Source organism: Streptomyces monashensis, from assembly GCF_001866665.1.
Lineage (GTDB): Bacteria > Actinomycetota > Actinomycetes > Streptomycetales > Streptomycetaceae > Streptomyces > Streptomyces monashensis.
On the sequence record NZ_MLYO01000081.1, the window covers coordinates 1 to 108,884 of the forward strand.

Here is a 108,884-nt window from a genome sequence, read left to right on the forward strand (position 1 = left end):
AGCGGCGAGCCGGTCCCTGGCCTCCTCAGGGATACGAACGTTCGCGTCAGGCATCTCCAGACTCCTCTCCTCTCCCCCAGGGTACGGGTACGTACCCGTAGTCGTGTCGTCCCCGTACAGTCAAAGCGTCGCCGACGACCGGCTCCCCTCCCCTGAAGGCTCACACGGCGCTGGAGCCCCGCGAGGCGAGAGGATCACTCAAGGCACGCCGTCCTCAGCCGCCTGACGCAGCGCCTCCCCGCACGTGGGTGCCGTCCCGGCGAGCGTTCGGCGAGGATGACCAGCGCGTGGCGCACTTCCTTCCGGCGAAGGCGAAGGCCACCACCAGCGTCAAGGTCATCGGCAGTATGACCGTCACGACGGGCCGTGAGTACACGCCCGACATCAGCAAGAACAAGTTCAGCAAGGACAAGTACGGTCACCTGCAGGACGGTTCGTGGGGCTACAAGATCACCTGGGCGCGGTACTGCTCGAATGCCGCGGAACTCGCCCGGAACCGCTGGTACCACCGGCTTGCCGCCCTCGATCGGGCCGCACTCGGAGAACCCCGGCCACCGCCGCGCCTCCGCGAACCGCGCCTCCAAGTGCCTCTTCGAGGTTCCATCTCCGGGATATCCGTCCGGCACTCGCCCACCTACCGGGCTTCCGCGCCGCCGACGCCCTCGCCGTGTTGTGGACGGCGGGGGGGCTACGGCCGTCGGCGGTGGGGCGGGCCGATGAGCCGGGGGTCGCGGCGATCAGGCAGGTGCTGAGGGCAACGGGAGCGGTCCACGGGCAGGCGGTACACGCGCGTGTGCGGCGCAGCGTGCGGCGACCGCGACCCGCCCGACGCAGCCGCCAGTGGCCGGGGGACGCGGTTCAAACGTTCGGGCGACCGACCGGTAATCGGGTTGAACCCGTGCTGGTGGGCGGAGAGACTTGCGCGGTGATCTCGAAGCTGTCCCCCCGCAATCTGACCTGGGAAGAGGTGGATCCCGCCCGTCATCCGTTCGACGGAGAATCGGCGGCGCAGGTGGTGAGATCGCTCAGGCCGGCCGGGCGGGTGCCCCGACGCCCCGACGTACCGCCGGGTGACCGGGCCCTGCACGAGTGGAGCTGGGACGAGGCCAGACCCTGGTCCGACGCCATGACGTACGCCCTGGCCGAGCACTACGGCCCCTGGGTCGCAGGCTGGCGGTGGGCGCACGACGAAGGGGACTTCGACGGGGGGCCGGTCGGCAGCTGGTGCTGCCCCCAGCACTCGGTCACCACCCCGGCCGAGACCCTCGATCGCGTGACCGCGGCGCTGCGCGAGTGGCGCGCGTGGCTGGAGAGCCTGGCCACACGATTCGAGGCCTACCCGCTGGACCTGGCCGACATCGACGACCAGCGGATCTTGTGGGACCGCACCGCCCACAACCTGATCCTGCACGTCACCGACCGCACCGGCTGCGGCAGCGCCTGGTACGGGCACTGCCATCAGGTACTCAGCTGGTTCCTCACCCGCTGGGGCGTCGCGGCCGACGACGCCGAGTTCCTGGTGGACCGGGCGATCGGCGGCCGGTTCAAGAGCTGGACCGGCCCCGACCCGGTACTGGTCGAGGACATCGCCGAGCGGCTCGCGGCCTCCGTGCGGCCGCACGCGGACGCCCGGGCCGCCGAGTCGCCGCTGCCCGACCACCTGGAGCGCTGGCTCGCGGTGCGGGAAGCCGTGCCGTGGCAGGAGGCCCAGAACAGCACCGGTGACGGACCGGTGACGCCGTCCCGCGACGGAGCGGCGGAGGAGATCCGCACCTTCGACGCAATCCTGGACCCCGCCCGCGGACAGGGTCTGCTCGCCGCCCTGGAGCTGATGCGGGCCGACGCCGCGCGCGGCGCCCGGCTCGACTTCGACCTGATCCAGGGCTGGCAGCGACACGTCCTGGGTACGCCCGGGCCACCACCGTTGCGCACCCTGGCCGCCTTCGCCAAGGGGGGCCGGGAACGGTACGGCATCGGCCCGGACACCCAGGCCCGCCTCGACGCCTGCCTGGCCGAGAGCGCAAAGGACACCGCCCGGCCCCTCCCGCTGACCGCCCGGGCCGCACGCGCGTTCCTCGACGTCTGTTTCTTCCACCCCTTCGACGACGGCAACGGCCGCTCCGCCCTCCTCACCCTCCTCTTCGTCCTGGCCCGCGAGGGTGTCGCGCTCGATTGCGTGCGACTGCTGCGCCGTGTCTCCTTCCAGGCCGACGAGCCGCAGGACGCGCTGACCCTCGCCCGCTACGTCGACCTCCACCTGCGCGAGACCCGGCGAAGGACCACCGACCCGGCCGCCTGAACGGCCCGCGGCCGCGTCCCGCTCCGACCGGTGACCCCAGCCGCTACGTCCCACCCGGCCCGGCGACCCGCGCTCGGCGGGCGTCGATCCGAGGTCGTCGATCCGATACGGCGCGCAAGGCTCCTTGCGGTGACACGATCGATGTTATGAACACCAATACGGACTGGGCCTACCGGGTGTTCGAGCCGCACGGCTCCGAGGGCTGGCTCCCGTACGGCAGCGACCCCGAACAATGGCACGGCGTGATAACCGCCGCCGACACGGACGAGGGCGCCAAGCACGCCATCAGCCGCATCGTCGCCGACCTCATGACCGAGTGGGAGAGGACCGGCCTCCACCACGCGATGCACGTGCGTGTCTTCCTCTGGCACGACGAGGCGGGCGAGACGGACGATGCGGACTTCGTCGTGGAGGTCCGGCCCCGCTCGGACTTCGACGCACCATGACGGATCAGGACGCTCGGCAGCCGAAATCCACGCCGCTGTCGCCGCAACACGCGCCTCCTCGGGGAGGAGCGCGGACTACCCTCGATGAGGGCCGCAAGCAGTTACGGCACTCAGATCGCCGACGTGAAGGACGGGTCACCGGTTCCGTTGCCCTGTGCAGAACCCGGTCTCGGCGCCGATGTGGCCCTTGCGCGGCGCAAACTCGTCCACCCCGAGCACCCGGGGTGTGACCCTCTCGGGGCCTTTCAGGCGGCGGATCAGCCGTAACAGGGTCGAGCGGCTCACCTTGGCGGCCAGCACCTGGCCCAGATGGGAACCGGCCCGGCCGGCCGCCATCACCGCCACCCGGTCCAGCACCGCCTGCATCCCGGCGCCACGCCTGCCATGCCGGAACGTCAGTCCGTCGACCTGCTCCGCGAACGTCGCCTGCGCGCAGTCCTGTTGAGCGCAGCGGAACCGCCGGACCCGTAAGTCGATCAGCGCCGGACACCCGCGGAACGCGCTGTCGGCAAGCCGGCGGACGTACCGGCTGTGCACCCGGACCGACGCCGTTCCGCACACTGGACACGCAACCCGTTCCGCGGCCGTCCGGGCCCGCACGACCACCAACTCGTCGTCGAACACGACGCATCAGCCACGGCCGTTCATGATCGCGGCAGGGACCGGGCGCTGATGTCCGGCCTGGCAGCGGCGCCGGCCGGGGCTGGGGGAGGTTGTCCGTTATCAGTCCGAGGGTGAACTCGAACCGGTCGTGTCCGGTGCCAGAGGTGAGCTCAGCGGCGTAACGCCGGGTCTGCGGAAACATGTCGGCCGGCAGCGCGGTGAACCGGCGGATCAGCTCCTCGCGGCCAAGGACCGATTCCAGTAACGCTCCCTGACATCCATGACTACGTGCGCTGGGCCATGCTCCTCCCGCCGAACGGCTCTCTCGGCACCTTGACGGCGCAGGAGGCCGCACTGTCCAGGATGAAAGGCTGGCACCCGGAGCTGCAGGCGCTCATCGAACAGGCCTACCCGGACACCAGCACCCTGCTGTCCATCGGGGTGGTCGAGCCAGGTGAGCGCTGGGCACCCGGTCCGGTCACGCTGCTCGGTGACGCCATCCACGCCACCTCTCCGACCGGCGGCAACGGCGCGAACACCGCCCTGCGCGATGCCGACCTGCTGGGCCGCTGCCTGATCGAGGCCACCGAGGGCCGTCAAGATCTTTTCACCGCAGTCGACAGCTACGAGCGGCAGATGTTCGAGTACGGGGGCGAGGCCGTGCGCCACAGCCTCGCTGCGCCGAGCACGTGCGCCGACTGGGCCGGTCGGGTGAATCACGGGCCCGCCATGCGTCCGTTCGCAGCAGTCGGGCAGGCATACGAGCACGGGTTCCCGCGAGGAAGGGATTGCGCTGTGCGTCGTGCTCTGATCGTCGTCGATGTGCAGAAGGACTTCTGCGAGGGCGGCAGCGTCCCGGTGAAGGGCGGCGCCGACCGGGCCCGCGCCATCGCCGAGATGGTCCAACGCTCCGCCGGCAGCAAGTACGCGCACATCGTCGCCACCCGCGACCACCACATCGATCCCGGCGCCCACTTCTCCGACCACCCGGACTACCAGAACTCCTTCCCCGTGCACTGCGTGGCCGGGAGCGAGGGCAGCACCTTCCACCCGCACTTCGCGCAGACCGCCGCCTCCGGTGCCGTCGACGAGGTCTTCTACAAGGGTGCGCACTCCGCTTCGAAGAGCGGCTTCGAGGGCTCGGCCGAGGACGGCACGTCCCTGGCCGTATGGCTTCGCGCGCGCAGCGTCGGCGCCGTCGACGTCGTCGGCATCGCCACCGACCACTGCGTGAAGGCCACCGCGCTGGACGGTGCGAAAGCCGGCTTCGCCGTACGGGTTCTGCTCAACTACACCGCTGGTGTCGCCACCGACACCACGGACCACGCCATCGAGGAGCTACGCCAGGCCGGCGTCACACTCACCGGCAAACCCGTCGTCCTCGACGGCTGACCTCTGCGGGTCTCCCGGGGGGAGGGTCGCTCAGGGTTCTGCGACACCGTGTGGCATCGGAACGGCGGCGCAGCCTGGCCACGGACGCCGGGCCTTTTAGCGCCTGGCGCCGCCGGAATTCGCCAGTTCTACCTCGTTACCGCGCCGTCGACGGGGGTGTGACCGGGACCTATTGGAGTCGGCTCGACGGGCTGGCCGGCATTCGATCGCGCTTGGCACGGGTCTGGGCCGGCAGCGGCAGCGCCCAGGAGTAGAGCTCTGGGTCGAAGGCGTGCAGGCGCTTGACGAGCCTGCCCGTCGACCAGGGCCAGCAGAAGGTGTTGATGCCCGGGAGGCCGAAGTAGTAGCCGGTGCCGCCGGCAGCGTTGTAGACGGTGTTGCGCAGTGCCTTGTGCAGGGCCTGCTGGTGGGCTGCTTCCGCCTCGGGCTTGACATCCAGTGCGGTCGCTCCGCTGGTGCGCAGGTGGTTGAGGGCGGTGGTGATGTAGCGGAGTTGGGCTTCGAGGACGGTGGGGACGGCGGTGGTGCCGGTGAGGAGATTCGGGCCGATGAGCAGGAAGAGGTTGGGGTATCCGCTGACGCTGGTGCCGAGGTAGGCACGGCGGTTGTCGGCCCAGGCCTGGGCCAATGAGCCGTCGGTGCCGTGCAGATGGGGGGCCAGGGGGATGTCGCCGATGTGGTATCCGGTCGCGAGGACGATGATGTCGGCGTGGGTGCGGGTGCCGTCGGCGCCGATGACGTCGGAGCCCTCCACGGTGGTCACGCGGGTGGGGTGCAGCCGCACGTTGGGCCGGGTGAGGGCGGGGTAGTAGGTGGCCGAGGTGATCAGACGGCGGCCGCCGAGGCGGTAGTCAGGAGTAAGGGCCCGGCGCAGGGCTCGATCCCGTACCGACGTACGCAGGTGGAGGCGGGCCAGGGACTCCAAGGGCCGCAGCAGGTGGGGGTGACGCAGGGGTACGCCGATGGCTTCCTGGGTCCAGTGGTGCAGTCCGCGTAGTGCACGGCGTGTTGCCGGGTGGTGTTCGAAGAAGCGGTGGAGACCCGGAGGGAGAGGGTAGTCGGGTTTCGGGAGTACCCACTGTGGTGTGCTCTGGAAGACGTCGACATGAGCCGCCTTCGGCTGGATCTCGGGCAGGAACTGGACGGTGGACGCTCCGGTGCCCACCACTGCGACGCGCCGTCCGGTCAGGTCGACTTCGTGGTTCCACCGGGCGGAGTGGAAGGCGGTGCCGGGGAAGGTGCTGAGGCCGGGGATGTCGGGATGGCGGGGGCGATGCCAGGGGCCGGTGGCGACGATCACGGCGCGGGCGGTGTATGTGCCCGTTGTGGTCTGTAGGTTCCAGCGGTGCGCTCCCGGCTGCCAGCGGATGCTCAGCACCTCGGTGCCGTAGCGGATCGACTTGTCCACGCCGTGCGTTGCCGCGGTGGTGTCGAGGTAGTCGAGGATCTCGGACCGGTCGGCGAAGCCCCGGCTCCACGAGTGAGGTGCGAAGGAGTATTCGTAGAGGACCGACGGTACGTCGCAGCCGCATCCGGGATAGGTGTTGTCGCGCCAAGTCCCGCCGAGGCGATGGGACTTCTCCAGCACAACGACGTTGTCGAAGCCGGCCCGGCGCAGCGCGATCACGGCGGCCACGCCGGAGAGGCCGGCCCCGATGACGACGACTTCCGCTTCATGGCGATGGTTGTCCATACTGGCGTCGGCCATCGGTCCCCCGTCTGGCTCGTGAGCGTCCCGGCGCTGATGCCGAACCGCTCCAACTGTTTACCCAGAGCGACCGATCGTAGTGTTATCCGTGATCGTTCATGGTGATACGACCGCTGGATACCTCATATGAGTGATCTTGCCGGGTGGGCTGAATTCGGTGCGATTGCCTGTGTTTGGCTGCCGGCCATGACGATGAGGGACGAACTGCCCACGTCTCGTGGTCGACACGCCGCCGTTGACGAGCCGGGACGGCATCTGCCCTACCCCAGTGGCTGGTTCTGCCTGGCGCGGTCACGAGAACTGGCCCCCGGCAGTGTCCTGACCCGCCGCTTCATGGACGAGGACGTCGTTCTTTACCGCACCCGCGACGGCCGGCCCCGCGCAGTGCATCCCTACTGCCCACACCTGGGTGCTCATCTCGGGGCGGGCGGCACCGTGCATGGCCAGAACCTGGTGTGCCCCTTCCACCGCTTCGCCTTCGCCCCCGACGGCACCTGCGTCGGCACGCCCGACGGCCCGCCACCGCGCGCCCGCCTGCAGCACCACACCATCAGCGAGCACAACGGCTTCCTCTTCGCCTGGTACGAACCGGACGGCGCTCCACCCGGCTGGGAAGTCCCCGGCACCGCCCAGGCCGGGGTCGTTCCGACGGCAGCCTGGAGCACGGAAGTGCACACCTACGCCCAGGAGATCATCGAGAACGCCCTCGACTACCGGCATCTGCCCGTCCTGCACCACGTGGCCATGCAGGAACTCGACCCGCCGGCGACCCAAGGCCCGCTCCTGCGCATGCGTCTGCGACTCGGGCCGGACCGGCCTCCCGCCCTCAAACAGAAGATCCAGGCCGACCACACGTTCCTCATGGCGGGGCTGGGATATCTCCGGGTCGAACTCCCGCTGCCCTCGCTCGGACTCGTCAGCTACCTGTGGGCCATGCACACACCGACCGGCCCCCGGCGCACCCGCATGCTGGTCGCGGCGGCTTGTGCGGACATCCACAAGCAGGACGCCGCTGAAGCGTCGCTCCCACGACGTGGCCTGCACCGGGCCTTCGCCCGCGCGATGCTGCGCACCGCGGTCGGCAAGGTCCATCAGGACCTGAGGATCTGGAACACCAAACGCTACGAGCCGCAGCCCCGCCTCGCGGCGAGCGACGAAGCCATCGGCCTGTTCCGCCACTGGGCCCGCCAGTTCTACCCGGCACCCTCCAGGCCCTGAACCTGCGCGCCCCCGCCTGTCTGTGCGCCCCGGCCTCGGCGATTGGGAAGGGCTGGCGTGACTCTGACGGGGATCTTGGAGTTTCCCGGTGCAGCGACATGACCGACGGGCGTGATCGGGTCTGTTCCGCAGGCCGATGCAGCTGTTGGGGTGTGCGTTGTCCCTCCGGTCCCGTTCCGGTGAGCAAGTCCCGTCTCTGACCGCGCAGATCGCGCGAGCGAGCAACCCGGACGGTACGACGGCGATGTGGGTGCGGGACCGGCTGGACGGGCTGTGGGACGACGAGGACTTCGCCGGCTGCTACCCGCGCGACGGCCGTCCGGGTCTGTCGCCCGCCCAGCTGGCCACCGTCCGCGTGCTGCAGTTCGTGCTGGGGCTGTCGGACCGCCAGGCGGCGGAAGCGGTTCGCTGCCGCATCGATTTCAAGTACGCCCTGGCGATGGAGCTGGACGATCCCGGTTTCCACCACAGTGTGCTCGCCGACTTCCGTGAGCGCCTCACTCGGGACCGCCGCGCCGACCGTCTTCTCGATCTGGCGCTCCCCCGCCTGAAGGAGGCCGGACTCGTACGCGAGCGCACCACGCAGCGCACCGACTCCACCCACGTCCTGGCCGCGGTACGCGACCTGACCCGGCTGGAACCGGTCACCGAGGCGGTTCGTGCCGCGCTGGAAGAAGTCGCCCGCACGGCCGGGCACCTGCTGGTCGGCCCGGTCGACGAGGACTGGGGGCGTCGCTGCGGCCGTCCGGTCCGTCTGGGCAAGAACCCCACCCGGCCCAAGACCAGGATCCTTGCCGCCGACGACGACGCCTGCCGACTGCTGGAACTCCTCCACCAGCACGGAAGCGGCTACCGGCCCGGCCCGCAAGCCGAGGCCCTGCGGCAGATCATCGCGCAGAACTACTACCGCGACGCGGCAGGCCGCCTGCGCCGGCGCACCGCCGACGACGGTGGGCCGCCGTCCTCCTCCTCGGCAATTGCAGCCCCTGCGGCGTGGTTGCTGCCTGCGAGAGACAGCAACCAGCTGTCCAACACCGCCCGCATTGGCTTCTATGCCGAGCGGCTCAGGATCACTTGGTGCGGTAGACGGCGCTCTCCCAGTCGACGCCGTACGAGCACTCGGCCTTGGCATAGCCATAGCGCCAGGCACTGGTGTTCCGCTGTCCGTCTACGCAGGTGATCGTGATTTGCACGTAGACGCCGGGGCACTTCGCGTGGGCTCGGCCAGCGCCGCCGGGTCCGGCGTTGTCGAACCATGTGCTGCAATTGGCGGCGGCCACCGTGGGGGTCACAGCGACAACAGCGGTTCCGGTTCCGGAGGTGGGTGCGGCAGTCGCGGAAGGCGCGGCAACGAAGAGGCTGGTGGCGAGGCCAGCCGCGGCGGCCCCGAAAGCAAGCAGCGTGCGTGCTTTCACGTGCGGTCCTTTCTCCTGGGCTCACATACTCATTGCTCTCCCAGCGTGGTCTGAGCACCGGAGGGAATTTAGCGACTTCACCCCAGACATCCGAAAAGCGGGGCTATATCATCTTAAACGGGCCACCACCCCGCCGAGGGTCACGTGTGGGCAGTGCGGCGCTGCACCTGGCTTTGCGCTTCCCGATGACCCCGGGGCGACTTCACCACCGGGCCGCCCCCTGCGACTTTTCGAGTTAGGTGACACTTGGTCGACCTAACGGCCACTCAGGGTGAGAGCGCCTGTGGTGGCGGCATGTGCGGACATGCCAGTCCCGCCCGCCACCAACTGCCGCCCCAAGGCTTCCGATTGGACACGGTCGGCGGAGCCGTTTCGTCCGCCCCAGCCATTGCGCACACTGGAGCCCTCGCCACCACAGAACGGGATATTCATGAAGCGTTCGACGCTGTTCCGAAGCATGGTGGCCGCAGTCGCGCTGGCCGGGTTCGCGGTCGCCGGGCTCGGGTTCACGCACGACCACGGACCGGGCGACGTCACCGGCGGCCTGGCCCAGCCAGCCGCAGTGCACGGACCGGGCGACTTCAGCGGCGGCTGACCGCTGCAACGCAGAAGGCCTCGCCGCCCGACCTGGGCAGCCGAGCTCGCGACGCAGAGGATCCGGCGAAGCCGCACCGCTGCCATCCGCCAGACGATCAAGACTGCCAACTCCCGCCCACGACCAGCGCAAGCACCCCGACCGCGCGTCACACCAGCCCCTGACCAGCACGTTCGAGGATGGCGAAGGCTCAGAGACAGGTTCTCAGCGCCGCGGGGGTGCAGCTGGCAGAAGGGCCGCAACCGCGCGGAGGGTTGCCTGAAGAGATTCATGGACCGTCACGTCCGGGCGCACGTGCCGCAGTTGTTCCACCACGTCCAGGCTGCGCGGGTAGTGGGGGTGTACGCCGACCGCGAGGCGGGTGCCACGGGCGGCATGGGCTCCCAGCTCGTACAGGGCGATGGGCTGGACGGCGCCCGAGCAGAACCAGAACAGGATGACGTCGGCGATGCGCAGGTGCTCGTACTCCCAGCCCAGGCGCGGGCGGTGCGGCTGACGCCCCAACCGCGCTCGCGAGTCGGGCCGGAGAAGGCGTACCCGGGCAGGGAGGGCGCGACGACGTGAAAGGCGTAGATCGAGCGCGTGGAGAACTCCAGCGCAGGGCATGAGGGCGATCTCCCTCCTCACGCTTACCTCTGCGACGAAATAAGGGAGTTCGGCAGGAATGGCCGGGTAGCCGGAGCGCATTGCTGCTGGGCCGTTCCTGCGCACGCATTGCCACCTTTAGCACCGGATCCCCGGTTAGCGAAGCAGGAGATCCTCCGGATCATTGTCCTTCTATCGCCGCTCGTTCAGCCCGCGGAAGGGCGCCCTCGTGTCCAAGTTGGGCCCGGTCCGTGTCGGCTGCTGTCCGCTTGGTCCGGGCCTGTCGGTGGGGGATGGCACACTCACCGGCATGAAGACGATTGAAGCGATCGAAGCGGTTTTGAAGGCGAACGATCCGGAGGGGGAGCCCGGGTACCTGGGCGAGTTCACGCTGGCCGGGCGGCTGTTGAGCCGCGGGGAGATTGCGGTGTGCGGGCTCGACGGCGGGGACTTCTTCACGTTCGACGACGTCGCCGACGGGCTGCACGAGGTGTATCTGGCGTTCGACTGGGACGACGAGCGAGGCGCGGCCGTCTCCGCGGTCGCGCTGGTCGCCGGCGGTGCCACCCCGGAGGCGTTGATAGGTGCGAGCTGGGAGGAGGTGTCGGACGACGTCAACCAGCTGAGCGAGGATGCGTCCGCGATCTACTCCAGCACCCCGGACAACCTGGTCATCGGCGGGGCTCTTCAACGGACCGCCGGGTTTGCCGGGGGCGAGGACCCCGTGGCCCAGGCCGTGGCCGAGTTCGAGGCGCAGCAGGACGCCGGCTCCCGGACCCCGGTGCTCGATGTCGTTGTCGACCCGGCGAGCGGCGCGAATGCCCTGGTCTTCCCCACCTGCGACTTCACGTCGAACAGCATCCTGGTCGGTCGGGACGAGAGTGGTACGGGCATCGGGATCTTCTGGTCCAACTTCGACGGGTGATGTTCGGCGGGGTGTTGGGGCAGGCATTCGAACCGTGGTGTTCAAGAAGAGCGACCTCTCCACGGCGTAGGGTCTGCTGCACGATCGGGTGACATCTCGTCACCCAAACCTGCAGCAGATCCCTTGTCTTGTCTTGTCGCTTGTCGGCTCGCAGGTCAGACGTGGTTTTCGTTCCCACGGTAGGCACGGACGTGTCCTTGTCCTGCGGGCGACAAGCGACAAGACAAGCGGGCGCCGGCGGAGCGGGTTGGGACGATCAAGAGATGGCCGAAACGAGCAGTGCGGGCGGCGGCTCCTTCCGGCGCGAGACCGAGCGGGTCGTCGACGAAATCGCCCAGGAGCTCCGCTCCTCGGACGACGGGGCAGCCCGGTTCTCCAGCCTCTCCCCGGCACGCCGGCAGGAGGTGTGCTGCGGGACGTCGCCGGCTACGCGATGCAAGCGCAGATCACGGCAGCGGACGGCCGCGCGGGGGTGACGCGGTCCGGGGTGAAGCCCACGGCCAACCTCTCAGTGACGATCTGCATGGACCCGCCCGGCTACGGATTCGCCCACGTGCCCGCCGACGAGCACGTGAACGCGTTCCTCGTACTCGTCTCGCGTTCGCCGTCGCCGACACCCGGTGCAGGCAGACCTACTGCAAGGCCACCTGCGCACACGCATGGCACCACCTGCCCGCGCTCTCCAAGGAGCCGTAACAGCGGCTGCTCCCCGCTGGAGCCGACGCAGCCAACAGAGACCGCCAGGAACCACCGTGCACAAGAAGCACAGCTACCCCGCCACGTACCCGGCCACAGCCACCCGCTGACAACCAACCGCCGCCACCGCACCACCCATTCACACCGCCGAACAAGCGAAGCTCCGGCCTCCCGTCACACGTCCCGATTCGGCTCCTGCTGAGGGCGTGGCAGGATCGTCCCATGGCGCACTCCTGGCCCAGCCACCTCGACGTCGGAGCGGTCCGCTTCGCCCGGCCGACCGCGAAGTACGACGAGGTCCTCGTCTTCTACCGTGACGTCCTCGGCCTGCCGGTGCTCGCCCAATGGCGCGGCCACCAGGGCTACGACGGCGTCGTCCTCGGCCTGCCAGGCACCCCGGTGCACATGGAACTGCTGCAGCACGGCGACCCACCCCGCATCCCCGAGCCGCACCCGGAGAACCAGTTGGTGCTCTACCTTCGCGGCCCCGAAGCCGTCGCGGTCGCCACCAGGAGGCTCACCGACTTCGGGTACAGCCCGGTCCCCGCCGCGAACCCCTACTGGCCGGAACACAGCGCCGTTCTCTTCGAGGACCCGGACGGCTGGCAGGTCGTGCTGGCGCCCTGGGTTTTCGGCGAAGAACCCCCACCGGCCGGTTGAGTCGAGCGAAGGATCCAGCGCTCGCCCCAGGCCGCCCAGGTCTCGGCTGTGCCCTCGATCGCGGGCATGCTGCCGTGCTTGGACAGCGACGGCGGGTCGCAGTGGCCGAGCGAGGCGACGGCTCGTTGTATGTCGTGCAGGGAGCCGGTGGGCCAACGAGCCCACGCCGAGTCCTTCCGCAGCCGGGCGAAGGCGTCCGTGGTCAGGCTGTGGGTGGGCGCCATGGGGTGCCGGTGAAGGCGTCGCGGATGGCGTGCATGGCTGTGAGCCCGTCGACCCCAGGAAGTGCGGTTTGTCGTTGCAGGGCTGTGACGGGACGGGGAGATTGTTGTCGAGAACGGTCGAAAGGATGGCATGCACGGGATAGGCGTGACCTGCCTGTTTCCACGTCATCTGCTCTTTCTGGGGGGATCGGTTCTGATGCGTTCTACTAAGCCTCGCGCGATGGCTTCGGCCGCTGTCGCGTTGTCCGCCGTGTTTCTGCTCGGCGCGTGCAGTAGTACCGGTACTGGTTCTGGGACTGGTTCGGTTCATGCGGGCGGTTCGGCTGCAGCGGCTCCAGGCGGGGCTCAGCCGGCGGCAGCCGCGGCTGCAGGCGATGGTCAGACAGTGACGGCTGCGTCTGCGAAGATCGCCGGCTGCCGGAACCTGGTCGCGACAGCAGCGGTCAAGACGGCGGTCACCCGCGCGTACACCAGCCACAACTCCCTTTTCCGCCACATCAAACCGCGCCCGGGGCAGTTCCTGTACGGGCAGTGCGGGGACACGCGGTACGCCGCGACCGCCTTCGAACTCACCCCGGGCGCGACGCACCAGGAGCAGGTCGGCATCCAGGACGACGGCAGCGCGCGCAAGTACTTCATCCTCCGGGACGGCCGGCCCTGGGGTTACAGCCACAGCGCTGCCCCGTTCAGCGGCGGCTGCGTCGGAATCCCCCGGGAGCTCTCCCAGCTGTGGGACAACTGCCCCTCGGAATGACGACTGACCGGTGCCGTGGGGTGCTCAGCTCGAGCGGCTCCCGGCCGTCGTGCCGCACCACTGGTGCGTCGCTTTGGCTTCTCCTTGCGGGCGCCGCCGTTCTTCTTCGCAGCCTGACGGGCCGCGACCAGGGCCTGGCGCGCGAGGTCGACCCCGCTCAGTTCGCCGCTCACGCGATCACCGTCCCGGCCGGCTCGCCGTCCAGCGGGCGCGCGGCCAGCTCGGTCAGCCGGGCCGCCCACGTCGCGGCCGCGGCCTGCTCGGTGCGGACCGCCGTCTGCTCGCGCAACTGCTCCAGCCGCGTCGCCAGCAGGTATTCGGCCGTGCGCTCCCGGGCAGCGTCGGCGGCCTTCGTCGCAGCGGCGACGGCGTCCGCACCGTTCGGGTTGTGCTTGTACCAGCGGCGGCCCTGTTCGGTCTTGTACGCCCGGCGGGCTTCCGCCTCGGCTTCCTCGGTACGGCCCGGCCGCCCCAGGGCGCTGCTGCGGTATTTCGGTAGGGCCTGCTGCACCGACTGGAGGGCGTTGAAGGCAAGCACGGAGGCCGCCGCGACCGGGTCTGCCTCCAGCTCGCCCGGCTCCATCAGCTCAAGAAACTACCCGAGGGCGGCCTCGATGTCGGCCTCCAGCGTCGCGCGGACGTCAGCGGTGACGGCGGCGACGTCGCCGGGTCAGTCAGGTCGGCCGCCCAGGTGGCCGCGACCATCCCGGCCTCCAGGACCAGGGCCTCGATCCGGCGCCGGTAGCCGCACGCCTCGCACAGCCCGGCCGAACGCTGCTGCCCGCAGTCCTCGCACGGCAGCGCCTGCGCTCAGCGGTCGCCGCGACCGTAGGTGTATCGCGGATGCGCCGCCACTGCAGTCGTGACAGCCGTGTTCGCGCCTCCTGCCTCCATCCGGCGGACCTTTGAGGTATCCCGAGCGTCGCACCGCAGTGGGGTGGGTCAGTGGGGCCCGGTGTCCGGGAGGTCGATGGGGCTTTGTTCCTTTCGTACTTCGCGATGCTCAGGCACTGAGCTGCCGACTGACAGCTTGGTGGGCCAGCGTCCATAGCGCTCGGGTTTTCGGCGAATCCTCGACCAGGTCCTCCACGCGTTGCCACGCGCCTCGCAGTCTCGTGAACGCCTCGCTCCGGCTTGCGTCCAAGGCGCCGCAGGCGCGCAGGGTCTCCGCTGCTTTGGCGACCCGCCGTCTGCCCGCCCGGCCGTCGCGCAGCCCTTTCCACAAGTGCGTCATGCGGGCCTTCCCAAGCAGGTCGACGGCGTGGGCCAGCGGCATGGTGACCTTCCCGTTGAACAGGTCTTCTCCCGCCCGCTTGGTCGCCGTTCCTCCGCGTACCACGCCGTCGAGGTCCAGGACGTCGTCGATGACCTGGTAGGAAACTCCCACCGCCTCCCCGAACGCCCCGAGAGCGGCCTGCACGTCCTCACCGGCGCCGGCGAGCAGTGCTCCCGTCTCCATGCACGCGCGCACCGGCGCGCCCGACTTCAACCGGTGCGTCAGCCGGACCAAATGCTGTACCTCACGGCCGCAGCCTGCCGCCACCGCGGCGTCCATCTCCGCGCGGTGCCCTTCCAGGTCCAGGCCCTGGCCGGCGTGGGCCGAGCGCAGCACGCCCAGGCAGGTCTCCGTGACGGCGGCACGCAATACGACATCACCGGGAACCGTGTACCGAAGGGCCTGGTCGAAGGTGAAGTACGCCGCGGTTCCGGCGTTCACGGCGGTGGCGATCCCGAAGACGGCATGCGCGGGTGCCCGGCCACGCCGCAGGATCGCCCGGTCCTGCACGTCGTCCACGATGAGTGAACCGGTGTGCATCAGTTCCATCGCCGCCGCGAGGGGGGTGTACCGCCATCAGCGGGTCCACACGCTCAGCGCCGGCACCCGCCAGAAACTGAATCTCACCCTCGCGCTCATGCACAGCCCCCGGCTGCTGCTCCTGGACGAGCCTTATCAAGGCTTCGACTGGGAGACATACCTGCGGTTCTGGGACGTCGCCCGAACTCTGCGGGAGAGCGGCTGCTCGGTCCTGGTGGTCTCCCACCTCGCCTACGACACCGAACGCCTCGATGCCGTATACCAGCTCACAGGCGGGTCCCTGCACGACGCTAGGCAGCTCGCCGGCACTACCCGTGGGGGCGAGTATGGCTGTGCTTTGTCACCGCGGTCCGCTTCGCCGTCCTCGCGCAGTTGCGCAACCGCCTCGCGCTGGCCCTGGTCGTCTTCTTCATCCCCCTCTGGCTCTCCCTCGCCTACACCGTGAGCGCCAAGACGCCCGTTCCCTTCTTCCTGCGTGCGGCCGACCGGACCATCACCGTCGACGGCAACATCCTCATCCAGCTCACAGGGGCCCTGCACTCCCTGGCGCTGATCATCGGATTCATGATGTTCCTCGCCACCTCCCAGTCCGCGGAGTTCGACAGCCGACACGGGAGAGTCACGCCGTCGAAGTCGGCCGTAATCCGCGCGCTAGCGATACTGGCCTCGGTGTTGTCGTTGCACTGGCCATCCTGGCCCTGGTAGGAGACGTGCTGCTGACGCGGCCACAGCTGCACGCCAGGACTGAAGTGGGTCTCGCCGGACGCCGAGCACGACACGCTCACGTTCGGCGCGGCACTCGCGCCCGCCGGAGAGCGGCGAGGGCCGCGTCGGCGGACAGAGCGGCACAGGCGACAGCGACGGCGAGACGACGGGTACGGAAGCGGGCAGCACGAAACATGGGTGTTCCTTCCCAAAGAACGAGGGCCGGCCACGGCCGACCGCGAACACACCCAGACTCTCGACTACACACAGCAACATCAATACTACAACTGGTAGCGCTCAAAGACGTCGGTGCACATGCCAACGCCACCCACTCCCCCGGCCCGGCCCAACCGCCAACTCGGCGCTTCCGCACGCCTCTTGCTCCGCGGACACCACCGCCGGCAGTCGTAGGAACAACCGCACCGTGCACAGAACCGAACACCGGACAGCCGACGTTCGGACTCATCCGGTTCCGGTGTCCCGCATCCCCGCGAACGGACAACGTGGTGCTCTGCCCAGATGCGGTCACTGCCGTGGAGGTTGCCGATGAACGAGCCCGTGCGACGGCAACTGACCACCAGCTTCCCGCTCGCGATCAGCGAGTCTCATCGTCGCGGAAGTACATCTCGCCGCGGCCCTCGGCCGCGATGTCGCGCAACTGCTGCTGCGCAGAGGACGGCGCACCGGCGGCCGAGCAGTGAGCGGGCTCCGGTCGGGCACGGGCGAGGACCTTGACCACGGCCTCGACCAGGGCGGCGAGTCATCCGGTACGGGCACGCACCCAGGAACCACCACCTCACCGGTGGGCCGGCGGCTACCAGGGCATGGTGTGGTCCTGGTAGTCGAGGTACTTCAGGCCCGGCTCGCCGCGGTGTCGGTCGATGGTGTCAGCGATCCCGGGGACGACCTGATCAGCCGTCAGGGGTGCATCAGGACCGCCCAGTTCGGTGCGGACGTGGCCGGGGCACATCAGCAGCAGGCTGTGCGCGGCGTCGGCGTACCGTGCGGCGTAGCTGCGCATCAGCTGGTTGAGGGCGGACTTGCTGGCCCGGTAGGCGTCCTGGCCGCCGCGGGTGTTGTGGGCGAGGCTGCCCTGCCGGGAGGACATCACGCCGATGGTGCCGTCCGCGACGACCAGCGGGCGCAGCGCCTCGACGACGCGCATCGGGCTCAGCGCGTTGGTGACCATGACGTCGGTGAACATCTCCGTGGGGACGTCGGCGATCGGCAGGTCGCCGTGGGTGATGCCGGCGTTGACGAAGAGCATCGAGCGGGAGTTGGGGTGCACGCTGCTGAACCGGACGACGCGCCGGGTGGAGCTGACGGCGGCCGGGCATCAGCTGCACGAGGAGGCGAAGGGCATCCTGGCGGCGGTGGAGGCCGGGCTGCGGCGCGTCCGGGACGCCGACCGAGGCGTGCGGCGGCTGCTGGTCGCCTTCTCCCCCGGGCTGCATGTCTCGGAGGCGATCCGTGCCTTCGGGGAGCACCACCCGGAGGTGGAGATCGACGTCATCCCGGCGCGCTGGTGGGAGAAGGACCTCCCGCTGCGCGACGGCCGCGCCCAGGTCGGCTTCCTGCGCCGCCCCTTCGACGACACGGGGCTGTCCGTCGTCCCGATCGGCAGAGAACCCCGGGTGGCCTGCCTCCCGACCAGCCATCACCTGGCGTGCCGTCAGGAACTGGCCCTGGCCGACCTGGAGGGCGAGCCGGTCCTGGACACCCCGACCCGCCGCCGCACCACCTCCGCGGAGGAGAAGTTCGAGCTGATCGCCTCCGGCCACGGCATCGCCCTGGTCCCACTGAGCGTCGCCCGCACCTACTCCCGCCCCGACCTGACCCACGTCCCGGTCACCGACCTGCCCTCCGAGGAAGCCTGCCTGGTGGCTCCCACCACCACCCGCGAACCGCTGGTCCTGGCCTTCCTGGACATCGCCACCACGGCGCTCCGCGGCGCCTGGTGTCTCCTGCGCCAGTAGTGGTTCGTCAGATGGTGTGTGACTTCTGCTGCTGGTGCGTCAGTCCCTCGTCGGGGTCCGAGGCTGGAGCCGTTGCTTTTGGCCGAGGACGAGCGTGTGGTGTTGGTTCGGTGGACACGCCGGGCGAAGACAGGCCAGGCACTCGCTCTGCGGGCGCGGATCGTCTTGGCGTGCGCCGGCCCGCATGTGCCGCCGATCGTGGAGGTGGCCCGGAACTTAGGAGTGGCCGCGGCGAAACCCCGTGCTCCGCCCGGCGCGGCGTGACCGTCACACCGGGCAGCTTTTCCCCCTGGCCTCCTGGTCAGGGCCATCGTGTGCTTGAGCAGGACCTTCTCGAACGGTTTCTGCCCGTCGGACGGCTCCGCAGCCAGCCCCGAGTCGTGACACGCAAGACGTCCAACTACCAGCTCACGCGGGCTGAACACCATGTCTGGCCACAACCGACCCGCACCGGCGCACAAGCCGTCCTCATCACAAGACCTCAACTCGCAGGCCCGTCATGCAACGGCATGGGGCCTAGTACAGGGCCTCGCCCATCGGTGAGGCGTCGCCGACGACGTAGCCGCGGATCGACGCCAGGTATTCGTCACGACCCACCCAACCGTCGCCGTCGGCATCCAGTGCGTCGAAGGCAGCGGCGGCGTTCCCGGGCGCGTTGTTCAGCGCAGTGCGCAGGACCGTGAATTCAGCCTTGTCCAGGGCGCCGTCCCCGTCGGCGTCAGCGAGGTCGAACAGTGAGCCCAGAGCGAACCGGCAGATGCTGTCGAACTTGTCGGCGCCGACCCATGCGTCGTATTCCTCGAAGGTCAGCTTCCCGTCGCCGTTCGCGTCCATCGCGCCCCACGCCTTGTGGGCTTCCGCGCGGGCGGCGACGACGAGCGGGTCGTCCTCCGAGCGTCCCGTGGCCTGGACGGCCCGGTCCACCCTGGAGAGGTAGTCGTGCGCCGAGATGACCCCGTCCCCGTCCGCGTCCATCATGGCGAAGATACGCCCTCGCGCGACGGTGGCGGCTGCGGCGCTGGTACGGCTCACTGAAGATCTCCTCCTGCTCGTTTCCTGCTCGACTGAGACTCGTCCGGCGCTTGCTACCCGCCGTGTTCCAGCGTTCATGCGACCGCAGCCGGCCGTACGGAGCCCGACGGGAGTGCAGGCGCCTGTGACCGCGCACGGCTCGGGCGCGCGCGGGTCATGCGCTTCGAGACGCCGGGTCATGGGATGCGCCCCTGGGTAAGCCAAAGGCCGTTGACGAGAGCAGGACGTACGGGAGGGAACATGTTCGGTAGGCGTGGCGTCGCAGTGGCCCTGGGGTCTGTGATGCTGGCGGGATCGTCGTTGGTGTGGGCGCCGGCCGGTCAGGCCACGACGGGAGAGGAGGGGAGCGTCGGATGCATCGGGCATAGTGAGAGCCGGTATGACCCGCCGCTCACACTCCTGGCCCGGCCGACCCATGTTCACGCGGACATCACGTACACCTGCGGTGCCCACGGGCATACCGTCCCCGCCACCGGCTCCTTCAACTCGGACGTACCGGCTGCTTCCTGTGTCGCCGTGTCCGGCGGAAGCGGGACGGAGTCCGTCCGGTACGCCGACGGCGGCACGTCTCTGATCGTCTACGACAGCGCCACGACCCTACGCGTCGCAGGAGTCCTGGTCGTGATCCAGCGGGGCCGGGTCAGCGAGGGACGTGGTCATGGGCATCCCGTACAGCGGACCATCACCGGGCTGCCCCGCGAACTGCCCACGGAATGCCTCACATCCGGCCTGCACGGAGGCGGTAACGAGGTCCAACTGGAGATTGAGCCGTAACTCTCGGGCCATAGGCAGGCGTATGCGAGCGCGCGGCGGTAGCCGTCTGAGGCGGTCTCCCGGGTGCGCACCGACCCGGCGCGGGCAAGGCCGCGGGCACTGGACCGGCAGTGATGCGACGGCGCGCGCCACCACCCGGCCGTAGGGCGGCGGAGCCGCCGGCAGTTCCGGTGGCGCCGTCGGCTCCGGAGGCCGAGGTCGCTGCCTTGCGGCGGGAGAACGCCGAGCTGAAGAAGGCCGGGAGATCCTGCGCAAGGCGGGCCGCTGTTTCGCCTCGGAGACGGGCTGGTGGACCGCTGCCAGTTCGTTGCGGACCACCAACGCCGTTACGACGTGGAGCAGTTGTGCCGCACCCTGGGCATCGCCCGCTCGACTTCTGTCACCGGCGTCGGAGTGCACCGCTGCGGGCGGCCCGCCAGGCTGCCGGCGCCTCAGCCCGCCGCCCGGATACGCGTGATCCACGGCGCCTCGGACGGCGCCTACGGGCGTCCCCGGGATCACCGCTGGACTCCGCGAGAACGGCAAGGCGGTGAACCACAAGCGGGGCGCCCGGGTCATGCAGGCAATCGGGCCGGCCGGTCTCCGCCTGCGCAGGACGCATCGCACCACCATCCCGGACCCCGCCACGGCGAGGGACCGGACACCTGACGGGCCGTAACTTCACCACGGACGAGGTAATTCGGAAGTACGTCGGCCGCATCACTGATCTGCCGCTGGCCGGCGGGACGTTCCGCTGTCTCACGACAGTGATCGATCTCTGCTCACGGCGCCCGGCCGGGTGGACGATCGCCGCCACATGCGCGCCGACCTCGTCGTCGACGCCCTGAAAGCGGCCGAGCGGACCCGCGGCAGCCTCGCCGGCGCCGTGATGCACACCGATCACGGGGCCCAGTACTGCAGCCGGTCCTTCGCCGACGCCTGCCGCGAAGCCGGCGTCACCCGGTCCATGAGCGCGGTCGGCTCCAGCGCGGACAACCCACTCGCCGAGTCGTTCAACGCAACCTGCGAACGGGAGACCCTCCAAGGTCGCCGGGCCTGGGACACCGAGCGCGAGGCCCGCCTCGACCTATTCCGCCGGCTGCACCGCTACAACACCGTCCGACGCCACTCCCGCCTCGGACATCGCAGCCCCATCGCCTACGAGCACTCCGAACAACATCACCTACGCCGGCCGAAGCTGCACAACCCGTGTTCAAGATCAGGGGTCAAGGCCCGGGCTCGGCAGCAGCGACCCGGTTGCCAAACTACGCAGGCCGCCACAGCTCCCACTTCCCGATGCTCACCGGCCAGTTGAGCCGGTCGCCGGAGAGCGGGCGGCAGGAAAGTCGCGTTCGTGGAGCGCATCGGCTCGGCCATCGGTGCCGCCTGGGGCTCGGAGAGTCCCGGGGAAGAATTCATCGACACCTTGGACCCGGCCGTTCCGGGAATCGTCGCCCGCACGGCGAAGATCCCAGGCGACTACATCGGACTGGCCTGGCAGCCGTAGGGAGCGGCCGCAAGACCCGGCAGCCGAACGGCCGCACGAGGCGACCGGAGACGCCCGCGGCCCCGCCTCGGGCGGCTGTCTCAGCGGCTGGAGCCCGCCGGAAGAGCTCGGCAGAGCCGAGGACTTGGTGGAACGACTCGCGGCCATCGAGGTCGCGCAGGCGGCGATCGCGCCGCGCACGCCGCCAGGGTCAGCATCCGGCCCGGTGCCCGGCGCCAAGTCTCCAGCAGAGCGTGGGAGAGCATCGGCAGCGCACCTGACCGGATGGAAAGCGATGCCCCGGGTAGCCGAAGTGGACCAAGAAATTATCACGGCATTGGATCTAAATCATGCCCCAATCGGCACGTAACGTCGCTGTCGTGACAGCTGAATCATCCATGCCGCAGACCCGGGTTGACTTCTACTTCGACCCCGCCTGCCCCTTCGCCTGGATCACCTCGCGGTGGATCCTTGAGGTGGAGGCCCTGCGCGACCTCGACGTCCGGTTCCACGTCATGAGCCTGTATCTCCACAACGAGGGCAACGAACTGCCCGACTGGTACCGCGACCTCGTGGACCGCTCCCTCGGCTTGGTACGCGTCGCCGCGGCCGCGGCCGAGCACGACTCCGAGAAGGTGCTCCGCGACCTCTACACCGCCTTCGGCACCCGCATTCACCACAAGAAGATGGAGGACTTCGACGCGGTCGCCGTCGAGTCCCTGCGCGACCTCGGGCTCCCCGGAGGCCTCGCGGAGGCAGCGCGTTCGACCGAGTACGACGCTGCCCTCCAGCGCAGCCACGACGCGGGCAAGGATCCTGCGGCGGGCGGTTACGTGGGCACGCCCACGATGCACATCGACGGAACGGCCTTCTTCGGCCCGGTGATGAACAGCATCCCGCGGGGCGAGGAGGCGGCGCGGCTCTTCGACGCGGTGCGGACCCTTTCGGCGCACCCGGACTTCTTCGAGCTGAAGCGGGAACGGACGGGCAGCCTGCGCTTCGAGTGAGTGGCCGGGGAGAGCGGGCCGGAGGCCGATGGAAGTCCGCCCCCGGCCGGCCAGTTGGTGTCTGTTCACGCCGGGACCGGATGGCTCGGCCGAGGTGGGGATCGAACAATGGGTGACTATTCCTGGGTGCACCGCACCGATGACGTGGACTTCGACGAGCTGGCGCATCTGTACCGGATGGCGCCGTTGGGCGACAAGCCTCCCGAGGCGCTGGCAACGGTGTTCGGCAACAGCATGTTCGCCTGCTTCGTCTACGCCGACGGTGCGCTCGTGGGTGCGGGCCGGGCCCTCGCGGACGGCGTGGACTGCGCCTACATCGGCGATGTGGCGGTGCATCCCGACCACCAGGGACGGGGCTTGGGCTCCCGCATCATGCGCAAGCTGGTAGAACTCGCCCAGGGCCACAAGAAGATCATTCTCTACGCCAGCCCGGGTACCGAGGCCTTCTACAGCGGGCTCGGTTTCCTGCCCATGAAAACCGCGATGGGGATCTGGCACGATCCGGCCCGTGCGATCGAGATCGGCCTGCTCGATGGGGAGCACAGCCAGTCGTGATCCGCGTGAAGCGCGCCGCAGAAACCACACACCAGCTGGTTCCGCTGCAGGTCAGAACCAGATGCGGCCCTTCGCGGATCTCGTGCCGACGCCACAGAGCGGCGAACTCGCCGCTGTTCGCTGCCAGTTCGGCGACCAGCGCGGCAGTCCGCCAGGGGGCGATCAGTTCGGCGGTGTGCAGGTGCGCGACGCTGTTGCGTGCCACCCGGTCCCAGTCGGCGAAAAGGGCGCGCGCGGCCGCATGCAGGAAGGTGTACCGGATCGTGTTGCGCTGTGCGGGCGGCCAGTCGCTGAGCCCGGGCATGAGCGCAAGGCCTTCCGGGTTCGCGGCCAGCACGTCGTTGACGTCGTCGAGCACATACGCCGGGCTGGGCCGGACCGACTCCAGCAGCAGCCGCAGGCCAGGGCTGGCCGGCCGTGGGTCGGCCGCCCCAGCGCCGTGGTGTCCGCCCAGCGACCTGGTCGGCGAGGCCGAGCAGGTGGGCGTGCTCGTCGGCGGTGAGCCGCAGGGCCCGGGCCAACGCGCCCAGTACCGCGTCGCTGGGCGCGGTCTCCCGCCCCTGCTCGATCCGGATGTAGTAGTCCACGCTCACGCCGGCCAGAGCGGCCAACTCTCTGACACGGCCCAGGCCGGCATGTGCTCACCCGCACGTCGATGGGTCGCTGCCGTGCCCGCGCGGTTGCGTCGCGGGCACGGCAGCGGCGGCGAGCGCTGTGGCCGTCAGTGGCCGGGCCAGCCGTCGAGGTGACGGTGCAGGGTCACGGTCGGCGTGGCTTCCTGCTTCGGGGCGTGTGCGACGGCGCTGTGGAGGATGCCGGTGACCTGCGCGGCCAGATCGTCGACCTGCTTCTTCAGGTCGGCGGCCGGGAGCGAGGAGTGGGTGAGGGCGTCCAGCCGGCGGTGGACGCCGGCGAGTTGCCGCTGCGTGCTCGCGTTCAGGGTGAGCGGCGTCGGCGTCGAGACGACGAACTGGTAGGCGCCGGCCAGCGTCTGGCAGCCCGTGCAGTCCTTGTTCACCGCGTTGCTCAGGTTCACCGCGTTCAGGTGCGTGTGCACCCCGGCGACCGTGACGATCTGGAACGACAGCGCGACCGACCGGCAGTGGTCGTCGGCCGAGCAGCCCGAGGACACGGCGTCGGCCTGGTTCCGTACGGCCGTGGCGTTCACGGTGCCGAACTGTCGGACGGTGAACTCGTCCCGCTCCTGCGTGTGATGCGCCCGGTCGGCGTGGCTGAACACGTGGTCGGTCACGACGGCCGCGTGCGCGACCTCGCCGGACACGGCCATGGCGGCCTGCGCCGGGACGGCGGTGGCCACTCCGGCGATCCCGGCCGCGAACAGGCCGATACGTACGGCGCGTTGGGTGAGGGTGGACTGCTTGGTGAGGCGTGACTTTCGGTGGCTGGTCATGGTTTCTCCGTACGTTGCTGGATGGGTGGGGCGCCGCCGGACGGAACGTCTGGCGGCGCCGGAGCACCGAACCGCCGGCTGAGGACGTCCGGGGCTGGGCACTGGGCGCGGAATGCCGCGCGCTCGACCCGAGAGGCGGGCTTTCGTGTCAGGAGCGGACGTTCTGATCGGGACGTGACAGGCTCCGCTCAGGACTGCCTGCGCCGGGCTCGGGACGACGGACGTGCTGCCCGGGAAGGCCCCGCGTTCGGCTCAGGACGGACTGGCGGCCGCTCCGGGAAGTGCGGCTACGGCCGAGGAGCGCACCTTCGGCTCAGGGTGTCGGGTGTGCTGCCCCGGACGCTGCCGGGCTCGCCGTCACCGATGGCGCAGGCGCGCTCGGTGTCGGTGAGGACGGCGCGCTCATGCTCGGCGTGGGTGTCGGCGACGGCTCGGGCACGGACGCCGAGGGCGAAGGCTGGACCACCGGCCCCTTGCTGGTCGGCACCGGCTGCGGCGAGCCCCCACTGCCGGTCGGCGCGGGCCCGCCGTTCGGTGCCCCGGACGCCACCGGAGCCGATGCCCCCGGCGATGCGGACGGCGCCTTCCCCGGCGAGCCCGGCGACGCGCTGCCCCTGGCCCCCGGCATCGGGGCTCCCGTGGAGGCGGATGGCAGGTGCGACGCTCCGGACGACGCCCCACTCCCCTTGCCGTCCGGCGTGGACGCATCCCGGGCCGGCGGGGCCTGCGTGGACACCCCCGGCTGGAGGATCGGCGCGATGGGCGGCTTCTTCGGCAGCGGCGCGGGCGTCAGCCCGGAGACCCAGGCGTAGCTGAGCCCGGTGAGCCCGGCCAGCGCCACCGCGCACAGGACGAGCCGGAGCCTGGGTCGGTCGGCGGTCGAGCGCTTGGCGGCCCGGAAGATGCGCCCCGTGAGCTTGACCGACAGGTAGACGACGCCGGCCATCGGGCACAGCAGCATCACGCAGCCGATCATCCCGACCAGCCCCTCGACGACCTGTCCGTCGACGAACGCCTGGCCGGTGCCGAGGAGTTGCTCGGCCAGCGACCGCGTCATGGTGGCGAGGATCCGCGGCAGGTTCCACAGCGTGTATCCGAGCTCGCCGGCGATCAGCGGCACCATCGTCAGCACCCAGGTGGCGACGACGGTGCGCGCGGACTTCTTCAGCCCGACGACCTCCTGGCGGGCCGCCCGTCCCCTCGCGCCGGGCACGAGGCTCAGCAGGATCGGCTTGATCTTGCCGTAGAGATCCGGCACTCCGGCCAGGTCGCCCAGGATGTAGTAGCCGTCCAGCCGTACGGCCGGCATCAGCTGCTCCAGGATCTCGAAGTGCCCGAGATAGACCGTGGCCAGGAAGAACTGCGCTCCGGTCGCGAAGTACGCGCCGGCCATGGCCAGCATGAAGACGACGTTGAAGTAGACCCCGCCCAGATCGGTGCGCAGCCGCCCGGCCCGGCCGATCCGGTAGACGTCGGTGACGTCGGTGTACATCGACGGCCAGATGAGGAAGAGCCCGCAGCCGATGCATCCGGGACGGGCGCCGCCGTATCTGCAGGCGGAGGCGTGGCCGAACTCGTGAAAGACGAGCGAGGCCACGGTGAGGGCGAAGACGATGAGGATGAGCACCGGCTGGTCGAGGACTTCCAGCACCGGGTCGATCGCCCCGAAGATGCCGAACAGCCAGACGTCCATCGCCAGCGCCGAGGCCAGCACGAGCGTCACCACGGCCGGCCGGTGCAGCCAGGCCAGCGCCCGTGCGATCTTCGCCGTGCGGCGTTCGTCGAAGATCACCCGGTGGCCCTTGAGAGCGAGCAGCAGGTCGGAACGCGGGGCGTCGACCTCCTCGTCCTCCTGGCCCTCGGGAACCGTCACGCCGAGCGGCTGGAGCTTCTCCTCCACGAGGTAGCGGACGTTGTCGCCGCTGACCTCACGGCCGTAGCGGCCGCTGACCCGCCGCGCGACGGCGTCGACGTCACCCACGCCGTCGATGGACGACGCGACGAGATACAGCAGCTGCGAGAGCTGCACGACCTGGCCGTCGCCGCGGCGGGCGATGTACTTCGGGTCGGTGAAGCCCGAGCCCTGGTACTCGCCGTGCAGTTGCAGTCCCGCGCTCAGCCGTGGCACGAGCGGCTGCTCGACGACCGGCAGTTGGCCGGTCGTGACCTGCTCGTAGGTCACCGGCCAGCCGCCGGGTCCCGGAACGGGGCCCGTGTCGTACAGCGCCGCGGTCCCGTCTCCGACCACCGTCATCCGTGTTCTCCCCCCAAGGGTCCTGCCCGGGTCCCGTCCGGGTGCTGCCCGAGGGCGGACCGCGCGGTTTCCCCCCTGCGCGGTCCGCCCCGAGTGCCGTCGTCGCGGCGACGGTCCGATTACTGGGTCACGCTGATGCTCTGCGTGGCCTGGGACTCGGCGTCGGAGTACGACGAGTGGTCGTTGAGCGCCGTCGACTCGTTGTGCGCGTTGATGTGCGCGACGTGCTTGGTGACGTTGACCGTCTTGTGGAAGCTGAACTTCAGCCGCCCCAGCGCCTCGCGACCGGGCAGCAGCTCGGCGGACTCGTTCTCCAGCTCGTTCATGTCCATGCTCATGATGAATGTGCCCTTCAGGTGTCTTGCGTGTCTCGGATGTCTTGTGTGTTCAGCGGTTCAGGCGCTCAGGGACGTCACTGGCGGACGCTGATGCTCTGGCCGGCCTGGGACCCGGCCTCGGAGCACGACGAGTGGTCGTTGACCGCGGCCGACTCGTTGTGCGCGTTGATGTGCGCGACGTGCTTGGTGACGTTGACCGTCTTGTGGAAGCTGAACTTCAGCCGCCCCAGCGCCTCGCGGCCGGGCAGCAGCTCGGCGGACTCGGCGTCGAGCTCACGGGCGTTCAACATGATCGGTTCCCCCTCAGGGATGGGCGTTTCCGGTCGAACGGCGTCAGGTTCCCCCCCGACTCCGTCCAATCTGGTCGGACGGTCTGTCCAACGAGATTGGACACTAGAGGTTGGACACTCCCCCGTGCAACCCCCTTCGGCAAACCCACCCCTCGGCCACCGACAGGCCCACGCATAGAATCAACCGCTACGGGGAGGAATCCGCAGGTCCGGCGAGTTCCCGCAGGCGGCGAGCAGGAAGTGACCATCAGTGGCCAACGCACTGCAGCAGTTGATCCGTGAGCGTCTCGACCGCAAGGGCTGGTCCTACGGGGAGGTGGCGCGCCGCGGCGGTATCCCGCGCTCCACCGTCCACCACCTGGCCACCACGGAACGCGTCGTCCGCATGCCCCAGCCGGCCACGCTGGAAGGACTGTCCAAAGGGCTGGAACTGTCGTTGGACACCGTGCGCCGAGCCGCCGCCGAAGCCTGCGGCATCCATGTCTACGGCCCCGGCTCCGCCCCCGCATCCGACAGTGAGGCCTCCCACTCCGCCGACCCCGAGGTCGACCTGCTCATCGCCAGTGTCCAGCGACTGTCGGCCGACGACCGCCGGCATGTGGCGGCCCTGGTGGAATCGCTCCTGGGCCGCTCCTCGCGCCCGGCTCCGGAGAAGTGACCGTCCAGGACGCTCCCGGCGGCCCTCCCGTTGCACCTGGTACCCGATCTCCCTCCATCTCGGAAAAAGAATTCAGAGCAGCCGAAAACAGTCGAGACCCACAGCTAGTCTCTCGTTCTGCCCGAGGCGCGTGAGCCGCACGACCACGGGCTCGTGGGGGGAAGTGTGTTGTTCGTGCATGGCGGCCCGACGACCGCCGTGATCAGGGGACCGGCGGGGGAATCCGTCGTCCTGCTCTCCGGTGACCTGCCGGACGTCCTCACCGACGAAGCGGTCGACGAACTGCTGAACCTGGCCGCCGCGATCCTGGACGTGGACGAGCTGGCCCTGTTCCGCACGTGCCTGCAGGTCCTGAGCCGGGGCGGCCTGCGCGCCGGGCGCAGCATCGAAGTCGGCGGCGCGGTACTGACCGTCTACGAGCAGTGAGAGGGCATTCCTCCTGCTGCCGGGCAGCTGAGCCGCCCGCTTCTCCACACTCGCCGGTGTCCGGTCCACGGCCCACACACGGGGGGCGATCCGAGGTCAGGCCGTGGCCTCGGCGAACCAGGCCCCTCGTCGGGGCAGGGGTCCGGCGCGGTGGCGTCCAGGGGTCCGGGTGGGGCGGACCATTGGTCCCAGCAGAAGGAGAAGGCGCAGGTGACCAGGGTCTGGTGACGGCGGATGGGGCGGTCGGAGCGGACTTGGAAGTCGGCCCAGCCGATCGACCGTGGGCCGCACGAAGGCCCCGGCGTGCTGCGGGCGTCACTGGCCGTGCCCCGCAGCACCGGCGGAAGGGGCGGGTCAACGGGTGGTGTAGCCGCCGTTGAGGAAGATCGTCTGCCCGTTGGCCCACCATCCGTCGGTCAGCAGGTGGCGGACCCACGGCACGATGTCCTCGATCTTCGTCAGGTCGCCGTTCATGGCCGACGACTTGTGGTACGCGACGGATTCGTCGTCCTCGGCCGGGTAGAAGAACGAGGTGTCCATCGGACCCGGCGCGATGTTGTTGACCGAGATGTTCCGGCCGAACAACTCCTTCGACAGGGCCCGGGTGAAGTGCTCCACGGGAGCTTTGCTGCCGGCGTAGCAGGAGTACAGGCCGGTGTAGGCGGCCAGCAGCGAGGTCACAATGGTGATGATCTTCCCTCCGTCCTCGATGCGGCGGGCGGCCTCGCGCATCACGAAGAACGCGGCCTTGGAGTTGACCGCGAACATCCGGTCGTACTCCTCCTCCGTGATCTCGGTCAGCGGCTTCTTCAGCACCATCCCGGCGGTGTTGATGCTGAAATCCAGCTTCCCGAACCGGTTGACGACTTCGTCGAAGACCCGTTCGACCTCGGCGACCCGGGTGAGGTCGGCCTGGATCGCGAACGCGTCACCGGGCCCGGCGTTGATCTGCGCGACGACTTCCTCGGCCTTGGCGCGGGAGGAGTCGCTGTTGTAGTGCACCGCGACCAGCGCGCCATCGGCGCCCAGGGTCGTACTGATCAGCCTGCCGAGGTTGCGGGACGCGCCTCCGACGAAGGCGACCTTGCCACTGAGCGTCTTGTCCGGGGTGTTGACCATGACAGCCTCCTTGCACGAACGTCGGACGGAGCACGGACACCAGCACACCGGATACCGCGCCAGAGACCACTGTCATCGGCGCCGCCCCGCACGTTCTTGAACGATCTGATCACCCTTGGAACAAACCGTTCATCAGTTGCCCCGGCCCGGCGCGCATCACCAGCCACAACAGGCCTGAGCGGTAACTTCAGGGCTCCGGGATCCCGCGTCGTGCGCGGAAGCTCTACGGGACGACAGAACCGCACGGAGAGAGGCTGCACGCGTAGCCAGGCAGGGGCGCCGTGCCGGACTACGTGTGGACCTGCCACCGCCGGTCTGCCTCAGCGCGAGCCACTTCGGCGTCGTACTGGCCGGCGTCAAAGTAGCACTCCGCCGGCGGGAAGGCGGGGGCGTGCGGAACCTCCCAGTCCGACCACTGCACGATGTCCCCGAACCGCTGCACGACGACGGACAGGAAACCGCAGCAGCCGCCGGTGCACTCCGGCTCCCCCAGCGCCAGACGGCGCGCCTCGCCGGCCGCCCGCAGGAGACTGGGCCGGCCGGCAGGCAGCACATCAGCCACGAACGGCCCACGACCGCCCTCGTGGACCAGCCCTTCGATCACGTCCTCGCCGTTGACCCAGAACCGCAACTGGGCAGCGAACCGGGGTCCCGGCGGCAACACCCGGATCTCCAAACGATCGAACATCAGACCACCCTATGGGGCGCGCCGAAGCCGAGTGTGGCGCGGCCGACACCTGCCTCTCCCCGGCCAGAGGAGCGACGACAAGGTGCGTCCCGCTCTCGTGAGCATCGACCACGGCCCGGGCGGGGCGCCTCCCGAAGTCGTGCACATCTGCCGCCGGAACTCGGTTCTGTCCGGATCTTGGGGGCCGGTTGCGGAGGGTGATCCCGCCATCCGATTGCGGGAGTCCGGCTTCGCGTGAGACCGCGCACACCCAGTCCAGGAGGCGCAGAGGCTGTCGTGGCTGCCGCCCTCATCGCGGCACGGTGCCCGAGCGGTGAGCCGGTCAGTACGAGCTACGGGCCCGAGGAAGCCCTTCCCGCCACCCACCTCGAACCCAAGGGCGTCGGCGTGGTCATCGAGGCCGAACACACCTGCATGACCCTGCGAGGCGTCCAGGCCACCGGCTCCAGCACCCTGACCTCCACCCTGCTCGGCCTGCTGCGCACCGACGGCCGCTCCCGCAGCGAATTCCTCGCCCTGACCGGCGCGAACTCCTGACCGGACCCGACGTCACACACGCCGGCGGGCACCCGACCCGGAGCAGAACCGAACCTCGACGACCGGTGCACGCGGATCGGCAACTACAGGCGCGAGCTGGACACCATCGAACCCGGCGCCTCGCAGAAGGCCGTCATCGAAGTCCCGGAGCACCCGGCAGGGGGAAGCGGCAGGGACTTGTCGGCGGCGAACCCGCCGAGCATCCACCCGGCAGGCAAAAGCGGCGACAGCGGCTCGTCGCCGACACGGTGACCGACAGGCCCGGGATACCGGGCGACGTGGCGGCGCCCCTGCACTGGCCGGCCTCGCCCGGCGCCGGGCATGTCACCTCACCGGTGATCCAGGTCAACGGCGGTGCCGAGCACGGCCATTGAGGGCTTTGCGGTCAGCTCCGGCCGGTGCGCGGGAATTCGTGGTCCTCGTGGAGGCGGGCTCCGTCGGCAGACGGGAGGTGTCGCGGCGGGAGCGCCGCCTCCGAGGTGTTGACGCGGGGCAGTGCGTAGGGGTGCTGCGCCACCAGCCAGGTGAGCATCCGCTCGCGGACCGCGACCCGTACCGCCCAGATGTCGTCGGAGTCCTTCGCGGTCATCAGGGCCCGCACCTGGATGGTGTTCGGCGTGGTGTCCGTCACCACCAGGCTGTAGGCGCGGCCGTCCCAGGCCGGGCTCTCGCGCAGGATGTCGCGCAGCTTCTCGCGCATCGCCTCGACGGGTGCGCCGTGGTCGAGGTGCCAGGAGACGGTCCCGGTCATCTGCGGCGTGCCCCGCGACCAGTTCTCGAAGGGTTTGGAGGTGAAGTACGACACCGGCATGGTGATCCGGCGCTCGTCCCAGGTCCGCACCGTCAGAAAGGTCAGGGTGATCTCCTCGACCGTGCCCCATTCGCCGTCCACGACGACCGTGTCGCCGATGCGCACCATGTCACCGAAGGCGATCTGCAGCCCGGCGAACAGGTTCGACAGGGTCGACTGGGCGGCGACGCCGGCCACGATCCCGAGGATGCCCGCCGATGCCAGCAGCGAGGCGCCGGCCGCACGCATCGCCGGGAAGGTGAGCAGCATCGCGGCGATCGCCACGACCATGACGATCGCGGAGACCACCCGCTTGATCAGTTCGACCTGGGTGCGCACTCTGCGCACCCGGGCCGCGTCCCGGTGCGCCCGGGCGTAGCGGGAGTAGCCGGTCTCGACGACCGCGCCGGCGATCCGGATCACCAGCCAGGCGGCGGCGCCGATCAGCACCAGCGTCAGGGTCCGGCCGACGCCGGCCTGGTGCCGTTCCAACAGCTTCGCCTGGTCGTACGACCCTCGCAGCAGGGCGGCGCACAGCACGAGCTGGTAGGGGACGCGGGCGCGGCGCAGCAGTCCCCACAGCGGTGTGTCGTGGTGGCGTTCGTCGGCCTTGCGCAGCAGCCGGTCGCCGGCCCAGCCCATGGCCAGGGTGAGCAGCACCGAGCCGCCGATCACGATCAGGGGCCGGAGTACGTTCTCCATGCCTGAGCTTTTAACCGGCGCTCCGCGGGCATGAACATGTGAGTTCCGCGTGTTCCTGGGTAGCCGTCTCGAACGGCCCCGCACCGGCTGGAATCTCACCGCCGGAGGACTGGTCGTGCCCTCCGGCTCACTGCCCGACCAGGTCCGCACGGCGACGGCCCGCTCGCGCCCGCGTTCGACGCCGCCGAGCAACACACCCGACACCGAACCAACCCGGGCACCGGCCTTGGGCGGGGCGGTCGGGTTGGTTCGACGGGTGTCAGACGTCGTCGGCGATGAAGTCTGTTATCGCGGCAACGACAGCTTCGGGCTGCTCGTCGGGGATGAAGTGTCCAGCGTCGGGCACGACGATCCGGGTGGTGTTGTCGGCCCATGGGCTGATGGAGGCGGCCATGTCCGGAACGGAGCCGTGGCTGCTGGAGATTCCGAGGATGGGCACGGTCAGGTGCCGCCGCTCGAGCGCCTCGCGGTTCTTGCGGGCTGACTCCGCGGCGCCCCGGTAGTACGCGAGGGAAGCGCGCAGGCCGCCGTCGACGGCGACGGCCGCCGCATAGTGGTCGAGCTCGGCGTCGTCGAACGTGTCGGGAGACAGGGCCTTCACCTTCAAGAACCAGCCGACGTACTCGCGTTCGCGGCCGACGAGCAGCGTCTCGGGCAGGTCGGGCACGATGTGGAACGCGAAATGCCAGGTCTTCCACGCTCGATCCGGGTCGGTGGGAATCGCCTCCGGGAGAGTGATACCGGGGATTCCGGCGTCGAGCAGAGCGACCCCGCGCAGGTGGCTCTCGAAGTTGAGGGCGAGGGAGAAAGCGACCCAGGCGCCGATGTCGTGGGCGACCAGGGAGTAGGTCGACACTCCGAGAGCCTTCACGGCGGCGTGGACGTGCGCGGCGACCGCGTGCGTGTCGTAGCTGCGCTCCGGACGCTCGGAGTGGCCCTGGCCCGGCAGGTCGATCGCGATGACGTGGAACCGGCGGGTGAGGCCGGGCATCACCTTTCGCCAGGCCCACCAGGTTTGCGGGAATCCGGCGAGCAGGACGACAACCGGGCCGCTCGGCCGTCCGCCTTCGACGGCATGCAGGCGGACGCCGTCCGCATCGACCCATCGGTGAGTGAATCCGGCCAGATGCTGCAGGGGCAGTTCGCGGATGGGGTTGCTTTCGGAGACATGCGGAGTGCTGGTTGCCGGGCCGGTCACGGGATCCTCCGTCGGTGTCATGTGTGCGGTCGGGACGGTGCAGCTGACGGCGGTGGCCGGGACCACGCGGTGTGTCTCTCGCGCGGTCGCGAAGTGCGCGGCATGCCCGGCCATGACCACGCTTGAAGGCTAACACATCTTGAACTGATCAGTTCAGAATAGAATGGTGCGCAACACAGTCCGAACCATTGACCCATCGGCAAGGAAGTACCGCGTGGCAGGCAAGAAGCAGTTCGACATGGACACGGCGCTCGACGCCGCGATGATCCAGTTCTGGCGCGACGGCTACGCCGACACCTCACTGGACGACTTGTCTCGGGCAACCGGCCTGAACCGCAGTTCCATCTACTCCTCCCTCGGCGACAAGGACACGCTCTTCCTGCGCTGCCTGGATCTCTACGCCGCGCGCTACGGCGAGAAGTACGACGCCGCCCTGTCGTGTGCAGCCTCGGAACCCGTTGCCGCTGTTCGTGCGTTCTTCGACGTCACCCTCGAGCGCATCGCCGATCCCGAGCTGCCTGATGGATGCCTGATTGCCCAGACGGCCATGGCAATTCCAGTGCTGAGTCCGAGCGTCGCGGCGCACGCCAAGCAGGCGCTCGGCTTCCAGCGTCTGCGCCTGCGCGCCGCGCTGAAGGCCGGCGGACTGACCGACCAGGAGGCCGAGGCCCTCGCCGTACACGCGGCGGCTGTGAACCAGTCGCTCGCCGTCATGAGCAGGGCCGGGGCGAGCCCGGCGCAGCTCCTGGCTATCGTGGGCGTGACCGTCGACGCGCTGTCGCAGGCGTTGCGTGCGTAAAGAATCTGACACCGCCGTCGGACTCGCAGCCTGATACGCACGGCCAGTTCATGAGTTCGAGGTGTGCGCGGTAGTGGTGCCAACGGGCTCGGGCCTGGTGGCTTCGCCGCCAATCGGACCAGGCACGCCGGCTCATCACCCCGGGCCGGGCCCTCGACCCGAGCCGCGGCCCCGGACGCGACGCCCTCTTTCTGGACTCCCGCGGTTCCAGGTGGACGCCGTCGACCTCTCTCCCGCAGCCGTCGCCTGGGCCGAGGAGCGCACCCGTACGACCGGAGCCCGCATCCGGTTCCACAGGAGAGACGCCTTCGCCCTCGCCGGCACCGGGCTGAGCGGACGCTACGACCTGATCTACGACTCGGGCTGCTTCCACCACCTGCCGCCCCACCCCCCACCACCTGCCTCGCCCTGCTCGGCCAACTCCTCGCATCCGGCGGCCACTTCGCACTCACCTGCTGGCGGAGAGACGGGAGGGACCTCCCCGACGCGGCCTTCCACCGCGACGCCCGCCTCCACGGCGGACTCGTCTACACCCCCCAGTCCCTGCGCCGGATCTTCTCCAGCCTCACAGCGGTCGAACTTCGACTCATGCGCGATGAACCGACCGAGTCCGCACACCTCGCGAACCCTTCCTCCGGACAGCCCTGTTCCGACGCGATGCCCAGCCGAGCACGGGCTCTGCGAGCGTGCCGACCTCGACGCGTTGGGGATCCGCCGGCGACAGGATGGTGCGCCGCAGGCTGCTCACTGAGCGGCAGTTCTCCGAACGTGGTACTTCCAGTGTGAAAGGGAGCGCACGACGGTCTCGGCGCCGACGGGATTGGCGCTGTGCACGTAGACAGTACCGATGTGGAACGGTCTGCCGTGGAAGGCGGCCTCCTCCAGGAGGGTCACCACCGGCATGATGCTGTCGTCTCCGCCCAGGTCGTGGTCGAGCCAGAGCTCATCGATGAAGACGTCCCGGTGTTCTTGAAGGAGTTGGACCCCATCGCGACTCGTGCGGGCGAGCCGCGTCGCTCGGGGCAGGGCCCTGAGGTCGTCGATGGCGAGGATGACCGGAGCAGGTCCAGGAATGAGCTGCTGCACCCGGACATCATGCCCGGTGAACGGCGCCCAGCAGGCCATGAGCAGGTGCCCCTCTGCTCTCATCGTTCACCGCTGGCGGGGATTCACAAGCACAGGTGAATTGGATGCCTTTTGAAAGCCCGACGGGTCCCCGGTGAGCACCCTGGCCCTGGGGCGCCTCGCCCCGGGGCCCAGCCGCGTGCAGGCCCTGCACTCAGGGGCGACGGGGCCGAGGTGCACGTCGGCCGGGTGCGCGGTGGCGACGTACTTGTCCGGTGGTTCTTGCTGCCCGGCCGCGATGGTGCGTACGCCGCATCACCCGATGGCGGGACGCCGCGGTTGCCATGTGCAGGTGCAGGGAAGAGGCATCCCGTACCTGAGCCTCTGGAGGCACTGTGAGCATTGCTGCGAGCAATCCAACCGTGCAGGCATTCGTGAGCGCGGTCAACGCGGGCGATCGCGACAGCTTTGACGCCGTCCTCGCACCCGACGCCACCATGTCCGACGACGGTACCGATCGCGACCTCGCAGCGTGGGTGGACAAAGAGATCTTCTCTGCCGACGGCCGGATGGACATCGAGTCGGAGTCCGACGGCGGGCTTGAGCTGGTCGCCACCTTCACCAACAGCACGTGGGGCGCGATGCGAACTGCGTGGCGCTTCACAGTGGACGACGGCAGGATCACCCGGTTCGAGACCGGGCAGGCATAGATGGGGGGTGTGACTGTCCGGCCTCTGGCAGAGCCATGCGAAGCAGCTCAGGAATGCACTCGTCTGTCGACCTGTCGGACAGGCCCTAGTCGGCCCGGCCCGTCGCTGCCACGGTTACGCCCAGCCCGATCATCGCGAAGCCACCCGCCCCGCCGACCATCGACAGGCGGCGGTCCGAGCGGGCGAACCAGGAACGGGCCGCCGAGGCGCCCAGTCCCCACAGGGTGTCCGTGACCATGCCGATGGCGACCGGGACCAGCCCCAATACCATCATTTGGAGCGGGATACGGCCCGCCGCGTGGTTCACGAACTGCGGCAGCACCGCCGCGAAGAAGATGAGGCCCTTCGGGTTGGTGAAACCCACGAGAATACCGTCCAGGACCGTGCGCAGATCGCCGCGCCGCGCGCCCGCCGGGGCCTCCATGTCCGCCGCACGCATCTCCTTGCGATGCCGGAATGCCTGCACTCCGAGATAGACGAGATACGCCGCGCCGGCCAGCTTCACACCGGTGAACACCGCCGCGGAAGTCTCCACCAGCGTGCCGAGGCCCCACGCCACAGCGGTCACCAGGAGGTACGAACCGATCAGGTTGCCCAGAACGGTCGCGAGCGCCGTGCGGCGGCCGTGCGCGAGGGCTCTGCCGATCACGAACAGCACGCTCGGCCCTGGAATCACGATCACCAGGAGTGCCATCGCCGCGAACGCGAGAATGCTCTCCGTGGACACCATGCGTCTGCCACCTCCCGAATCGCGTTCCAAGGTCATACAAACAGATCGTGAGCCCTCCGCTCTAGGCTCATCCACCAGCCGAGATCCGAGACCCTGCCCCGGCCTGGGTCACCACGACCGCCTTCGAAGGAGCGGTCGGGGGGCAAGCAGGCTGTACAGGTGCGAAACAGCGTCAGGGACAGGATGCGCTGGTCGGCCTCCTGGGCAAGCCGGTCGCCGGTCCAGCGCTCTCTGCATCCCCACCGCGGGGACGACGGGGGCCCCGGCGCCGATCCGGGCGGGCCGTGGCGGTTCGTCAGCGGACGGTCCGCCAGCCCCATGACCGAGCTGGGGTGGAAGTCGGTGGGCGTGCTGGAGCTCACCGCGCTGCCCAGCATCGACGAAGCGCTCTGGGTCTCCTGGGTCCGGGAGGCCGACGTCCCGCTGGTCAATGGCGGTGACGCGCTGTACCTGTGCCACTGGATGCGGGAGTCCGGGCTGGCTGAACTCCTGCCGTCGCTGCCCGACATGGTCTACGTGGGACTCAGCGCCGGGAGCACGGTGATGAGCCCCCGTGTCGGGGAGGGGTTCGTGGGCTGGAAGCCGCCCGTCGGCGGCGACCGTGCGCTGGGCGTGGTCGATTTCTCGATCTTCTGGCACCTGGATCATCCGGCGTGCCCGGACAACACCATGGCCGCTGCAGAACGATGGGCGGCCCAGATCGCGGGTCCGGCGTATGCCATTGACGAGCAGACCGTCATCAAGGTGGCCGGCGGCGCCGTCGAAGTGGTCTCCGAGGGCCACTGGACGTTGTCTTAGCACCTGTGCCAGGTCCTCGCGTGACATGTCGATGTGGCCGCTTCGGCCGCCGGGGCCGTACGCCTTCTCTGCCGGGCGAGGCGGTCGGATCGTCAAGAACCTGGCCTCGGGGATGTCGCAGCCGCCCCCGGGGCCCGTGGTGAGGGTGTGCGTGGTCAGGCGCTACGGCGCACTTCTTCGCACAGCGCCGCGGCGACCGCGACGTCGGTGCCGGCGAGGCCGACGGAGCAGAAGACGGTGATCTGTTCAGGGTCGGTACGGCCCCTCGCCGCTTTGGCCAGGACGGCGCCCAGGTCGACCAGCCGGTCGGTGGGGAGGATGTGCGGCTCGGCGTAACCGGTTGCCTGGGCGAGGGAGTCGGTGAGGAGCACATGTGCCCGATCCGCCAGGGACGCGGGCACTTCATGGCGCGCGACCGTTTTGGGGCCGAGCGTGGTCACATGCGTCCCCGGCGTGATCCAGTCGGCGTCCAGGACGGGCACGTCACTGTTCGTCGCGACGACCACCACGTCATGGTCGCGCACCGCCTCCTCCACCGTACGCACCGCCCGCACTCTCACCTCCAGCTCCCCGGCGGCGCGCCGGGCGAACGCCTGTGCCCGCTCGGGCCTGCGGGCCGCTACCGCGACCTCCCGCACACGCCTGACCGCGCGGATGGCCCACAACTGCGCCCACGCCTGCGTGCCGGCTCCCACCAGCCCGAGGCGTATCTCTCCCGGTCTGGCTGCCGCGTCGACGGCCACCGCGCCGATGGCACCGGTTCGCCGGGCACCGAGCTCATCGCCGTGCACGACGGCCCGGAGGCGGCCGTCGTCGGAGCCCCACACCGCCACCAGTTGTTCCGCTCCGACGAGGGTGTCGTAGGCACGGAAACCGAACAGCTCCTCCGAGCACAGCCGCCCCGCCGTGAACACGAGACGCCCGTCCCCGAGGTCGGCGTGGATCCGCGGCGGTGCATGGAGCGCGCCCTCGTGCGCGGCCAGGAGAGCGCCCCGCACGGCGCGAACCGCGGTCGCCGCGTCAAGACGCGTACGCACATCGTCGTCGTTCAGCAACAGCACGGACATCAGCGGCTTCCTTCGCGTGCGAGGCGGGCGACAATGGTGATCACTCTGCCGAAACCGGGGCGGCCCTGTCGTCAGTCCTCAGCCGCAGACCTGGGCTCCGTCCAGAGCCCTACGCCCGTCGGGAAGGCCGCCGCGAGCGCCACCCGTCACCGGGCGGGATCCATTGAGCAACTCCGCCAGGCGGTCGGCGAATTCGGTGAGCCGGTCCAGCCGTGGTCCACTGCGGGCGATACGAAAACCGTGGCGGCGGCCCCAGAACGCAGCCTGGACGGCATGGAACTGGGCCCACCGCCGGACCCGTTCACGGTCGAGTTCCGCGGCCTCGGCGAAGACGTCCACGACACGGTGGACAGCCTTGCGCAGGTCATCCGCTCCAAGGAGCGTCAGCGCGCGGGACTTCAGCAGGGTGCCGCCGTCGTAGGCGGGATCTCCCACGTACCCCTTGGGGTCGACAGCCAGCCACGGCTCCCGGCCGGCACGCAGGATGTTCCGGGCATGCAGGTCGCCATGGACGAGGGTGTCCGGTTGGTCCCGGCCCAGCTCCCGAACGGTCGCCAGGGCGGCATCCAGTGCCTGACGCGGCAGTGCGTGCGGCAGTTCCTCGGCGTCCCTGCACAGATGCTCCTCCCAGGCATCGGCCCGCTCACGCAGCCGGGGCAGGCCGGGCGGTGCGGGGACGGCCAGGCGCCGATCGAGCCGCCCGGCGACCGTCACCACCTCGTCGCCGTCCTGGACCTCCGCCAGCGTCGACGGCCCAACCCGCTCCAGCAGCATCGCGAACCGCTCGTCGTCGCGCTCATGCAGCAGCACGGCGCCGCACCCGCCCCACGCAACGAACGCATCCGGCTCATGGACGTTGCCGGGATGCGGAAACGACACCTTCAGCACGGCGCTCTCCCCAGCCCGCCGCCGCACCGGAACGATGACACCGACGCCCCCGTGCATGACCTCGCCGTCCGGCACGCACCCCCAGCGCCCCAGCAACTCCTCCACGATGCCAGGCAGTTCGGCGAGCCACGCCGCCCCGGCCTCCCCCTCGCGGTCGACGGTGTTCCGCGCGAACTCCTCCGGGATCGCCATCATCCCGGCACCCTACGCGCCCGCCCACCGCTGGTGGCTGGTGCGCCGGCCCGGCCCGGCTCAGGTGTTCGGCAGCTGCCCCTTTTCCGGCTCACCAGCGGGGACCGGCTCCAGCACCGCGACGTCCCCGGGGCCGGCCAGCGCGTCAGCGATCTCGCCGCCCAGCGCGGCCAGCACCGGCCCGGCCGAGTGGGCGTCGAGAGCGGCCTGGTCGGCCCAGTTCTCCACGACAGTGACCCGGTCGTCGCCGGCATGGGCGGCGTAGAGCAGGCAGCCGGGCTCAGCGTGCACGGCGGCGGCGTGCCGCCGGAACGCCGCGAGCACGTCCTCCCGGCGGCCGGGCTTGGTCCGGAGGGTGGCGACGACGATGGGCAAGGAAACTCCTCGGGCCGGGACCGGTCCGTATCACCTCACGGACGCGATCTTGGTGGTCGCATGGAGCCTACGCCAGGCACAGGCACCCTGGCCTTGCCCGGGTCCCCGTCAGGAGGCCCGCTGCTGCGATGCGACGCGAGGTGGCTGCCGTAGGGATTCGGTCCACCAGCCGTTCGGCTCTCGGTCTCCACGGCCGCTGTGCCGTCCAAGGCCCGGGCGGAGCAACTGGTTCTGGCCGCCAACAGTTCCCGCCTGGCAACCGTTTCGCTGCGCCCGCATGTGATCTGGGGAGACGGCGATCCGCATCTGGTGCCGGGCCTGCGTGCCCGTACGCGCTGCGGGCGGTTGCTGCTGCCTGGAACGGGCGCCAACCACGTGGACACCGTCCACGTCTGCGACGCCGCCGAGGCGCACGTCCTGGCCGTGGAAAAGCTGACACCGGACTCTCCCCTGGCGGGTGCCGGTTACTTCCTCACGCAGGGCCGCCCCTGCTCCCTCGCCACCACTGTCCGTGGTCTGCTCGCACGCCACGGCATCACAGCGGAGATCCGCAGCGTCCCCGCCCACGCCGCACGCGCCGCGGCCGTACTCCTCGAAGCCGCGGCAAAGGCGCTGCCATGAGTGGTCGGCGGGGCGGTAGCCGAGGTCGCGGCGTGCTGCGCTGACGTCGAACCAGTGGGCGTGAGTGAGCTCGGCGGCCAGGACGCGTGAGAGGCGCAGCCTCCAGCGCGACTCGCACGGGCGGCTTCCCGCGCGCGGGCCTGACCTGGGTTGACCCGGGTGGGCGTCGTGGTCGACCCGCGGTCAACGCTGTCCGGAGGGGGGTTGTCCGGCGAACGAGGTGCGGTAGGCGCGTGGGCTGGTGGCCAGGCGGGACGCGAAGTGCTGGCGCATGGTGACCTCGCTGCCGAAACCGGACCGCCGGGCGACCTCGGGCATGGTCAGGTCGGTACGTTCGAGGAGTTTCTGGGCCGCTGCGATGCGGTGGTCCACGAGCCAGCGCAGCGGAGTGGTTCCGGTGGCCGCCGCGAAGTGCCGGGCGAAGGAACGCGGCGACATCCCGACACGGGCGGCGAGCGCGGACACGGTGAGCGGCTCGTCCAGATGCGCCAGGGCGAAGGCGCGTACGTCGGCCAGCGTATCCGCGTCGCGGTCGGCGTGCCGGGTCGGGTGTTCGATGAACTGGGCCTGGGTGCCGGTCCTGAACGGTGCGGTGACCATGGATCGGGCGACCGTCGCGGCCGCCTCCGCGCCGTGCATGGCACGCACCAGGTGCAGACACAGGTCGATGCCGGCGGCGGTGCCGGCAGACGTCCACAGATTGCCGTCCTCGACGAACAGGGCGTCCGGCTCGACCCGCACCCGTGGGTGCCGGGCCCGCAGCTGATCGGCCAGTGCCCAGTGGGTCAGCGCCCGGCGGCCGTCCAGCAGGCCCGCCTGGGCGAGCGTGAACGCTCCGCCGCACAGCGCCGCGATGGTGGTGCCCCGTACGTGAGCGCGGCGCAGCGCCGCGAGGACCGGCTCGGGTGCCGGGGTGTCATGGTCGTCCAGGCCCGGTACCAGGATCAGCTCGGCGCGGGGCAGCCAGGCGAGGGTGCGATCCGGTGCGAGCGCGAGCCCGCCACGCATCGGTACCGGTTCGGGGCCGACGGCCACCCGCCGCAGCTCGAAGGCGGGGACTCCGCGGTCGGTGCGGTCCGCGCCCCACACCTCGGTGATCACCGAGACGTCGAAGGCCCGGATGCCTGGGAACGCGAGCAGGGCGATGCGGTGGGCCGGGGCCGGTCGAGTCATCCTGGCAGTAAACCATCGATCGCTGTCTTTCTTCCTCCTGTGAACGGGCCCGGCCCGGCGGCAGGATCGTGGGCATGGAGATCACACAGAACGCCGCGCTGGTGGTGGTGGACGTGCAGCAGGGCTTCGACGAACCGGAGTTCTGGGGCCCGCGCAACAACCCGGCCGCCGACGAGAACATCGCTTCCCTGATCGCGGCCTGGCAGGACACGGACCGGCCCGTCGTCCTCGTACGGCACGACTCCGACAAGCCCGGCTCGCCACTGCGGCCCGGGTACGAGGGCAACGACTTCAAGGCGTACGTCCAGGAGCGGCGCGGCAAGGGCGGCGGGCCGGAGCTGCTCGTGACCAAGTCCGTGAACTCCGCGTTCTACGGCACCCCCGACCTTGACGACTGGTTCAGGGCGGCGGGCATCACCCAGGTCGTGCTGGCCGGTATCCAGACCAACATGTGCGTGGAGACCACCGCCCGCATGGGCGGCAACCTCGGCTACGACGTGCTGGTCGCCCTCGACGCCACCCACACCTTCGACCTGACCGGCCCGAACGGCTGGCGCCTGACGGCCGACGAGCTGGCCCGGGCGAGTGCCGTCTCGCTGCACGGCGGGGGTTTCGCCCGGGTGGTGACAACCGGCGAGCTGGTGTCCACCGTCCGCCCCTGATCTGCCAGTACCCGGGATGACCACCCGCGTCGCCCTCCGGGAGCACATCACCGGCGTCACCGCTCTGCCCACGGCGGGCTGAGCCAGGGCAGCCACCCAGTCTCACCACGACCCGCTACACCCTCAACAGCCCGCCAGCCCCGACAAGTTGACATGTGGCCTCACCGCCCTACGCAACGCAGGCCTGGTGAGCGCCCACCGCGCCGACGCTCCGTCCTCTGCGCCCGCACCACCGTCGCCGAAACCCTCCTCGCAGCCGGGCGCCCCTTGAAGCTGCAGATCCCAACCCCCGAAGGTCTTCCGGCGCCGACCGCTTAGCCTGGTGGGGTCATGAGCAGCCACCCATGCGCGGACGGGGCATCCGTGCACACGTCGCCCTGGCGCGGCTCGGCAGTCCCGAGGTGCCTCAACCCGCGAACGGGGAGGACCAGCCGGGGCCGGCGCCCCGGTACTGGTCCCGCCCACACGCAGCCGGGGCGGGTGTTCCCGCTCGTCCAGCGACTCACTCGTCGCAGGTGCACCGCTCGCGGTCATCTTCCTGGGCTCCCCTGTGGCCCAGGAAGAATCCCGCTGCTTGCGCAGGTGAAGGTAGCTTCCCGTCTGCCGCAGCGTCAACTATAGTTTAGCCACGTCAAGAGAGAGCAGCGCATCGTGCCCCATGCAGGCGAGACAGCGGACCGTGAGACGCCGTTGCCGGCGCCCCCGGTTCCCGTACCCGGTCCCGGCGCGTCCTTCGCCGACCGTCTGAACTACCTGTTCGACAGGGTCCGGGCGCCAGGCGCGGACGAGTTCAGCAACGCCCACGTGGCGCGGACGATCTCCTCGTACGGCCAGGAGAGCATCACCGGCGCGTACATCGGCCAGCTCCGCAAGGGCAGCAAGACGCCCACCGTCAAACTCGTGCCGCTGTTCGGCCGGTTCTTCGGCGTAGAGGCCGGCTTCTTCGTTGAGGACGAGGTGACCCGCAAGGTCGCCGAACAGTTCGAGCTGCTGCGCAAGCTCAGCCAGGCGGGTGTGAAACAGATCGCACTTCGTGCCATCGGACTGTCCCCGCACAGCCTCAACGAGGTCATGCAGAAGATTGATTCCGTGCGGGAGAAGGAGGGCCTGCCCCCCTCCCCCGAAGACGACCTTTCCTGACCAGCCACTACGCTCAACTTCCACGGGGCTCTTGAGAGGAACACGCATGTGGCATCGCCGCCGTGCGCGCCGGCCCGTCGACCGAACCGAAGAAGTCGAGCGGCGCAGCAGAGCGTTCGTCGAGGAACTTGAGCTTCCCGCCGTCAACAGCGTCCTGGAGTTGCGTCCGTTCATCGAGCGGAAGCTCAACCGGGAGATCCGGTTGATGCCGTTCACGCCGGACCTCTCGGACCCGGCCTCCTTGGACCCCTCGACGCCGTGCGGTCTGTGGCTTGCCACCGTCGACACGGACTACCTCTTCTACGACGAAGGGGTCAGTGCGGCGTACACCGAGATCGTCGCCGGCCACGAGTTCGCCCACATGCTCAAGCACCGCCACAAGAAGGAGTCCTTGGACGTCGCCGGCCTCGGCGGCCTCATCACGGACATCGACCCTGCCACCGCTCAGCTGGTCCTCGGCCGGACCCAGTACGACGAACCCGACGAGTTCGAAGCGGAGATGATCGGCTCCCTGCTGCAGGAGCACGTGTCCAAGGCTCGGGCGGCCTCCGCCCGAGGCTCCCAGGCCGACGACCCCATAGCCCGCACGCTGCTGCGCTGACCGGAACAGACCACCGTGAAAGACATACTCCACCCCCTGTGTCTTGCGATCGCCGGCACAGGGTTCCTCCTCCTGCTCCGCGACCTGGGCAAGCGGAGACGCGACCCCGCCCTCGTGGTCCTCGCCTTCACGTTCGGGTTCTCCGCGCTCAGCTACTTCATCGCACTCACCTGGGTGTGGGTGCGCATCGACGGCATCCTCGGCGTACCGAACATCGCTGTGCCGCTGGCCCAGAGCTGCGTCGTCCTCGTCTTCGCCCTCCAGGCCACGGTCCTGGCCTACTGGTCCAGGCCCCTCGACGCGGCCCGGCGCCGCGGCCGCCAGCTGCTCATCACGGCCGGCTGCGTCATCGCGGGCATGGCCTCGCTCTTCGCGCTCCTGGCCCCCGCCGTGGAGCGGCCCTTCGATTTCTCGCTCTACTACGCAGGCAATCCGTACTTCCAGGCGTACCTGTGGCTCTACATCGGCGCCTACACGCCGGCCCAGATCTACCTCGCCCGGTCGTGCTGGAAGTACGCCCACGCGACCGCCAACCGGTCGATCGCCGTCGGCCTGCGCCTCGTCGCCGTCGGCGCGGCCATCACCCTCGGCTACAGCGCCATCCGCATCGGGGCCGTCCTCGGCGCGGTCTTCGGATTCAGCGTCAAGGGTCTCGACCCCTACGCGTGGATCTGCGGCGATGTGGGGGCCACCCTCACCCAGATCGGCTACTTCCTCCCCACACTCGTCCGCCGCGTGGAAGACGGCAGGAACTGGGCATCCGCGCACGTCGGCTACCGGCGCCTGCGGCCTCTGTGGGCCGCCCTGGCCCATGCACACCCCGGAATCACCCTGCTCCGACCGGACCCGCAGCGCGGTTCCATCCTTCACGGCCGCAGCGCGCACTTCCCCCTTCTGCGACGCCGCACGGAGATCCGCCACGGCCAGAAGCTGCTGCGTCGCTACCTCGACCCCGCTGTGCGCACCGAGTCCGAGGCACGGCGCGCGACCGAAGGGCTGACCGGCGCCGACCTGGTCGCGGCCGTGACCGCCGACCAGATCCATGCGGCCCTCACCCGTTTCCACACGGACGCCCCCGTCGAGGCGCCGGTCGAGTACGTGGACGCCCACCTGCCCCTGCCGACAGCCGAGGACGAACAGCTTCACCTCGAACGCGTCGCCCGCTTCTTCACTCCGCCCGACCCAGCGACACCCACCACCGATCTCCCCAGCACCGCATCAGGAGCCCATTCGTGATCCTCCGCCGCACCGTGCTCGCCACCACGCCTGCCCTCGCCACCGTCACCGCCGTCACCGCCCTGAGCGCCTCCGCCAGTGCGGGGCCCCACACCGGCACGAGCCGGCGCCGCGCTGCCCCGCTGCGCCTCGCGTCCGCCGGCGACCAGCTCACCGCCCTGCGCGAGGGCAAGATCACAAGTCGTGACCTGCTGGAACAGCACCTGGAACACATCGAGCGGGCGAACCCCGAGCTGAACGCCGTCATCACGCTCGACCTGGAAGGTGCCCGAGCGGCCGCCGACAAGGCCGACCGGCACCTCGCCGAGACCGGGGACGTGCTCGGCCCGCTCCACGGCCTGCCGATGACGGTGAAGGACGCCCTCGAGGTCGAGGGGATGCGCACCACATGCGGGTCGCCCAGCCTCTCGGGCCATGTCCCCGACAGCGACGCCGACGCGGTCGCCCTCCTGCGCGCCGCCGGCGCCGTCATCATCGGCCACACCAACGTCCCGACCATGTGCCAGGACATCCAGACGTCGAACCCGATCTTCGGCAGGACCCTGAACCCCTTCGACTCCGAGAAGACCGCCGGCGGCTCCTCCGGCGGCCCTGCCGCCGCGGTCGCCGCGGGCTTCACCAGCCTGGAGGTAGGCTCCGACCTCGCCGGCTCGCTGCGCCTGCCGGCCGCGTACTGCGGTGTCTACGCGCTGCGGACCTCGCGCGGAGCCAGCCCGATCGTGCCCACCCGCGGTCACATCCCCCGCCTGCCCGGCTGGGCCACCAGCAGCGACATGATCACGCTCGGCCCGATCGCCCGGAGCGTCGAGGACCTCGGTCTCCTCCTGGACGTCATCGCCGCGCCCGCCCCCGCCGACCGCGGCGGATGGAAGATCGACCTGCCGGCCCCGGCCAAGACCGAGCTGGGCGACTACCGGGTCGGCATCTGGGCGGACGACGCGTACTGCCGCATCGACGCCGACAGCCGCGCACTCCTCGCCCAGGTCGCCGAGCTCGTCAGGGGACTGGGTGCCACTGTCGACGACTCCACCAAGCCTGTCGACTTCGCCGAGAGCGACAAGCTGTTCCAGCGCCTCATGTACGCCACCGCCTCGGCCACCGCCACCGACACCGCGTTCGCAGCCGACGTCGCGGCTGCCGAGAAGATCACCGCCGACGACCCCAGCGGGTTCTTCCTCCGATCCCGCACCATGCGTCACCGCGACTGGTGCGTAGCCGACGAAGCACGGCAGAAGCTGCGCGGCGCCTGGGACGCCTACTTCACGGACCACGACATCCTGATCACCCCCGCCACGCCGACTGCCGCCGTCCCCGACCAGAGCAGCACTCCCCTGCCGCAGCGGTACATCACGGTGGACGGCACGAAGCGCCCGTTCTTCGACCAGACCAGCTGGCTCAACCTGGCCAGCCCGGTCGGACTGCCGGCCCTCGTCCTGCCCGCCGGCACGACCGGCGACGGGCTCCCGCTCGCCGTCCAGATCATCGGCCCCTACCTCGCCGACCGCACCGTTCTCCATGCTGCCGAGCAGCTCGCACAGCGGCTCCCCGAGCCGGCTCAGCCGTCCGTGTTCTCGGCGTAGCCGAATCTGCGGCTCGCTTCGCGGAGTTCCGGGCCGGGTCGGTCCGGAACGTCCGTGAGCCCGGGAAGCCGGTCGGCCGGCGCCGCCGCCCTGACCATGGTCGTCAGACTCGTGGAGTCCGCGCGGGAGCGGTGAGCGGTGGCGGGCCGTGAACGCGCGTGCTGACCCACCTGGCCCGCAATGCCGACGGCGGCCGGAACTCGCTGGTCTGGGCCCGGACCGGAGTGGAGACGCCGGAGTATCCGAGTCCGGCCGCCCGGGACGAGCAGGGTTCCTGACCATTGCTCACGGCGACGCCCTCCCGGGCCAGATCGGTTCACCCGATGAGGAAGAGCCGTTCCCAGTCGGGCGGGACGTCTCCGGCAAGGGAGGCGAGCACGAGTGCGACGCCGGCTGCGCCTTCGAGCAGTCCGGGATTGTCCACGGGGCCGGTGAGCGGATGAAAGTCGCTGAAGCCGAATTTTTTCTGCGGACCGTACTGGCCCAACACCGATCGGAGGCAGGATTCAGCGTATTCGGTCAGCAGTGGGTCATGAAACGGCAGATCGTCCTGAAATCTCGTCAGCAGATGGAGGACGCCAGCCTGGCCATGACAGAACGTCGGGGCCGAGATTCGCGTGACGTCCGGCGGCCGACGGATCGCCGATCTCATGAGCTGGTGTGCGAGTTGCCCCCATGCGGGTTCGGAGAAGGCAAGACCGGCCAGTTGAAGAGAACGAGCGACTCCGAGATTGCCGTAACACCAGGCGACCCGGCTCGGCGTGCTCGTTTCGTGGTGCGGGTGGGAGTCGTGGCGCCGGTAGGCGACGTCCGGTCCCCACGGGGTGTCTGTCAAACCGTGGCGTACGGCGGTGACGAGCCTGTCGGCCGCGCCGTGCATTCCCCGCACGTCGACACCATGGCGGGCGCAGACGGCCAGCAGGGCAAGCACGCCGGAGATTCCGTGCGCGACTCCCAGATCCAGGCATCTGACTGGACTGTCCTTCGGTGGCCGGCCGGGTTCGGGCAGCGGTGCAGCCGAAGTCCAAAAGCCGTCGGGAGCCGATCGGCCGCTCCAGGCGACGAGGCGGCCCAGCAGGCGGTGCAGCAGGGGGACTGCGGAGGGGGCGTCCGTCATGGTTGACAGATAGGCACCGACGCCCACCACACCCGAGATCAGGTCGTACTGGTCCGACGCTGTGCAGCCCGCATCGGGAAGGCGGTCGAGGGTGGCGGTCGATTGATCGACCAAAAGGGAGTCGACACGGCCCAGCGCCCGCGCGTAGCGCTGTCCGCGAAGCGAGAGATAGCGCATGGCAAACGCCAGTCCGGAAATCCCGCGATACAGGCCCAGTCCTATGTGGGGGGAGGTCTCCAGGGCAGCCGCGGACCGGGCGATATAAGAATGGGCAGCTTCATCCCAGCCAGAGTCCGGCTCGACACGGAGCATATATCCGAATGCCACGGCCAAACCGACGTCACCAAAGGCGGTGTCGAGGGCCGACCATTGCAGCGCCGGAACACCCACCATCGGACGTGGTTGCTCAATGTCTGTCAGCTGTTCTGGATCGCGTATCCGGAGGAACACCGACCGCCCGATCCGTGCGGCTGCCGCCCTGAGTTCATCAGGCAATGTCATCGGACTGTTCCCTGAATACTGAGATCCTTGGTCACGTGATGTAGGCGGTGCACGACACGGTATTCTTCTTTGCGGTCGAGTCCCAGTCGATTCGCATGCATGTGAACGAGGCTGGTGGCGATTTCCTCGACTGTGGACGTCAAACCGCCTGCCCGGTCAAGGTCGTTCAGCTCCTGGCCGAGAGGAGTGAGCGCGGTGCACAGCCGCAGCCGCCAGGAATCAAGGGGGGATCCCTGACGCAGTGCGGCATGCCTGCCGGCCAATATCGCTCGCAACAGCGGCCGACGCAGATGAAGTTCCCGGTTGAGCGTCTTTCGCGAGACTGACGGATCGTCTGAAAACTCGTGTGCGTAGGACCGCTGCATGGTGTTGTAGACGCTGTTGCGACTGTCGGTGCTGAGCCCCAGAGACTTCAGCAGCACATCGATACTGAAGGTCGCGATGTCATACCGATCGGCGTCCGGCACGGTGTTGAGCAGCTCCGGGGTCGCGTTGAGGAGATTCACGGCCTCCGGGCTCTCCGCACAGAACACCCGCTCGCACAGCGCCATGCCGGCGACTCCTCCGTAACGTTCGATTTCACGGTCGTAGCCGGTTATCTCGAACCGGTCCACGGAACCGCTGCCCACCAGCTGGGTGCACGCATCCAGCACACCCTCCGGAAGTGCGCTGTTGCCGCGGACCCGCAGTCGGAGATGCGGCAACGGATCGGCATAGCGGACGAAAAACCATTCCTGGCCGGCCAGTACGTCGCGCAGGGTGGTGAGAGTGTCCTGATAGAAGTCGGGTGAGCCATAGAGTTTGAAGAACCACCAACCCTGTCCCGGAAGGGTCAAGCGCTCCTGGCGGCCAACGTCGACACTGGTGCGCTTTCGGGGGTGGGGAACGGGCTCCGGATCGAGCGCACGCAGCGAAACGACCGCCTCGAGAAGGTATCCGTCCCCGTCCGCATCGCGGGCCGCGGCATGCTCGATCCCAGGTAGTGCCTCCTCCACCGCGGTCGCTCCCTGACTCATCTGGTGCCGGAGCAGTTCCGCATGCAGTGGATGATCGAGGTCGAGCAGCAGCCGGTTGTCGAGCATTCCGGTGTAGACATGGCGGGGAACGTTCCATTCACTGCGCCAACGGTCCAGCTCCGTACGGGAGCCGGATTCTCTGCCGATGCTTTCGGGAATGCGCCAGCGTGCCGGTGCCAGCACGATGCGCCCTCTGCGGATCCGCGGCAGGAACGGCATTTTGCCCATTTCTCCCCAGTCCCAGACAGGGCGCCGATAGCCGTCCTCGCAGACCTCGAGCACAAACCGGATCGGATTGGGAGAATAAGCAGGCGTCAGCATGTGTGCCGCCCGTACCACAATGCGTCGCCCAAGTCTTCGCGAACGCAGATACAGCCGTCCCGCCGCAACGCCGACCATCAGGTCGGCAAGTTCGATATGCCGATCACGGGGACCACTCGCCGTTGTCGACACCGCAATCTCGTAGTCGTGGACCCGAGGCGCCAGGGCCACATTGTTTGCGTGCCCGTCGGGATGCACGTAACCGATGTCGGCGAATACGATGTCCGGGTTGGCCGCCCGCTCGTGAGAGGCCAGTTCCACGACATGATCGGTGAATCGTCGGTCAAGATGGGCGAAACGCCCGAAAGATCGGCCGCCAGGGAGGACTGCCCCGCCCCCGGGGCCGAGGACGGCCTGCCATTCTCCGTCCGGTTGTGCGGCGAGCATGAGAAGGATGTCCGCCGACGGCGGCGCCTCTCCCTCCGGAAGACCAAGGTCAAGGAGGTGTTCGGGGACTATTTCCACCTCGTGATCGCCGTCCTTCAGGGCTGATCCGACGAGTTTGTGGAGCAACGTGTCCCGTCGCTTCGCCACGTGCTGGGTAACCGGCCAATTTCGCCTCGACGGTGGGCTGCGGTACTCGGCCGGAGGGCCGATCCCGACTTGTTCGTCGAGCACTTCGAGAAGTGGAACCTCTCGCTCACCGTACCGGCTGACAAACTCGCTGGCATACGCCTTGAGCGCAGGGGAGCGGGCCGGCACGGGACTGAGCCGGAACAAGCAGTCCAGTGCGGATTCCGCTTCCGCTGTCAACTCCGCGGGCAGCGTCCCGGAGAGCGATATTCGCATGTCCGCCTGAAGATGATTTTGGGACCGACCGGGCCCCGTGGCATCCAGCCGACCCAACAGCGACCGCAGTTCAACGATTCCGTCCCCCACCTTCTGGTTCGCATACGCGCCGATGGACTCTGCCAGGTCCTGACCCCGTCGAACTGCGGGAGTTCGGGTCTCCGGAGCTTCCGCGAGCAGGTGTGACAGTGGGTCGCGACTGTCCATGGGAGGCCGTAGCTTGCTCAACAGAATATTATTCTCAAGAAGCCTGGCGAGAAAACCTGTCAGAGCGTTCTCGGTGATATTCGGGTAGGTCCTTGCCAATCTGTCACGAAGAACTGAGAACTGAATTTCTTCCCGGGTCCATGTCAGAACCTTCTTGACGGGCTCGGTGCAGCGGATCGAGACTCGCTTTCCGCCGTCCTGGTCCCTGCGAGCATCGCCGTGCATGAGATGGACTCGCTCTCCCAGCGGCAGCAGAGCAGAATTCCGGTACACCCGGAGGTCCGACTGCGCGTCAGGGTCACGCTCCAGGTCATGGACGAGTTCGAGTACTTCGCCGCAGTCCAGTCGAACCGCGCGGTGGTGTTCCGCGGGGCTGCCCAGCCTGATGTCGAGTTCTGGACCCCAGCCGGCGGGGGCGACTCCGCTGAACATGCCGAACGGTGTGGGGCGTGTGGTCGATCGCACCACATAGCGGGCCAACGCCGTCACGATACGCCGATGCTGTTTTACCGAAAACGTGCCGGGTTTCCGAAAGAACTCCTCCGCATCCTGCGCGAGGGACGGGCTGGCAAGCCACACCGCCTCCCTGAACGCCGGGTCCTCAAATGCGGTACGCAACCCTTTCGTCGTCTCGGTCTGCGGAGCAAAGGCTGCGGAGTAGGACCGGACGGACAGGAGCGGGGTGCGAACCATCGCCGTGGATGTCGCAACGTACCGAGTTGTCGTCGGAATTGATTTTTCAGTCTGCATCGATCCAGTACCTTTTTGCGACTCTGCCGATAATTCGCACCTCGCCCCCAAGAGGGTCGGGGAATCTGCTGTCCCCGACCCTCGGGGCTCCGTGCGGAGCCAGACTCTTCCAGCGCTCCTAGCAGCCGAAAACGGTCGGCGAGCACGGGCCGGTGATGCCCGGAGTCTTCTGGGCAGCGGCCTCGTCGATCTTCGGGTAGACCTCCGTCCGAATGTCCAGGTCGAACTGGCTGGTGTCCACGGTCGTCACGTCGGGCTCATTCTGGTGCATGGTTTCCTCTCCTTTGTTCTGGCTTAGCGAACCGAATTCTGGGCCGGTTCGCCGCTCGCGATCCGACTTCACGCATTTCGAATCGAAATGCGCTCGGAATATCCGGAGGTTTTCGTTCACGCCGGAGGTGATCGCGCATTCCGTATGGCTGTCACCGTTCTCCGCCGCGCCTGCGGCACCTGCAGCCGGGCGGCGTGCGTACGCGCGCTCACTCGTGGGCGCGGCCGCGGGCGTAGGCGTACGAGGCGAGCAGAATCTGCCAGGCCACCTCGATTTCGTCCCGGTCGCGCGGACCGAAGAGCAGCAGGGTGTTCTGTATGGGGTGCGGGATCCCCCAGCCCAGGTCGGTGACGTGCTTCTTGGCCGCCGGGGGCAGGGTGAGGTGCACGCTGCCGTCCTGCGGCGGGTGCTGGTGGGCGAACTCACGGCTGTGCCGGATGAAGGCGTCGTCGGGTCCGGTGCCGAACTCCGGGGCCAGGTGGATGGCGCGGGCCTCGGGGTAGGGCACATGAGTAGGGGCGAGGTAGACGCCGCTGAGCGACCGCATGCGCTGCCAGAGTTCCTCCTGAAGCGGCGTGGGGGCGATCTGGTCCAGTTGCCCGTGGGGCACCGGGCCACGGGTGCGGGGGGCCGGGCCGGGACGGTCGGGAAGGTTCAGGAGGGACATAGCTTTCCTTTCATCATTACGACATCGAACAGTTCTCGGCTAGGCTCGGAGCATGGAGGAGAAGCTCTCGAACGCTGCGGCACTGGTGGAAGGGACTGTCGCCCTGCCGGTCATCGACCGGCTGCTGCACGTCTCACGCCAGGCCGAGCTGCGCTTCGGCCGCACGTGCTCGCGCTTCGGGCTGCAGGCCTGGGAGTTCGACGTGCTCACCACGCTGCGCACCCAGTCGCCGGCCCACGAGATGTGCCCGGGGACCATCGCCGACCGGCTGCTCGTCTCGAACAGCACCATGACCAACCGCGTCAACCGGCTGGAGAAGGCCGGTCTGGTCGAGCGCCGGCTGAGCCCGGAGAACCGGCGCATCGTGATCGTCCGGCTCACCGACAAGGGCCGAGAGCTCGTCGACCAGGTCATCGCGGCCCGGAGACAGACCGAGCGCGAGGTGCTCGGCCGCGGGCTCTCCGAGGAGGAGTCGAGCCAGCTGTCCGCGCTCCTCGGCAAGCTCGACACGGCGCTCGTCAGCCACGATGCGTGAGTTCCAGGCGCTCGTAGCGCCTGCCGTGGTAGATCAGCGGCTCGCCGGGCGCGGTGCGTACGGCGCGGACATGGAGCAGCAGGACGCTGTGGTCGCCCGCGTCGATCGTGCGCACGCGTCGGCACTGGACAGAGGCCAGCGCGCCCGGCAGCACCGGGGCCAGGCCGTCGGCGTACTCGAAGCCGGCGTCGGTGAACTTGTCGTCGACGGGTGCCGCGAACCGTTCGGCCACCGGCCGCTGCCCGGCCGCCAGCATGTTGACCGCGACCGGCCCGGCCCCGGCGAACAACTCGTACGAGCGCGAGGACTTGGCCTGGCAGACCAGCATCATCGGCGGGTCCAGCGAAACGGACGTGACGGACGTGGCGGCGAAGCCGTACGGCACGCCGTCGGGCCCGGTGGTGGTCACCACGCATACGCCGCCGGCCAGCGCGGCCATCGCGTCCTTGAAATGTGCTTCCAGATCGTCGGACGCAGCGAGCAGGGATCCCCGGTTCATCGGTCGACTCCCGCCAGGACGGGCGTGTGCGCCTCGAGCCAGCGGCCGTCGGGACGGCCGAAGACGGCGGTGCCGTCCGCGCGGCGGGCGTAGACGCTGCGGCCCCGCCGCAGGGTCTGCTCCACCCGGCCGGTGAAGGTCCAGCCCTCGTAGGCGGACCAGCCGACCTTGGCCTGCGCCTCGTCGGCGCGCAGCCACCAGTTGGTGTCGGCGGAGACGAGGGCGAGGTCGGCGTCGTGGCCCTCGGTCAGGGCGCCCTTGCGGCCCTCGAGGCCGAAGAGGCGGGCCGGGCCCTCCGCCATGACCCGCACGGCGATCTTCAGGGCCTGCTCGGCGTCGCCGCCGGGGAGCCGTCGGCGCAGCCCGGTGAGCAGAGCGGGGAAGAGTTCCTGTACCCCGGGCAGACCGGGCGGGGCGTCGGGAGCGGGCAGCGCCTTGTCGGTGAGGGCGTGCGGGGCGTGGTCGCTGCCGACGCAGGCGACCTCGCCGCGGATGACGGCCTGCCACAGCCGGTCCTGGTCCGCCTGCTCCCGGATGGCGGGGCTGAGCCGGATCCGCGGGCCCAGCCGCAGCGTGTCGTCGGTGGTGAAGGAGAGGTGGTGTCCTGTGACCTCGAAGGTGATGGGAATCCCGGCCGCGCCCGCCGCGGCGAGCAGGTCGGCCTCCTCTTTGCTGGACACGTGCAGCACGTGCACGTCGGTGCCGTGCCTGCGGGCGAGTTCGATGAGTTTGGCGACGGCGACGATGCCGCCGCTGCGCGGCCGGTGGGCCTCGTACGACCGGTACGACGGGGGTTCGCCCTGCCACTGGTCGAGGAGCGCGAAGACGTCGTCGTCCTCGGCGTGGAAGAGCAGCCGCAGATTCTTGGCGGCGGCGAGCCGGAAGAGGCCGTCGAGCCGGGCGGGGTCGCGCAGCACGTGCGGGGCGGTGTGGTGGCCGGTGAGGAAGGCCTTGGCGGAGGTCGCCTCGCGCGGGGTGAAGTCCTCGAGGAGCGAGACGTCGTCCGGGTTGACTCCCGCGTGGAAGCGGTAGTCGACCAGGCTGTTGCCCTCGATCAGCGCATGCTTGGCGTGCGCGTCGGCGGGGGTGAAGGTGGCCGGGCGGGTGTTGGGCATGTCGATGACGGTGGTGACGGCGCCCGCGACCGCCGCCCGCGACCCGTTGGCCCACTCCTCCTTGCCGGTGAGGCCCGGGGTGCGGAAGTGCACATGGGAGTCGATGAGGCCGGGCAGGACGTACAGGCCGCGGGCGTCGACCGTCTCGCGGGCCTCGGCGCGCGTGCCGGGATCCAGGACGGCGGCGATGCGCCCGTCGAGTACGGCGAGGTCGGCGTGGGTGACCTGGCGGCCGTCGACGAGCCGCCCGCCGCGCACCAGGAGGTCGTAGGCCGGGGTGTGGTTCACAGGGTCCACGGGGTGCTCACCAGCTCCCTTGCGAGGTCGTTCGTCGGTCCCATGAGCGCCACGGCGCGGGCGTCGCGGGCCATGCGGTTGATGGGGTTGGAGATCACATAGCCGGCGCTGCCGAGCAGCCGGGCGAGGGTTTGCACGACCTCCTCGGCGACCTCACCGGCGAAGATCTTGCTGTGGAGGGTGACCGCGCCGGGGTCGGGGGCGTCGCACCGCCCGGCCCGCTCGACGAGGGCGCGCGCGGCCTCGATGCGGGTGCGGACCTCGGTGAGGCGGAAGCGCAGGCCCTGCTGGTCGAGGAGGCCGCGCTTGCGGGCGGCCTCGAAGGCGTGGTCCCAGGCGGCCTCGGCGATGCCGACGGCGACCGCGCCCAGCGTCGCGCCGGACTGCCGGACGCCGGCGATGACGCGGTTGGCGCCGTCGCGCGGGCCCAGCATGGCGCCGGCGGGTACCACGCAGTTGTCCAGTTCGATGAAGCCGGTCGCCGAGGCACGCATGCCGACCAGGTCGAGGCTGGTGTCCGGGGTGATGCCGGGGGTGTCGGCGGGGATGAGGAAGAAGCTCTGGCCGGTGGAGCCGTAGACCTCGCCGTCGTCCTCGACCTGGGTGGTCTGGGCGAGCACGAGGTAGACGTCGGCGAGGCCCGCGCCGGTGGTGAAGGCCTTGCCGCCGCTGATCGACCAGCTGCCGTCGGGCAGTTCCTCGGCGATGGTGGCGAGGTTGCGCTTGGCGGCGCCCGCGCCCGACTCGCTCCAGGCGGAGGCGGCGAGCCACTCGCCGGAGGCGAGCCTGGGCAGCAGGTCGCGCTGCTGCTCGGCGGTGCCCCACTCGACGATGCGGCTGGAGACGGCCAGGTGCTGGAAGACGATGATGGCCGTGGACGGGTCGTGGCGGGCGATCTCGGCGATGCGCCGGTTGACCGCCAGCTGCCCGGCCCCGGCCCCGCCGAGGTGGGGCGGCGCCACCAGGCCGGTGACGTCCGAGGCGCGGACGGCCGCCAGCACCTCGGGGGACGGCCTGCCCTCCCGGTCGGCCGCCGCCGCGTGCTCGGCGAGTGCGGCGAGCAGGGTCCCGCGGCCGGTCGCCGGGGCGTCGCTGAGTTCAGCGGTGGGCATAGGGGAGCGCCTCCTTCTGCGCGTACGGCTGGAGCCGTTCAAGGGTGAGCGAGCCGGTGAACTCCACGGACTTCTGCGCGACGCTCACCCAGGCGAGGGTGTCCGCGGGGGTGTTCCCGGTGACCGCGGCGCGCACGGCGGTGGTGCCGCCGGCGGTGCGGATGGTGAGTGGGGCGCCGGGGACGGCGGCGCTGCCGGCCAGCTCGTAGGGGACGGTGCCGACCATCTTGCTCGCCGCGCCGAGACAGACCGCCCCGGTGAGGGCGATGGTGGGGTGCCAGGTGGGCACGGAGATGGCGCGGGCGGCGATGGTGCCGTCGCCGTCGGGCAGCAGGGCCGCGATCTTCGGGAAGGCGCCGCCGCGGGGCAGCCCGTAGACGTCGGCGGCGGCGCTGCGGATCTGCTGGAGCGTCCCGAAGAGGGCCGGGTCGTCGGTGAAGAGCTGGTCGGCGTCGCGCACGCCGAGGTCGGCGGCGTTGACGAAGACGTAGGGATTGCTCACCGACACGCAGCTCGCGGTGATGCTGCCGTCCTCGTAGACGAGCGAGGTGGTGGGCGCGCCGCCGTAGGTGAAGGTGTCCAGGCACACGGCGGGGTGGTGCATGAAGTGGGCGGTGAAGGTGGCGCGGTCGCGTTCGCAGTCGTCGACCTCGCACACCACGTGGTCGCCGTTGTTGAGGACGTTGACCCGCACCCGGTGGTCGGGGGCAAGGCGGTGCACCCAGCCGAGGCGGCCGGCGACCATCACCGAGGAGAGCACCGAGTGGCCGCAGCTGCCGTGGAAGTCGAAGCGCGGCTCGGGCCCCGGCATGACCTGCACAAAGCGGTAGTCGATATCGAACAGGGGGTGCCTGGAGGGCGCGATGAGCGCGATCTTGGTGATCTTCTCCAGGCCGCCGCCGTGCTCGGCGAGGTGGCCCACGGCCTCGCGCAGCGCGGGCTCCAGCTCCTCCTCGCGTTCGGGCAGGGCCTCGGCGGGCAGGGCCAGGGTGGGGCTGGGACTGCCCTTTGCGTAGGCGATATGGGCCTGTATCACGCTGCCTCCCCTATCGGGAGCGCGGTGGTGCGCACGGCGCCGAGCTGCTCCCGCCAGATCTGGTGGACCATCAGCGACCAGATGGCCAGCGCGCTGATGTCGCTGGGTCGCTCGATCTGGCTGCTGATGAGGTTCTGCACGGCCGCGGCGTCGAGCTGTCCCCCGGCGCGCAGCGCGGCCGGCGACAGGGTCTCCCGGGCGTGCTCCAGCAGCGCCTCGCCGGGCCGCAGCATCGCGGTGATGGGCAGCGTGAAGGGCTGCTTGGGCCGGTTGAGGACGGAGTCGGGCAGCAGTCCGCGGGCCGCCTGGTACAGGGCGCGCTTGCCCTCCTGGCCGCGGACTCGGAACTCCTCGCGCAGGCCGAGGGCGAGCCGGGTGACGGCGCTCTGGCAGAACGGCAGCCGGACCTCCACGGAGCTGGCCATGCTCAGGTGGTCGACGCGGCGCAGGTGATAGGCGGGCAGCCGCTCGTCGACCTCGAAGGAGGTGATGGCCGCCAGCCGGTCGCCGGTGTCGCCGAACTTCTTGCCGAGGGTGTCGCGCAGGGTCTCGTACGCGCTGCCGTGCTGTTTCAGGTAGGCGCGGTAGTCGTCGGTGTAGAGCGACTGGCGCAGCTTGCCCGGGACCGCGGCGAGGGCTTCGAGGTAGTTGTGGGCCCAGTCGCCCTCGCCGTCGAGGAGGGCCTGCTTGATGCGCCCGTACCCGCCGAAGATCTCGTCGGCGGCGTCGCCGGTGACCGCGACCTTGAAGCCGGCGTCGCGCACGGCCTGGAAGAGCAGGTACGTGCTGATCGAGATGGGGTCGGCGTTGGGCTGGCCGAGGTGCCAGACGACATCGTGCAGCAGCTCGGGGAAGCGGGCGGGGTCGGCCTCGACCTGGTGGTAGCGGGTGCCGTGGCGCTCGGCGACCTCGCGGGCGAAGTGCCGCTCGTCGAAGGGCCAGTCGCCCTTGTAGGCGATGTTGAAGCTGGTGAGGTCGGGCACGGTCTCCGCGAGGAGCGCGGTGACCAGGCTGGAGTCGAGGCCGCCGCTGGTGATCGCGGAGATCGGGACGTCGGCCAGGGCCAGCAGCCGGGTCTGCTCGCGCAGCACCTCCTGGAGCCGGGCTCCGGCGCTCTCCAGGTCGTTGAACTGCTCGTCGGCGGCGGTGTCGTCGCGGCGGACGGTGCGCAGCCCGCCGGCGGCGGTGAAGAGGGCGGTGGTGGCGCGGGGCAGGACCTGCACCGAGTCGACCATCGTCTGCTCGCCGAAGGGCGTCTTGCTGGCGAGGTAGGCGTCGAGGCCCGGCAGCCAGGGGTCCCAGCCGATGCCCGGCAACGAGAGCAGCGCGGGCAGTTCGGAGGAGAAGTACAGCGCGCCGCGCTGCCGGTCCCAGCGGTAGTAGAGGGGCTTCATGCCGGCCTGGTCGGTGGCGAGCACGAGGGTGGGATCGCGGCGCAGGTCGAGGACGGCGATGGCGAACATGCCGTCGAGGTGCTCGGCGAAGCCCGCGCCGTAGTGGTCGTAGAGGGCCGGGAGGATGTTGCCGTCGCAGTGGTCGTGGAAGGTGTAGCCGAACGACCGCAGGCGGGTGCGGAGTTCGTCGTGGTTGTAGATCTCGCCGTTGAAGACGACCTTGAGGTGCTCGCCCAGGGTGTAGGGCTGGTCGCCGTGGTCGAGGTCCATGATGGCCAGCCGGTTGTTGCCGAGCGCCCAGCCGTCGCCCGCGGCCTGGTACTGCGCGTCGGGGCCGCCGTGCCGCTGGAGCAGCGCGACCGCGCGCAGGTGGTTCGCGGAGTGCTCTCCGCCGAAGTGTCCGTAGATCCGGCACATGGCTGTGCGTTACCTCACTTCACGTCAGGGGAGACGCCGGCGGCGTGGTAGAGCGCCGGGTCGAAGGGGGTGGGCCCGCCGCAGGTGGTGAACGGCTCGGCTCCGGGGCCCGTGTGCGGGTTGCGTGCGCCGTGCGGAATGCCGGGAGGCGCGTACAGGACGTCGCCGGGGCGAACGTCGTTCCACTGGTCGTGCATGTAGAGCTGGCCGATGCCCTCGAAGGCGATGAAAGCCTCTTCGCTCTCGGGGTGAATGTGCACGTTGAAGGTCTGGCCCGGCTGCTGGACGCCGCAGTGCAGGCACAGCCGCGAGGAACCGGTGCCCGGCCAGAACACGAAGTTCATGATCGCGCCGTCGCCCTCGACGGGGGCCTCGCCGATACCGGAGAACCCGCGCAGCTGGGTCTCGCTGTCGGTGAGGGCACCGGTGGTCTTCGGGGAGGCGCCCGCGGGCTCGCCGCCGATGAGCTTGGAGCGCCAGACGTAGGCGGTCAGTCCCTGCTCGCCCGCGGTGAGTTCCAGCGTGCGGCCGGTGGGCGAGTAGAGGGCGGAGGTGCGGCGCAGCTCGGTGCGCGCGCTGCCGATGTCGCCGTGGCCGGATCCGGCGAACACGACGACGACGTTCTCCTCCTCGAAGGACCAGCCCTGCCGCCAGACCGCGTTCGGGGCGACCTCGACGACGTTGAGCTTGACCTTCTGCGCGCCCATGGCCGGCCCCACCGGCTCGGCGACGCGGCCCCAGTCGAACGCCGAGAATGCGAATTCTTCGCGGCGGATTATCGCTCCCTTGACGGTGTCGGCACTCACGCCGGGCCTCCTTGTACTTGTCGGTGCTTGAGCTGCCCTCGAGTCGGGCTGGCCCTCGAAAACCTAGGAGGAGAACCGGTCGAACACCAAGGGAAATCGCATGCGATTAAGATTTCTCCGCGGATGTGAAGGGGCCATTAACTTTCGCTGGTCGAGAACATGGCCGAGCGAACCGAAAGCAGACGGGCGCACATACGGAAAAGACCGCTCCCGCACTGCGGGAGCGGCCATGACGGCAGTTGCAAGCGATTATTCGGGAATAACCGAGAGGGCGGTGTCGACGATGGCTGTGAGCTGCTTCTCATCCGGCACGGAAATGCTCATGACGCGCAGCGCCTGAACCATTGCCGTGAGATACCCGGCGAGCGAGTCGACATCGGCGTCGGTGGAAATCTCACCGGCCGCCCTGGCGGTGTGGAGCGCGGTGGCGAAGGCTCCCTTGAGCGCCTCGATGGCGTCCCGGGCGATGCGGGCGGCGCCCTGATCGTGCGGGACCCGCTCGACCACGGCGCTCACCAGCAGGCAGCCGGGGCGCTCGGGGGCGCTGAGCGACTGTTCGATCCGGTCGAGCAGCAGGTCCCGTACGGCCTGCCGGAGCGGGACGCTGCGCAGCAGTTGGGCCTGCAGGTCGTGCGTCGTGAGCTTCACATAGTGCCGCAGGGCCTGACCGTACAGCTCCTGCTTGCTGCCGAACGCGGCGTAGAGCGAGCCCTTCCCGAGGCCGGTGGCGGCGCACAGGTCCTGGACGGAGGTCGCCTCGTAGCCCTGGCGCCAGAAGAGCTCCATGACGGCGCTCAGCACCTCGTCCACGTCGAAGCCTCGGGGTCGCGCCATGCCGAGGACTGTAGGCCGTTGTGGACCGCTCGGTCAACCAAGTCCCGCTTCTTGACGGACATTTCGGAGCATGGCAGCGAGATCGCGCCAACTTGCTTTACCGCACGGTCCACTTCAGGGACGCCTTGACAGTGAGCGACGACGCCGCGATAACGTACATTCCCACATCGAACAGTTCGTCAGTGAACTGTGACTGTGCCTGACCACCCCCAACCCTTCCGAGGAGTGCCACCATGCCCAACGTCGTCCGCCGAGCCTCCATCAGCAGCGAGCTGGCCCAGAAGATCATCGAGGCTGCCGACGCCGCCGCGCTCGCCACCGACAAGCGCTTCGGCATCTCCGTCGTGGACGAGAGCGGCCACCTGAAGGCCTTCCTGCGCCAGGACGGCGCGAAGCTCATCACCCTCCAGGTCTCGCAGGACAAGGCCTACACCGCCGTCGCCTCCCAGCTCTCCACCGAGCAGTGGTCGGAGAACCTCAAGAAGGACGAGGTCGTCGGCAACGGCGCGCCCACCGGCATCGCCCGCCTGGTCGCCCTCGGCGGCGGGCTGCCCATCGTGATCGACGGCGAGGTCGTCGGCGCGATCGGCGTCTCCGGCGGCCACTGGACCGACGACGTCAAGATCGCCGAGGCGGGCCTCGCCGTTCTGGGCTGACCTTCGCCCACCGCCCGCACCGGCCTCTCCCCGCCCCTCTGCCGGGGAGAGGCCCCCTGCCCCGCCTCCGGCCGGGCCCCCTTCCCGTCCTCGCGCCATTCCTTCGGGAGAAGTCGCCATGCCCATCGCCCTGTTCGTCCTGGGCCTCACCATCTTCGGCCTCGGCACCACCGAGTTCATGATCGCGGGCCTGCTGCCCGAGCTGGCCGACGCCTTCGATGTGACGGTCCCCCAGGCGGGCCATCTCATCTCGCTCTTCGCCGTCGGCGTGACCGTCGGCGCCCCGCTGATCACCGTGCTGGCCTCCCGCGTTCCCCGCAAGGCCACCCTGGTCACCCTGCTGACGATCTTCCTCGCCGGTGAGCTGGTCGCCGCGACCGCGCAGAGCTACGGCGTGCTCATGGCCGCCCGCCTCATCACCGCCGTCGCACACGGCTCGTTCTTCGGCATCGGTGCCGTCGTCGCCGCCTCGCTGGTGGAGCCGGCCAAACGCGCCCGGGCCATCGCCATCATGTTCGGCGGCCTGACCATCGCCACCATCGCGGGCGCCCCGCTCGGCGCGTTCCTCGGCCAGCACTTCGGCTGGCGGGCCCCCTTCTGGGCCGTCTTCGCCATCGGCGTCATCGGCCTCGTCGGCGTCATCGCCCTGATCCCGCACCAGCCCCGCGAGCAGGGCGCGAGCCTGCGCGGCGAGCTGACTGCCTTCCGCCGCGTCAACGTGTGGCTGGCGCTGGCCACCACTCTCCTCAGCCAAGCCGCCCTGTACGCCGCGTACACCTACGTCACCCCGCTGCTCACCGACATCACCGGCTTCCGCGAGAGCGCCGTGCCCTTCCTGCTGACCCTCTTCGGCGTCGGCACGTTCTGCGGCAGCTGGCTCGGCGGCAAGTTCGCCGACCGCAACCTGATGCGCACCCTGTGGGTCGGCATGATCCTGCTCGGCGGAATGCTGCTGCTCTTCCAGGTCTCCGCGCACAACAAGGCGGCCATGGTCGTCACCCTCGCAGCCTTCGGTGTCGCCAGCTTCCTCATCAACCCGGGCCTGCAGACGCGGGTGATGAACGAGGCGGGCGACGCCCCCTCGCTGGCCAGCGCCGGCAACATCTCGGCCTTCAACATCGGCAACGCGGTGGGCCCGTGGACCGCGGGCCTGGCCATCGCCGGCGGCCACGGCTACCTCTCCCCTGCCTGGGTCGGCGTGGCATTCGCCGCCGCAGCCCTGATCACCGCACTGGCCTCCACCGCCCGCGACGCCTCCGCCCGCCGCGCCGCCGACGCACCCGCCCCGGCCGAGGCCGTCTCCGCCTCCGCGGCCGCCCAGCGGTGACCCCGTCGCGTCCCTGACACCACCCCAGCCGCCGAAGGGAATTCCCGTGCCCGTCGTCAACGTCGCCCTCTGGAAGGGCAACACCACCGACCAGCGCCGCCAACTCGTCACCGAGCTGACCGACTCCGTCGCTCGCATCGCCAACTGCCCCGAAGAGGCCGTCACCGTCATCGTCACCGAAGTCGAGACGGACCACTGGGGCAAGGGCGGCCGCCTGGCGAGCGAGCTGTAGGCACACCGGGACCGGCCGATCGAGGAGCAGACGACGATGGAGCAAGGCAGACAAGCAGCGCCGACCGTACAGCCGGGCGACCCCCGCTATGCGGTGCTCACCAGCGGCATCAACCAGCGCTGGCAGGCCGCCCCCGGCCGGATCCGACTACCTCGCACCACCGCCGAGACCGTCGCGGCGGTCCAGGACGCGGTGGACGCGGACGCCCGCCTGTCGGTGCGCAGCGGCGGGCACTGCTTCGAGGACTTCGTCTTCCACCCCGGCGTCGAGGCGCTGCTCGACATGTCCGCGATGAACACCGTCGTGTACGACGAGGAGCACAGCGCCTTCTCGGTCGGCCCCGGGGCTCGGCTGCTCGATGTCTACGAGGCCCTCTTCCTGGGCTGGGGCGTGACCGTGCCGGGCGGGGTGTGCGCCACGGTCGGCGCGGGCGGGCATGTGGCGGGCGGCGGCTACGGCCTGCTGTCCCGCTCGCTCGGCCTGGTCGTCGATCACCTTTACGGCGTCGAGGTCGTCGTCGTGGACGCCGCGGGCCGGGCCCGCGCGGTGGTGGCGACCCGCGAGGACTCCGGGGCGCTCGGCGATCTGTGGTGGGCGCACACGGGCGGGGGTGGCGGCAGCCTCGGCGTCGTGACGCGCTATTTCTTCCGCAGCCGTACGGCCCGGGGTCCGGCCCCCGTCGACGCGCTGCCCAAGCCGCCCGCCGAGGTGCTGGTCAGCGCGGTGGCCCTGCCCTGGGACCGGCTGACCCCGAAGGGTTTCGCCGGGCTCCTCGGCGCGTACGGCGCCTGGCACGAGGAGCACATCGCCCCGGGTTCCCCCGAATCCGCCCTGGGCAGCCTGCTGATGCTCAACCATCGCGCCAACGGCACGGTCGGCATGCTCACGCAGGTCGACGCCACCGTGCCCGACGCGCAGAAGCTCCTCGACGGCTATCTCGACCGGATCGCCGACGCCGCGGGCGTGCGGCCGCAGCCTGTCCACAGCCCGGTCGGCGAGTTCGGCCCGATGCCCGAACTGCTGCGCCCCAAGCGGCTGCCGTGGCTCACCGCCGCCCGCTACATCGGCACCAACACCCCGGTCCTCAACGACCCGACACTGCGCGGCAAGCACAAGTCCGCGTACGCGCGCACCGCCCTGACCGAGGAGCAGCTGCACACGGTGCACACGCACCTCACCCGCGTCCGCCCCGGCGAGCGGCCCAATCCGCAGCTCATGCTCGTGGCCATGTCCTACGGCGGCGAGATCGCCGCCACCGCCCCCGCCGGCACGGCGGTCGCCCAGCGGGACTCCGCGTACAAGCTGCTCTACCAGGCGTTCTGGACCGACCCCGAGGATGACGCGGCCAATGTGGCACGGGTGCGGGAGCTGTACCGCGACGTGTACGCGGACACCGGCGGGGTGCCCGTGCCGGGGCCGCGCGCGGACGGCGCGTACATCAACTACCCGGACGCCGACCTGAGCGACCCGGGACACAACGTCTCGGGCGTCCCGTGGACCACGCTCTACTTCAAGGACAACTACCCACGGCTCCAGAGGGCCAAAGCGCAGTGGGACCCGGGCGACCGGTTCCGGCACGCCCAGTCGATCGGACTTCCTTCATGACCCGGCGAATCCCTGTGCTCATCGCGGGCGGCGGCCCCGTCGGAATGCTGCTCGCCGCCGAACTCGGCGTCTGGGGCGTCGACGCCGTCGTCGTCGAGCCCCACCCGCACATCCAGGACACGCCCCGCGCGGGCACCCTGCACGCGCGCAGCGTCCAGTCGCTGCTGCGCCGCGGCTATCTGCGGCTGCGCGAACGCGGCAGCCTGGACAGGGAGCAGGAGACGTCGTTCCACTTCGGCGGTGAGCCGATCCTGCGGATCGCCACGCCGACTGCCGAGGGCCCGCCCCTTCACGGGCAGCCGCAGGCCGCCCTGGAGCAGGCCTTCGAGACGCGCGCCCGGGAACTGGGCGCCGAGATCCGGCGTGGCCATCGCTTCACCGGCCTGCGGCAGGGCCCGGACGGGGTGACGGCGACCATCGAAGGGCCCGAGGGTCCCTACGAGCTGACCGCCGCCTATCTGGTGGGCTGCGACGGCGCGCGCAGCGATGTGCGGCGTGCTGCAGGCTTCGCGTGTACGACCCACGAGGCGACGTTCGCCGCGATCGTGGGCCTGGTGCGGCTGCGCGACCCGTACGCTGTGCCGCCCGGCTGGACGCGTACCTCCGAGGGCTGGCTGCTCGCCAATGTGAACCCCCTCGGCCACAGCCGCATCATCACGCACGACTTCCGGCTGCCGCTGCCCGAGCGCGGCTCCACCGCCACGCTGGAGCAGCTCCAGAGCACCCTCTCGCGCATCCTTGGCCGGCCCGCCGTCCTTGACGACCCGGCCTATCTGGACCGCTTCAGCGACTTCACGCGCGTCGCCGACCGCTACCGCACCGGCCGGGTGCTGCTGGCGGGCGACGCCGCGCATGTGCACGCCCCACTCGGCGGCCAGGGCCTCAACACCGGTCTCCAGGACGCCTACAACCTCGGCTGGAAGCTGGCCCTGGTCGCCCGCGGGAACGCGGACGCGCGTCTGCTGGACACATACGACGCCGAGCGCAGGCCCGTGGCCGAGGCCGTCGTCGCCAACACCCGGGTCCAGGCGGCTGTGATGCGGCCGGGGCCCGAGAACGACCATCTGCGCGAGTTCACCGCCCGCGTGTTCCGGCACGCGGGCGTCAACCGCGAGGCCGCCGACGTCATCAGCGGCCAGGGTGTCTCGTACACACCCGCAGGCGCGGCGGACCGGACGGTGGGGCGGTTCCTGCCGAATCTGGCGCTGCGCACGCCCGAGGGCGTGCGGACGGTGGCCGAACTTCTCACGCCGGGGCGTCCTCTGGTCCTGCTGCGGTCCGAAGTCGCCGACGCGCTGGAGCCGGTGGCGGCCCGCTGGGGCGAGCGGGTGTCGACGCTACGCGTCGACCCCGAGCCCGACTCGGCCGAGCTGCGTCTGGGCATGGGCGCGCCGGTGCCCTGGAATGTCCTCGTGTGCCGCCCCGACGGCTATATCGCCTGGCGGGGGGCCGGGACGGCCGAGAAGCAGGGGCTCCAGGAGGCGCTGGAGGAGTGGTTCGGGGCCGTCGGCGACCGCGTCGAGGTCTGAACAGGCCTGAGGACACGGGTTCGCCGTTGCGGCACACGCAGTGCCGCAACGGCGAACGGTCATGTCTCAGGCCCTGCGCCCCATTCTGGCCTGGGACGCCTGGATACCCCGCTCCAGGTCGCCGAGCAGGTCGTCCAGGACGCGCAGCCGCTGGTTCGGTACGTACTGGAGGGCGGCGCGCTGGACGCGCGCGGTCTCGGCCGCGAGGCGGTCGGCCATGGCCCGGCCCTCCTCGGTGAGCAGGACGCGCAGGGCTCGCCGGTCCCGCGGCTCCTGGCAGCGCACCACGAGCCCGGCCCGCTCAAGGCGGTCGATGCGCGCGGTGATGCCGCCGGAGGTGAGGTTCACCCCGCGGGCCAGTCTGCTGGGCGACATGCCCTCGCCCTCGGCGCACCGGCGCAGCAAGGCGAGCACGTCCACGTCGCAGCTGCGCAGTCCGTATTGTGCACACAGGCTGATCAGCACTTCCTGGTGGGCTTGCGTGATGGACATCAGCCGTCCGAAGATCCCGCCGGGCCCGGCGGTCTGCACGGCCGGGGATGCGGTGGTGGAGAGGATCCGGTGCTGCCCCGAGCGGTCTACCGGTGTGTTCATGAGTGTTTCCGTCAGTCCTCTGCTGGTGGTCTACCGGTGTCCGGGACGGCGGTGAGCGGCCTGGCCGGCATGGTGCGCATGGACGGCCATGATGCGCTCAGCGACGGCTGAGCGATGTTTCCTGGTCAATCGTGGACGGTGCTCGATGTTCGCTCGGACGGCATGGACGAAGTCGCCCCGCCCCATACCGTCGGAGAACCTCGTCTCGATATCTGACTCGGCCGACGCGCGGATGTGCGCGGTATCCTCCTCCGCGCTGCGCGGTGAATCGGCGGTGCTGGTCGAAGCCGTCACTGAAAACCCCCGTTTCGTATTTCACTCACTCATGCAATGCAAGCGGGACCCGTCTTCCGTCATGACGACGGGACTGATCACTTGGCACCTTACGAAGGGCGCCAAGGGCGGAATCCGACGTGATGTCGACCGGCGGCAGGTGGACACCGGCGCACTCGTCCTCCGCTGCGGCCGCACGATCCCGCGTCGTCGCCCTCATCCGGTCTGCCGAGCCCACCGCCAAAGGCACCCCGTCCAGCGTGTCCTGGGTGATGAGAAGACTCCGCCTGTCGCCGACGAGGTCGCGCCCGTGCGCGGAGAGATGGCGGAGGCGGTCGGCGACAGGGTCCGACGGGGCGGGTCCGGCCATGACGGACAGTCGAAGACCGTCTCGACGAACGGTCGGAGCCGCGGGACTCGGGGGAGGCGGGGTTCCCTGCCGTCGACGAACGGTCCTGGCGCCGACTCGTAGAGCAGTGTCATCGAAACTCGTCCCTCCCACACGGCACTTGGCCGTAGCCCCCGATGTGTGCGGATGGCCTCGCCGCCGACGGCGGGGGACTCACCAGCGACGAGTCCGAGCCAAGCATAAATAGCGCTATTTATGTCTGACTCGAGTGGGGGGCGTGATGCGACTTCGCCAAGTCCGTCGGTGCGAATCACGTCAAACGCCGCAAGTGTGCGAATCCGACCCCATGGCGCCTCACAGGCCTGGCGAAGGTGTCATCAGGCCGACGCGGGCGGGGAGATGGCCGGGGACAGCCCGGACCTCGTCCGTCGACCGTCCCGCGCGTGCCGCGCCGAGTGCCGCGAAGCCGACCAGTCCGCACCGACTCCCGCTCAGATGTCATGGTGTGCCAGCCGGCGGCAGGGACAGCCCGCTCCACGGCGCCCACGGCGTCAGCGGCCCGGCCGCAGCCTGCCATGTGCGGCCTTTGGGCTGAATCACACCGCTGGACTTGGCTAAGTCGCGCCACATCTCCCCTCACGTAGACACACATAAATAGCGCTATTTATGCTGTGCGAGACCTCGCTGCCGGTGAATCCCCCGTCTCGGCGGCGAGGTCATCCGCGCGCACATCGGGGGCCATGGCCAAGTGCCGTGTGGGAGGCACGAGTTTCGATGACACTGCTCTACGAGTCGGCGCCAGGACCGTTCGTCGACGGCAGGGAACCCCGCCTCCCCCGAGTCCCGCGGCTCCGACCGTTCGTCGAGACGGTCTTCGACTGTCTGCCACGGGCGGACCAGCGCAAGTGGGCCCAGCTGTACATCAAGGCGCTGCTGCAGACACCGGGAAAGAAGTCGGTGCGGCGGCTGGCGGAATCCGTCAGCGCATCCCCCACGGCCTCGCAGGCCATGCACCAATTCGTGAACGCCAGCCCGTGGGAGTGGCTGACAGTGCGTCAGCACCTACTGCGCTGGGCGCAGCGGACCAGCCCGACAACGGCCTGGACGCTGGCCCCCGCCTTCATCCCCAAGCGCGGCGAGCACTCCGCCGGAGTCCACCGAAGGTTCAACCCCGTGCTGCGTCGGGTGTCGAACTGCCAGCTCGGCATGGTCATGCTGGCCACGGGCGAGCACGGCCCGCTGCCGGTCGACTGGAACCTGTACATCCCCGAGGGGTGGGCGACGGACTCCCCGCTGCGGTCCAAGGTGCGGGTCCCGGACGAGGTCTGTGGGCCCCTGTGGTCGCAGGCCGCCGAACTCCTGCGACGCGTCACCCGGTGGTCTCCTGACCGGCACACCCCCCTCACGGCCGACCTGTCCTGGCTGCCGGACCGCGAATCCTTCCTCGCCCATCTGGCGCGGGGCGAACAGCCCTTCGTGGTCGAAGTCCCCGACACTGTGCATGTCCAGCGTGTGACATCCACGTCGGCCAACTCACCGGCCCTCACCCTCCGGCAGCTGCTCACGGACCGTAGGACCGCAGACGAAGGAGAGCGGCAGCACGTGCTCGGCCTTCCGGTGACCCTGCCCGGTCCCGCGACGGAACGCGTCCGGCTGCGGCTGCTGGCTCAGGGAAGGCTGAACGGCTCGGCACGGACGTGGCTGACGAATCTGGTCGACCGGCCGCTGCCCGATCTGCTGCCGCTCATGCGACAGCCGCGGCTTGCGGCGAACGTCGTCGACACTCTGAGTGCCGACTTCGGGCTGCAGGACTTCGAAGGCCGATCGTTCCCCGGCTGGCATCGCCACACCACCCTGGTGTCCGCCGCCTTCACCTACGCCCAGGTCCGCGTCGGCCACTCCTGACAGGTCGGACTCGACGGCGACGGCGCCCGGCCGGCCGACGCCCGTATGCTCAGCAGCGCCCGCCGGTCCGACGTACTCAGCGCATGCCCGCGGCCAGGCCGCCCAGTACAGCGCGCCAGATCTCGGCGAAGTCGGGAGCCGTCGAGACGTCACCGACTCCGGCGTTCCTGGCTTCTCTTGTGGCCCCCTCCACCGCGTGCGTGATGAGACACACGGCGGTGGTCGGCCGTACGTCTTCGGCGAGTTCGCCGATGACGGAGGCCCGCTCCAGCAGCCGCAGCACCTCCGCGTGCCAGGTGCCGGGCCAGTGGGAGTCGCCGTGGCCCTCCTCGGTCAGGCGCGTGGCAGCCCGGGTGAGTACGTTGTTCCGCAGTGCTGTCGTCGCCTGGAGCAGGAGCGCGGAGAGGTCGTGGAGGGGGCGGTCGGTGTCGGGACATGCCCTGAGGATGCGTTGCAGTTCGCCGAGGCCTTCGTCCACCACGGCCGACGCCAGTTCCGCTTTGCAGCGGAAGTGGAAGGTGAGTGCCCCCAGCGTGACGCCTGCTTCGGCGCAGACGGAGTTGAGCACCGTGGCGACATAGCCGTACCGGTCGAAGTGGTGTGCTGCTGCCAGGACGAGGTTCGCTCGGGTTCTGGCGGCTTTCTCGCTGTTCTTCATGACGGGGCCTCGAGGATCACGACGACGGGCCGCGGGCGGCGCGGGCCCGTGGCCTGGCTCGACGGGCGGTACGACCCTACGGCGAACGCAGGTCAACGAGCATGAGAACGACGAGGGTTGGGAACGTTCTGGGCAAGTCCACCGGCGGAGCGCGAGCCGCTACCGGGCGGTCCATCCTCCGTCGGCCGGGATGGCGGCGCCCGTGGTGAACGACGCGCGGTCGGAGCAGAGCCAGGCGGCTGTCTGAGCGATCTCGACGGGGTCCGCCAGGCGCTGTTGAACAGCGCGCTCGGTGAAGGGCTTGAAGAGCGAAGGGGTGTTGGAGAGCACCTCGTCCATCAGCTCGGTCCGGGTGCTGCCGACGACAAGCGCGTTGACGCGGATGTTCTGCTTCGCGTATTCGTCGGCCGCGGCCCGGCTCAGGCCGATGACCGCGTGCTTGGCGGCTATGTAAGGGGCAGAGGCGCCGGTCGCGCGGACTCCGGCGACGCTTGAGGTGTTCACGATGGAGCCGCCGCCGTGTTCGAGCATCACGGCTATCTGGGCCCGCATCGCGTTCCACACGCCTCGGGCATTGACGTCCATGATGCGGTCGTACTCGTCATCGCCCATCAGGTGCATCGGGGTTCCGGTGGAGGTCCACCCGGCGTTGTTGAAGGCGGCGTCGAGGCTGCCGAACGTCTCCAGTGCCGTCCGTGCGGCCGTGCGCATGTCCTCGGCACGGGTGACGTCGGCCACCACGGCGGTGGCCCGACCGCCTGCTGCGCCGATCTTGTCCACGAGCTCGAGCAGCCGGTCCTCACGGCGGGCGGTCAGCACCACGCGAGCCTCCTCCTGGGCGAAGAGCTGTGCTGCCGCCGCGCCGATGCCGCTGCTCGCTCCGGTGATGAGGATCGTCTTGCCGTGCAGCAGGCCCCGTGCGGACATGGGTCTCCTTCGTGTGGGCACCGCCTCTCCCGTGCCCGGGGAGAAGCGCGTGCTTCGGTGTGTCTGGTGTACCTGGCGCGAAGATCGTCACGCCAAGTGCTTCGGCTGGCAAGCCGAGCCGTGGCTGGATTTCACTCCTCTCGCTCGCCCTCACCGGTCTCACGCGAAGCGGTCGACATGGCCGGCCGCCCACGCGGCGAAGGTCGTCGCGGGCCTCCCCGTGAGTCGCTCGACCGTGTCCGTGGTGTGAGCTTTGGCACCGGCCAACTGCCGCTCGGCGCTCGCCAGCAGAGCGTCTGCCATCGCCGGCGAGTACCGGCGCGAGTAGTTCGCGTGTGCCTGCGCACGGGACAGCGCTCGGCAGACCAGGGGGCGCTCCAGCAGTTCGGCCAGGACGGCGCACTGTTCGTGGGCCGAGAGCGACTGCGGGCCCGTGAGCTGGTAGGAGCGGAAGTGGTGCTCGGCACTGTCCTCGTCCAGGACGCGGGCGGCCGCCTGCGCGACGTCCTCCGGTGCGATGCACGCGTTACGGCTGTGAGGGTGCAACGCGTATGCGGCGCCGCGGCTTCTGATGCTGGACGCCCAGGCCAGGGCATGTGACATGAACGAACGTGGCTGGATCATGGTCCAGGGGATGCCGCTGTTCCTGATGCGTTCCTCGTTGCTGCGCTGCCACGTGGTGACGAGGTCGTGCGCCGCGCTGTCGTGCACCGCCGCCGCGGAGAGTTTGACGATGTGCCCCACCGAGGCGTCGACGGCCGCCCGCACTATGTTCCGGTCGTGTTCGGGACGTGTGGGGTCGTTCGTCACGACGAAGAGGGTGTCGGCGCCACGGAACGCGTCGACGAGGCTCTCGGGAACGTCGTAGTCGCAGGCGACGTGGGTGACGCCGGGACGCTGTCCGGTGGTGCGAGGAGTGCGACTGGTGAGCGTGATGCGGTGGTGGGCCGCGAGGTGCCGTACGGCCAGCGGGGCGATCTGTCCGGTGGCTCCGGTGAGGACGATGTGCCGGGTCATGGTTGTGATCACAGTTCTGCGACGGGGATGCGCTCGGGGTTGGTCTGGATGTCGTGCACCACCGCCTCGGCAGCGACGCCGGGCAACAGCAGTTGCCACATGTCGCTGACGCGTTCCATGAGGTCGGCCCGCTTGGTGGTGAGGTGCGAGTAGGTCTGCATGCCGGTACAGGCGCCGACGACGAAACGGGCTACCCGTTCGGGGCTGACGGACTCACGGAGTTCACCGTCCGCTCGGGCCACGTCGAGGTGGCTGCGCATGAGCGCCCGCCATTCCTCGAAGGAGGTGGCGTCGTTCATGCCGTGGCTGCCCTGTTCGACGGCGAGGCGGACTCCGGCCCGCAGGATCGGATCGCGTTGCATACGGTCCGCCCACACCAAGGTGATGTCCACCAGACGCTGCAACCCGGAGGACTCGAGGTGGGGTTCTATCGTCGCCGGCTGGGCGTTCATCAATGCTTCGGCCAGGCCCTGCTTCGAGCCGAAGTGGAAGTAGAGCGCGCCGAGGGTGAGCCCCGCCCGCTCCACGATACGGGTCACCGACGCCCTCTCGTAGCCGACCTCGTCGAAGACCTCGGCCGCCGCCAGCAGGATCTTCTGTCTCGTCCGCGCGGCTCTCTCCGCCTTGACAGTTGGCACTCCCAGCCCCTCCTCGACAGACATAGATAGCGTAATTTATGTTAGCCGCACCGCTGCCGAGCGGGCTGTCCATTCAGGGGGAAAGGCTGGCATGTCCAACTCTTGTGGTCTCGGACACAACGGACCGCGACTGACCGAAAGGGTTCCTCAGGAACTCGTCCACAAGCTTGCGCCCGACGAGGTGCTGCTCACCGGATGGACGACTCACGACGGCGACCGGCACACCGTCCGCGCCCGGTGGCCCCGGTTCCACACCTTCTATGTGCCTCGCAACCAACGCTTCGACCCTCTGCTCTTCGTCGAAACGGTCCGCCAGACGTTTCCACTGCTGTCCCATGTCGCCTATGGCGTGCCCTTCGGCAGCCATCTGGTCTGGGACGACTTCAGCTTCGAAGTCGAGCCGTCGGCCATGCTGGTTCCGCGCGGCCCGGCCGACGTCGTCCTGGAGATCACGTGCACGGATGTCCGGCTCCGAAAGGGCTGCCTGGTCTCGATGACCATGCACGCGGCCGCCAGCCTGAACGGACGCCACATCGGGAACGCAAGCACGCGCTTCACCAATCACTCCTCCGCCGTCTACATGCGGCTGCGCGGTAAGCAGGATCTCGCCGACATACACCGCAGGGCCGTGCCGCCCCCGCCCGCCGTGCCGCCCGCCACCGTCGGACACTGCCTGACCGAGAACGTGGTACTGGCGAGCACCGAGCGCTCCGGCCGATGGCAGTTGCGCGCCGACCTGGACCACGGCGTCCTGTTCGACCACCCTGTCGATCACGCGCCCGGCATGCTTCTCCTGGAAGCCCTGCGCCAGGCCGCCCACGCGACGAGCCTCACCACGACCAGCATGGTGACGGGGATGTCCGTGTCCTTCGAGAGCTGGGTGGAACTGGACGCCGCAGCCTGGATCTCGGTCGAGCCCGTGCGCCGCAACGTGCTGCGGGCCGTCATAGAACAGGAACACGGGAGCGCCCTGAGCGGTGAGATCACGATCGAGGCCGTCCCCGCCCAGACGGCGACATCCCTGCGCCGGCTCGGGCCACTTGAGCCTCCGGCCGGCGCCGACGTGCCCCACTCGTCATCCGACGCCGACCGGGAAACCACAGGTCACGTCGGTCGAGCAGCAGCGGCTGGTTGCAGGGTCGGCTGATCGGGCAGCTGCACAGCGAGAAGAACCAGCTCACGTCCCCGGCCGACGTGCACGACAGCGTCGCGGCCCACGAAGTTCTCTTCCGCCTGCGGCTGACGCACCCTGAAGTCACCATCGTCCGGGCCGACTTGGCTGACGCCGGCACGCTCGTCGACTGGGCCGAGCTCTTCCTTCACCTGGGTCTCGTCGTCGCGGGCGAGACGGCGGTGGTGCGTCAGCCGGCCGAAGGTCCGCTCGGCCACCCGGCGTCGGAGGATCACCGTCAACCCTGCGCTGCCGGGGTCGCGTCGGACGACTTCGACGTCGATCGCGAGGCGGGCGCCGTGGTCGGTGGCTTCGCCGGGCAGCCGGTGCCGCCGGTGTTGTCGCAGACGCTTGCCGCGGTCACCCGGACGGCCGGCAGCAGGCCGAGGGGTGTCGACACCCAGGGCGCTGGCGGCCTGCAGACCGTTGAGCTGGTCGAAGATCCCTTCCTTCGGCCAGGCGGCGAAGTAGCCGTAGACCGCCTCCACGGTGCGAAGTCGTGCGGCAGACAGCGCCAGGGGATCCCGGCGCGGTCGACGTGGAGACTGGCGTCCATGATGCGGCGCACGGGCTTCCTGATCGTTTCCCTGCTCGGCGGCGGCCCGATTCGCGGGTGTCGCCTGCTGTAGTCCCACGTGGCGGCGATGAACCGGCGGTGCCGGGCCAGAAGTGTGCCGGGGGCGACCGGGAAGACCGTGCGCCAGAGCGGCCGGGGCAGGAAACCGTCGGCCCGCCGGCTCAGGCCCGGACGCCACGCCCCACCGCAGGGGCGTCCGGGCTCTAGTCGTGCCGATGCCCCGTCGGCCTCAGGCCGACGCCGGGCTGCCGCTGCGCTCGTCGGTCCCGGCCCCGGCGAGGATCGCGTCGAGCAGCCCGGGATAGCGGATGTCGAGATCCTCGCGGCGCAGCGACAGCAGGTTCTCCCGTCCGGACGGCCGCTGCCAGATGACGCCGCTGTCCCGCAGCACGCGCCAGTGGTGCGTCATCGTCGACTTCGACACGCCCTCCAGGATGCTGCCGCAGTTCTGCTCGCCCCCGGTGGCGAGGGCGCGCGCGACGGCCAGCCGCATGGGATGCCCCAGCGAGGACAGGACGTTCTCGATCCGGATCTGATCCCGGGTGGGGTGGTGGGGAATCATTGTCCAACTGTACCCGGACAGTTGAATCGTTCAGCGCCCGCCGACAGCGGCCTCCGGCCCCACGGAGGGCGCGACTTGGCAAAGTCTCCGCCCGGAACGCCGAACGCCTGCCTCTCAATGCGTAAGTACGCAAACATACGTACGGTCGTACTTGCAGGGGCTCCACGCCCACTGAACCGAAAGGGGCTGACATCTCATGACCCCCTCCCTCACACCATCGGCAGCCGTGCCGCCACAGCGACTGGGCTGGAGCCTGGCGTTGCTGGCACTGGCCCAGCTGATCTTCTCGCTGGACATCAACATCGTGTTCGTGGCGCTGCCGGACATCGGTGCGGACCTCGGATTCCCGGGTCAGACACAGCAGTTGGTGGTGAGCGCCTATGTGGTGATCGCGGGCGGATTCCTGTTGCTCGGAGGCCGGGCCGCGGATCTGTTCGGCCGCCGGCGCATGTTCGTGCTGGCATTGACGACTTACGCGTTGTCCTCGCTGGCAGGCGGTCTCGCGGGAACACCTGCCGTCATCGTCGTGGCGCGTGCGGTACAGGGCCTGGGAGGCGCATTGCTGCTTCCTTCGACGCTGTCGCTGATCAACACGCTCTTCGAGGAAGGCCCCAGGCGCAACAAGGCGCTGGCCGTGTGGGGCGGCGCCGGAGCGAGCGGCCTGACCCTCGGCGCACTGCTCGGCGGTGTGCTCACGCAGGCCTTCGGCTGGCCGGCGGTCTTCTTCGTCAACGTACCGCTCGCGGGTCTGGTGGCACTGGCCGCACTGAAGGTGATCCCCGAGGACGCGGCGGCAGCGGGCCGCCGCCGCTTCGACCTGCCAGGCGCACTGACGTCGACAGGCGGCTCCACGCTGCTCGTACTGGCCCTGGTGGAGGGCCCGGAACTGGGCTGGGGTTCACCGGTGGTGGTGTGGGCGTTCGTCGTGGCAGCGGTCCTGCTGGCCCTGTTCGCACTGATCGAGACGCGCAGCGCCGAACCGCTGATGCCGTTCCGCCTGTTCCGGAACCGGAATCTGACGGTGGGCATGTCGGTGACGTTCATCTACATGGCGACGTTCGGAACCCTGCCGTACTTCCTGACCGTGCTGCTCCAGGACGTGCACGGGTACAGCGCGCTGCAGACAGGCCTCGCCTTCCTGGTCCCGTCCGTGGCCATCGCGACAGGCACACAGGCGGGCGAACGCATGGCCTCGAAGACCGGCGTCAGGACGACCCTGGTGACGGGCTTCGTGATCGGCGTGGTCGGAACGGCCGTCCTGGCACTGGGATTCGACGCGGACGCGGGCTACGCCTCCCTGTCGGCAGGCCTGATCGTGTCCGGCGTCGGCCAGGGCATCGTCTGGACGGCCATGTGGATCGCGGCAGCCACCGGAGTGGCCGCCGACGAACAGGGCATCGCCAACGGCATGGCGTCGACGACGCTGAACATCGGCAACGCGATCGGCCTGGCGGTCCTCACGGCGATCGCGGCGGCCGGCACCCATGGACTGGACGGGCACGCGCTGAGGGTGAAGACCGCGGACGGCGGCTTCGTCGCGGTACTCCTGGCCGCGGCGGGTATGGTCATCGGCCTGCTCCTGACCTTCACCCTCCCCAGCCACGAGACCCGGACGGTCACGGCCTCCGAGACCACCGGAAGGGAGAACGAAACCCTGGCGGTGAAGTGAGGAGCGGCGGGTCCACCGCCGACCGGCCATCCCCCGCACGGCCCGCGGCCGCCAACACCTCGGAGGTCCTGACAGAGGCGTCGAACGTGGCGGTGGGTGACGGGACATGCGCCTCATCCGGCCGGCGCGACGTGACGGTCGGACGGCGCCGGGTGCGTCTGCCCCGGGTCGGACCGGACCGGCCCACACCGACGGCGACGTACCGGCCGAAGCGGTCGACGACGTGCTGTCGTCCTGCACGGACCGGCCTGCCGAGGCTGACCTGGCGGCCGGCTGATGCGGCGGGTCCGCGCCGTGGCACAGCCACTCGTGCGCCCGGACATCGTCGGGTCGCCGCGAAGATGCCGCAACGCGCCGTCCATGCCGCTGTCTTGGTGGAAGCCGTCGTTGCTGTTGATGGTGGTGTGGTGGTCGGTGGGCGTCTCGGCGTCCTGCTCGCGGACCCACTCGACGGCGACGCGGGCGGCGCGGACGCGGCGCAGGTCGGCGTCCCGGGGTCCGCTGCCGCGGGGCCGGAAGATCTCGCCGCCGACAGTGCCGACGGGGAGCGACTGTGGGCTGGATCACCGTTGAGGTTGACCTCGGGGCAGGGTGGAGGCTCGTCGCAGCGGCGCGGAGTCGCCCCAGGCACAACTGATGTGAAGGAGCACCATGTCCACCAACCTTTCCGCCCAGGGGCAGGACCGTCCGGAACTGAGGGAGGCGATCGAGGAGTTGGTCGAGTCCGGTTTCCTCGGGGTCCAGCTCCGGGTGAACGACGAGCAGGGCGAGTGGGTCGGCAGCGCCGGTGTGCGCGAGCTGGGCCGGAGCGCCAAGCCGCTGACGAACGGGCACTTCCGTATCGGCAGCAGCACCAAGAACTTCGTCGCCGCCTCGGTGCTCCTGCTGGTGGCCGAGGGCAGGATCGGCCTGGATGCCCCTGCCGACGACCACCTGCCCGAGTTCGGTCTCGACCGGCGGATCACGGTGCGGATGCTGCTGCAGCACACCAGCGGGATCTTCAACCACACCGGCGAACTCCACGAGGACGGCACGATCGTGCCGGGGGTCCCCTGGCAGGGCAAGGAGTGGGTGGACAACCGGTTCAAGACCTACCTGCCCGAAGAGCTGGTGCGGCTGTCGTTGTCCAAGCCGCCGCGGTTCGCGCCGGGCACGGGCTGGAGCTACGCCAACACCAACTACGTGCTGGCCCGGCTGGTGATCGAGAAGGTCACCGGCCGTTCGTTCGCCGAGGAGTTGCGACGGCTGATCCTGGGCCCGCTGGGGATGACCGGCACCGTGGCGCCGGGCGCCTCGCCGGAGATCCCCGAGCCGCACAACCACGGCTACTACCGCTACGGGGAGACCGGGCAGCAGCAGACGGTCGACGTCACCCGTCAGAACCCGTCCTGGGTCGGGGCCGGTGGTGACATGATCTCGACCACTCAGGACCTGCACACGTACTTTTCCGCACTGATGGGCGGCAAGCTCCTGCCGGCCGGGCTGCTGGCCGAGATGCGCACACCGGAGGCGACCGCCGGCTACGGCCTGGGGGTGTTCGCACAGGAAACGGAGGGCGGCACCGTCTTCCACCACAACGGCGCCACCATGGGCTCGGCGGCACTGATGTACAGCACCCCCGACGGCACCACGACCCTGACCGCCGGGCTGACCTGGGTGGACGACGCCGGCCTGGCGATAGCACCGGCGTTCCGGACCGCCCAACAGCGGTTCGTCGACCAGGTGTTCTGCGGCAGACTGGGCCGATGAGGAGCGGAGTCACGATCGGGCAGGCGGCGGCGTTCGTCGGCGTCACGGTGAAGACGGTGCGGCACTACCACAAGCTCGGCCTGGTCGCGGAGCCGGGCCGGGACAGCTCCGGCTACCGGCGGTACGGATCCGGCGAGCTGCTGCAGCTGGTGCAGGTACGGACGCTGGCCACCGCGGGCGTACCGCTGGCCGAGATCGGGCCCATGCTCGACGCCGACGCCGCGCGGTTCGGCGCCGCGCTCGCCGACGCCGAGCGGCAGCTCACCGAACGCATCGATGAGCTGGTCGCCCGCCGCGACACCCTGCGCCGGCTCGCCGACGGCGACCGGGCCCTGCTGCCCGACCGCGCCTGCGCGATCCTGGACCGGATGCCCGGCCTCGGCTTCAGCCCCGACCACGTGGCCGCGCAACGCGAGGCCCTGGTACTGGCCCGGGCGCTGGTGCCGCAGGGCTTCGACGGCTTCCTGACCCAGCTCGAACACGGCCTCGACGACCCCGAGTACATCGACCTGGCCAAGCGCGGCTGGGCGGCCGAGACCTGGGAACCGGACGACCCGAGGATCGAAGAACTCGCCACCGCCATGGCCGACCACTACCTCGCCAACCCCGCGCTGCTGGGGGACCATGCCAGCCTCCAGGCATGGCGAAAGGCCTCGGCCCAGTACAAGCTGATCAACAACCACCGCGAGGACCAGGCACCGGTCGCAGCCCGGCTGACCACGCTCACCGAGGCCAGACTCCGCTCCGCAGGTGTACCCGTGCCGCACCGGTGACGGAATCCTCGAGCCACCGACTGCGCGCGTCACAGCAGATGAGAAACTCACCCGCTCTCCCCCGCACATGAGATGACCCCTCAGTGGGCATTTGATCCAGGCGAATCGCCCACTGAGAGCCACCTGGGTCCCGTCCTCGCCGGAGTGCTCCAACTGCTGGCCCTCATAGGCGCACTGGCACTCGTCCACGTCCCCGCCGGCAACTACATGGCCATGGTCTACGAATCGCGCAAGGACCTGCGCGTCGAGAAGTGGATCTACCAGGCCATCGGTGCCGGCCCCGACACCGAGATGACCTGGCCCGCGTATCCGCGCGGCGTCCTCGCCTTCTCGGCCGTGCGCTGCATGGTCGGGCTCATGTCCCGGCTGCGGGAGCAGCACGGGCTGTTGCTGTCCGAGCTGGTCGCCGGCCGAGGTGGAACCCCGCCACCGGCGCTACGAGATCCTCCAGAACCAGCGCGGCCTGCCGGTCGCCACGGTGTTGCCGGCGCGTACGGACGTGGTGGTCTGCGTGCTGCCGTACCGGCTTCGGGTGTGAGGCCGGTCAGGGGTTGGCGCCGACCAGGTCCAGCAGGCCGGGGAAGCGCCGGTCCAGTTCCGCCCGGCGCAGGGTGGCGGCCCTGCTGTTGCCGCGGTCGACCTGCCGTACCAGGCCCGCCTCGCGCAGGATCTTGAAGTGGTGGGTCGTCGTGGACTTCGAGACCGGGAGGTTGAAGGAGGCACAGGTGCGTGCCGCGCCTTCCGGTTCCCGTAGCAGGGCGGCCACGATCCCGTAGCGCAGGGGGTCGGACAGCGCGCTCAGCACGGTCCGCAGGTCCATCTCCTCGGGTGAGGGGTGACCGTCCTCGTCGGGCATCGTCGCCCTCCTTCCCATCGCCCTCAGGTACGGGTTGCATCATACCTTCTTCTGTGCCACTTTAAGGTTCGATGAAATCCGTACCTGGTCGCGCAGTCGGCCGGACCGAGCCTGGAGTTGTGCCCCCATGAGTACGCAGACCACGTCGTCGGCCGCACCACCCGTGCAGGCGGAAGGGCAGCCGGGCCGCACTCTGACCCTGGCCGCCGTACTCCTCGCGGTGTTCGTCGTCCCGATGTCGATCTCCGGCACGGCCGTCGCACTGCCCGACATCGGGGCCGACACCCACGCCGGTCTCGCCCCCCTGCAGTGGGTGGTGAACGCCTTCAACGTCGCCTTCGCCTGCTTCACCCTCGTCTGGGGCTCCGTCGCCGACATCGTCGGCCGGGTCAAGGCCTTCGCGGCCGGTGCCGCCGTCTACGCCGTGGCCTCGCTGGCCAGCGCCGTCGCCACCAATGTGCTGTGGCTGGACGCCGCCCGCGCGCTCGCCGGAATCGGCGGTGCGGCGATCTTCTCGTGCGGTGCGGCGATCCTGTCGACCGTGTTCGACGGCCCGGCGCGCGCCAAGGCGTTCGCGCTGTTCGGCACCGTCGCGGGCGTCGGAGTGGCGATCGGCCCCTCGCTGGCCGGCGCGCTCGTGCAGGGCCTCGGCTGGCGCTGGGTGTTCGCGGTGCACGCCGTCGCCCTGCTCCTCGTGCTCCTCGCGGTGCCCGCCATCGCCAAGGCCATGCCGGCCGACGGCGGCAGCGGCGCGCGCATCGACCTGCCGGGCAGCGCCCTGTTCGTCGTCGCCATGGTGCTGCTGACCACCGCCATCGTGCAGGGCTCGCAGTGGGGCTGGGGCAGCGCGGGTGTGCTCGGGCTGTTCGCGGGCGCGATCGTCGTCCTCGTGGCCTTCGCCGTGGTCGAGAACCGCCGGGAGCACCCGATGCTGGACCTGAGCGTGCTGCGCAACCGCCGCTTCGTCGGCCTGTGCCTGGTGCCGGTCGCCGCGTCCTTCGGCTTCGTCACCATGCTCACCTACCTGCCGAGCTACCTGACGGCGGTCACCGGCCGCACCACCGGCGCCGCGGGCCTGATCATGCTGCTGCTCACCGCGCCCGTGCTCGTCTGCCCGATGCTCGCCGCGAAGCTCGTCGGCCGCGGGGTCTCCGCGCTCGTCCTCATCTACGTCAGCCTTGGCTGCCTGGTCGTCGGCGACCTGGCGCTCACCCTCTTCTCGCCGGACGTCAAGCTCCTCGTCGTCGCCCTGCCGATGCTCGTCACCGGCGCCGGCATGGGCCTGTCGGCGGGACTCGTCGACGGTCAGGCGCTGGCGCTGGTCGACCCGGCCAAGGCGGGCATGGCGGCGGGCTTCCTCAACACGCTGCGGCTCGGCAGCGAGGCCGTCGCCGTGGCGGTGTACGGGTCGGCCCTCGCGACCGCGCTCGGCAACCGCATCAAGGACGGCATCGGCGCCCACCCCGGCGCCTCGCACGCGGACCAGGTCGCCAACCAGGCGGCGGGCGGCGACCTCGACCGGGCCACCGAGCTGTCCGGGGCGACGGACACCAAGGGCTTCACGCACTTCCTCGCCCAGTCCTACGACTCCGCCTTCCACAGCGTCCTGTGGGGGCTGGCCGCGGTCTGCCTCGTGCTGTGCGTCGTGGTCGCCGCCCTGCTGCGCGGCAGTTCCGACAAGACCACCGCGTGAGCGTCGCGCCGGGCGGGGCGGCCTTCGCGCCGAGCAGGCCCCGTCCGGCGCGGGCCGCGCTCCCCACCCGAACCACGCGACACCCATGAGACCGGCCCGGCGCCCCATCTCCCCCGGCGGGGCGCCGGGCCTCACGCGTTCGCCCGCGCCGGCGGCACCGCGGCCCCCGTGGTCCGCGCTCGCCGAGCGGCCGGGGCGGCACCAGGAAAGGACCCGCGCCCCATGCACCCTCCCCTCGACGACCCCAGCCCCGCTCCCGTCCACGCCCAGGTCCTGGTCGTCGGGGGCGGCCCCGTCGGCATGCTCGTCGCCGCCGAGCTCGGGCACTACGGCATCTCCACCGTCGTACTCGAGGCCGAACCGCGCACGGTCGACCAGCCCAAGGCGGGCACCCTGCACGCCCGTACCGTGCAGGGCCTGGCCCGGCGCGGTCATCTGCACGCGCACGCCGCCAACGAGGACCGGATGCGGCGCAGTTCCGCCGACGCGTTCCACTTCGCGGGCATGCCGGGACTCGTCATCACCGCGCCCGCGACCGAGCCCGGCCCCATCGTCGGACGCTCCCAGGCCGACCTCGAGCGGGACTTCGAGCGGCGGGCCCGCGACCGGGGCGTCACCGTGCTGCGCGGGCACCGCGTGACCGACCTCGTACAGGGACCCGACGCGGTCGAGGTCACCGCCCAAGGCCCGGACGGAGTACGTCAGTTCACTGCTCAGTACGTCGTCGGTGCGGACGGCGCCCGCAGCACCGTGCGTGAGCGGCTCGGCTTCGCCGAGGACATCCACCCCGCGACCGTGTCCGCACTGCTCGGCGTGGTGCGGCTGACCGAACCGGACAGCGTGCCGTACGGCTGGCACCGCACCCCGCGCGGCTGGACGGTGGCGGGCGTCAATCCCTACGGGCACAGCAGGTTCATCACGATCGACTTCCGCGGCCCGCACCCCGACCGGCACTCCCCGCTCACCCTCGACGAACTGCGGCGGGAGGGCGAGCGCATCCTCGGCCACGACGTGCCGATGGCCGATGCGCGGTTCTTCTCCCGGTTCAGCGACTTCACCCGGCTGGTGCGCCACTACCGCCAGGACCGGGTGTTCCTCGCCGGCGACGCCGCCCACGTCCACTTCCCGGTCGGCGGGCAGGGACTCAATCTCGGTCTGCAGGACGCCCTCAACCTCTCCTGGAAACTCGCCCACACCCTCACGGGCACCGCGGGCAAGGACCTGCTCGACACCTATGACGCCGAACGCCGGCCCGCCGGGCAGCGGGTCATCGACAACACACGCGCCCAACTCGCCCTGATGCGGCCGGATCCCGGGCTCGACCCGCTGCGCGACCTCGTCACCGAACTCCTCGGACTCGGCGAGGTGAACACCCACGTCGGCCACATGATCAGCGCCCAGGAGACGGTGTACCCCGCGCGCACCGGGCTCGGTTCCCGCTGGGAGGGCCAGTTCCTGCCGAACCTGCCGCTCACCACGGACGACGGGCCGGCCGATCTGACCCGGCTGCTGCTGCCCGGCCGCCCGGTCCTGCTCCTGCTCGGCGAGGACGGCGCGGCCCGCCGTGCGCAGGGCGAGGGCTGGGCCCATGTGCTGCGCACGGTGGCCGCGACGGCTGACCTGCAACTGCCCTGGGACGCCGTCCTCGTCCGCCCCGACGGCTATGTGGCCTGGACCCCGGACGGCGGCTCCCTCACCGACGCGCTGCGTCAGTGGTTCGGCGAGCCCCGCTGACGGGCGTGCCGGAGGGCGGGCACGGAACCCCGCACCCGCCCTCCCCGGCCCGTCGGCACGTCAGCCGGAACCCCGGCTCACCAGCGAACCGGCAGCGAGGTGGGCCTGCGCAGCACCGTTCCGTCGTCCCAGGGCACCTCGGCCGGCTCGATGGCCAGGGCCAGGTCCGGGAACTCCCGGGCCAGGCGGGTCAGTACGGCCACGATCTCCATGCGGGCGAGCGCGGCGCCCATGCAGTGGTGCATGCCGTAGCCGAACTGCAGATGCCGCTTGGCGGGCACCCGGTCGGGGTCGATGGTCAGCGGGTCGGGGAACGCCTCGGGGTCGCGGTTGGCGGCGAAGGCGTCCGGGTAGACCACGCTGCCGGCCGGGACGACGCCCTGACTGGTGTCCAGGTCACGGCCCGCGATCCGCGGGAACGCGGAGATGGTGCCGAGCGGGATCAGCCGGATGAGCTCCTCGGCGAGGCGCGGCGCGATCCCGGGCTCCTCGGCGAGCCTGCGCCACAGCGCCGGCGCCGCGAGCAGCGTGTACAGCGACTTGGTCAGCACGGACACCACGTTCTGGTCGGCGCCGAGCAGCGAGCCGAAGAAGATGCCGGTCAACTCGGCGTCGTCGAGCGGCGGTTCGGCCCGGTCACGGTCGCTGCGGAAGCGGTCGATCAGACCGCCGGGCACCGCCGCCCGGGTCCCGGTCACCAGGTCCTGCACATAGCCGTACACCCGGTAGAAGTGCTCCACCAGGTCCGGCACGTTCTCGTGCGAGGCGATCTGCACGATCCGCGCCGACGGCCGGAAGTACGGCACGTCCGCCAGGGGCACGCCGAGGAAGTGGCAGTTGACCGTGACCGGGATCCGGTCGACGAGGTCGGTGAAGAGGTCGGGGGACGCGGCCGAGCGCAGTCGTTCGATCCCCTCGTCCAGCACCCGGTCGAGCACCGGGCGCAGCCGCTCGACCCCCGCCGCGCTGTAGTCGGCGGCGACGAAGCCGCGGACCCGGGCGTGGAACGGGGCGTCCAGGTTGAGCAGCAGTTCCTTCGGCATCACGGTCGGCAGGAAGCTCGGACCGCCCTCGACGTTGGTCTCGGTGCGGCCGGACGCCGGGTCGGTGAGCACCTTGTGCACATCGGCGTACCGGGTCATGTGCAGCGCCGTGTGGCCGCTCGGCAGCCGGATCTGCGCGATGCCCTGCGGGCTGCGCTCGGCGAGCGGCGCGAAGGCCGGGACGGGGTCGAGGTGGGGGATGTCCGCGACGGTGACGGCCGCGGACGTGACGGTACTGGTCATGTGTACTCCGTGAGGAAGAGCGGGGCGTCAGACGAGGGCGGGCAGTCCGATGAGGCCCGCCAGGTCACGCACGGCCTGGGCGCTGTTGCGGAACTGCACCGCGCGCCAGCCGACGCGCCGGGCCGCCGTGCAGTTCTCGGCGAGGTCGTCGACCAGCACGCATTCCTCGGCCGGCACCCCCGCCTCCTTCTCGGCCCGCCGGAAGATCTCCGGATCGGGCTTGCGGACGCCGATCCTGCAGGAGTCGACGATGCAGTCGACCTCGCCGACGGGCGCGACGATGGCACGCCAGTAGGGCTCCCACTCGACAACGTTGTTGCTGAGGATGCCGACCCGGTAGCCGTGCTCCTTCGCGTGCCGGGCCGCCGACACCATCACCGGGTTGGCGCGGACCCCCTCGAACCACTGCTCCCCGAAACGCTCGAAGCGCGCCCGGGACAGATCGATGCCGGGGTTGGCCTCCTCGAGGACGCGGACCATGGACCGTCCCCACTCCTCCTCGGTGAGCAGGGCCAGTTCGATGGGCGCGAGCGGTTCGACGTCCAGTTCGGCGCCGACCGCGGCGAGCGCGGTCTTCAACTGCCGGGGCGTGATGCCCGTGCGCGCGTGGTAGGAGTCGAAGAGGTCGTCGAGCGGCGGCGAGAGCACACCGCCGAAGTCGAACCAGATCATGGGCTGGGGCACTGCTGTGTCTCCTTGTCTCGCCCGGATTCGGGAGGGGTTCTCAGGCACCGGCGGTGGCGTAGGAGAAACGGTTGAGCAGGGCTCCGGCGACGGGGCTGGTACGGGCGAGGTGCACGCGGGCGCGCGCGATCTGCTCGTCCTCCTGCGTCATGGTGATCTCGAAGGCCACCGTGTCCGGCGCCGGCGGTTCCACCACGCGCACCAGGCAGTCCGTGGGCAGCTCGAACTCGCCGAACCGGGTGAAGTCCGTCTCCACACGGGTGAGCAGGAGACCGCGCGGGGAGAGGCCGAACAGCTCGTACGCGGCGTACACGGCGGACTGCCGGAACCCCTCGAAGATCAGCGCGCCCGGGATGTGGTCCAGCGGGTGGTCGAAGAGCGCCGGGCTCGTCTCGTCGACGATGATCTGCGCGAGCACTTCACACTCACGCACCTCGACCTCGGAGAGCACCACGTTCTGCGGGGAGAGGCGGCCCACGGTGACCGGGGCGACGCGGCGCCCGGTGTGGTGCGGCCGGGCCGGGGTCAGCGTGAGCCGGTCGCGCCCCGTCTCGCGCATCCGGTTCCAGGCCTGTCCCGGCATCCACTGGCAGGTCGTGCGCATGGTCGCCGCCTCGCGTCCGTCCACCGTCAGGACCATGTCGAGCGTGCTGCCGGTGACGGTGCCCTCGCGGTGTTTCAGCTCGACCTGCCGGGCGCGGATCTCGGCGTGCCCCGGCCTGGCGCCGATGCGCAGGGCGGCGGCGTCGGTGACGAGCAGCTCGCCGCTGTTGAAGATGAACTTCTGGTCGACCGGGGCGTCGAGGAAGGTGTGCGCGGCGTAGATCGACGCCTGGCGGAAGACCTCGGCGAGGAGCAGCGGGTCGTAGACAGCCGGCGCCGTGATCTGGTCGTTGTAGTAGCTGTGCACGCGCGGCAGCTGTGCGGCGACGACGTACTCGTCCTCGGATATGCGGGCCGAGTCGGTGAGGAACACCTCGCAGACGGCGGCTCGGTGCACCAGTGCCCGGGGCACGGTGCTCGAGTAGCTGAGTTTGGTGTCCAGGTTCGTGGACATGGCTGAGTTCCCCCTTGTGTAGGTACGCCTCCAGGCGGAGGTATGAGATGGACCGTACCTTGTTGAATGCCCAATCACCGTGGCGCACGCCACTTCCGTGCGGACGGCGGCGTTAACTTCTTGTGTCGAAAGCGGCCGTGGGCCGGTCGGGGATGGTCTGCCCCGAACTGCCTCCATCAGCGTATCGCGCCTGGTCAGAGGGTATTTCGGAGGGCTGCCGGGTGGCTCTGTGAGATGGCTCGCGTCTGACGGTGCGTCCGCTGCTGCGCCAAGTCCCGCTCGGGCCGCGGTCTTCGGGTTCCCTCCGGGAGGGAGGAGCGAGGGAGGAGTGGGGGAACGCAGCGGGAACCCCCGCACGGATCATGCTTCGAAGTCGAGGGCCGGCTGAGGGCCGGCCGATCCGCAGATTCTGGGGAGTACCGCGTGACCACCATCGTCCTCGTCTCGGGAAGCCTGCGCCGCAACTCCGTGAACGCCGCCCTGCTGACGACGGTCCGGGCCATCCTCGAGCGCAGGCCCGGGGACATCGGCACGCACCTGCTCACCCCGGCAGGTCTGCCGCTGTTCGACGAGGACGTCGAGGCACAGGGCGTGCCGGCGCCCGTCGCGGCGGCCCAGGAACTGGTACGCCACGCCGACGCCGTCGTCATCAGCAGCCCCAGCTACAACGGATCGATGCCCGGCGGGCTGAAGAACGCGCTCGACTGGCTCTCCCGTCCCTGGGGCGCCAGTGCCCTGACCGGCAAGCCCGTCGCGACGGCGACCGCGTCACCCGGCAAGGGCGGCGGCGCGGAGGTCCAGCCCGAGCTGCACCGGGTGCTCGAGCGGGCCGGAGCGCTCGTGGTGGACCACGGCCGGGTCGCCCTGGGAAACGCCGCGGCCCGTCTCGGGCCGCGCGGCCTCTACACCGAGCCGGCCGTGACGGCGGCCCTGGACGGGCTCGTCGACGCCACGCTCGCCGCCACCGGACACCTGACCCGCGGCGCGGCCTGAGGCCCGCCCGCCCGGCACCGCCTGTCCCAGGGGCGCCCGGCACACACTCCTCCCGCCGCACCGAGGGCGGCGGTGGATCCCGGGGCGCCGCCGCACATCCCGCGCGCCCGCTGCCGTACCGCACCCTCGCCGCCACCGGACACCCGACCCGCGACCCGACCCGAGGGCCGTCCGTCCGGCACCGCCCGGCACACACTCCTCCCGTCACCTCGGGGGGGTGCCGGCGCACACCCCCACGCGGCTGCTCCTCCCTGTCCCGGCTGCGCCTTCGCGACCCGGGCTCCCTCCCCGCTCGCCCCCTCCCGCGCCCGGCCTCGCCCGCGGGCCGGGAATCCCCACCACCGCCGCACGGGCGGCCGACGGGAGTTCGACGGCAGAACCCCGCGCCCTTCCCGAGTCACCCGACGGCAACCACGACGCGAAGAGAGACCCGCATGCACAATCCCATCGACCCGCCTGTCGACCCCTGCACGGTGCGCACCCGGGTACGGGTGCCCCTGCGGCTGCCCACCGGCCTCATGGCGGACGCCTGGGTGTCGACGTTCCACGGACTCAGCGACGGCGCCGAGCATCTCGCGGTGGAACTGGGCCCACCGGACCCGGGAACGCCGCTGGTCCGGGTGCACTCCGAATGCCTCACGGGTGACGTCCTCGGGTCCGCCCGCTGTGACTGCGGCCCGCAGCTCGACGAGGCCCTGACCGCCCTCCGCGAGGCCGGCGGCGTGCTGCTCTACCTCCGCCAGGAGGGCAGGGGCATCGGCCTGTACCGCAAGCTCGACGCCTACCGGCTCCAGGACGGCGGCCTGGACACCTACGAGGCCAACCAGGCCCTCGGACTCGGCGACGACCTGCGGGACTACACCGTCGCCGCGCAGATGCTCCGAGCACTCGGACACACCTGCGTGGACCTGCTGACCAACAACCCGGACAAGGCACGGCAGTTGACCGCACGGGGTATCACCGTGCGCCGCACGCACCCCACGGGCGTACACATCAATCCGCACAACCGGGCCTACCTCACGGCCAAGGCCGAGAAGACCCTGCACACCATCCGTCTGCACGAGCGGACCGAGAAGGAGAAGATCGCATGATCCGCCATCAGGGACCCATCAGCGGTGTGGCCACCCACGGCGGCCGGTACGTGGCGACCGCCGGCTACGACAACCAGGTCGTCCTCTGGGACGCCGGTGCCGGGGAGCCGCTCGCCCGCGCCTTCCACGACCACCTCGCCAACCAGGTGGCCTTCAGCCCCGACGGCACCCGGCTCGTGACCTCCTCCAGCGACTACACCGCCCGGCTCTGGTCGGTTCCCGACCTGAAGCTGCTCGCGGTGTTCGCGGACCACAAGGACGACGTGGAGATGTCCGCGTTCCACCCGGACGAGGAACTGATCGCGACCGCCTCACGCGATCACGTCGTCCGCGTCTACGACTTCGCGGGCACCCTGGTCCACACGTTCGAGGGGCACACCGCCGACGTCATCTCCGTGGAGTGGCTCCCGGCGGCCGGGGAACTGCTGTCGGCCGGCGACGACGGAACGGTCAAACGCTGGTCGCTCGCGGCGGGCACGCTCGTGGAGGAGGTCGACCTCGGCGGCGTCGAGACGGACACCATCGCGATCACCCGCTCCGGCGTGGTGTTCGCCGGAAACGACGACGGCGCGATCATCCGCATCGACGGCGCAGAGCGGCAGCACTTCCCCGCGCACGACGCGGGCATCAAGCGCCTGGTGTACAACGCGGCCACCGGCGCCCTGGTCAGTCTCAGCTACGACCGGTCGCTGCGCGTCTGGGACACGGCCCGGGGACTGCGGCCCGTGCACACCGCCGAGTTCCCGGCCGAGGTGTGGGCCCGCTCGTGCGCCTTCCTCGACGACCGCGAACTGGTCTTCGCCACGTTCGGCTCCACCTACGCCGTCTACGACCTCACCGAGGGCCGGTGGGACACCGACCGGGTGCAGGGCACACCCTGTGTGAACGCCGTCGCCACGCTGCCCGACGGCCGCAGGTACACGGTGGGCGACTCCGGCGTCGTCCGAGCCGGCGGCGCCGCCGTGGCGGAGACGGGCAGCCTGTGCAACTTCCTGGTCCACGTCGGCGGGCGCGTCCTGACCGGCGGTCAGCTGGGCCGGGTCTTCGACGCCGACACCGGGGAGGTGCTGTACCAGCACCGCTCACCCCTGAACTGTGCGGCGGCCTTCGACCGGGACGGCGTGCCGCACGTCGTCGTCGGTGCCTACACCGGCGAGGGGCTGGTCTTCGCGGTGCCGGCCGGCGGCGGACTGCGGCATGTCGCGACACTGCCGCTGCACGCGAACGCGGTGAAGGGCGTGGCCTGCTCCGACGACACCGTCTTCGCCGTGTGCGCCGACTCCGCGGCCAGTTGGTTCAGCACGCGCACGCTGGAGGAGACGGCGCGCGTCGAGAGCGCGCACAGCAGGATCGCCAACGGCTGCGCGGCCCTGCCCGACGGCCGGTTCGCCAGCATCAGCCGGGACCGGGTGCTGCGGCTGTGGGACGGGCAGCGGGCCACCGCGGTGCCCACCCCGCACGACCACTCCGTCAAGTCCGTCGCCGCCTCCGCCGACGGAGCGCTGGTCGCGACCGGTTCCTACGCCGGACTGGTGGCCGTCTTCGACACCCGCACCGGCTCCTGGCCGCTCGTCACCAGGCCGACCACCGCCGGCATCTCCTGTGTGCACTACACGGAGGACGGGGACCGGTTCCTGGCCGCCTCGTACGACGGCACCGTCTACGAGATACCGGCGCCCAGGGTGCCGCGGGGCGAGTGAACTCCATGGCCAATCCCAATGAGTTGAGCGTCCGGGCGGCGATGGGCCTGCCCGAGTCCTTCGTCGACCGCGTCCCCCGGGACCTGCTGGCGGCCGAGTGCGCCCGACTGGCCGGACACGGCCCGAAGGAGCTGGCCGACGTCGCCGAGGACCCCGCGGCCGCCTTCCCGGCCCGGCTGGCGGCCGGCAGCCTGCTGGCCCTGGTCAAGGATCCGCGGATCGACGTGGACGATCCCGTGATGCTGGACGTGCCCGCGGGGCGTGCGCGGCTGGGACTGCCCGAGGAGCAGGTCGACGCCGTCACCGCACGCTGGGCCGGCGTGGGCGTGGAGCGTGACTGGATCGCCAAGGAGTGCCCGCCGCACGAGGTGGACATCGCGGCGTTCCGGATCGCCCGTTACCCGGTCACCCATGCCGAGTACCGCGTCTTCCTCGAGGAGAACCCGCAGGTCGCTCCGCCTTCGGCATGGCAGTTCGGTGTGTATCCCGCCGCCCTGGCGAACCACCCCGTGTGGACGGTGAGCCCCGAGGACGCCGACGCCTACGCACGGTGGCTGTCCCGCCGTACCGGACGGCGCTTCCGGCTGCCCTCCGAAGCGGAGTGGGAGTACGCGGCGGCCGGGCCCGAGGGCCGGGCGTACCCCTGGGGGGACACCTGGGACGACGGACGGGCCAACACCGTCGAGGCCGGTCCGCTGAGCACCACACCGGTGGGCGTCTACCCACGGGGACGCAGCCCGTTCGGGGCGGACGACATGGCCGGCAACGTCGAGGAGTACGTGGCCGACGACTACCGCCCCTACCCCGGGGGCGAGGCGGTCCTCGACGACCTGGCCCGTGCCGGGACCGGGTACCGGGTGGCGCGCGGGGGCAGCTTCACCCGCTACGGGGACCTGGCGCGCTGCCGGCGACGGCACGGCTGGTACCAGCGCTCCTTCTACGCGATGGGCTTCCGGCTGGCCGAGACACCTGCCGCGGACGGCGTCGGCTGAGCAGTGCGGGCGAAGTCCGCTCCGGTTCGGCAGCGCCCTGAAGGGGCGCGGGGAACTGCGCGACCAGCCAGGACGGCTCCGCAGCCGATCGACGGCACATCGCGGCACTTCCAGCGGAGCGCTCAGCCCTGTCGTCTCCCGCCGGTCCGCCGCGCGACCCGGCCCGGTGCCGCGTGCCGTCGTCCGTCCCGACGTCACGCGGCGAAGGCACGGGCCCGCCGTCCCCGGCCGGCGTCCTCGTTCACCCCGGCCGCCTCGTGCGCACCGAGCGCGAACGCGCGCACGAGGGGGTGGAAGCCGTACCGGCCGCTCCCGTCCTGCCGGATCAGGTTGGCGTGCAGCAGTCCGTCCAGGACACCTTCGGCCGCCTGGGGCGCCGTCTGCAGGAGCGCGGTGGCCTGCTCGTGCGTCAGATCGCGGGCGGGGTGCCGCGCCAGGAGGCGCAGGGCGGTGCGGAGTTCTTCGGGGAGGCTGTCGTACGACCGTGCCAGAGCGGTGGCGATGCTGCGCTCCGGTGAGTACAGCTCATGGACCCGTCCGCGTTCGTCCCGCAGCCGCTCGGCCAGGTCTGCGGCGCACCACGCCGGGCGCCGCACCAGCCGGGCCGCCGCGAGGCGCAGCGCCAAGGGCAGCCCTCCGCACAGCTCGACGAGTTCGTGCAGGTCGGAGGCGTTGTCCCCGCGGCCGGCCCCGAGGGCACGGCGCAGGAGTCGCAGCCCGTCCTCGTGCGGCAGCTCGTCCAGCGGGAGCCAGTGGGCGCCGTCCACGTCGGGCAGCCGGTACCTGCTGGTGACGAGTGCCAGGCTGTGCGGTGAGACCGGCAGGAGCAGCCGCGTCTGGTCGGCCGAGACGGCGTCGTCGAGGATCAGCAGCAGGCGCCGACGGGCGCTCAGGTCGCGCCACAGGGCGATCTTGCCGGCCAGGTTGCCGGGCTGCCGGTCCGCGGGCACCCCGAGGGCGCACGCCAGCATGTCCAGAGCGGCGCCCGGATCCAGCGGCGGACGCCCGCCCGAGTGGCCGCGCAGATCCAGATACAGCCGGCCGTCCGGATAGCGGTGGCCCAACTGGTGGGCGCCGCACACCGCCAGTGCCGTCTTGCCGCAGCCGGCCATGCCGTCGATCACGACGACGGCGGGCCGCGTCGCGCCGTGGTCCGCCAGTTCGGCGATCCGGGCGAGTTCCGCCCGGCGTCCGGTGAAGTCGCCCAGCACGGGCGGCAGGGTGATCGGCACACCCGGTCCCTGCGGGGCGCGCACCTCGGCGTGCTCCGCGGTCACCGCCCTTGGCGCACCGTCCAGGTCCGGTACCTGGCGCAGAATGGCGTCCCGCAGCGCGGACAGCTGGGCACCGGGCGTGACTCCCAGCTCGTCGGCGAGCAGAGTGCGCAGGGAGTCGAACTCCTCGAGCGCCTCGGCCTGGCGACCCGACCGGTACAGCGCCAGCATCAGCTGGCGGCGCGGTGCCTCGCGCAGCGGATGCTCCGCGGTCAGACCGCGCAACTCGGCGACCAGAGCCGCCGACTCACCCTGCGCCAGCCGCAGGTCGAAGCAGTGCTCCATGGCCTCCAGCCGGCGCTCGGCCAGTGCCGTCGCCGTCGCTTCCGGAAACGAGCTGCGCAGCCCCTGGAGCACCTGCCCCCGCCACAGGGCGAGCGCCTGCCGCAGCAGGTCCACCGCCCGGTTGGTCCGCCCTTCCGCCTCGAGGCCCTGCGCCTCGCCCAGCAGACGGGCGAAGACCGCGGCGTCGAGCTGCTCCTCCTGCAGGTCGATGCGGTAGCCGCCGGCCTCGGTGGCGATCAGCCGGTCGCCCCCGGGTATGCGCCGCCGCAGCACGGACACCGCCTTGCGGACCTGGTGGCCGGCCGTCTCCGGGGGGTCGTCGTCCCACACCGCGTCCACGATGCGGTGCAACGGCACCACGCGGCCCGCCTCGAGCAGCAGCAGCCCGAGCACGCCCGCGGGCAGTGTGCCGCCGGGGTGGACCTGTTCGTCACCGCAGCGGATGTCCAGCGGTCCGAGGATGCCGAACCGAACCTGTTGCGCCAGCACGCTCCGCCCCATCGCCGCGCGGGCTTGTGGCCCTCGGAGAACCCCTCGAACGCGGTCTCTGCAAAGAGAATTTGTATTGATCACGCATCTTAGTCGACCTGGTCGACGTGCTCTTCGCCGTGCCGCACGACGGCGTCGGCTCCCGCGCGCGGCCCGCCCGACCGGGGGTCCCGCGCGGCAGGAACGCAGCGGGAACCGAACGGGAGGTGCGTCGGCGAGGCTGGGGCGCATCGGGGTCCTCATCGCGGTCCCCATCCCGGTTTTCGAAACTCGCAGCAGACGGAGGCGTCCCTTGGCCCGGCACACGGTCGCGGCACCGCCGCTTCAGGCCCCGCTCCGGCCGGAGGAAATGGATGTGGCTCCGCCCGACTACACGGCGCTGGAGGACCGCCATCCCGCCTTCCGCCGCTTCGGGGCGGCGCTCGGCGACACACGGCTGATCCCGCTTCCCGGCCCCGACGGCGGAGCCCGGCTGCTGGGCAAGTGCGAGTGGGAGAACCCCGCCGGATCCATCAAGGACCGGGTCGCCTATGCCCTGATGGGCGACGCGCTCCAGCGGCACGGCGACCGGCCGCTCGCCGAGCTCAGGGTCATCGAGTACTCGGGCGGCAACCTGGCCCGCGCGCTGTCCCTGCTCTGCGCCGACCTGGGCGTCACCGCACGGTTCGTCCTGTCCTCGGCCAGCCCGCGCAGCCTCCTCGACGTCCTCGCGGAACGCGGGGCCCGGGTCGACCTCGTGGACAAGGAACGGGGCTTCCTCGAAGTGGTCGGGACCGCCCTGCGCACGGCCGCCGAGGACGACGGCTGGACGCTGCTGTACCAGCATCGCAACCCGGCCAACGTCCTGCTGCACGAGGCGACCACCGGCCAGGAGATCATCGGACAGCTCGGCGGAACGGAACCGGCGGCCTGGGTCGCCTCGATCGGGACGGGCGGCACGCTCGTCGGGGTGCTCCGAGCGCTGCGTACGGCCTTCCCGGACGTACGGGCCGTCGGCGTGACCCCGGCGGAACTGCCGTACGGCAGCACGGAACCGCCGAACGGCAGGCCGAAGTACGCCGGTTCCGGTGGCATGGGCCACGGCATCCGGCAGCCCTTCGTCACCCTGCACGATCCCGAGGTCGAGCACCACACGGTCTCCTATCCCCAAGCCCTCGACGGCATGGCCGAGTTCCGCCGGCTGACGGGGATCCGGATCGGCAGCTCGGCCGCCGCCAACTGGCTGACCGCCTGCCGGATCGCCGCCGCGCTGCCGCCCTCGCACACCGTGGTGACCGTGCTCCCCGACGCCGGGACGCCCGAGGAGTGGGAACACCTGGGCGGATGAGGCGATGACGTCGCCCATCTGGTCCCGCGCACCATTCCCCTCGCGAAAGGCGATGCTCCGACATGGCACATCTGGTTCTCGTCGAATCCACGCCCACGGCCGGCTTCCAGATCGTGCGCACCGCGGCCGCACTCGGCCACGAGGTGACCTTCTTCGCCCACGACCTGGCGCCCTACCTGGTCACCAGCGGGGCCGAGAAGGCGCTCGGCGAGGCCGCGGCAGTGCACACCGGCGTGGCCACGGGCGAGGCCGAACCGCTGACCCGGGCGCTGGCAAAGCTGCACGAACAACGGCCTGTCGACGGCCTGTTGGCCCTCAGCGACGGCCATCTCCTGCCGACGGCGCTCGCGGCGCGGCACCTCGGCATCCCCTTCGAGAGCCCGGAGACGATCGGCCGCCTGCGCGACAAGCACGCCATGCGGACCGCGCTGCGCCGGGCCGACGTCCCCCAGCCCGGCTTCCGGTCCGCCACCACCGTGCCGGAAGCGGTCGCGGCGGCGACGGCCCTCGGCTTCCCGGTGGTCGTCAAGCCCGCCGACGGCATGGCCTCCCTGCACGTGGGCGTGGCCGAAACTCCCGACCAGGTCGCGGCGCTGGCCGGGGCGATCACCTCCGCGCGAGGGTACGGCCGGGGCATCCGCAGCACCGGACGGATCCTGGTGGAACGGTTCGTCCCGGGCCCGGTGGTCAGCTGCGAGACCGTGACGTACGACGGGCGGCACCAGGTGTACGGATGCGTCGACCGCCGCCTGGCCGATGGGCCCTTCCCGGTGGAACTGGGCGGCTGCTTCCCGGCGGAGCTGCCGCAGGGGACCGTCGACGACGTGGTCCGCGTGTGCACCGAGGCCCTGGACGCGGTGGGCCTGCGGCGTTCCCACGCCCACACCGAACTCGTCCTCGGCCCCGAAGGACCGCGGATCATCGAGATCAACGGCCGGCTGATCGGCGGTCTGGTGCCCACGATGATGAACCATGTGCTGGACGGCGACATCTACGAGGACGTCGTCGAGCTGGCCCTGGGCCGGTCCCCCCGGCCGCCCGCCACCACCGGCGTCGGCTGCATCAGGGCCGTGACGGCACCGGTGGCCGGCACCCTGGAGGGCATCGACACGCAGGCGGTCCGCGCCGTGCCGGGCGTCCGGGACCTGGTGCTCCACGCGCGCACCGGCGGGCCCGTGCGCCCGCCCCGTGACAACCTCGACCGGCTCGGCTTCGTCATCGCCGCGGGCCCCTCCGCGGCCGCGGCCCGCGCCGCGGCGGACGCGGCACACGCGCGCGTGCGGGTACGGGTCGCCGCCGCGACCACGGACGTCCCCGCGGGCACTGCGGAGCCCGCCGTATGAGCGGCGCCCGCCGCCTGCGCCGGACCTGGCGGCGGCTGCGCGCCGACCTGCGCGTGGTGGCGGAGCGCGACCCGGCCGTGCGCGGCCTCGGCGAGGCCGTACTGGCTCCCTACCTCCCGGCGCTGTGGCTGCACCGCCTGGCGCACCCGCTCCACCTGCGCGGACACCGTGTCGCGGCCAGGGCACTGAGCCTGCTGGGACGGGCCCTGTCCGGCGGCTGCGACATCCATCCGGGAGCCCGCATCGGCAGGGGCCTGTTCATCGACCACGCGGCCGCCGTGGTGATCGGTGAGGACGCCGTCCTGGGCGCCGACGTCACCCTGTTCCACCAGGTCACCATCGGCGCCGTCGGCTGGTGGCGGGACCGGCACCGGCGGCGGGGGGAGCGGCGGCACCCGACCCTGGGCGACGGAGTCGTGGTGGGCGTCGGAGCCTCCGTACTGGGACCGGTGCACATCGGGGACGGCGCGTTCATCGGCGCCCACTGCCTGGTCGCCCGCGACGTCCCCGCCGGCGGCCGCGTCGCCGCTCCCCCCGCAGCGGTGGTGGCGGGCACCGCGTCCCCGACGACCTCGCGTACCGAGATGCACAGGAGAGAACCAGCATGAACCCAGCCGCCGGCGCCCACGCGCCCTACGACGACATACTGCACGCGGCGTTCGAACGACGGTACCGCGAGGGCGAGGACTCCTGGAGCCGCGAGCCGGCCATGCGACGGCTCGTCCCCCTGCTGCTGGAGCGGCTGGCACGCCCCGGCGGACACGTCCTCGACATCGGCGCCGGGCGTGGCCCGGACACGGTGGAACTGCTGGCGGCCGGTCACCGGGTCACCGCGACGGACCTGCTGCGACTGCCCGAGTGGGACGCCATCGAGCACCGGTGGGGCGAGCGGGTGGCCTTCCTGCGCGGCGACATCACCGAACTCCCGTTGCCGCCCGCCCGGTTCGACGCGGCCGTGGACAACGGCGTGCTCCACCACCAGGATCCGGCACGCTACCCGGCGTATCTCGCGGCCGTGCGCCGCACGTTGCGCCCCGGCGGACTGCTGGCGCTCAGCCTCTTCAGCACGGTCGAGGAGCGGCCGGACGGCGTGGTCAACCGGGCGGACGACGGCCGGATCTCCCGCTGGTTCACCGCACACGAGACCCGACAGCTGCTCGGCGAGGCGCACTTCGAGACGCTCGCGCTCGAACGGATACCGCGCCGGCTGGAGGGCCTTGCCTACCTGCTGGTCGTCGCGGCGGCCACCGACGAGAAGGACGGGCAGTGAGCACGTCGTCCCCGCGCACCCGTCCCGGGACGGCCGGCGCAGGCCGGGGCACCGAACCGGCCCGGCGCATGTTCGCGGCCCTGCGGATCCGCGACTACCGGCGGTTCTTCCTCGGCCAGCTGGTCTCCAACACGGGCACCTGGACCCAGTTCGTGGCGCAGGACTGGCTGGTGCTCCGGCTGACCGGCCGGTCCCTCGACGTGGGCATCGCCGCCGCGCTGCAGTCCCTGCCGATCCTCGTGTTCGGCCTGGTGGGCGGCGTGGCGGCCGACCGCTACCCCAAGCGCCGACTGCTGATCACCTGCCAGATCCTGCTCGCCCTGTGCGCCGGCGCGCTCGCCGCGCTCACGCTGACCGGGACGGTGACACGGTACGAGGTCTTCGTCCTCGCCCTGCTGACCGGCTCGGTCAGCGCCTTCTCCGCCCCGGCTCTGCAGTCCTTCGTAGCGGAGGTGGTCGGGCCGGAACATCTGCGCAACGCGGTGAGCCTCGGTGCCCTGAACTACCAGAGCGCACGGCTGGTGGGGCCGTCGCTGGCCGCCGCCCTCATCTCGGTGATCGGCATCGGCTGGGCCTTCGCCGTGAACGCCGTGACGTACTGCGTCGTGATCGGCACCCTGCTGGCCGTCCGCGGCAGCGGTGACCGGGCCCCGGCCACCGGCCCCCGCTCGAAGGGCCAGGTACGGGAGGGACTGCGGCACGTACGGCGACGGCCGGAACTCCTGTGGCCGATCACGCTGGTGGGATTCGTCTGTGCCTTCGGGTACAACTTCCCGACGCTGCTGGCCGGGTTCGCCGGCACCTTCCGTACCAGCGCCGAGGGCTACTCCTTCATGACCACCGCGCTGGGGCTCGGCGCCGTCGCGGGAGCGCTGACCATGGCCTGGCGCGGCAGCCGCGGCACCCGCCGGCTGGTCTCCTGCGCCCTGGGCTTCGCCGCCGCGGAAGCGGTGGCCGCGGCGGCTCCGGGCTATCCGGCCTTCCTGGTCGTGATGGCGGCCGTCGGCCTGGTCAGCATCATCTTCAACACGACGGCGAACACCACCGTCCAACTGTCGGCACAGCCCGAGATGCGAGGACGGGTCATGGGCCTGTACTCCCTCGTCTACTCCGGCGGCACCACCCTCGGCGCCCCGCTCGTGGGCTGGGCGATCGACGCATGGGGAGCCAGGGCAGCCATGGCCGGGTGCGCCGCAGTTGCCCTGACGGGCACGCTGACAGTGGCATCCGCCCACCGCCGCGGCCACGCCCCCACGTGACCTGCCGACTTTCGCTCGCGCGGCCAGCTCTTTCGGGCATCGGTCCGTGTGACCTTTTGATCTACTTATCTTGACTGGATTCCGTTTGGTTTGGTGATGCGGCGGAAGACGCCCATCAGTGCGAACCCTTCAGGCGTCCCAGGCCGCGCACGCTGGCAGTGAATACGGCAAAGCAGGTCGAAATGCTCATCGCGAACCAACATTGAACGCCCACTCAGGGCACTCCTCGCCTCGGTGGTGCCTGTTCTGCCAAGGTGGTGGCCATGATCAAGCCCACCGCCGGAGCGCGTGACGCCGCACAGCGCGTCGCCCGCGCACTCACGGCACAGACACTCGATGACCTCGTACTGCCCCAGCTGAAGGGTCTCCGCAGCCTCGGGTGGGGCTGGACCTCCGCGCACGGTCTCGCCCCGGGGAGCACCTCGTGATCATCTCGGTCGTCACGCCCGTACACGGCGAGGGGACTGCGTTCCTCCCCGATGCCTACGCCTCCCTCAACGCACAGACACTCCCTGACGGGTGGTCATGGGAGTGGTGTGTTCAGGAGGACGGGCCCGGCGTGGACGCCGCCGCCCACCTGCCGGCGGACGATCCGCGCATCCGCATCGGCGCGTCCCGGCGGGGCGGCCCCCACGTGGCACGCACCATGGCCTTCGCCAGGTCATCGGGCCAGCTGGTGAAGACGCTCGACTCCGACGACCAGCTGACGCCCGGTGCTCTCGCGCGGGACATCTCCGTCCTGGAAGCGCACCCTGCCGTCGGCTGGACCACATCGCGTGTGCTGGACCTGTTGCCCGACGGCAGCACCCAGTCGTTCGAGCACAGCGACCCTGAGCCGGGTCTCCTCCCGCAGGGGAGCGCGTTCGACTTCTGGACCAGGCATCACCGGCCCCGGATTCACCCGGCCACATTGTGCGTCCGGCGCTCGCTGCTCGCGCTGCTGGGGGGGTGGATGGCTCTGCCCGCCTCCGGCGACACGGGACTGCTGCTCGGGCTGGACGCCCTGGCCGACGGGTGGTTCATCGGCGACACCGGCCTCGTGTACCGCAAGCACGACGGCCAGATCACCGCACACCCCGACCATCGGGACGGACCGGAATGGGAAGCCCGGATGTCCCTGATCCGGGAGCATGCCGAAGCACTGCGCGCGGCTCTGGGGGAACGACCCGGAAAGCACTGAGGGCGGTTCCGTCGCCACAACGGATCCGCCGTGCGCAGCCGATCGCGCGACGCCACCACTCCGAGAATCCGCGGAGGCCACCTGCGCTGGTCGCGGCTCCCCTGCCCGGGAGCCGCGCCACCTCGTACTGCCCGTACGAGACCAGCGGCACATCAGCCGCGCCCCGCCCCGGCGCGGTCAGCCACGGCCGACCGTCGGCTCAGGGGCTGCCGGACGGTGCGGCACGTGCGACGAGGGCACCCCGACGTGGGCATCGTCTCCGACTGCGCGGATGATCCCCACTGCCGCCCACGCGCACCGAGTCGGGGCGTGCCGGCGGCACCCTCGGGTACCCGTCGGCCCGAAACGCTGAAGCTAGTCGGCCGGCGGCGACCAGCGCCAGCCAGAGGCGTGCAGGGCCTCGGCCCTGTCGATCACGATCCCCTGGCGGAGCCTTCTTTCGTCCTCGTCTTTGTGGGCCGCGCCGGCGGTCTGCTGGGCAGGGTGCCGGCGATAGACCTCGCCGGGCTGCTCCTGCATCCACCCGCGGCTGACCGCCTCGCAGAACAGCGCGACGGCGAGATCCTCATAGCCGGGGAGCGCGGGCCAGCCACCCACGAGACGCACAAGGTCCGTTCGGGCGGTCAGTGTGGTTCCCATGACCGGTATCCGACGCTTGGCGCCGTCCAGCAGAACCCGCTCCGGCAGCGGCCCGGGGGCGGGATGCGGGCCTGGCTCCAGACGACCGTCGGGGTACAGGTCCAGGAACGGGGCGACCGTCCAGCCGTAGGACGGATTGCTCTGCAGGACGTCGATGTCGCGGGCAAGAGTGTCCTGGTCAGGCAGCAGATCGTCGGCGTCGACACAGCGCAGCAGAGATCCGGTCGCGCGCCCCAGCCCCATCGTGCGCGCGCGGGCGGCCCCGCCCCAGCGACCGGCACCCTTCGAGATCCATGGGGCGTCCGGGACAGCCTCGAGCGGCTTGCCCGTCTGTCCGTCCTCCTGCAGGACCCACTCGAGCCGCCAGTCGCCGGGAAGCTTCTGACCCGAGAGGCATTCGTACAGTTCGTGCAGGTATGCATGCCCACCCTCGAACACAGGCGTCAGAACGGTGATCGTCGGCATCAGGCAGGAGTCTCCATTCGGCACTTCATTGACATGGACAACGGCTGAGGGGTCAGCGGGCAGCGGGACGTCGGAGGACCAGTATCCCGTGATCCGGTCGTTGCTCCGGTGGCGTCGTCCGCCTCGTTGATCGCAATGTGCACACCATGAAGCCCAGGTTCTGTTCTGCCGCTCGAAGGAGTCTGTGATGACCTTGTCGGACCTGAGGCAGCTCACCCGTCTGCGTCGGCATCCGGGCCCCGCGGCCCGTTCGCTGACTCGGACACTGCTTGACCGGCCCGGTATCGACGACATGCTCACCCGCGGCCTCGCCGACAGCGCTCTGAGGGCGACGGTCCTCGACGTCGTACGACACAAACTGCAGCGCGCCGTCGACGCGGGCGAGCCGTGGCCGAGCGAGGCCGCACGCTGGCTCCGCCTCGCCGAGGCCGACTGGGCCACCAGCGCCGCGTTCTGCAATCCCCTCACCTGGTACGCCCGCGCGCGTCGCAACAGCGCCACAAGCCACCTGCCCGGCCCTCTCGAACAGGCGGACCTGAGCCCCGACGACTGCTATGTCGTGGCCCTGCGCCACCTTCAACTGGTCGCCCTGCGCTACGACTTCCGGTGCCGCAGCATGCGCAGGCTGTTGAATCAGGTGCCCGACGGCCAACGCACACACTGGGATCCGTACACCCGCTCCCTTGAGGCGTTCGCTCTCCTGGCCCAATCCGATCCCGCCGGGCTTGCCGCCGCGCAGAGCAGCCTCGATGAGGCCGGCGACAACCCGAAGGTCTGCCACGCACTGCTGCACGGCCTCTGGCTCGGCACCGACCTGCCTGGTCAGGCCGACCACATCCTGCGTCTTTCCGAACGCCCCGTGTTCGACCGCAGCGACCCCATCATGCTCCTGCGCAGGGCCACCGCCCTGCGCACACTCGGCCGCCGCCGCGAAGCCCTGGCCGCCATCGACGACGCCGTGGAGGGCCTGGACCCCGACGCATCCGAAGTCCACGCCGACCTCATCCGCGAACGCGTCCTGATCACTCAGCCCGACCTGCTACGCCGGCCGCCCGCCGTCTCCTGAGCCGCCCGCGCCGGAACCCCGTCGTCGAATGCCCGCGCGGCACGTCCACGTCGACAGCGTCACCCGTGGACCCCGAAGCGGGCGGCCACCTGCCCTCCAGGGCACGCCAGTTCGGATGACGTGCCCCACCATGCCCCGCGCCTGCCCCGCTGAGTTCCGCGCCCGTGCCATCGCGTCGGCCGGGCAGGGCCGTCTACGACCTCGCCAGCGGCAATCCGTGCATGCAGGTCAGCCTCGCCGGCTCGCCCGGACTGCATCCGGCCGTCGACGGCGCCGTCGACGGCGCGGGCAACGCCTATGTCACCGATTCCCTGACCTCGACGGTCTTCAAGGTCACGCCTTTCGCGGTACGTGACCGTCTCGGCGCCCGCCTCGAGTGCGGAGCGGCCGGGGTGTTCGCGGGCCGCCGCGCGAACCACTCGTGGAGCCCGACGGGGGGGCATCGGAGGTCCGGCCTGGCGCGGCGCGAGAACGATCCGCACGACAGCCGTGCGGTGCGGGAGGCCCTCACCCCGCGCGGCGCACGGCTCGCCGACCGCTTCTACACCGACGCCTGCCGCCGCGTCGAGCAGCTGCCGGCCGGCCTCGACGCCGCGGGGCGGGACGCTCTCGCCGGGCTGCGCGGCCGCGTCGTGCGGGACAACGACGGCCCCGTGGTCTTCGTCGAACCCGGCCACGGGGCTGCCGCCGTCCGCGGCTGAGGAGCCCTCGGGCCGCGATCCGGGCCACGCGGACAGCGGTTTCGCCACGGCCGGCGATGAGCACCCTGCGCGCGGTGCCTCAACTCACCCGAGAATGCGGATACTTACGGCCGGTCCCGCCCCGTGGGCATGGCTGCTGCCTGCTCACCACGCGTACGCCTCGGGCGCCGGTTTGGCCCCGTTCGGGCCGGGCGGCGGGAACAGCTGGTCCAGCTTCGCCAAGGTGTCGGGGTCGAGCGTGACCGTCAGCGCGCGCAGCGAACTGTCGAGTTGCCCGGCCGTGCGCGGGCCGATGATCGGGCCCGTCACCCCGTCCTGCGCGAGCAGCCAGGCCAGTCCGACGTGCGCGGGGTCCTCGCCCATCTCGGCGCACAGCTTCTCGTAGGCCTCGATGGTGTCGCGGTGCCGGTCGAGCAGACCGGCTGAGTGCCCAGTGCTGCCGCGGGCCGCGCCGCCCTCCTTCAGCTTGCGCAGGACGCCGCCGAGCACACCGCCGTTCAACGGCCCCCAGGGGATCAGGCCGATGCCGTAGTGGCGTGCAGCGGGCAGCACTTCGAGCTCGATCCAGCGGTTCATCATGTTGTACCTCGACTGCTCGCTGACCAGGCCGAGGAAGTGCCGCGACCGTGCGGCCTCCTGCGCCTGGGCGAGGTGCCAGCCGGCGAAGTTGGAAGAGCCGAAGTAGAGCACCTTGCCCTGCTGGCGCAGGACGCTGAACGCCTCCCAGATCTCCTCCCACGGCGTGCTCCGGTCGACGTGGTGCATCTGGTACACGTCGATGTAGTCGGTCCCCAGGCGTGCCAGCGATGCCTCGCAGGCACGCCGGATGTTCAGCGCCGACAGATACGACTCGTTGGGCCAACCGCCCGTCGGGAGATAGACCTTGGTGGCCAGCACGGTCTTCTCGCGCCGCCCTCCTCCGCCGCCGAACCAGCGGCCGATGATCGGCTCGGTGGGCTGCTCACCCGGACGCGTGCCGTACACATTGGCCGTGTCGAAGAAGTTGATGCCGCGCTCGTGCGCCCGGTCCATGATCGTGTGGCTGTCCGTCTCGGAGGTCTGCGTCCCGAAGTTCATCGTGCCGAGTACGAGCCGGGACACGGACAGTCCGCTGCGGCCGAGGTTGGTGTATTCCACCCGTGTCAGTCCTTACGGTAGTGCTGGATCTACGACCGCACACCGTGCCGGGGCGATCGGGGCTTCGGGTGCCGCGCGAGTCCGGGCGGTGCCCGGGCGGCGGGCAGCGGGATCAGGCCGCTGCCGTCAGGGCGGCGTACCACTCGTTCATGCGCGCGTCGTCCGCGTCCTCGGGGACCCGCCGACCGGTCCAGGTCGGTCCAGAGAGGGCTCCCGCCACGAAGGCATGGGGCGCGTAGAGCGCAGTCGAGCATCGCGGTCATGGCTGGCGCTCCTGTCGGTAGTCGGGCAGGAGGGAGCTGCCGTGCGGCAGACAGCCCCCCGGTCCACACTCGCAGAAAAATACAGACAAGTCTGTAGGTTAAGTCAAGCAAGAGGTTGAAGCCGGGCGCAACCACAGTCGGCCGACACTGGCACGTTCAAGGAGGGCCAGTTGAACCAGCAGGTAGCCGACCCGGCCACGCCACGACTGCACGTCCCGGTCGAGCACCCCGACCTGCGCATCCTGGTCGTCGGGAACGAGGAGCGCTCCGCGAAGGCCCCGGTGCAGGACCTGATCCGGCGCGGTTGCCGTGCCGACAGCGTGACCACCGGAAGCCAGGCCCTGCGCGTGCACCGCCAGGCCGACCTGGTCCTGCTCGACCTCACCGGCCTGGACGGTCTGGAGGTCTGCCGCACCATCCGCGCGATGAGCGACACCCCGATCATCGCCGTCACGGAGCGCGGCAGCGAGCTCGACCGCGTTCTCGGGCTGCAGGCAGGCGCGGACGACTGCATGGTCAAGCCCTACGGATTCCACGAACTGCTCGCCCGCATAGGGGCGGTGATGCGCCGGGTGCGGCCGTCCCCGGCGGCCCGCACGATCGAGCACGGCTCACTGCGCATCGACGCCGATGTCCGCAAGGTCACCCTGCACGGCCGCCCCGTCAGCCTCACGCGCAAGGAGTTCGACCTGCTGCACGCCCTCGCGATCCAGCCGGGTGCTGTGGTCTCCCGGCGGCAGCTCATGACCCAGGTCTGGGATGACGCCTGGTCACACAAGGGACGCATCATCGGCACGCACGTCAGCAGCGTGCGTGGCAAGCTCGGATCCGGCCATTGGATCGTGACGGTCCGCGGTGTCGGATTCCGTCTCAACGGCCCGTGAATGGGCGCCGCACCCGCGCCCTGGCGCCTGCGGCGAGAGCGGTCGGCACCAGGACGTTCGCCGGAACTGTGCGCCGCGTCCGTCTTCCCTCTCGCGACCGACTAGCGAGTCCCACACCTCCAAGTAGGATGCAGACTTGTCTGTATTGATAGTTGGCTAGGGTGAGGACCGGGCATGGCGAAACAGGAACGCGGAACGCGATCAAAGCAAGCGATCCTGGCTGCCGCCGCCGAGGTGTTCGACCTTCGCGGATATGACGCCGCGAGCACGAACGAGATCCTGGCGCGCAGCGGTCTGACCCGCGGTGCCCTTTACCACCACTTCCATTCCAAGGAGTCGATCGCGGCGGCGCTGTTCGAGGCGCACAGCGGGGCCCTCGTCGCCCCCGAGCGGTCCACCAAGCTCCAGTCGATCATCGACCTGACCTTCGCCTTCGCGGCTCAGCTCCAACGTGATCCGGTGCTCCGGGCCAGCGTGCGCCTGGCGGTGGAGAAGACGTCGTTCCCACGCCCGGCCAACACCCCGTACGAGCAGTCGACGGAGGTCATCCACGAACTGCTCGACCAGGCCCGGCTACAGGGCGAGACCCTGCCAGGCCTGGACCTGAGCGACGCCACGACCGTCATCATCGGTGCGTTCACCGGCCTGCAGGCGATGTCGCTCGTCTACACGGAGCGAGAGGACCTGCCCGAGCGCCTTGGCGCGATGTGGCGGCTCCTGCTGCCGGGCTTGGTCACGCCCGGCCTGATCGGCACCTTGCGCGTCACCCCACCGCCCGCGGCCGTCGTCGCCGACGACCGGGCCCGGGCCGAGGCGGCCGCGGCTGCCTCGTAGCACGCGCCGGGTCCGTACCCGGTCGGCGGCGGGCCGGCGAGTCGGGCCGGGCACGCGTCCCGGAGCTGGAGGGGGCTCGGCTGGATCAGACCGCCCCCTGCATTCCACGCGATACGCGGACGACCTCGCCGCACAGTGGACCTGGCTGCCCTGGTCCGCGTCCTCATCCGCTCAACCCGTCACCGGGCCAGATGGCCGGACACGGCCTGCTCACCGCCACGGCGTGAAGGCCCGGCCGCTTACCGGCGCCGACGAAGCGCGAGCGTGGCGCCCTCGACCACCGCCGTGCGCGGACGGCAGATGGTCACGGACGACCTTGGGCAGACTGCCGCGCCCTCACGGAACCGGCCTACTTCCAGGGCAGGCGGTACGCGCGATAGCTGTTCACGCCCGTGGGGAACCGGGCCTTGAACACGACCTTCCCCGAGGCATCGAACTCGGAGACGTACGGAAGCGCCCCCCACCCGACGAACGTCCCGCCCCGGCGCAGCGGCTGGGCGTTGCCCTGCGAGGACGCGCTGAGGTAGTCCGGCTGGTTCACGGACTTCACCAGAGTCGCCGTATGCGTCCTCTCGTCCACGCGCACGGTGACGGCCCGGCTGAACGGAAGCTCCTCCACCGCACCGGCCCCCGTGTTCGCGGCCCCCGCGGACTCGTTGTCGAACCAGCTGTAGAGGCCTCCGCCGAGCGGTTCGGGATCGTGCTGCCACGAGAAGATCGTCCCGGCCGTGTTCAGGTACTGGCCGGACGCGGCCTGCTCCTTGAATGTGCCGGCCTTGCCGCCGAGTTGCCACAGCACGGTGCCGTCGTGCCGGTCGACCTTGTACGTGGTCCATGTGTTGCGGGCATCGATGAGCAGGCCACCATCGGTGTCGGGCTTCACCGCGTTGATGTGGAACCAGTCCCACGGCTTGTCCGGTGACGACGGCAGCGGCTGCTCGCTCTGCGCGTACGGCACGTGATCGGCCGCCTTCCACTGGAACAGGACCCGGCCTGTGCGGATGTCTGTCTCCTGCACCACGCCGTCGACGACCGCCTGGTGAGCGGAGCCGCCGATGCCCGTCAGATCGGCGGTCTCCTTCTTGTACGCCAGGATGAGCGCCGTGCCGCGACCGGTGATCAGGAACTCGTGCCCGTCGGCGGTGTACCCGTTTCCGGCACGGACCTCGGCGACCTTCTGATACCGGTTGTCGTAGACGTAGTTCACCCCACGCGCGAGGGAGCCGAGCCCGGTACCCTGCCACCAGGTCAGAACCGGCCTGCCCCGGTAGGTCTGGGCGCGGAAGTCCGCCGCCTGTTGCCCGGCCGGCACCTTGTGAGACCAGACGACACGCCTTCCGTCGCCGCTCAGGATCTCGACGCCGCTGGAGTACGCGCTGTTCGCCGAGTTCGGCGAGACGAAGATGTCCCCGTGGCTCGCCGTGCCCTTGCCGGCGAGAACGGTCACCGGCGGCAGCGGCTTGCTGTCCGGGGTTGCGGATGCGGTACCGGCCAACGGCAGCATGCCCGTGACCACGGTGGTGGCCGCAGCGATCAGTACCCGCGCGGGAAGGGAGTCGCGACGCATCAGGAGTCCGTTTCTGGCAGCCCGAAGCCGAACCGGCCGGCTCGGTCCCGGGCCTGCGAAGAAGGCGCACACCCGACCGGGCATGCGCAGTGAAAGACGGCAACTACAGGAACAGGAAGGTGTTACCGCGCACAGCCCGTGGGGCTGTCAGGCGCGGACGCAGACCACTGGAGGCTGAACGGCTCTCAACAGGGGCGACACGCAGCAGAACACACCCGCATGTGGTCGATGTGACCACGAGTGGTGAGGATCTTCCGCCGTTGCATACGGCAGAACGTAGCCGCGCACGGGCCGAGGCGTCAATCGACGTCCACACCGCGAACAGCAGGGCGGTGGCACTCCCGGAAGACGGAGACCACGGCGTGAGTGAATAGGCGGCATGCTCTTCGACTTCACGCACGACCACGACGGCGAACGGCTCAGCGGTGTGTACGGCGGTGATCCGTCATGGGCCACCGCCGTGGTGCTGCATGGCGCAGGAACCAGCAGCGCGGAGCGAGTTCTGCCGCTGGTACGGGAGTTCGTGGCCCACGGCTGTCGCGGGATCGCCTTCGACTTCTCCGGGCACGGCGAAAGCACCGGCGAACTGGGTGAGTTGAGCCTACGGCGACGATTCGAGCAGGCCGTGGCGGTGATCGACGCGTACGCGGGGGCGGACGGGCCGCTGGTCCTGGTGGGCTTCAGCATGAGCGGGCAGACCGTGGCCGATCTCGTCGCGCACTACGGGGACCGGGTGACGGCGCTGGGGCTGTGCGCGCCCGCCGTCTACACCGCCGAGGCATGGGACGTGCCCTTCGGGGACGGGAACGGCCGCTTCAGCGGGATCATCCGGCGGCCGGACAGTTGGCGTGAGGCGCCCGCGCTCGAGGTGCTGCGGGCGTACGAGGGCCGGGCGGTGCTCGCCGTGCCGGGCACGGACGCGGTGATCCCGCCGGCGGTGACCGAGGCCGTACAGGACGCGCTGGCCGCGCGCGCCCAGTACACGCGGTTCGACCTTCCGGACGCGCAGCACCAGTTGGGGATGTGGTTCCGCGATCACGGCGAGGACCGGCGGAAGTTCGTGGAGGCGGTGCTGACCGGTCTCGACGACCGGGGCTGGTCGGCCACGCGTGCATGGGCGGCCGAGCAGCTCGGCGACGGCCCTTCGATCGCCGACTCCCGCCTGCTGCCCGGTGGTTGGAGCTCCCAGATGCGCCGGCTCACGCTCGACGACGGCACGGGGCTGGTGCAACGGACCTTCGTGAAACCGTTCTTCCGCCACCACGGCCCCGGGCTGCTGGCCCGCGAGGCGTCGGTCCTGGCGCTGCTCGCCGGTGAGGAGGGCATCCCGGCTCCCCGGTTCGTCGCCGAGGACGCCACCGCCGAACACTGCGATCACCCGACCCTGTTGATGTCCGTGCTGCCGGGCCGCGTCCGCGTGGACGAGGACGACCTCGACCGGCGCCTGGACCTGCTCGCGGCCCAGCTCGTCCGCGTCCACGGCGTCGTACCGGCCGAGAGACCGCGCACGTACCAGGCGTGGACGTCCCCGGAGCGCGTACGCACCCCGGACGGTCCCCTGTGGAAGCGGGCCGTGGACGTGATCCGCCACGACCCGCCACCGTACGAAGGCTGCTTCCTCCACCGCGACTTCCACCCCGGGAACGTGCTCTTCACGGGAACCGGGCCCGAGCTGCGGATCACCGGTGTCGTCGACTGGGTCGAAACCTCATGGGGCCCTGCCGACCTGGACGTGGCACACTGCTCGACCGCGCTCGCGCTGCTGCACGGGCCGGAGCACGGGCTGGACTTCCGCGAGCGGTACGAGGCACACGGCGGCCGCGACCTCGCCGACACCCCGGACCACCTGTACTGGAGGCTGCTCGACGCCCTGCACTACTGCCCCGACGCGGCAAAGCTGGCCGGGCCCTGGCGTGACCTGGGGCGAGACGATCTGACGTCCGAAGTGCTGGGAGAACGGCTGGAGGCGTACGTGGACGGACTGCTGCGACGCTACGGCTGACCGGCCGGGCGGGTGGGTCC

At 70.4% G+C, this 108,884-nt stretch carries 103 protein-coding genes and 12 pseudogenes; 65 read left to right on the plus strand and 50 right to left on the minus strand.

Going from position 1 to position 108,884, the window contains the following annotated elements:
• Positions 1-925: 925 nt before the first annotated feature.
• Both BIV23_RS38565 and BIV23_RS38570 read left to right on the plus strand, forming a co-directional pair.
• The gene (locus BIV23_RS38565; RefSeq protein WP_071385662.1) at positions 926-2,299 is read left to right on the plus strand and encodes a Fic family protein; all 1,374 of its coding nucleotides are present in this window, start codon (positions 926-928) and stop codon (positions 2,297-2,299) included.
• 146 nt (positions 2,300-2,445) lie between these two features.
• A complete protein-coding gene (locus BIV23_RS38570) occupies positions 2,446-2,745 on the plus strand; it encodes a hypothetical protein (protein WP_071385663.1) in 300 nt (99 codons plus the stop codon).
• A 135-nt stretch (positions 2,746-2,880) separates the two neighbouring features.
• On the opposite strand, the gene BIV23_RS38575 is transcribed toward BIV23_RS38570, so the two are convergent.
• Complete coding sequence (locus BIV23_RS38575) at positions 2,881-3,369, minus strand: transposase family protein (RefSeq protein WP_079173673.1); 489 nt, start codon at positions 3,367-3,369, stop codon at positions 2,881-2,883.
• Positions 3,370-3,711: 342 nt separating this feature from the next.
• Here BIV23_RS38575 and BIV23_RS52720 point away from each other — a divergent pair.
• Positions 3,712-3,972, plus strand: a pseudogene (locus BIV23_RS52720) (FAD-dependent oxidoreductase); the annotation flags it as partial.
• 171 nt (positions 3,973-4,143) lie between these two features.
• Entirely contained in the window at positions 4,144-4,740 is a 597-nt protein-coding gene (locus tag BIV23_RS38580) for an isochorismatase family protein (RefSeq protein WP_071385745.1), read from the plus strand.
• A gap of 169 nt (positions 4,741-4,909) precedes the next feature.
• Here the strand turns inward: BIV23_RS38580 and BIV23_RS38585 are convergent, their stop codons facing one another.
• The gene (locus BIV23_RS38585) at positions 4,910-6,448 is read right to left on the minus strand and encodes a flavin-containing monooxygenase (RefSeq protein ID WP_071385664.1); all 1,539 of its coding nucleotides are present in this window, start codon (positions 6,446-6,448) and stop codon (positions 4,910-4,912) included.
• Between the two features lie 186 nt (positions 6,449-6,634).
• Here BIV23_RS38585 and BIV23_RS38590 point away from each other — a divergent pair, with 186 nt between their 5' ends.
• The 3 genes from BIV23_RS38590 (at position 6,635) to BIV23_RS50855 (ending at position 9,676) form a co-directional block, all read left to right on the plus strand.
• Positions 6,635-7,666: an aromatic ring-hydroxylating oxygenase subunit alpha gene (locus BIV23_RS38590; RefSeq protein ID WP_177240194.1), complete on the plus strand. Its 1,032-nt coding sequence runs from the start codon at positions 6,635-6,637 to the stop codon at positions 7,664-7,666.
• A gap of 157 nt (positions 7,667-7,823) precedes the next feature.
• The gene (locus BIV23_RS38595) at positions 7,824-8,846 is read left to right on the plus strand and encodes a transposase (RefSeq protein WP_245790846.1); all 1,023 of its coding nucleotides are present in this window, start codon (positions 7,824-7,826) and stop codon (positions 8,844-8,846) included.
• A gap of 692 nt (positions 8,847-9,538) precedes the next feature.
• Positions 9,539-9,676: a hypothetical protein gene (locus BIV23_RS50855; protein WP_177240195.1), complete on the plus strand. Its 138-nt coding sequence runs from the start codon at positions 9,539-9,541 to the stop codon at positions 9,674-9,676.
• 204 nt (positions 9,677-9,880) lie between these two features.
• Here BIV23_RS50855 and BIV23_RS50860 read toward each other — a convergent pair whose 3' ends face one another.
• A complete protein-coding gene (locus tag BIV23_RS50860) occupies positions 9,881-10,180 on the minus strand; it encodes a nucleoside 2-deoxyribosyltransferase domain-containing protein (protein WP_177240196.1) in 300 nt (99 codons plus the stop codon).
• Positions 10,181-10,571: 391 nt separating this feature from the next.
• Here BIV23_RS50860 and BIV23_RS38605 point away from each other — a divergent pair, with 391 nt between their 5' ends.
• From BIV23_RS38605 to BIV23_RS38620, 4 genes are all read left to right on the plus strand, one after another.
• A complete protein-coding gene (locus BIV23_RS38605) occupies positions 10,572-11,186 on the plus strand; it encodes a hypothetical protein (protein WP_143079205.1) in 615 nt (204 codons plus the stop codon).
• Positions 11,187-11,449: 263 nt separating this feature from the next.
• Entirely contained in the window at positions 11,450-11,662 is a 213-nt protein-coding gene (locus BIV23_RS49945; RefSeq protein ID WP_143079206.1) for a hypothetical protein, read from the plus strand.
• A gap of 442 nt (positions 11,663-12,104) precedes the next feature.
• Positions 12,105-12,542 (plus strand): VOC family protein, encoded by a 438-nt coding sequence (locus BIV23_RS38610; protein WP_071385668.1) that lies wholly within the window; start codon positions 12,105-12,107, stop codon positions 12,540-12,542.
• Between the two features lie 609 nt (positions 12,543-13,151).
• A complete protein-coding gene (locus BIV23_RS38620) occupies positions 13,152-13,520 on the plus strand; it encodes a hypothetical protein (protein WP_071385670.1) in 369 nt (122 codons plus the stop codon).
• Positions 13,521-13,689: 169 nt separating this feature from the next.
• Here the strand turns inward: BIV23_RS38620 and BIV23_RS38625 are convergent, their stop codons facing one another.
• On the minus strand, positions 13,690-14,103 hold the full coding sequence (locus tag BIV23_RS38625) for a hypothetical protein (RefSeq protein WP_245790847.1): 414 nt from the start codon (positions 14,101-14,103) through the stop codon (positions 13,690-13,692).
• A 420-nt stretch (positions 14,104-14,523) separates the two neighbouring features.
• Positions 14,524-15,348, minus strand: a pseudogene (locus tag BIV23_RS38630) (polyprenyl synthetase family protein); the annotation flags it as partial.
• A gap of 16 nt (positions 15,349-15,364) precedes the next feature.
• Between BIV23_RS38630 and BIV23_RS49230 the strand changes: the two are divergent.
• Together BIV23_RS49230 and BIV23_RS38635 are read left to right on the plus strand one after the other, a co-directional pair.
• A pseudogene (locus BIV23_RS49230) lies at positions 15,365-15,622 on the plus strand (ATP-binding cassette domain-containing protein); the annotation flags it as partial.
• An 86-nt stretch (positions 15,623-15,708) separates the two neighbouring features.
• Entirely contained in the window at positions 15,709-16,041 is a 333-nt protein-coding gene (locus tag BIV23_RS38635; protein ID WP_071385672.1) for a hypothetical protein, read from the plus strand.
• Positions 16,042-16,855: 814 nt separating this feature from the next.
• On the opposite strand, the gene BIV23_RS38640 is transcribed toward BIV23_RS38635, so the two are convergent.
• The gene (locus BIV23_RS38640) at positions 16,856-17,308 is read right to left on the minus strand and encodes an SDR family NAD(P)-dependent oxidoreductase (protein WP_245790848.1); all 453 of its coding nucleotides are present in this window, start codon (positions 17,306-17,308) and stop codon (positions 16,856-16,858) included.
• Between BIV23_RS38640 and BIV23_RS38645 the strand changes: the two genes are divergently transcribed.
• Positions 17,295-18,017 carry a LysR family transcriptional regulator gene (locus BIV23_RS38645; protein ID WP_245790849.1) on the plus strand — a complete coding sequence of 241 codons (723 nt, stop codon included), beginning with the start codon at positions 17,295-17,297 and terminating at the stop codon, positions 18,015-18,017. The two genes, BIV23_RS38640 and BIV23_RS38645, sit on opposite strands and share 14 nt — an antisense overlap.
• A 516-nt stretch (positions 18,018-18,533) precedes the next feature.
• Here BIV23_RS38645 and BIV23_RS38650 read toward each other — a convergent pair.
• Complete coding sequence (locus BIV23_RS38650) at positions 18,534-19,049, minus strand: EF-hand domain-containing protein (RefSeq protein WP_079173677.1); 516 nt, start codon at positions 19,047-19,049, stop codon at positions 18,534-18,536.
• Positions 19,050-19,565: 516 nt separating this feature from the next.
• Here BIV23_RS38650 and BIV23_RS49950 point away from each other — a divergent pair.
• The 5 genes from BIV23_RS49950 (at position 19,566) to BIV23_RS38665 (ending at position 22,850) form a co-directional block, all read left to right on the plus strand.
• Positions 19,566-19,823 carry a hypothetical protein gene (locus BIV23_RS49950; protein WP_143079208.1) on the plus strand — a complete coding sequence of 86 codons (258 nt, stop codon included), beginning with the start codon at positions 19,566-19,568 and terminating at the stop codon, positions 19,821-19,823.
• A 796-nt stretch (positions 19,824-20,619) separates the two neighbouring features.
• Positions 20,620-21,117: an integrase core domain-containing protein gene (locus tag BIV23_RS47620; protein WP_079173678.1), complete on the plus strand. Its 498-nt coding sequence runs from the start codon at positions 20,620-20,622 to the stop codon at positions 21,115-21,117.
• 39 nt (positions 21,118-21,156) lie between these two features.
• On the plus strand, positions 21,157-21,309 hold the full coding sequence (locus BIV23_RS50865; RefSeq protein ID WP_177240197.1) for a hypothetical protein: 153 nt from the start codon (positions 21,157-21,159) through the stop codon (positions 21,307-21,309).
• Between the two features lie 377 nt (positions 21,310-21,686).
• The gene (locus BIV23_RS38660; protein WP_177240203.1) at positions 21,687-22,295 is read left to right on the plus strand and encodes a mycothiol-dependent nitroreductase Rv2466c family protein; all 609 of its coding nucleotides are present in this window, start codon (positions 21,687-21,689) and stop codon (positions 22,293-22,295) included.
• Positions 22,296-22,403: 108 nt separating this feature from the next.
• A complete protein-coding gene (locus tag BIV23_RS38665) occupies positions 22,404-22,850 on the plus strand; it encodes a GNAT family N-acetyltransferase (protein ID WP_071385676.1) in 447 nt (148 codons plus the stop codon).
• Between the two features lie 112 nt (positions 22,851-22,962).
• On the opposite strand, the pseudogene BIV23_RS54170 reads toward BIV23_RS38665, so the two are convergent.
• The 6 genes and pseudogenes from BIV23_RS54170 to BIV23_RS38685 form a co-directional block, all read right to left on the minus strand.
• Positions 22,963-23,208: pseudogene (locus BIV23_RS54170) on the minus strand (MmyB family transcriptional regulator); the annotation flags it as partial.
• Positions 23,209-23,386: 178 nt separating this feature from the next.
• Positions 23,387-23,443 (minus strand): annotated as a pseudogene (locus tag BIV23_RS54175) (hypothetical protein); the annotation flags it as partial.
• Positions 23,444-23,571: 128 nt separating this feature from the next.
• Entirely contained in the window at positions 23,572-24,261 is a 690-nt protein-coding gene (locus BIV23_RS38670) for a hypothetical protein (RefSeq protein WP_071385677.1), read from the minus strand.
• Positions 24,262-24,574: 313 nt separating this feature from the next.
• On the minus strand, positions 24,575-26,515 hold the full coding sequence (locus BIV23_RS38675; protein WP_071385678.1) for a hypothetical protein: 1,941 nt from the start codon (positions 26,513-26,515) through the stop codon (positions 24,575-24,577).
• Positions 26,516-26,634: 119 nt separating this feature from the next.
• Complete coding sequence (locus tag BIV23_RS38680; RefSeq protein ID WP_071385679.1) at positions 26,635-26,853, minus strand: hypothetical protein; 219 nt, start codon at positions 26,851-26,853, stop codon at positions 26,635-26,637.
• 74 nt (positions 26,854-26,927) lie between these two features.
• Positions 26,928-27,143, minus strand: coding sequence for a hypothetical protein (locus BIV23_RS38685; protein WP_245790850.1), 216 nt, complete (start codon positions 27,141-27,143; stop codon positions 26,928-26,930).
• A gap of 250 nt (positions 27,144-27,393) precedes the next feature.
• Between BIV23_RS38685 and BIV23_RS38690 the strand changes: the two genes are divergently transcribed.
• Together BIV23_RS38690 and BIV23_RS38695 are read left to right on the plus strand one after the other, a co-directional pair.
• Positions 27,394-27,801 carry a helix-turn-helix domain-containing protein gene (locus tag BIV23_RS38690; RefSeq protein ID WP_071385680.1) on the plus strand — a complete coding sequence of 136 codons (408 nt, stop codon included), beginning with the start codon at positions 27,394-27,396 and terminating at the stop codon, positions 27,799-27,801.
• A gap of 165 nt (positions 27,802-27,966) precedes the next feature.
• Positions 27,967-28,227 (plus strand): hypothetical protein, encoded by a 261-nt coding sequence (locus tag BIV23_RS38695; protein WP_245790851.1) that lies wholly within the window; start codon positions 27,967-27,969, stop codon positions 28,225-28,227.
• 119 nt (positions 28,228-28,346) lie between these two features.
• Here the strand turns inward: BIV23_RS38695 and BIV23_RS54180 are convergent.
• The 3 genes and pseudogenes from BIV23_RS54180 to BIV23_RS38705 all read right to left on the minus strand — a co-directional run.
• A pseudogene (locus BIV23_RS54180) lies at positions 28,347-28,502 on the minus strand (IS701 family transposase); the annotation flags it as partial.
• 79 nt (positions 28,503-28,581) lie between these two features.
• Positions 28,582-29,346 (minus strand): SDR family oxidoreductase, encoded by a 765-nt coding sequence (locus tag BIV23_RS38700; RefSeq protein ID WP_071385682.1) that lies wholly within the window; start codon positions 29,344-29,346, stop codon positions 28,582-28,584.
• A gap of 289 nt (positions 29,347-29,635) precedes the next feature.
• Positions 29,636-30,034, minus strand: a complete 399-nt coding sequence (locus BIV23_RS38705) for a hypothetical protein (RefSeq protein ID WP_071385683.1) — start codon at positions 30,032-30,034, stop codon at positions 29,636-29,638.
• A 363-nt stretch (positions 30,035-30,397) separates the two neighbouring features.
• Here BIV23_RS38705 and BIV23_RS38710 point away from each other — a divergent pair.
• Positions 30,398-30,571 (plus strand): annotated as a pseudogene (locus BIV23_RS38710) (GTP cyclohydrolase I); the annotation flags it as partial.
• A 215-nt stretch (positions 30,572-30,786) separates the two neighbouring features.
• Positions 30,787-30,945, plus strand: a pseudogene (locus tag BIV23_RS47635) (oxidoreductase); the annotation flags it as partial.
• 11 nt (positions 30,946-30,956) lie between these two features.
• Here BIV23_RS47635 and BIV23_RS38720 read toward each other — a convergent pair.
• Positions 30,957-32,063, minus strand: a complete 1,107-nt coding sequence (locus BIV23_RS38720; RefSeq protein ID WP_071385686.1) for a mechanosensitive ion channel family protein — start codon at positions 32,061-32,063, stop codon at positions 30,957-30,959.
• A 259-nt stretch (positions 32,064-32,322) separates the two neighbouring features.
• Complete coding sequence (locus tag BIV23_RS38725) at positions 32,323-33,261, minus strand: alpha/beta fold hydrolase (RefSeq protein WP_071385749.1); 939 nt, start codon at positions 33,259-33,261, stop codon at positions 32,323-32,325.
• A gap of 214 nt (positions 33,262-33,475) precedes the next feature.
• Here BIV23_RS38725 and BIV23_RS38730 point away from each other — a divergent pair, with 214 nt between their 5' ends.
• A complete protein-coding gene (locus tag BIV23_RS38730) occupies positions 33,476-34,060 on the plus strand; it encodes a TetR/AcrR family transcriptional regulator (protein WP_071385687.1) in 585 nt (194 codons plus the stop codon).
• A gap of 125 nt (positions 34,061-34,185) precedes the next feature.
• A pseudogene (locus BIV23_RS47640) lies at positions 34,186-34,728 on the plus strand (class I SAM-dependent methyltransferase); the annotation flags it as partial.
• A 76-nt stretch (positions 34,729-34,804) separates the two neighbouring features.
• Here the strand turns inward: BIV23_RS47640 and BIV23_RS38735 are convergent.
• Positions 34,805-35,209, minus strand: coding sequence for a cyclic-phosphate processing receiver domain-containing protein (locus tag BIV23_RS38735; RefSeq protein ID WP_245790852.1), 405 nt, complete (start codon positions 35,207-35,209; stop codon positions 34,805-34,807).
• Positions 35,210-35,520: 311 nt separating this feature from the next.
• Between BIV23_RS38735 and BIV23_RS38740 the strand changes: the two genes are divergently transcribed.
• Positions 35,521-35,835: a nuclear transport factor 2 family protein gene (locus BIV23_RS38740; RefSeq protein WP_071385688.1), complete on the plus strand. Its 315-nt coding sequence runs from the start codon at positions 35,521-35,523 to the stop codon at positions 35,833-35,835.
• 85 nt (positions 35,836-35,920) lie between these two features.
• Here BIV23_RS38740 and BIV23_RS38745 read toward each other — a convergent pair whose 3' ends face one another.
• Positions 35,921-36,565 (minus strand): LysE family translocator, encoded by a 645-nt coding sequence (locus tag BIV23_RS38745; RefSeq protein WP_071385689.1) that lies wholly within the window; start codon positions 36,563-36,565, stop codon positions 35,921-35,923.
• Positions 36,566-36,883: 318 nt separating this feature from the next.
• On the opposite strand from BIV23_RS38745, the gene BIV23_RS38750 reads away from it, so the two are divergent.
• The gene (locus BIV23_RS38750; protein WP_245790853.1) at positions 36,884-37,363 is read left to right on the plus strand and encodes a Type 1 glutamine amidotransferase-like domain-containing protein; all 480 of its coding nucleotides are present in this window, start codon (positions 36,884-36,886) and stop codon (positions 37,361-37,363) included.
• Between the two features lie 155 nt (positions 37,364-37,518).
• Here the strand turns inward: BIV23_RS38750 and BIV23_RS38755 are convergent, their stop codons facing one another.
• The 3 genes from BIV23_RS38755 to BIV23_RS38765 form a co-directional block, all read right to left on the minus strand.
• Positions 37,519-38,430 carry an ornithine cyclodeaminase family protein gene (locus BIV23_RS38755; protein WP_071385690.1) on the minus strand — a complete coding sequence of 304 codons (912 nt, stop codon included), beginning with the start codon at positions 38,428-38,430 and terminating at the stop codon, positions 37,519-37,521.
• A gap of 78 nt (positions 38,431-38,508) precedes the next feature.
• Positions 38,509-39,513, minus strand: a complete 1,005-nt coding sequence (locus tag BIV23_RS38760) for an aminoglycoside phosphotransferase family protein (RefSeq protein ID WP_245790854.1) — start codon at positions 39,511-39,513, stop codon at positions 38,509-38,511.
• Positions 39,514-39,570: 57 nt separating this feature from the next.
• Entirely contained in the window at positions 39,571-39,885 is a 315-nt protein-coding gene (locus BIV23_RS38765) for a putative quinol monooxygenase (protein WP_071385691.1), read from the minus strand.
• Between the two features lie 198 nt (positions 39,886-40,083).
• Here BIV23_RS38765 and BIV23_RS47645 point away from each other — a divergent pair, with 198 nt between their 5' ends.
• Positions 40,084-40,506: an NAD-dependent epimerase/dehydratase family protein gene (locus BIV23_RS47645; RefSeq protein WP_079173680.1), complete on the plus strand. Its 423-nt coding sequence runs from the start codon at positions 40,084-40,086 to the stop codon at positions 40,504-40,506.
• A 183-nt stretch (positions 40,507-40,689) separates the two neighbouring features.
• Here BIV23_RS47645 and BIV23_RS38775 read toward each other — a convergent pair whose 3' ends face one another.
• A complete protein-coding gene (locus BIV23_RS38775; RefSeq protein ID WP_071385693.1) occupies positions 40,690-41,679 on the minus strand; it encodes a GlxA family transcriptional regulator in 990 nt (329 codons plus the stop codon).
• Between the two features lie 74 nt (positions 41,680-41,753).
• On the opposite strand from BIV23_RS38775, the gene BIV23_RS38780 reads away from it, so the two are divergent.
• The 5 genes from BIV23_RS38780 (at position 41,754) to BIV23_RS38800 (ending at position 46,898) form a co-directional block, all read left to right on the plus strand.
• Positions 41,754-42,341 (plus strand): cysteine hydrolase family protein, encoded by a 588-nt coding sequence (locus tag BIV23_RS38780; protein WP_071385694.1) that lies wholly within the window; start codon positions 41,754-41,756, stop codon positions 42,339-42,341.
• Positions 42,342-42,992: 651 nt separating this feature from the next.
• Positions 42,993-43,481, plus strand: a complete 489-nt coding sequence (locus BIV23_RS38785) for a hypothetical protein (protein ID WP_079173681.1) — start codon at positions 42,993-42,995, stop codon at positions 43,479-43,481.
• A 46-nt stretch (positions 43,482-43,527) separates the two neighbouring features.
• Positions 43,528-44,082 carry a hypothetical protein gene (locus BIV23_RS38790; RefSeq protein ID WP_245790855.1) on the plus strand — a complete coding sequence of 185 codons (555 nt, stop codon included), beginning with the start codon at positions 43,528-43,530 and terminating at the stop codon, positions 44,080-44,082.
• Positions 44,083-44,097: 15 nt separating this feature from the next.
• Entirely contained in the window at positions 44,098-45,318 is a 1,221-nt protein-coding gene (locus BIV23_RS38795; protein WP_071385695.1) for an MAB_1171c family putative transporter, read from the plus strand.
• The gene (locus BIV23_RS38800) at positions 45,315-46,898 is read left to right on the plus strand and encodes an amidase family protein (RefSeq protein ID WP_071385696.1); all 1,584 of its coding nucleotides are present in this window, start codon (positions 45,315-45,317) and stop codon (positions 46,896-46,898) included. Before BIV23_RS38795 ends, BIV23_RS38800 begins: the two co-directional genes overlap by 4 nt.
• 316 nt (positions 46,899-47,214) lie before the next feature.
• On the opposite strand, the gene BIV23_RS38805 is transcribed toward BIV23_RS38800, so the two are convergent.
• From BIV23_RS38805 to BIV23_RS38820, 4 genes are all read right to left on the minus strand, one after another.
• Positions 47,215-48,516: a lanthionine synthetase C family protein gene (locus BIV23_RS38805; RefSeq protein WP_079173682.1), complete on the minus strand. Its 1,302-nt coding sequence runs from the start codon at positions 48,514-48,516 to the stop codon at positions 47,215-47,217.
• Positions 48,513-51,599 (minus strand): lantibiotic dehydratase, encoded by a 3,087-nt coding sequence (locus tag BIV23_RS47650; RefSeq protein WP_079173683.1) that lies wholly within the window; start codon positions 51,597-51,599, stop codon positions 48,513-48,515. The genes BIV23_RS38805 and BIV23_RS47650 overlap by 4 nt, the downstream gene beginning before the upstream one ends.
• A gap of 118 nt (positions 51,600-51,717) precedes the next feature.
• Positions 51,718-51,870 carry a hypothetical protein gene (locus BIV23_RS50870; protein ID WP_177240198.1) on the minus strand — a complete coding sequence of 51 codons (153 nt, stop codon included), beginning with the start codon at positions 51,868-51,870 and terminating at the stop codon, positions 51,718-51,720.
• Between the two features lie 208 nt (positions 51,871-52,078).
• Positions 52,079-52,537, minus strand: a complete 459-nt coding sequence (locus BIV23_RS38820; RefSeq protein ID WP_071385700.1) for a luciferase domain-containing protein — start codon at positions 52,535-52,537, stop codon at positions 52,079-52,081.
• Positions 52,538-52,589: 52 nt separating this feature from the next.
• Between BIV23_RS38820 and BIV23_RS38825 the strand changes: the two genes are divergently transcribed.
• Positions 52,590-53,072 (plus strand): MarR family winged helix-turn-helix transcriptional regulator, encoded by a 483-nt coding sequence (locus BIV23_RS38825; RefSeq protein ID WP_071385701.1) that lies wholly within the window; start codon positions 52,590-52,592, stop codon positions 53,070-53,072.
• Here the strand turns inward: BIV23_RS38825 and BIV23_RS38830 are convergent.
• The 7 genes from BIV23_RS38830 to BIV23_RS38860 form a co-directional block, all read right to left on the minus strand.
• Positions 53,056-53,571 carry a flavin reductase family protein gene (locus BIV23_RS38830; protein ID WP_071385702.1) on the minus strand — a complete coding sequence of 172 codons (516 nt, stop codon included), beginning with the start codon at positions 53,569-53,571 and terminating at the stop codon, positions 53,056-53,058. The two genes, BIV23_RS38825 and BIV23_RS38830, sit on opposite strands and share 17 nt — an antisense overlap.
• On the minus strand, positions 53,568-54,983 hold the full coding sequence (locus tag BIV23_RS38835) for a dihydroorotase (protein WP_071385703.1): 1,416 nt from the start codon (positions 54,981-54,983) through the stop codon (positions 53,568-53,570). Before BIV23_RS38835 ends, BIV23_RS38830 begins: the two co-directional genes overlap by 4 nt.
• Positions 54,971-56,095, minus strand: a complete 1,125-nt coding sequence (locus tag BIV23_RS38840) for an acyl-CoA dehydrogenase family protein (RefSeq protein ID WP_071385704.1) — start codon at positions 56,093-56,095, stop codon at positions 54,971-54,973. Before BIV23_RS38840 ends, BIV23_RS38835 begins: the two co-directional genes overlap by 13 nt.
• Complete coding sequence (locus BIV23_RS38845) at positions 56,082-57,131, minus strand: PrpF domain-containing protein (protein ID WP_218161914.1); 1,050 nt, start codon at positions 57,129-57,131, stop codon at positions 56,082-56,084. The genes BIV23_RS38840 and BIV23_RS38845 overlap by 14 nt, the downstream gene beginning before the upstream one ends.
• A complete protein-coding gene (gene asnB / locus BIV23_RS38850) occupies positions 57,128-58,942 on the minus strand; it encodes an asparagine synthase (glutamine-hydrolyzing) (RefSeq protein ID WP_071385705.1) in 1,815 nt (604 codons plus the stop codon). Before asnB ends, BIV23_RS38845 begins: the two co-directional genes overlap by 4 nt.
• Before the next feature lie 14 nt (positions 58,943-58,956).
• Entirely contained in the window at positions 58,957-59,748 is a 792-nt protein-coding gene (locus BIV23_RS38855; protein ID WP_071385706.1) for a cupin domain-containing protein, read from the minus strand.
• Positions 59,749-59,997: 249 nt separating this feature from the next.
• Positions 59,998-60,582 carry a TetR/AcrR family transcriptional regulator gene (locus BIV23_RS38860; RefSeq protein ID WP_071385707.1) on the minus strand — a complete coding sequence of 195 codons (585 nt, stop codon included), beginning with the start codon at positions 60,580-60,582 and terminating at the stop codon, positions 59,998-60,000.
• A gap of 233 nt (positions 60,583-60,815) precedes the next feature.
• Here BIV23_RS38860 and BIV23_RS38865 point away from each other — a divergent pair, with 233 nt between their 5' ends.
• The 5 genes from BIV23_RS38865 (at position 60,816) to BIV23_RS38885 (ending at position 65,931) form a co-directional block, all read left to right on the plus strand.
• Positions 60,816-61,238 (plus strand): GlcG/HbpS family heme-binding protein, encoded by a 423-nt coding sequence (locus BIV23_RS38865; protein WP_071385708.1) that lies wholly within the window; start codon positions 60,816-60,818, stop codon positions 61,236-61,238.
• A 118-nt stretch (positions 61,239-61,356) separates the two neighbouring features.
• On the plus strand, positions 61,357-62,565 hold the full coding sequence (locus tag BIV23_RS38870; protein ID WP_071385709.1) for a Cmx/CmrA family chloramphenicol efflux MFS transporter: 1,209 nt from the start codon (positions 61,357-61,359) through the stop codon (positions 62,563-62,565).
• 46 nt (positions 62,566-62,611) lie between these two features.
• Positions 62,612-62,797, plus strand: coding sequence for a tautomerase family protein (locus tag BIV23_RS38875; protein ID WP_071385710.1), 186 nt, complete (start codon positions 62,612-62,614; stop codon positions 62,795-62,797).
• Between the two features lie 36 nt (positions 62,798-62,833).
• A complete protein-coding gene (locus BIV23_RS38880) occupies positions 62,834-64,402 on the plus strand; it encodes an FAD-binding oxidoreductase (protein WP_071385711.1) in 1,569 nt (522 codons plus the stop codon).
• Positions 64,399-65,931: an FAD-dependent monooxygenase gene (locus BIV23_RS38885; protein ID WP_071385712.1), complete on the plus strand. Its 1,533-nt coding sequence runs from the start codon at positions 64,399-64,401 to the stop codon at positions 65,929-65,931. The genes BIV23_RS38880 and BIV23_RS38885 overlap by 4 nt, the downstream gene beginning before the upstream one ends.
• A gap of 66 nt (positions 65,932-65,997) precedes the next feature.
• Here BIV23_RS38885 and BIV23_RS53400 read toward each other — a convergent pair whose 3' ends face one another.
• Complete coding sequence (locus tag BIV23_RS53400) at positions 65,998-66,525, minus strand: MarR family winged helix-turn-helix transcriptional regulator (protein WP_071385713.1); 528 nt, start codon at positions 66,523-66,525, stop codon at positions 65,998-66,000.
• Between the two features lie 1,396 nt (positions 66,526-67,921).
• On the opposite strand from BIV23_RS53400, the gene BIV23_RS38900 reads away from it, so the two are divergent.
• Positions 67,922-69,052, plus strand: coding sequence for an IS701 family transposase (locus BIV23_RS38900; protein ID WP_071385715.1), 1,131 nt, complete (start codon positions 67,922-67,924; stop codon positions 69,050-69,052).
• A gap of 76 nt (positions 69,053-69,128) precedes the next feature.
• Here the strand turns inward: BIV23_RS38900 and BIV23_RS38905 are convergent, their stop codons facing one another.
• The 4 genes from BIV23_RS38905 to BIV23_RS38920 form a co-directional block, all read right to left on the minus strand.
• The gene (locus BIV23_RS38905; RefSeq protein ID WP_079173684.1) at positions 69,129-69,710 is read right to left on the minus strand and encodes a TetR/AcrR family transcriptional regulator; all 582 of its coding nucleotides are present in this window, start codon (positions 69,708-69,710) and stop codon (positions 69,129-69,131) included.
• Positions 69,711-69,869: 159 nt separating this feature from the next.
• On the minus strand, positions 69,870-70,637 hold the full coding sequence (locus tag BIV23_RS38910; RefSeq protein WP_071385716.1) for an SDR family NAD(P)-dependent oxidoreductase: 768 nt from the start codon (positions 70,635-70,637) through the stop codon (positions 69,870-69,872).
• Positions 70,638-70,796: 159 nt separating this feature from the next.
• Positions 70,797-71,654, minus strand: a complete 858-nt coding sequence (locus BIV23_RS38915) for an NAD(P)H-binding protein (RefSeq protein ID WP_071385717.1) — start codon at positions 71,652-71,654, stop codon at positions 70,797-70,799.
• An 8-nt stretch (positions 71,655-71,662) separates the two neighbouring features.
• Complete coding sequence (locus BIV23_RS38920; RefSeq protein WP_071385718.1) at positions 71,663-72,292, minus strand: ScbR family autoregulator-binding transcription factor; 630 nt, start codon at positions 72,290-72,292, stop codon at positions 71,663-71,665.
• A 91-nt stretch (positions 72,293-72,383) separates the two neighbouring features.
• Between BIV23_RS38920 and BIV23_RS38925 the strand changes: the two genes are divergently transcribed.
• Together BIV23_RS38925 and BIV23_RS52735 are read left to right on the plus strand one after the other, a co-directional pair.
• Complete coding sequence (locus tag BIV23_RS38925) at positions 72,384-73,439, plus strand: ScbA/BarX family gamma-butyrolactone biosynthesis protein (protein ID WP_079173685.1); 1,056 nt, start codon at positions 72,384-72,386, stop codon at positions 73,437-73,439.
• Between the two features lie 29 nt (positions 73,440-73,468).
• A pseudogene (locus tag BIV23_RS52735) lies at positions 73,469-73,618 on the plus strand (IS5-like element IS4811 family transposase); the annotation flags it as partial.
• A gap of 273 nt (positions 73,619-73,891) precedes the next feature.
• Here the strand turns inward: BIV23_RS52735 and BIV23_RS54185 are convergent.
• Together BIV23_RS54185 and BIV23_RS38935 are read right to left on the minus strand one after the other, a co-directional pair.
• A pseudogene (locus tag BIV23_RS54185) lies at positions 73,892-73,998 on the minus strand (transposase); the annotation flags it as partial.
• Between the two features lie 271 nt (positions 73,999-74,269).
• Positions 74,270-74,602, minus strand: a complete 333-nt coding sequence (locus tag BIV23_RS38935) for an ArsR/SmtB family transcription factor (RefSeq protein WP_071385720.1) — start codon at positions 74,600-74,602, stop codon at positions 74,270-74,272.
• A gap of 196 nt (positions 74,603-74,798) precedes the next feature.
• On the opposite strand from BIV23_RS38935, the gene BIV23_RS38940 reads away from it, so the two are divergent.
• The 5 genes and pseudogenes from BIV23_RS38940 to BIV23_RS53405 all read left to right on the plus strand — a co-directional run bounded on the left by BIV23_RS38940 (position 74,799) and on the right by BIV23_RS53405 (position 79,331).
• A complete protein-coding gene (locus BIV23_RS38940; protein WP_177240199.1) occupies positions 74,799-76,271 on the plus strand; it encodes an MFS transporter in 1,473 nt (490 codons plus the stop codon).
• Between the two features lie 651 nt (positions 76,272-76,922).
• Positions 76,923-78,020 (plus strand): serine hydrolase domain-containing protein, encoded by a 1,098-nt coding sequence (locus tag BIV23_RS38945; protein ID WP_071385721.1) that lies wholly within the window; start codon positions 76,923-76,925, stop codon positions 78,018-78,020.
• Positions 78,017-78,793 (plus strand): MerR family transcriptional regulator, encoded by a 777-nt coding sequence (locus BIV23_RS38950; protein WP_071385722.1) that lies wholly within the window; start codon positions 78,017-78,019, stop codon positions 78,791-78,793. The genes BIV23_RS38945 and BIV23_RS38950 overlap by 4 nt, the downstream gene beginning before the upstream one ends.
• Before the next feature lie 123 nt (positions 78,794-78,916).
• Positions 78,917-79,165: pseudogene (locus BIV23_RS47660) on the plus strand (potassium-transporting ATPase subunit KdpA); the annotation flags it as partial.
• 43 nt (positions 79,166-79,208) lie between these two features.
• Complete coding sequence (locus BIV23_RS53405; RefSeq protein ID WP_281250199.1) at positions 79,209-79,331, plus strand: hypothetical protein; 123 nt, start codon at positions 79,209-79,211, stop codon at positions 79,329-79,331.
• A 6-nt stretch (positions 79,332-79,337) separates the two neighbouring features.
• Here BIV23_RS53405 and BIV23_RS38955 read toward each other — a convergent pair whose 3' ends face one another.
• Positions 79,338-79,649, minus strand: coding sequence for an ArsR/SmtB family transcription factor (locus BIV23_RS38955; RefSeq protein ID WP_071385723.1), 312 nt, complete (start codon positions 79,647-79,649; stop codon positions 79,338-79,340).
• Positions 79,650-79,776: 127 nt separating this feature from the next.
• Between BIV23_RS38955 and BIV23_RS38960 the strand changes: the two genes are divergently transcribed.
• Positions 79,777-81,342: an MFS transporter gene (locus tag BIV23_RS38960; RefSeq protein ID WP_071385724.1), complete on the plus strand. Its 1,566-nt coding sequence runs from the start codon at positions 79,777-79,779 to the stop codon at positions 81,340-81,342.
• 222 nt (positions 81,343-81,564) lie between these two features.
• Complete coding sequence (locus BIV23_RS38965; protein ID WP_071385725.1) at positions 81,565-83,076, plus strand: FAD-dependent monooxygenase; 1,512 nt, start codon at positions 81,565-81,567, stop codon at positions 83,074-83,076.
• Positions 83,077-83,153: 77 nt separating this feature from the next.
• On the opposite strand, the gene BIV23_RS38970 is transcribed toward BIV23_RS38965, so the two are convergent.
• The 3 genes from BIV23_RS38970 to BIV23_RS38980 are packed head-to-tail and all read right to left on the minus strand — an operon-like array spanning position 83,154 to position 86,103.
• The gene (locus BIV23_RS38970) at positions 83,154-84,362 is read right to left on the minus strand and encodes a cytochrome P450 (RefSeq protein WP_071385726.1); all 1,209 of its coding nucleotides are present in this window, start codon (positions 84,360-84,362) and stop codon (positions 83,154-83,156) included.
• Between the two features lie 27 nt (positions 84,363-84,389).
• Entirely contained in the window at positions 84,390-85,046 is a 657-nt protein-coding gene (locus tag BIV23_RS38975; RefSeq protein ID WP_245790856.1) for an HAD family hydrolase, read from the minus strand.
• A 40-nt stretch (positions 85,047-85,086) separates the two neighbouring features.
• Positions 85,087-86,103: a ScbA/BarX family gamma-butyrolactone biosynthesis protein gene (locus BIV23_RS38980; protein ID WP_071385728.1), complete on the minus strand. Its 1,017-nt coding sequence runs from the start codon at positions 86,101-86,103 to the stop codon at positions 85,087-85,089.
• Between the two features lie 423 nt (positions 86,104-86,526).
• Here BIV23_RS38980 and BIV23_RS38985 point away from each other — a divergent pair, with 423 nt between their 5' ends.
• From BIV23_RS38985 to BIV23_RS39000, 4 genes are all read left to right on the plus strand, one after another.
• Positions 86,527-87,096 (plus strand): NADPH-dependent FMN reductase, encoded by a 570-nt coding sequence (locus tag BIV23_RS38985; RefSeq protein ID WP_071385729.1) that lies wholly within the window; start codon positions 86,527-86,529, stop codon positions 87,094-87,096.
• A 434-nt stretch (positions 87,097-87,530) separates the two neighbouring features.
• On the plus strand, positions 87,531-88,187 hold the full coding sequence (locus tag BIV23_RS38990; protein WP_071385730.1) for a GTP cyclohydrolase II: 657 nt from the start codon (positions 87,531-87,533) through the stop codon (positions 88,185-88,187).
• Positions 88,184-89,887 (plus strand): WD40 repeat domain-containing protein, encoded by a 1,704-nt coding sequence (locus BIV23_RS38995; RefSeq protein WP_071385731.1) that lies wholly within the window; start codon positions 88,184-88,186, stop codon positions 89,885-89,887. The genes BIV23_RS38990 and BIV23_RS38995 overlap by 4 nt, the downstream gene beginning before the upstream one ends.
• 5 nt (positions 89,888-89,892) lie before the next feature.
• Positions 89,893-90,879: a formylglycine-generating enzyme family protein gene (locus tag BIV23_RS39000; protein ID WP_071385755.1), complete on the plus strand. Its 987-nt coding sequence runs from the start codon at positions 89,893-89,895 to the stop codon at positions 90,877-90,879.
• A 194-nt stretch (positions 90,880-91,073) separates the two neighbouring features.
• Here BIV23_RS39000 and BIV23_RS39005 read toward each other — a convergent pair whose 3' ends face one another.
• Positions 91,074-92,927, minus strand: a complete 1,854-nt coding sequence (locus BIV23_RS39005) for an AfsR/SARP family transcriptional regulator (RefSeq protein ID WP_071385732.1) — start codon at positions 92,925-92,927, stop codon at positions 91,074-91,076.
• Between the two features lie 355 nt (positions 92,928-93,282).
• Here BIV23_RS39005 and BIV23_RS39010 point away from each other — a divergent pair, with 355 nt between their 5' ends.
• From BIV23_RS39010 to BIV23_RS39035, 7 genes are all read left to right on the plus strand, one after another.
• Positions 93,283-94,254 carry a PLP-dependent cysteine synthase family protein gene (locus tag BIV23_RS39010; RefSeq protein ID WP_218161915.1) on the plus strand — a complete coding sequence of 324 codons (972 nt, stop codon included), beginning with the start codon at positions 93,283-93,285 and terminating at the stop codon, positions 94,252-94,254.
• Positions 94,255-94,316: 62 nt separating this feature from the next.
• Positions 94,317-95,597 carry an ATP-grasp domain-containing protein gene (locus tag BIV23_RS39015; RefSeq protein ID WP_071385733.1) on the plus strand — a complete coding sequence of 427 codons (1,281 nt, stop codon included), beginning with the start codon at positions 94,317-94,319 and terminating at the stop codon, positions 95,595-95,597.
• Positions 95,594-96,205, plus strand: a complete 612-nt coding sequence (locus BIV23_RS39020; RefSeq protein ID WP_071385734.1) for a serine O-acetyltransferase — start codon at positions 95,594-95,596, stop codon at positions 96,203-96,205. Before BIV23_RS39015 ends, BIV23_RS39020 begins: the two co-directional genes overlap by 4 nt.
• Positions 96,202-96,867, plus strand: coding sequence for a class I SAM-dependent methyltransferase (locus BIV23_RS39025; protein WP_071385735.1), 666 nt, complete (start codon positions 96,202-96,204; stop codon positions 96,865-96,867). The genes BIV23_RS39020 and BIV23_RS39025 overlap by 4 nt, the downstream gene beginning before the upstream one ends.
• A complete protein-coding gene (locus BIV23_RS39030; RefSeq protein ID WP_071385736.1) occupies positions 96,864-98,126 on the plus strand; it encodes an MFS transporter in 1,263 nt (420 codons plus the stop codon). Before BIV23_RS39025 ends, BIV23_RS39030 begins: the two co-directional genes overlap by 4 nt.
• Before the next feature lie 263 nt (positions 98,127-98,389).
• Positions 98,390-98,554 carry a hypothetical protein gene (locus BIV23_RS50875; protein ID WP_177240200.1) on the plus strand — a complete coding sequence of 55 codons (165 nt, stop codon included), beginning with the start codon at positions 98,390-98,392 and terminating at the stop codon, positions 98,552-98,554.
• Positions 98,551-99,306 (plus strand): glycosyltransferase, encoded by a 756-nt coding sequence (locus BIV23_RS39035; protein ID WP_071385737.1) that lies wholly within the window; start codon positions 98,551-98,553, stop codon positions 99,304-99,306. Before BIV23_RS50875 ends, BIV23_RS39035 begins: the two co-directional genes overlap by 4 nt.
• A 354-nt stretch (positions 99,307-99,660) precedes the next feature.
• On the opposite strand, the gene BIV23_RS39040 is transcribed toward BIV23_RS39035, so the two are convergent.
• On the minus strand, positions 99,661-100,410 hold the full coding sequence (locus BIV23_RS39040; RefSeq protein WP_071385738.1) for a glycosyltransferase family protein: 750 nt from the start codon (positions 100,408-100,410) through the stop codon (positions 99,661-99,663).
• A gap of 187 nt (positions 100,411-100,597) precedes the next feature.
• On the opposite strand from BIV23_RS39040, the gene BIV23_RS39045 reads away from it, so the two are divergent.
• On the plus strand, positions 100,598-101,476 hold the full coding sequence (locus BIV23_RS39045; RefSeq protein ID WP_079173689.1) for a tetratricopeptide repeat protein: 879 nt from the start codon (positions 100,598-100,600) through the stop codon (positions 101,474-101,476).
• A 221-nt stretch (positions 101,477-101,697) separates the two neighbouring features.
• Positions 101,698-102,177 carry a MarR family winged helix-turn-helix transcriptional regulator gene (locus BIV23_RS50880; RefSeq protein WP_177240201.1) on the plus strand — a complete coding sequence of 160 codons (480 nt, stop codon included), beginning with the start codon at positions 101,698-101,700 and terminating at the stop codon, positions 102,175-102,177.
• A gap of 144 nt (positions 102,178-102,321) precedes the next feature.
• Here the strand turns inward: BIV23_RS50880 and BIV23_RS39055 are convergent, their stop codons facing one another.
• A complete protein-coding gene (locus BIV23_RS39055) occupies positions 102,322-103,314 on the minus strand; it encodes an aldo/keto reductase (protein ID WP_071385739.1) in 993 nt (330 codons plus the stop codon).
• 433 nt (positions 103,315-103,747) lie between these two features.
• Here BIV23_RS39055 and BIV23_RS39060 point away from each other — a divergent pair, with 433 nt between their 5' ends.
• Together BIV23_RS39060 and BIV23_RS39065 are read left to right on the plus strand one after the other, a co-directional pair.
• Positions 103,748-104,461, plus strand: a complete 714-nt coding sequence (locus tag BIV23_RS39060) for a response regulator transcription factor (protein ID WP_071385740.1) — start codon at positions 103,748-103,750, stop codon at positions 104,459-104,461.
• Positions 104,462-104,635: 174 nt separating this feature from the next.
• Positions 104,636-105,295 carry a ScbR family autoregulator-binding transcription factor gene (locus tag BIV23_RS39065; RefSeq protein ID WP_071385741.1) on the plus strand — a complete coding sequence of 220 codons (660 nt, stop codon included), beginning with the start codon at positions 104,636-104,638 and terminating at the stop codon, positions 105,293-105,295.
• A gap of 349 nt (positions 105,296-105,644) precedes the next feature.
• On the opposite strand, the gene BIV23_RS39070 is transcribed toward BIV23_RS39065, so the two are convergent.
• On the minus strand, positions 105,645-106,862 hold the full coding sequence (locus BIV23_RS39070; RefSeq protein ID WP_071385742.1) for an arylsulfotransferase family protein: 1,218 nt from the start codon (positions 106,860-106,862) through the stop codon (positions 105,645-105,647).
• A gap of 379 nt (positions 106,863-107,241) precedes the next feature.
• Here BIV23_RS39070 and BIV23_RS39075 point away from each other — a divergent pair, with 379 nt between their 5' ends.
• Positions 107,242-108,864, plus strand: coding sequence for an alpha/beta fold hydrolase (locus tag BIV23_RS39075; RefSeq protein ID WP_071385743.1), 1,623 nt, complete (start codon positions 107,242-107,244; stop codon positions 108,862-108,864).
• Positions 108,865-108,884: the final 20 nt, after the last annotated feature.

Bases quoted from the DNA above. Each gene is read 5' to 3' on its own strand.
- BIV23_RS38570 (WP_071385663.1), top strand. From the start codon at position 2,446: ATGAACACCAATACGGACTGGGCCTACCGGGTGTTCGAGCCGCACGGC.
- BIV23_RS38585 (WP_071385664.1), bottom strand. From the start codon at position 6,448: ATGGCCGACGCCAGTATGGACAACCATCGCCATGAAGCGGAAGTCGTC.
- BIV23_RS38590 (WP_177240194.1), top strand. From the start codon at position 6,635: ATGACGATGAGGGACGAACTGCCCACGTCTCGTGGTCGACACGCCGCC.
- BIV23_RS50855 (WP_177240195.1), top strand. From the start codon at position 9,539: ATGGTGGCCGCAGTCGCGCTGGCCGGGTTCGCGGTCGCCGGGCTCGGG.
- BIV23_RS38605 (WP_143079205.1), top strand. From the start codon at position 10,572: ATGAAGACGATTGAAGCGATCGAAGCGGTTTTGAAGGCGAACGATCCG.
- BIV23_RS49945 (WP_143079206.1), top strand. From the start codon at position 11,450: ATGGCCGAAACGAGCAGTGCGGGCGGCGGCTCCTTCCGGCGCGAGACC.
- BIV23_RS38610 (WP_071385668.1), top strand. From the start codon at position 12,105: ATGGCGCACTCCTGGCCCAGCCACCTCGACGTCGGAGCGGTCCGCTTC.
- BIV23_RS38625 (WP_245790847.1), bottom strand. From the start codon at position 14,103: ATGGAGCCGGGCGAGCTGGAGGCAGACCCGGTCGCGGCGGCCTCCGTG.
- BIV23_RS38640 (WP_245790848.1), bottom strand. From the start codon at position 17,308: ATGCTCTTCGTCAACGCCGGCATCACCCACGGCGACCTGCCGATCGCC.
- BIV23_RS47620 (WP_079173678.1), top strand. From the start codon at position 20,620: ATGCGCGCCGACCTCGTCGTCGACGCCCTGAAAGCGGCCGAGCGGACC.
- BIV23_RS38660 (WP_177240203.1), top strand. From the start codon at position 21,687: ATGCCGCAGACCCGGGTTGACTTCTACTTCGACCCCGCCTGCCCCTTC.
- BIV23_RS38665 (WP_071385676.1), top strand. From the start codon at position 22,404: ATGGGTGACTATTCCTGGGTGCACCGCACCGATGACGTGGACTTCGAC.
- BIV23_RS38670 (WP_071385677.1), bottom strand. From the start codon at position 24,261: ATGACCAGCCACCGAAAGTCACGCCTCACCAAGCAGTCCACCCTCACC.
- BIV23_RS38675 (WP_071385678.1), bottom strand. From the start codon at position 26,515: ATGACGGTGGTCGGAGACGGGACCGCGGCGCTGTACGACACGGGCCCC.
- BIV23_RS38680 (WP_071385679.1), bottom strand. From the start codon at position 26,853: ATGAGCATGGACATGAACGAGCTGGAGAACGAGTCCGCCGAGCTGCTG.
- BIV23_RS38685 (WP_245790850.1), bottom strand. From the start codon at position 27,143: ATGTTGAACGCCCGTGAGCTCGACGCCGAGTCCGCCGAGCTGCTGCCC.
- BIV23_RS38700 (WP_071385682.1), bottom strand. From the start codon at position 29,346: ATGGTCAACACCCCGGACAAGACGCTCAGTGGCAAGGTCGCCTTCGTC.
- BIV23_RS38705 (WP_071385683.1), bottom strand. From the start codon at position 30,034: ATGTTCGATCGTTTGGAGATCCGGGTGTTGCCGCCGGGACCCCGGTTC.
- BIV23_RS38720 (WP_071385686.1), bottom strand. From the start codon at position 32,063: ATGGAGAACGTACTCCGGCCCCTGATCGTGATCGGCGGCTCGGTGCTG.
- BIV23_RS38735 (WP_245790852.1), bottom strand. From the start codon at position 35,209: ATGAGAGCAGAGGGGCACCTGCTCATGGCCTGCTGGGCGCCGTTCACC.
- BIV23_RS38745 (WP_071385689.1), bottom strand. From the start codon at position 36,565: ATGGTGTCCACGGAGAGCATTCTCGCGTTCGCGGCGATGGCACTCCTG.
- BIV23_RS38750 (WP_245790853.1), top strand. From the start codon at position 36,884: ATGACCGAGCTGGGGTGGAAGTCGGTGGGCGTGCTGGAGCTCACCGCG.
- BIV23_RS38755 (WP_071385690.1), bottom strand. From the start codon at position 38,430: ATGTCCGTGCTGTTGCTGAACGACGACGATGTGCGTACGCGTCTTGAC.
- BIV23_RS38760 (WP_245790854.1), bottom strand. From the start codon at position 39,513: ATGATGGCGATCCCGGAGGAGTTCGCGCGGAACACCGTCGACCGCGAG.
- BIV23_RS38775 (WP_071385693.1), bottom strand. From the start codon at position 41,679: ATGACTCGACCGGCCCCGGCCCACCGCATCGCCCTGCTCGCGTTCCCA.
- BIV23_RS38780 (WP_071385694.1), top strand. From the start codon at position 41,754: ATGGAGATCACACAGAACGCCGCGCTGGTGGTGGTGGACGTGCAGCAG.
- BIV23_RS38790 (WP_245790855.1), top strand. From the start codon at position 43,528: ATGTGGCATCGCCGCCGTGCGCGCCGGCCCGTCGACCGAACCGAAGAA.
- BIV23_RS38805 (WP_079173682.1), bottom strand. From the start codon at position 48,516: ATGACATTGCCTGATGAACTCAGGGCGGCAGCCGCACGGATCGGGCGG.
- BIV23_RS47650 (WP_079173683.1), bottom strand. From the start codon at position 51,599: ATGCAGACTGAAAAATCAATTCCGACGACAACTCGGTACGTTGCGACA.
- BIV23_RS50870 (WP_177240198.1), bottom strand. From the start codon at position 51,870: ATGCACCAGAATGAGCCCGACGTGACGACCGTGGACACCAGCCAGTTC.
- BIV23_RS38820 (WP_071385700.1), bottom strand. From the start codon at position 52,537: ATGTCCCTCCTGAACCTTCCCGACCGTCCCGGCCCGGCCCCCCGCACC.
- BIV23_RS38825 (WP_071385701.1), top strand. From the start codon at position 52,590: ATGGAGGAGAAGCTCTCGAACGCTGCGGCACTGGTGGAAGGGACTGTC.
- BIV23_RS38830 (WP_071385702.1), bottom strand. From the start codon at position 53,571: ATGAACCGGGGATCCCTGCTCGCTGCGTCCGACGATCTGGAAGCACAT.
- BIV23_RS38840 (WP_071385704.1), bottom strand. From the start codon at position 56,095: ATGCCCACCGCTGAACTCAGCGACGCCCCGGCGACCGGCCGCGGGACC.
- asnB (WP_071385705.1), bottom strand. From the start codon at position 58,942: ATGTGCCGGATCTACGGACACTTCGGCGGAGAGCACTCCGCGAACCAC.
- BIV23_RS38860 (WP_071385707.1), bottom strand. From the start codon at position 60,582: ATGGCGCGACCCCGAGGCTTCGACGTGGACGAGGTGCTGAGCGCCGTC.
- BIV23_RS38865 (WP_071385708.1), top strand. From the start codon at position 60,816: ATGCCCAACGTCGTCCGCCGAGCCTCCATCAGCAGCGAGCTGGCCCAG.
- BIV23_RS38870 (WP_071385709.1), top strand. From the start codon at position 61,357: ATGCCCATCGCCCTGTTCGTCCTGGGCCTCACCATCTTCGGCCTCGGC.
- BIV23_RS38880 (WP_071385711.1), top strand. From the start codon at position 62,834: ATGGAGCAAGGCAGACAAGCAGCGCCGACCGTACAGCCGGGCGACCCC.
- BIV23_RS38885 (WP_071385712.1), top strand. From the start codon at position 64,399: ATGACCCGGCGAATCCCTGTGCTCATCGCGGGCGGCGGCCCCGTCGGA.
- BIV23_RS53400 (WP_071385713.1), bottom strand. From the start codon at position 66,525: ATGAACACACCGGTAGACCGCTCGGGGCAGCACCGGATCCTCTCCACC.
- BIV23_RS38900 (WP_071385715.1), top strand. From the start codon at position 67,922: ATGACACTGCTCTACGAGTCGGCGCCAGGACCGTTCGTCGACGGCAGG.
- BIV23_RS38905 (WP_079173684.1), bottom strand. From the start codon at position 69,710: ATGAAGAACAGCGAGAAAGCCGCCAGAACCCGAGCGAACCTCGTCCTG.
- BIV23_RS38910 (WP_071385716.1), bottom strand. From the start codon at position 70,637: ATGTCCGCACGGGGCCTGCTGCACGGCAAGACGATCCTCATCACCGGA.
- BIV23_RS38915 (WP_071385717.1), bottom strand. From the start codon at position 71,654: ATGACCCGGCACATCGTCCTCACCGGAGCCACCGGACAGATCGCCCCG.
- BIV23_RS38925 (WP_079173685.1), top strand. From the start codon at position 72,384: ATGTCCAACTCTTGTGGTCTCGGACACAACGGACCGCGACTGACCGAA.
- BIV23_RS38935 (WP_071385720.1), bottom strand. From the start codon at position 74,602: ATGATTCCCCACCACCCCACCCGGGATCAGATCCGGATCGAGAACGTC.
- BIV23_RS38940 (WP_177240199.1), top strand. From the start codon at position 74,799: ATGACCCCCTCCCTCACACCATCGGCAGCCGTGCCGCCACAGCGACTG.
- BIV23_RS38945 (WP_071385721.1), top strand. From the start codon at position 76,923: ATGTCCACCAACCTTTCCGCCCAGGGGCAGGACCGTCCGGAACTGAGG.
- BIV23_RS38950 (WP_071385722.1), top strand. From the start codon at position 78,017: ATGAGGAGCGGAGTCACGATCGGGCAGGCGGCGGCGTTCGTCGGCGTC.
- BIV23_RS38955 (WP_071385723.1), bottom strand. From the start codon at position 79,649: ATGCCCGACGAGGACGGTCACCCCTCACCCGAGGAGATGGACCTGCGG.
- BIV23_RS38960 (WP_071385724.1), top strand. From the start codon at position 79,777: ATGAGTACGCAGACCACGTCGTCGGCCGCACCACCCGTGCAGGCGGAA.
- BIV23_RS38965 (WP_071385725.1), top strand. From the start codon at position 81,565: ATGCACCCTCCCCTCGACGACCCCAGCCCCGCTCCCGTCCACGCCCAG.
- BIV23_RS38970 (WP_071385726.1), bottom strand. From the start codon at position 84,362: ATGACCAGTACCGTCACGTCCGCGGCCGTCACCGTCGCGGACATCCCC.
- BIV23_RS38980 (WP_071385728.1), bottom strand. From the start codon at position 86,103: ATGTCCACGAACCTGGACACCAAACTCAGCTACTCGAGCACCGTGCCC.
- BIV23_RS38990 (WP_071385730.1), top strand. From the start codon at position 87,531: ATGCACAATCCCATCGACCCGCCTGTCGACCCCTGCACGGTGCGCACC.
- BIV23_RS38995 (WP_071385731.1), top strand. From the start codon at position 88,184: ATGATCCGCCATCAGGGACCCATCAGCGGTGTGGCCACCCACGGCGGC.
- BIV23_RS39000 (WP_071385755.1), top strand. From the start codon at position 89,893: ATGGCCAATCCCAATGAGTTGAGCGTCCGGGCGGCGATGGGCCTGCCC.
- BIV23_RS39015 (WP_071385733.1), top strand. From the start codon at position 94,317: ATGGCACATCTGGTTCTCGTCGAATCCACGCCCACGGCCGGCTTCCAG.
- BIV23_RS39020 (WP_071385734.1), top strand. From the start codon at position 95,594: ATGAGCGGCGCCCGCCGCCTGCGCCGGACCTGGCGGCGGCTGCGCGCC.
- BIV23_RS39025 (WP_071385735.1), top strand. From the start codon at position 96,202: ATGAACCCAGCCGCCGGCGCCCACGCGCCCTACGACGACATACTGCAC.
- BIV23_RS50875 (WP_177240200.1), top strand. From the start codon at position 98,390: ATGATCAAGCCCACCGCCGGAGCGCGTGACGCCGCACAGCGCGTCGCC.
- BIV23_RS39040 (WP_071385738.1), bottom strand. From the start codon at position 100,410: ATGCCGACGATCACCGTTCTGACGCCTGTGTTCGAGGGTGGGCATGCA.
- BIV23_RS39045 (WP_079173689.1), top strand. From the start codon at position 100,598: ATGACCTTGTCGGACCTGAGGCAGCTCACCCGTCTGCGTCGGCATCCG.
- BIV23_RS50880 (WP_177240201.1), top strand. From the start codon at position 101,698: ATGCAGGTCAGCCTCGCCGGCTCGCCCGGACTGCATCCGGCCGTCGAC.
- BIV23_RS39065 (WP_071385741.1), top strand. From the start codon at position 104,636: ATGGCGAAACAGGAACGCGGAACGCGATCAAAGCAAGCGATCCTGGCT.
- BIV23_RS39070 (WP_071385742.1), bottom strand. From the start codon at position 106,862: ATGCGTCGCGACTCCCTTCCCGCGCGGGTACTGATCGCTGCGGCCACC.
- BIV23_RS39075 (WP_071385743.1), top strand. From the start codon at position 107,242: ATGCTCTTCGACTTCACGCACGACCACGACGGCGAACGGCTCAGCGGT.